The 115,343-nt window shown below is 43.5% G+C and carries 94 protein-coding genes and 3 pseudogenes (2 of these 97 only partly in view); 47 read left to right on the forward strand and 50 right to left on the reverse strand.

Annotation, left to right across the window (positions count from 1 at the left end):
• The 3 genes in view from NL645_RS02755 to cutA are tightly spaced (at most 14 nt apart) and all read left to right on the forward strand, a layout consistent with a single transcriptional unit that may run on beyond the window.
• Positions 1 to 1,685, forward strand: the 3' portion of a protein-coding gene (locus NL645_RS02755; RefSeq protein WP_047010405.1) for an SgrR family transcriptional regulator. The gene continues 25 nt to the left of window position 1, outside the view; only the last 1,685 of its 1,710 coding nucleotides appear in the window; its start codon lies off the left edge, out of view; the stop codon is at positions 1,683 to 1,685.
• Positions 1,669 to 1,920, forward strand: coding sequence for a hypothetical protein (locus NL645_RS02760; protein ID WP_053349877.1), 252 nt, complete (start codon positions 1,669 to 1,671; stop codon positions 1,918 to 1,920). Before NL645_RS02755 ends, NL645_RS02760 begins: the two co-directional genes overlap by 17 nt.
• Before the next feature lie 14 nt (positions 1,921 to 1,934).
• Positions 1,935 to 2,267, forward strand: a complete 333-nt coding sequence (gene cutA, locus NL645_RS02765) for a divalent-cation tolerance protein CutA (protein ID WP_253651145.1) — start codon at positions 1,935 to 1,937, stop codon at positions 2,265 to 2,267.
• On the opposite strand, the gene NL645_RS02770 is transcribed toward cutA, so the two are convergent.
• Positions 2,229 to 2,825 (reverse strand): DUF2238 domain-containing protein, encoded by a 597-nt coding sequence (locus NL645_RS02770; protein WP_253651146.1) that lies wholly within the window; start codon positions 2,823 to 2,825, stop codon positions 2,229 to 2,231. The genes cutA and NL645_RS02770 overlap by 39 nt on opposite strands.
• Positions 2,826 to 3,069: 244 nt before the next feature.
• Between NL645_RS02770 and NL645_RS02775 the strand changes: the two genes are divergently transcribed.
• Together NL645_RS02775 and NL645_RS02780 are read left to right on the forward strand one after the other, a co-directional pair.
• Positions 3,070 to 3,909 carry an isopenicillin N synthase family oxygenase gene (locus tag NL645_RS02775; RefSeq protein WP_005376329.1) on the forward strand — a complete coding sequence of 280 codons (840 nt, stop codon included), beginning with the start codon at positions 3,070 to 3,072 and terminating at the stop codon, positions 3,907 to 3,909.
• A gap of 203 nt (positions 3,910 to 4,112) precedes the next feature.
• The gene (locus NL645_RS02780; RefSeq protein WP_046876092.1) at positions 4,113 to 4,733 is read left to right on the forward strand and encodes a DNA-J related domain-containing protein; all 621 of its coding nucleotides are present in this window, start codon (positions 4,113 to 4,115) and stop codon (positions 4,731 to 4,733) included.
• 82 nt (positions 4,734 to 4,815) lie between these two features.
• On the opposite strand, the gene NL645_RS02785 is transcribed toward NL645_RS02780, so the two are convergent.
• The 4 genes from NL645_RS02785 to tesA all read right to left on the reverse strand — a co-directional run bounded on the left by NL645_RS02785 (position 4,816) and on the right by tesA (position 10,518).
• Positions 4,816 to 6,471 carry an ABC-ATPase domain-containing protein gene (locus tag NL645_RS02785; RefSeq protein ID WP_046876093.1) on the reverse strand — a complete coding sequence of 552 codons (1,656 nt, stop codon included), beginning with the start codon at positions 6,469 to 6,471 and terminating at the stop codon, positions 4,816 to 4,818.
• A 71-nt stretch (positions 6,472 to 6,542) separates the two neighbouring features.
• Entirely contained in the window at positions 6,543 to 8,453 is a 1,911-nt protein-coding gene (locus NL645_RS02790; protein ID WP_253651147.1) for an EAL domain-containing protein, read from the reverse strand.
• A gap of 180 nt (positions 8,454 to 8,633) precedes the next feature.
• Complete coding sequence (gene fabV / locus NL645_RS02795) at positions 8,634 to 9,833, reverse strand: enoyl-ACP reductase FabV (protein WP_253651148.1); 1,200 nt, start codon at positions 9,831 to 9,833, stop codon at positions 8,634 to 8,636.
• Positions 9,834 to 9,915: 82 nt separating this feature from the next.
• A complete protein-coding gene (tesA, locus tag NL645_RS02800; RefSeq protein WP_005395483.1) occupies positions 9,916 to 10,518 on the reverse strand; it encodes a multifunctional acyl-CoA thioesterase I/protease I/lysophospholipase L1 in 603 nt (200 codons plus the stop codon).
• Between tesA and NL645_RS02805 the strand changes: the two genes are divergently transcribed.
• The 3 genes from NL645_RS02805 to NL645_RS02815 all read left to right on the forward strand — a co-directional run bounded on the left by NL645_RS02805 (position 10,517) and on the right by NL645_RS02815 (position 15,458).
• Complete coding sequence (locus NL645_RS02805; RefSeq protein WP_005395482.1) at positions 10,517 to 11,209, forward strand: ABC transporter ATP-binding protein; 693 nt, start codon at positions 10,517 to 10,519, stop codon at positions 11,207 to 11,209. The genes tesA and NL645_RS02805 overlap by 2 nt on opposite strands.
• Positions 11,209 to 13,665 (forward strand): ABC transporter permease, encoded by a 2,457-nt coding sequence (locus NL645_RS02810; RefSeq protein ID WP_253651149.1) that lies wholly within the window; start codon positions 11,209 to 11,211, stop codon positions 13,663 to 13,665. Before NL645_RS02805 ends, NL645_RS02810 begins: the two co-directional genes overlap by 1 nt.
• A gap of 353 nt (positions 13,666 to 14,018) precedes the next feature.
• Complete coding sequence (locus NL645_RS02815) at positions 14,019 to 15,458, forward strand: FAD-dependent oxidoreductase (protein ID WP_253651150.1); 1,440 nt, start codon at positions 14,019 to 14,021, stop codon at positions 15,456 to 15,458.
• A 27-nt stretch (positions 15,459 to 15,485) separates the two neighbouring features.
• Here the strand turns inward: NL645_RS02815 and NL645_RS02820 are convergent, their stop codons facing one another.
• The 3 genes from NL645_RS02820 to NL645_RS02830 are packed head-to-tail and all read right to left on the reverse strand — an operon-like array spanning position 15,486 to position 17,856.
• Entirely contained in the window at positions 15,486 to 16,421 is a 936-nt protein-coding gene (locus NL645_RS02820) for a biotin-dependent carboxyltransferase family protein (protein ID WP_225461091.1), read from the reverse strand.
• Positions 16,418 to 17,101 carry an allophanate hydrolase subunit 1 gene (locus NL645_RS02825; protein ID WP_253651151.1) on the reverse strand — a complete coding sequence of 228 codons (684 nt, stop codon included), beginning with the start codon at positions 17,099 to 17,101 and terminating at the stop codon, positions 16,418 to 16,420. Before NL645_RS02825 ends, NL645_RS02820 begins: the two co-directional genes overlap by 4 nt.
• Positions 17,101 to 17,856, reverse strand: a complete 756-nt coding sequence (locus NL645_RS02830; protein WP_253651152.1) for a 5-oxoprolinase subunit PxpA — start codon at positions 17,854 to 17,856, stop codon at positions 17,101 to 17,103. Before NL645_RS02830 ends, NL645_RS02825 begins: the two co-directional genes overlap by 1 nt.
• Before the next feature lie 319 nt (positions 17,857 to 18,175).
• Here NL645_RS02830 and NL645_RS02835 point away from each other — a divergent pair, with 319 nt between their 5' ends.
• Both NL645_RS02835 and galE read left to right on the forward strand, forming a co-directional pair.
• On the forward strand, positions 18,176 to 20,134 hold the full coding sequence (locus NL645_RS02835) for a diguanylate cyclase (RefSeq protein ID WP_253651153.1): 1,959 nt from the start codon (positions 18,176 to 18,178) through the stop codon (positions 20,132 to 20,134).
• 54 nt (positions 20,135 to 20,188) lie between these two features.
• Complete coding sequence (gene galE, locus NL645_RS02840; RefSeq protein ID WP_074190671.1) at positions 20,189 to 21,205, forward strand: UDP-glucose 4-epimerase GalE; 1,017 nt, start codon at positions 20,189 to 20,191, stop codon at positions 21,203 to 21,205.
• A 336-nt stretch (positions 21,206 to 21,541) separates the two neighbouring features.
• Here galE and NL645_RS02845 read toward each other — a convergent pair whose 3' ends face one another.
• Positions 21,542 to 23,623 carry a TonB-dependent hemoglobin/transferrin/lactoferrin family receptor gene (locus NL645_RS02845; protein WP_253651154.1) on the reverse strand — a complete coding sequence of 694 codons (2,082 nt, stop codon included), beginning with the start codon at positions 23,621 to 23,623 and terminating at the stop codon, positions 21,542 to 21,544.
• A 232-nt stretch (positions 23,624 to 23,855) separates the two neighbouring features.
• On the opposite strand from NL645_RS02845, the gene NL645_RS02850 reads away from it, so the two are divergent.
• On the forward strand, positions 23,856 to 24,743 hold the full coding sequence (locus NL645_RS02850; RefSeq protein ID WP_005395465.1) for a LysR family transcriptional regulator: 888 nt from the start codon (positions 23,856 to 23,858) through the stop codon (positions 24,741 to 24,743).
• A 76-nt stretch (positions 24,744 to 24,819) separates the two neighbouring features.
• Here NL645_RS02850 and NL645_RS02855 read toward each other — a convergent pair whose 3' ends face one another.
• Positions 24,820 to 27,453, reverse strand: a complete 2,634-nt coding sequence (locus tag NL645_RS02855) for a bifunctional acetate--CoA ligase family protein/GNAT family N-acetyltransferase (protein ID WP_046876116.1) — start codon at positions 27,451 to 27,453, stop codon at positions 24,820 to 24,822.
• A 236-nt stretch (positions 27,454 to 27,689) separates the two neighbouring features.
• On the opposite strand from NL645_RS02855, the gene NL645_RS02860 reads away from it, so the two are divergent.
• The 4 genes from NL645_RS02860 (at position 27,690) to yciH (ending at position 30,226) form a co-directional block, all read left to right on the forward strand.
• A complete protein-coding gene (locus NL645_RS02860; protein ID WP_005390018.1) occupies positions 27,690 to 28,259 on the forward strand; it encodes an SPOR domain-containing protein in 570 nt (189 codons plus the stop codon).
• A 149-nt stretch (positions 28,260 to 28,408) separates the two neighbouring features.
• A complete protein-coding gene (locus NL645_RS02865; RefSeq protein WP_253651155.1) occupies positions 28,409 to 29,398 on the forward strand; it encodes a D-alanine--D-alanine ligase in 990 nt (329 codons plus the stop codon).
• A 128-nt stretch (positions 29,399 to 29,526) separates the two neighbouring features.
• Positions 29,527 to 29,913 carry a DUF3319 domain-containing protein gene (locus tag NL645_RS02870; RefSeq protein WP_253651156.1) on the forward strand — a complete coding sequence of 129 codons (387 nt, stop codon included), beginning with the start codon at positions 29,527 to 29,529 and terminating at the stop codon, positions 29,911 to 29,913.
• A gap of 1 nt (position 29,914) precedes the next feature.
• Positions 29,915 to 30,226: a stress response translation initiation inhibitor YciH gene (gene yciH / locus NL645_RS02875; protein WP_012842285.1), complete on the forward strand. Its 312-nt coding sequence runs from the start codon at positions 29,915 to 29,917 to the stop codon at positions 30,224 to 30,226.
• 925 nt (positions 30,227 to 31,151) lie between these two features.
• Here yciH and NL645_RS02880 read toward each other — a convergent pair.
• On the reverse strand, positions 31,152 to 31,508 hold the full coding sequence (locus NL645_RS02880) for a hypothetical protein (protein ID WP_253651157.1): 357 nt from the start codon (positions 31,506 to 31,508) through the stop codon (positions 31,152 to 31,154).
• 81 nt (positions 31,509 to 31,589) lie between these two features.
• Here NL645_RS02880 and NL645_RS02885 point away from each other — a divergent pair, with 81 nt between their 5' ends.
• The gene (locus tag NL645_RS02885) at positions 31,590 to 32,429 is read left to right on the forward strand and encodes a LysR family transcriptional regulator (RefSeq protein WP_048625053.1); all 840 of its coding nucleotides are present in this window, start codon (positions 31,590 to 31,592) and stop codon (positions 32,427 to 32,429) included.
• A 302-nt stretch (positions 32,430 to 32,731) separates the two neighbouring features.
• Entirely contained in the window at positions 32,732 to 32,944 is a 213-nt protein-coding gene (locus tag NL645_RS02890) for a hypothetical protein (RefSeq protein WP_012842272.1), read from the forward strand.
• Between the two features lie 102 nt (positions 32,945 to 33,046).
• Here the strand turns inward: NL645_RS02890 and NL645_RS02895 are convergent, their stop codons facing one another.
• The 10 genes from NL645_RS02895 to NL645_RS02940 form a co-directional block, all read right to left on the reverse strand.
• Complete coding sequence (locus tag NL645_RS02895; RefSeq protein WP_046875460.1) at positions 33,047 to 33,436, reverse strand: universal stress protein; 390 nt, start codon at positions 33,434 to 33,436, stop codon at positions 33,047 to 33,049.
• A gap of 927 nt (positions 33,437 to 34,363) precedes the next feature.
• Positions 34,364 to 34,525, reverse strand: a complete 162-nt coding sequence (locus NL645_RS02900) for a YoaH family protein (protein WP_005394474.1) — start codon at positions 34,523 to 34,525, stop codon at positions 34,364 to 34,366.
• Between the two features lie 42 nt (positions 34,526 to 34,567).
• Complete coding sequence (locus NL645_RS02905) at positions 34,568 to 35,689, reverse strand: conjugal transfer protein TraF (RefSeq protein WP_253651158.1); 1,122 nt, start codon at positions 35,687 to 35,689, stop codon at positions 34,568 to 34,570.
• Positions 35,690 to 35,749: 60 nt separating this feature from the next.
• On the reverse strand, positions 35,750 to 36,631 hold the full coding sequence (locus NL645_RS02910; protein ID WP_005394478.1) for a DUF2861 family protein: 882 nt from the start codon (positions 36,629 to 36,631) through the stop codon (positions 35,750 to 35,752).
• A gap of 6 nt (positions 36,632 to 36,637) precedes the next feature.
• The gene (gene vxrB, locus NL645_RS02915) at positions 36,638 to 37,300 is read right to left on the reverse strand and encodes a response regulator transcription factor VxrB (RefSeq protein ID WP_005394480.1); all 663 of its coding nucleotides are present in this window, start codon (positions 37,298 to 37,300) and stop codon (positions 36,638 to 36,640) included.
• Positions 37,275 to 38,729, reverse strand: a complete 1,455-nt coding sequence (gene vxrA / locus NL645_RS02920; RefSeq protein WP_005394482.1) for a sensor histidine kinase VxrA — start codon at positions 38,727 to 38,729, stop codon at positions 37,275 to 37,277. Before vxrA ends, vxrB begins: the two co-directional genes overlap by 26 nt.
• 155 nt (positions 38,730 to 38,884) lie before the next feature.
• Positions 38,885 to 40,261 carry a Re/Si-specific NAD(P)(+) transhydrogenase subunit beta gene (gene pntB, locus NL645_RS02925; protein ID WP_005394484.1) on the reverse strand — a complete coding sequence of 459 codons (1,377 nt, stop codon included), beginning with the start codon at positions 40,259 to 40,261 and terminating at the stop codon, positions 38,885 to 38,887.
• A gap of 8 nt (positions 40,262 to 40,269) precedes the next feature.
• Positions 40,270 to 41,826 carry a Re/Si-specific NAD(P)(+) transhydrogenase subunit alpha gene (locus NL645_RS02930; protein WP_005394487.1) on the reverse strand — a complete coding sequence of 519 codons (1,557 nt, stop codon included), beginning with the start codon at positions 41,824 to 41,826 and terminating at the stop codon, positions 40,270 to 40,272.
• Between the two features lie 435 nt (positions 41,827 to 42,261).
• Positions 42,262 to 42,543, reverse strand: a complete 282-nt coding sequence (locus tag NL645_RS02935; RefSeq protein ID WP_005394488.1) for an HlyU family transcriptional regulator — start codon at positions 42,541 to 42,543, stop codon at positions 42,262 to 42,264.
• A 41-nt stretch (positions 42,544 to 42,584) separates the two neighbouring features.
• The gene (locus NL645_RS02940; protein WP_253651159.1) at positions 42,585 to 42,953 is read right to left on the reverse strand and encodes a late competence development ComFB family protein; all 369 of its coding nucleotides are present in this window, start codon (positions 42,951 to 42,953) and stop codon (positions 42,585 to 42,587) included.
• Between the two features lie 254 nt (positions 42,954 to 43,207).
• Here NL645_RS02940 and NL645_RS02945 point away from each other — a divergent pair, with 254 nt between their 5' ends.
• Positions 43,208 to 44,446: a GGDEF domain-containing protein gene (locus NL645_RS02945; protein ID WP_253651160.1), complete on the forward strand. Its 1,239-nt coding sequence runs from the start codon at positions 43,208 to 43,210 to the stop codon at positions 44,444 to 44,446.
• A 24-nt stretch (positions 44,447 to 44,470) separates the two neighbouring features.
• Here the strand turns inward: NL645_RS02945 and NL645_RS02950 are convergent, their stop codons facing one another.
• Together NL645_RS02950 and NL645_RS02955 are read right to left on the reverse strand one after the other, a co-directional pair.
• Positions 44,471 to 45,463, reverse strand: a complete 993-nt coding sequence (locus tag NL645_RS02950; protein WP_253651161.1) for a Solitary outer membrane autotransporter beta-barrel domain — start codon at positions 45,461 to 45,463, stop codon at positions 44,471 to 44,473.
• Positions 45,460 to 46,419, reverse strand: a complete 960-nt coding sequence (locus NL645_RS02955) for a diguanylate cyclase (protein ID WP_074190148.1) — start codon at positions 46,417 to 46,419, stop codon at positions 45,460 to 45,462. Before NL645_RS02955 ends, NL645_RS02950 begins: the two co-directional genes overlap by 4 nt.
• 273 nt (positions 46,420 to 46,692) lie before the next feature.
• Here NL645_RS02955 and NL645_RS02960 point away from each other — a divergent pair, with 273 nt between their 5' ends.
• The gene (locus tag NL645_RS02960) at positions 46,693 to 47,130 is read left to right on the forward strand and encodes a DUF3069 domain-containing protein (RefSeq protein WP_005394495.1); all 438 of its coding nucleotides are present in this window, start codon (positions 46,693 to 46,695) and stop codon (positions 47,128 to 47,130) included.
• 71 nt (positions 47,131 to 47,201) lie between these two features.
• On the opposite strand, the gene modC is transcribed toward NL645_RS02960, so the two are convergent.
• The 4 genes from modC to NL645_RS02980 all read right to left on the reverse strand — a co-directional run bounded on the left by modC (position 47,202) and on the right by NL645_RS02980 (position 51,298).
• Positions 47,202 to 48,308 carry a molybdenum ABC transporter ATP-binding protein ModC gene (gene modC / locus NL645_RS02965; protein WP_253651162.1) on the reverse strand — a complete coding sequence of 369 codons (1,107 nt, stop codon included), beginning with the start codon at positions 48,306 to 48,308 and terminating at the stop codon, positions 47,202 to 47,204.
• Positions 48,308 to 48,994, reverse strand: coding sequence for a molybdate ABC transporter permease subunit (gene modB / locus NL645_RS02970; protein ID WP_005394498.1), 687 nt, complete (start codon positions 48,992 to 48,994; stop codon positions 48,308 to 48,310). Before modB ends, modC begins: the two co-directional genes overlap by 1 nt.
• Positions 48,995 to 49,021: 27 nt before the next feature.
• Positions 49,022 to 49,777: a molybdate ABC transporter substrate-binding protein gene (gene modA, locus NL645_RS02975; RefSeq protein ID WP_085343792.1), complete on the reverse strand. Its 756-nt coding sequence runs from the start codon at positions 49,775 to 49,777 to the stop codon at positions 49,022 to 49,024.
• 69 nt (positions 49,778 to 49,846) lie between these two features.
• On the reverse strand, positions 49,847 to 51,298 hold the full coding sequence (locus tag NL645_RS02980; protein WP_253651163.1) for a cobyric acid synthase: 1,452 nt from the start codon (positions 51,296 to 51,298) through the stop codon (positions 49,847 to 49,849).
• Between the two features lie 155 nt (positions 51,299 to 51,453).
• Between NL645_RS02980 and NL645_RS02985 the strand changes: the two genes are divergently transcribed.
• Entirely contained in the window at positions 51,454 to 51,828 is a 375-nt protein-coding gene (locus NL645_RS02985; protein ID WP_253651164.1) for a YgiW/YdeI family stress tolerance OB fold protein, read from the forward strand.
• A gap of 154 nt (positions 51,829 to 51,982) precedes the next feature.
• Entirely contained in the window at positions 51,983 to 52,519 is a 537-nt protein-coding gene (locus NL645_RS02990; protein ID WP_005394515.1) for a hypothetical protein, read from the forward strand.
• A 113-nt stretch (positions 52,520 to 52,632) separates the two neighbouring features.
• On the opposite strand, the gene NL645_RS02995 is transcribed toward NL645_RS02990, so the two are convergent.
• From NL645_RS02995 to NL645_RS03005, 3 genes are all read right to left on the reverse strand, one after another.
• Positions 52,633 to 53,316, reverse strand: a complete 684-nt coding sequence (locus tag NL645_RS02995; protein ID WP_054867620.1) for an ATP-dependent zinc protease — start codon at positions 53,314 to 53,316, stop codon at positions 52,633 to 52,635.
• An 11-nt stretch (positions 53,317 to 53,327) separates the two neighbouring features.
• On the reverse strand, positions 53,328 to 54,515 hold the full coding sequence (locus NL645_RS03000; protein WP_253651165.1) for an amino acid aminotransferase: 1,188 nt from the start codon (positions 54,513 to 54,515) through the stop codon (positions 53,328 to 53,330).
• 155 nt (positions 54,516 to 54,670) lie between these two features.
• Positions 54,671 to 55,528: an AraC family transcriptional regulator gene (locus tag NL645_RS03005; protein ID WP_053808398.1), complete on the reverse strand. Its 858-nt coding sequence runs from the start codon at positions 55,526 to 55,528 to the stop codon at positions 54,671 to 54,673.
• 120 nt (positions 55,529 to 55,648) lie between these two features.
• Here NL645_RS03005 and NL645_RS03010 point away from each other — a divergent pair.
• Positions 55,649 to 57,033: pseudogene (locus NL645_RS03010) on the forward strand (MATE family efflux transporter).
• 84 nt (positions 57,034 to 57,117) lie between these two features.
• On the opposite strand, the gene nrdG (NL645_RS03015) reads toward NL645_RS03010, so the two are convergent.
• Positions 57,118 to 57,588 (reverse strand): anaerobic ribonucleoside-triphosphate reductase-activating protein, encoded by a 471-nt coding sequence (gene nrdG / locus NL645_RS03015; RefSeq protein WP_005394529.1) that lies wholly within the window; start codon positions 57,586 to 57,588, stop codon positions 57,118 to 57,120.
• Positions 57,589 to 57,672: 84 nt separating this feature from the next.
• A pseudogene (gene nrdD / locus NL645_RS03020) lies at positions 57,673 to 58,947 on the reverse strand (anaerobic ribonucleoside-triphosphate reductase); the annotation flags it as partial.
• 109 nt (positions 58,948 to 59,056) lie between these two features.
• On the opposite strand from nrdD (NL645_RS03020), the gene NL645_RS03025 reads away from it, so the two are divergent.
• The 8 genes from NL645_RS03025 (at position 59,057) to NL645_RS03060 (ending at position 71,117) form a co-directional block, all read left to right on the forward strand.
• On the forward strand, positions 59,057 to 60,565 hold the full coding sequence (locus tag NL645_RS03025) for a tyrosine-type recombinase/integrase (RefSeq protein WP_253651166.1): 1,509 nt from the start codon (positions 59,057 to 59,059) through the stop codon (positions 60,563 to 60,565).
• Complete coding sequence (locus NL645_RS03030) at positions 60,562 to 61,881, forward strand: hypothetical protein (protein WP_253651167.1); 1,320 nt, start codon at positions 60,562 to 60,564, stop codon at positions 61,879 to 61,881. The genes NL645_RS03025 and NL645_RS03030 overlap by 4 nt, the downstream gene beginning before the upstream one ends.
• 4 nt (positions 61,882 to 61,885) lie before the next feature.
• A complete protein-coding gene (locus NL645_RS03035; protein WP_253651168.1) occupies positions 61,886 to 64,408 on the forward strand; it encodes a hypothetical protein in 2,523 nt (840 codons plus the stop codon).
• A 100-nt stretch (positions 64,409 to 64,508) separates the two neighbouring features.
• Positions 64,509 to 65,018 (forward strand): hypothetical protein, encoded by a 510-nt coding sequence (locus NL645_RS03040; RefSeq protein WP_154217311.1) that lies wholly within the window; start codon positions 64,509 to 64,511, stop codon positions 65,016 to 65,018.
• 8 nt (positions 65,019 to 65,026) lie between these two features.
• Positions 65,027 to 65,572, forward strand: coding sequence for a hypothetical protein (locus NL645_RS03045; RefSeq protein WP_253651169.1), 546 nt, complete (start codon positions 65,027 to 65,029; stop codon positions 65,570 to 65,572).
• Between the two features lie 136 nt (positions 65,573 to 65,708).
• Positions 65,709 to 67,982: an AAA family ATPase gene (locus NL645_RS03050; RefSeq protein WP_253651170.1), complete on the forward strand. Its 2,274-nt coding sequence runs from the start codon at positions 65,709 to 65,711 to the stop codon at positions 67,980 to 67,982.
• Positions 67,983 to 68,511: 529 nt separating this feature from the next.
• Positions 68,512 to 69,972, forward strand: coding sequence for a hypothetical protein (locus NL645_RS03055; protein ID WP_253645189.1), 1,461 nt, complete (start codon positions 68,512 to 68,514; stop codon positions 69,970 to 69,972).
• Positions 69,973 to 70,148: 176 nt separating this feature from the next.
• Positions 70,149 to 71,117: a hypothetical protein gene (locus NL645_RS03060; RefSeq protein ID WP_049879536.1), complete on the forward strand. Its 969-nt coding sequence runs from the start codon at positions 70,149 to 70,151 to the stop codon at positions 71,115 to 71,117.
• A 286-nt stretch (positions 71,118 to 71,403) separates the two neighbouring features.
• Here the strand turns inward: NL645_RS03060 and NL645_RS03065 are convergent, their stop codons facing one another.
• On the reverse strand, positions 71,404 to 73,101 hold the full coding sequence (locus NL645_RS03065) for a hypothetical protein (RefSeq protein WP_029796712.1): 1,698 nt from the start codon (positions 73,099 to 73,101) through the stop codon (positions 71,404 to 71,406).
• A 139-nt stretch (positions 73,102 to 73,240) separates the two neighbouring features.
• Here NL645_RS03065 and NL645_RS03070 point away from each other — a divergent pair, with 139 nt between their 5' ends.
• A complete protein-coding gene (locus tag NL645_RS03070) occupies positions 73,241 to 75,010 on the forward strand; it encodes a hypothetical protein (protein ID WP_253645241.1) in 1,770 nt (589 codons plus the stop codon).
• Positions 75,011 to 75,152: 142 nt separating this feature from the next.
• Here the strand turns inward: NL645_RS03070 and NL645_RS03075 are convergent, their stop codons facing one another.
• The 4 genes and pseudogenes from NL645_RS03075 to nrdD (NL645_RS03090) all read right to left on the reverse strand — a co-directional run.
• On the reverse strand, positions 75,153 to 75,320 hold the full coding sequence (locus NL645_RS03075) for a hypothetical protein (protein ID WP_175423150.1): 168 nt from the start codon (positions 75,318 to 75,320) through the stop codon (positions 75,153 to 75,155).
• Between the two features lie 1,747 nt (positions 75,321 to 77,067).
• Complete coding sequence (gene nrdG / locus NL645_RS03080; RefSeq protein ID WP_029796034.1) at positions 77,068 to 77,535, reverse strand: anaerobic ribonucleoside-triphosphate reductase-activating protein; 468 nt, start codon at positions 77,533 to 77,535, stop codon at positions 77,068 to 77,070.
• A gap of 6 nt (positions 77,536 to 77,541) precedes the next feature.
• Positions 77,542 to 79,677, reverse strand: a complete 2,136-nt coding sequence (nrdD, locus tag NL645_RS03085) for an anaerobic ribonucleoside-triphosphate reductase (protein ID WP_029796033.1) — start codon at positions 79,675 to 79,677, stop codon at positions 77,542 to 77,544.
• A 255-nt stretch (positions 79,678 to 79,932) separates the two neighbouring features.
• Positions 79,933 to 80,790, reverse strand: a pseudogene (gene nrdD / locus NL645_RS03090) (anaerobic ribonucleoside-triphosphate reductase); the annotation flags it as partial.
• Positions 80,791 to 81,099: 309 nt separating this feature from the next.
• On the opposite strand from nrdD (NL645_RS03090), the gene NL645_RS03095 reads away from it, so the two are divergent.
• Positions 81,100 to 81,966, forward strand: coding sequence for an endonuclease/exonuclease/phosphatase family protein (locus NL645_RS03095; RefSeq protein ID WP_253651171.1), 867 nt, complete (start codon positions 81,100 to 81,102; stop codon positions 81,964 to 81,966).
• An 88-nt stretch (positions 81,967 to 82,054) separates the two neighbouring features.
• Here NL645_RS03095 and NL645_RS03100 read toward each other — a convergent pair whose 3' ends face one another.
• From NL645_RS03100 to NL645_RS03120, 5 genes are read right to left on the reverse strand one after another with little or no spacing between them, the layout of a single operon-like run.
• Positions 82,055 to 83,110, reverse strand: coding sequence for an efflux RND transporter periplasmic adaptor subunit (locus NL645_RS03100; protein ID WP_253651172.1), 1,056 nt, complete (start codon positions 83,108 to 83,110; stop codon positions 82,055 to 82,057).
• Positions 83,107 to 86,415: an efflux RND transporter permease subunit gene (locus tag NL645_RS03105; RefSeq protein WP_253651173.1), complete on the reverse strand. Its 3,309-nt coding sequence runs from the start codon at positions 86,413 to 86,415 to the stop codon at positions 83,107 to 83,109. Before NL645_RS03105 ends, NL645_RS03100 begins: the two co-directional genes overlap by 4 nt.
• A gap of 28 nt (positions 86,416 to 86,443) precedes the next feature.
• On the reverse strand, positions 86,444 to 86,902 hold the full coding sequence (locus tag NL645_RS03110) for a YeeE/YedE family protein (protein ID WP_005394546.1): 459 nt from the start codon (positions 86,900 to 86,902) through the stop codon (positions 86,444 to 86,446).
• A 10-nt stretch (positions 86,903 to 86,912) separates the two neighbouring features.
• Entirely contained in the window at positions 86,913 to 87,332 is a 420-nt protein-coding gene (locus NL645_RS03115) for a YeeE/YedE family protein (protein WP_140285448.1), read from the reverse strand.
• Positions 87,333 to 87,360: 28 nt separating this feature from the next.
• Positions 87,361 to 87,669 (reverse strand): metalloregulator ArsR/SmtB family transcription factor, encoded by a 309-nt coding sequence (locus NL645_RS03120; protein WP_012842251.1) that lies wholly within the window; start codon positions 87,667 to 87,669, stop codon positions 87,361 to 87,363.
• A gap of 178 nt (positions 87,670 to 87,847) precedes the next feature.
• On the opposite strand from NL645_RS03120, the gene NL645_RS03125 reads away from it, so the two are divergent.
• Both NL645_RS03125 and NL645_RS03130 read left to right on the forward strand, forming a co-directional pair.
• Positions 87,848 to 88,033, forward strand: coding sequence for a DUF2892 domain-containing protein (locus tag NL645_RS03125; protein WP_012842250.1), 186 nt, complete (start codon positions 87,848 to 87,850; stop codon positions 88,031 to 88,033).
• Positions 88,034 to 88,104: 71 nt separating this feature from the next.
• Entirely contained in the window at positions 88,105 to 89,808 is a 1,704-nt protein-coding gene (locus tag NL645_RS03130; RefSeq protein WP_047009205.1) for an FAD-dependent oxidoreductase, read from the forward strand.
• Positions 89,809 to 89,884: 76 nt separating this feature from the next.
• Here NL645_RS03130 and NL645_RS03135 read toward each other — a convergent pair whose 3' ends face one another.
• From NL645_RS03135 to NL645_RS03150, 4 genes are all read right to left on the reverse strand, one after another.
• Positions 89,885 to 90,580, reverse strand: coding sequence for an aspartate/glutamate racemase family protein (locus NL645_RS03135; RefSeq protein ID WP_047009206.1), 696 nt, complete (start codon positions 90,578 to 90,580; stop codon positions 89,885 to 89,887).
• Between the two features lie 145 nt (positions 90,581 to 90,725).
• The gene (locus NL645_RS03140) at positions 90,726 to 91,526 is read right to left on the reverse strand and encodes a PhzF family phenazine biosynthesis protein (protein ID WP_253651174.1); all 801 of its coding nucleotides are present in this window, start codon (positions 91,524 to 91,526) and stop codon (positions 90,726 to 90,728) included.
• A 141-nt stretch (positions 91,527 to 91,667) separates the two neighbouring features.
• Entirely contained in the window at positions 91,668 to 92,144 is a 477-nt protein-coding gene (locus tag NL645_RS03145; protein ID WP_253651175.1) for a DM13 domain-containing protein, read from the reverse strand.
• 302 nt (positions 92,145 to 92,446) lie between these two features.
• A complete protein-coding gene (locus tag NL645_RS03150; protein ID WP_253651176.1) occupies positions 92,447 to 94,771 on the reverse strand; it encodes an FdhF/YdeP family oxidoreductase in 2,325 nt (774 codons plus the stop codon).
• Between the two features lie 666 nt (positions 94,772 to 95,437).
• Between NL645_RS03150 and NL645_RS03155 the strand changes: the two genes are divergently transcribed.
• From NL645_RS03155 to NL645_RS03200, 10 genes are all read left to right on the forward strand, one after another.
• Positions 95,438 to 96,322: a LysR family transcriptional regulator gene (locus tag NL645_RS03155; RefSeq protein WP_025509304.1), complete on the forward strand. Its 885-nt coding sequence runs from the start codon at positions 95,438 to 95,440 to the stop codon at positions 96,320 to 96,322.
• 53 nt (positions 96,323 to 96,375) lie between these two features.
• Positions 96,376 to 97,206 carry a formate dehydrogenase accessory sulfurtransferase FdhD gene (gene fdhD / locus NL645_RS03160; protein ID WP_017447522.1) on the forward strand — a complete coding sequence of 277 codons (831 nt, stop codon included), beginning with the start codon at positions 96,376 to 96,378 and terminating at the stop codon, positions 97,204 to 97,206.
• A 406-nt stretch (positions 97,207 to 97,612) separates the two neighbouring features.
• The gene (uhpT, locus tag NL645_RS03165) at positions 97,613 to 99,007 is read left to right on the forward strand and encodes a hexose-6-phosphate:phosphate antiporter (protein WP_021707729.1); all 1,395 of its coding nucleotides are present in this window, start codon (positions 97,613 to 97,615) and stop codon (positions 99,005 to 99,007) included.
• A 138-nt stretch (positions 99,008 to 99,145) separates the two neighbouring features.
• Positions 99,146 to 99,754: a transcriptional regulator UhpA gene (gene uhpA, locus NL645_RS03170; RefSeq protein ID WP_046875403.1), complete on the forward strand. Its 609-nt coding sequence runs from the start codon at positions 99,146 to 99,148 to the stop codon at positions 99,752 to 99,754.
• Entirely contained in the window at positions 99,754 to 101,256 is a 1,503-nt protein-coding gene (gene uhpB / locus NL645_RS03175) for a signal transduction histidine-protein kinase/phosphatase UhpB (RefSeq protein WP_170891738.1), read from the forward strand. Before uhpA ends, uhpB begins: the two co-directional genes overlap by 1 nt.
• 6 nt (positions 101,257 to 101,262) lie before the next feature.
• A complete protein-coding gene (locus NL645_RS03180; protein WP_053307712.1) occupies positions 101,263 to 102,603 on the forward strand; it encodes an MFS transporter in 1,341 nt (446 codons plus the stop codon).
• Between the two features lie 124 nt (positions 102,604 to 102,727).
• A complete protein-coding gene (manA, locus tag NL645_RS03185; protein ID WP_253651177.1) occupies positions 102,728 to 103,945 on the forward strand; it encodes a mannose-6-phosphate isomerase, class I in 1,218 nt (405 codons plus the stop codon).
• 264 nt (positions 103,946 to 104,209) lie between these two features.
• The gene (locus tag NL645_RS03190) at positions 104,210 to 105,472 is read left to right on the forward strand and encodes a hydroxymethylglutaryl-CoA reductase (RefSeq protein WP_253651178.1); all 1,263 of its coding nucleotides are present in this window, start codon (positions 104,210 to 104,212) and stop codon (positions 105,470 to 105,472) included.
• A 411-nt stretch (positions 105,473 to 105,883) separates the two neighbouring features.
• Positions 105,884 to 107,452, forward strand: a complete 1,569-nt coding sequence (locus NL645_RS03195; RefSeq protein ID WP_253651179.1) for a DUF1800 family protein — start codon at positions 105,884 to 105,886, stop codon at positions 107,450 to 107,452.
• Between the two features lie 9 nt (positions 107,453 to 107,461).
• Positions 107,462 to 108,787 (forward strand): DUF1501 domain-containing protein, encoded by a 1,326-nt coding sequence (locus NL645_RS03200; RefSeq protein WP_253651180.1) that lies wholly within the window; start codon positions 107,462 to 107,464, stop codon positions 108,785 to 108,787.
• An 86-nt stretch (positions 108,788 to 108,873) separates the two neighbouring features.
• Here the strand turns inward: NL645_RS03200 and NL645_RS03205 are convergent, their stop codons facing one another.
• Positions 108,874 to 109,968, reverse strand: a complete 1,095-nt coding sequence (locus NL645_RS03205; RefSeq protein WP_005394577.1) for a ketoacyl-ACP synthase III — start codon at positions 109,966 to 109,968, stop codon at positions 108,874 to 108,876.
• A 162-nt stretch (positions 109,969 to 110,130) separates the two neighbouring features.
• Between NL645_RS03205 and trxC the strand changes: the two genes are divergently transcribed.
• Together trxC and NL645_RS03215 are read left to right on the forward strand one after the other, a co-directional pair.
• The gene (gene trxC / locus NL645_RS03210) at positions 110,131 to 110,565 is read left to right on the forward strand and encodes a thioredoxin TrxC (protein ID WP_005394579.1); all 435 of its coding nucleotides are present in this window, start codon (positions 110,131 to 110,133) and stop codon (positions 110,563 to 110,565) included.
• A gap of 176 nt (positions 110,566 to 110,741) precedes the next feature.
• Positions 110,742 to 111,902, forward strand: a complete 1,161-nt coding sequence (locus tag NL645_RS03215) for an MFS transporter (RefSeq protein ID WP_012842235.1) — start codon at positions 110,742 to 110,744, stop codon at positions 111,900 to 111,902.
• Between the two features lie 48 nt (positions 111,903 to 111,950).
• Here the strand turns inward: NL645_RS03215 and NL645_RS03220 are convergent, their stop codons facing one another.
• Entirely contained in the window at positions 111,951 to 112,340 is a 390-nt protein-coding gene (locus NL645_RS03220) for a nitrous oxide-stimulated promoter family protein (protein ID WP_005394584.1), read from the reverse strand.
• 13 nt (positions 112,341 to 112,353) lie between these two features.
• Positions 112,354 to 112,863: a GNAT family N-acetyltransferase gene (locus NL645_RS03225; RefSeq protein WP_253651181.1), complete on the reverse strand. Its 510-nt coding sequence runs from the start codon at positions 112,861 to 112,863 to the stop codon at positions 112,354 to 112,356.
• Positions 112,864 to 112,999: 136 nt separating this feature from the next.
• Here NL645_RS03225 and NL645_RS03230 point away from each other — a divergent pair, with 136 nt between their 5' ends.
• Complete coding sequence (locus NL645_RS03230) at positions 113,000 to 113,191, forward strand: DUF2986 domain-containing protein (RefSeq protein ID WP_005376066.1); 192 nt, start codon at positions 113,000 to 113,002, stop codon at positions 113,189 to 113,191.
• A gap of 49 nt (positions 113,192 to 113,240) precedes the next feature.
• Here NL645_RS03230 and NL645_RS03235 read toward each other — a convergent pair whose 3' ends face one another.
• Positions 113,241 to 115,343: the 3' portion of a TonB-dependent receptor gene (locus NL645_RS03235; RefSeq protein ID WP_253651182.1), read on the reverse strand. 69 nt of this gene lie beyond the right edge of the window; 2,103 of the gene's 2,172 nt are visible here — the last part of the coding sequence; its start codon lies off the right edge, out of view; the stop codon is at positions 113,241 to 113,243.

Below are 115,343 nucleotides of genomic sequence, written 5' to 3' on the forward strand. Positions count from 1 at the left end.
AGTTCGAAACACTGTTTGAAAAATTCGCCGGTCACGATACGGATGTTCAGCTAGAAGACATTACCGAAGCGCTGTTTTGTACACGTCGCAATGCCCGTATTGTTCTCAATAAATTAGAAGAGGAGGGCTGGATTGAATGGCATCCAGCGGCGGGTCGAGGAAAACTCTCAAAACTCGTTTTCAAACGTAACCGTAGCGATGTCAGTGAAAACCTCGCCAGACGTTATCTCGACGAAGGGAAAATTGGCCAGGCTCTAGATGCGCTTGATAACGACGCGGCTCGATTAACGCAGGTTATTCAGGGTTATTTAGGGCTTCAGCATCGGCAGGGCGAACAGGTGGTACGTTTACCATATTACCGACCATTGGCGATGTTAAACCCACAGAAACCGATGCGGCGTTCTGAGCAACACATCGCCAGACAAATTTTTAGCGGGCTAACTCGCCTTGATGAAAATGAACAACTTCAGCCAGATTTAGCCCACACATGGGAAGCCATTTCTGATACGCACTGGCGTTTTTATCTTCGTCGTGGGGTGCGTTTTCATAATGGTGAACCCTTATCAACCAGTTGTGTACTTGAAAGTGTGCTTGCACTAAGTAGCCTGAACCTGTTTTCTCATATAAAAAAGGTATCTTCACCACAGGAATGGACCGTCGATATTGAACTCGTCCGTCCTGATCGCTACCTGCCTTTGGCGCTGAGTGAGTCGCAAGCAAAAATTTTGCTACCAAGCGCTTTGCGTTCAGAAAACTTCGATAGACAACCAATAGGGACTGGGCCGTTCCAAGTTAAAATGAATGATGATAAGCGTCTCATTTTGACTGCTTTTGATGGCTACTTTGGCTTTCGTCCCTTACTGGACCAAGTTGAGGTGTGGGTAATTGATGAAGCGTACTCTTCAATGGTCTATCCAAGCTTGTCTAAGCCAAAGATGGATAAACAAGGTTCATCTGATGAGGTCGAGCTTGATCCTGGCTGTACATTCCTATTACTAAACAAAAACACCGGGATTGCAAAAGACCCTCGCTGGGCAGAATTCCTATCACAAACTCTCAACAGTCACCAAATTTATGCTCATGTTCCTCAGGATAAAGTGATGGAACTGGGAGTATTGCAAGCCTTTGGCCTTAAGCCAGGTTGGATTGACCTTAGGCCAGCAGAGGCGGGAACCGTGCCGCAGGCTGATAAGGTGATTTACGTGGCGTATCAGAAAAAGCATCCGATGTTTCCAGTAGTTGCCAAGGCCATCAAGACACTCTTAAAACCGCACGGTATAGAGGTCGAGTTTATTCGTTATGATTCTCAACCGCCCGCACCGGAGGAAGTGGATATTTGGGTGAAAGCCATGGGCATTGCAACGAATCGAAATGACGCGTTGGCTGGCTGGCTTCTGGATTACAGTGATATTGAGAAATTCAGTTCTGGTTACGATTTTAGCGAATGGGCGAAGCTCGTTGATCAGTGGCGTGCTGGTGTTTATCCAGACTTCCCTGCACGTGAGCTAGGACGTCAGTTGGTAAAAAGTTGTCAGGTGATTCCGATGTTTCACTGCTGGTTGGGTGTCAATAAAGACCACAGCGGTGCCTTACAAAATGCAAAGTGTAATGCCTTAGGTTGGTTTGACTTTAATAACGTATGGGTAAAACCTGATATAGAAAATAATCATGGCGAAACCGAATAAGAAACAGCCGACGAAAACTGTCGATATCTATTGCTCAAAGTGTAAAACTCAACTATTCAAGTACCGTAAAGGCGGAAAAGGCGCACTGGTCAAATGCTTCAAAGAGCGCATTGTTGACGATTTCACACAAACCCCATGCATCTGTCCCAGTTGCGGGCAAGAGTTTGCAAGAGATACCCTAGTGAGAGGAACGCCCGCTTACAAAATGATTGGCGGCAAAGTGACAATGAAATAATGAAGGGCTAGAAAATGAGTATAAAACATGACTACTGCATGGTGTTAAGCACAACCTGCAACGAAAAAAATCGAGATCAGATCATTAAAGGTTTGCTAGATGCCCAATTAGCCGCGTGTATTCAAACGATGCCTATTGAAAGTCACTATGTGTGGAAAGGGGAGGTTTGTACTGACAACGAATGGTTGCTGGTAATCAAAACTCGCCGAGAGCTCTATGAATTGGTGGAAGAGAAAATAGAAAACCTGCACGAATATGAAGTAGCACAGATCGTACAGGTTCCAATTGTTGATGGGTTTAACCCTTATTTAGAGTGGCTGAGAGAATCGACGCTGAGCCGACATTAAAAACAGCGACAACGCTGCACCAACGGTGTCGCACAACATATCTTTCTGGGCGTCCCATATGTCACCTTGCGAGCCCAGAAAGGCGATTCCTTCATCGCCGCCAGCCAATTCTGCATACCACCATTCGATAATCTCATAGCCTGCTGCAAACGACATGATCGCAAACAAAGCAAACCAGCAAGAGAACGTTTTGTTGAACTTATTCTTGTGTATCAAGTATTCAGCTATCGGATACGCATAAAGGCCAATCGAAAAGTGCGCAACGCGATCAAAGTTGTTTCTATCTGAACCAATCATGTCGTTAAACCAGTCAAATGGTACTTCGGAAAACGTATATTTCGCTCCGATAGTGTGCAAACAGAGCCAGATGAACATTAAAAAGTAAGCCGTATTACTGAATTGATAGCGAATCGAGATTGCCCAAATAGCAACAAGAATACCAATTGCTGGGATAATCTCCGCAAACCAAACGGCACGTGAGTTAGGTTCTAACGCAGAAAATAAAAACACGATGGCATAAAAAATCGTCAATCCTAAGAGTGTCGAGGTGCTTTTCATAGAGTTACTTGATCCTTCAATTTATCTTACACAGTGGGACTCCATAGACTTGGGTAATGATTACACTTAATTGAACGGTGTGCAATTGTTATTTTGATGGTGTTTTTGATCACTGAAAATGTTGATTTATTGCCAAACTGCTCAACATTAAAACGTTTGCGCGTGCACTTTTCATTAAAGTTTGATTTACAACATGCCCATCCATAGAATCCGTGATTCAGTCTAATAAAAAAGAAGTAAAGCCATGAAACTGGAAACTGTCGATTATCTTGCTGACGATGCTGCTCAACAGTTCGTTACCTCTCTGCGCGAAACTGGGTTTGGTGTGTTGAAAAACCACCCGATTCCACAAGAGCTTGTAGAGTCAATTTACAAAAACTGGCATGAGTTTTTCTGTTCAGATCAAAAGAATGATTTTCACTTTAACGTAGACACCCAAGATGGCTACTTTCCACCTTCTGTGTCTGAAGTAGCGAAAGGGCACAAAGTGAAAGACATCAAAGAGTATTTTCATGTTTACCCTTGGGGTCAGATCCCAGAGCAACTTAAAGCTGAAATCTTAGAGTACTATGAGCGGGCGAATGCATTTGCTCAGGAGCTATTAGGCTGGGTTGAAGCGTACGCACCTAAGGACGTTCAAGAGAAGTTTTCTATCGCGTTGTCAGAAATGATCAATAACAGCGACAAAACATTACTACGCGTTCTTCACTACCCGCCAATGACAGGGGAAGAGGAGCCAGGCGCTATCCGTGCTGCCGCGCATGAAGACATTAACCTGCTAACGGTTCTGCCAGCCGCTAATGAGCCTGGACTGCAAGTAAAGAGCAAAGAAGGTGATTGGATTGATGTACCCTGTGACTTTGGTAACTTAATTATCAACATTGGTGATATGCTTCAAGAAGCGTCGGGCGGTTACTTTCCTTCAACGACTCACCGTGTAATCAACCCAACGGGTGGCCGTCAAGAAAAGTCGCGTATTTCATTGCCGTTGTTCTTGCATCCAAAGCCAGAAGTGGTTTTGTCTGAGCGCTACACCGCACATAGCTACCTTATGGAACGTTTACGTGAACTAGGGGTTATTTAACCTTTACGTGATCTCCTTACAAAGGCCGATGGTTGATGACTATCGGCCTTTTGTTGTTTATGGTACAAAATGATACCCACGCTTCATTCGGTGCCACAGAAATTAGGCCTGAAATACGCGTCAGCAAGCATTTTTACCAGTACAGATGAGCAGCCTTCTCTGAGATTAGTGTGATGCTTCAATATTAAAAACAGAGAGGATGAATGGAAGGACAACGCACGGTCAGTAGTATTGAGACTCATGCAATAGAAAACCCGTTGCTATGGCCAATGCTAGAAATTCTTAGAAAGCAGCCTTCCGATTGGAAAGTTCACACCTTAGCAAGCAAGTTGAGTGAACAGGGCTACATTTCGAAATTGGATGATTCTCCTGATAAGGATTTATTCAAACGAAATTTCTTAATCATGAACGCGCTATACCAACTGCAAGAAACGCTTTACCCAGATGCCTGGCTGCAAGTTGAAGCGATGAATATCCAGCTGATGTCTTCGTTAGAAGCTTCGAGGCATATCGTTGATATTAACGACCCTTTGCGTGAATATTATCTGGATTGGCGCAACTACGAAGCGGACGAAGATGAAGTGCGTCGATTGTTGAATGAATTTTGGACCACTTATCAAAAATTCATTAGTGGTTCGTCTACAGTCAGTGTGGATAAAACAAAAGCACTCTCACTGTTTGAGCTTAACCCTGATGCAACACCCGCAGAAATTAGAAAGCAGTGGCGAAAATTCGCGCTTCGTTGGCACCCAGATAGAGAGAATGGTGATGCAGAAAGGTTTAGAATTCTTTGTGAAGCGTGGAATGTACTGAGAAACGAATGATTCGGTATGAATAAAGATAAAGGAAGGCAGCTAACTATTAGCTGCCTTTTTTCATTGGATTGTCTCAATCAGCGTATCAAAACTAGCATGAAGGCTTAAACTGAGATTTTCTCATGCGATTAAGCGCAGCCATTACGTCTAGTGTACGTGGTTTGGCTAAGTCCCCTTGCTTAGGAAGCGATGCATGCCACTCACCAGACAGCATTTCTTCAATTTCTTTCGCTGGATGATTACACCAGCCTGGAAGCTGAGCGATTTGGAACCATAACCAGCCAATCGTGTTGACTTCATCAGCGGACTCAATCTGTTCCAAAGCGCTAAGGTCAGTAAACTCTTTGCCAAATCGAAGTGACTCTTTGCCTTTCGCATTCACACGGAATTTACCGTCAGTGAGAATATTCATCAAAGCAACGCGATTCAGGGCGCGAGGCAGGAAGGTTTGTAAACGTTCTTCCGATTCGTTATGACGTTGAGTAGGGTGCTGAGCGATCACTTCTTTCGCTTTTTCTGTCACATCAACCGCTTGGTAGTCGTGCATCTGAATGACTGTGTCGGCAACGTCTAAGTAGTCGCCTGAACCACCCATAACGATAATGGTAGAGATATCGAGATCATCTCGCAATTGACCAATGCGATCGACAAGAGGGGTAATTGGTTCATCACCTTTTGCCACCAATGCCTGCATACGTTCATCTCGAATCATGAAGTTCGTCGCAGAGGTGTCTTCATCAATCAATAACGTGCTCGCACCCGATTCAATAGACTCTTGAAGCCAAGCGGCTTGTGATGTTGAGCCTGATGCATCTTGAGTCGAAAAGTCCGCTGTATCTTTACCCATTGGCAAATGGTTGATGTAATTCGACAGGTTCAAATGATGCACGCATCGACCATCTTCGGCGCGGATCTTCATTGCTTTGTCATCAGCTACGATGTATTCACGACCATCTCCTGGAATATGATCGTAAATCGAACGCTCAATCGCATTCAGTAAGGTAGATTTACCGTGGAAACCGCCACCTACGATAAGTGTAATGCCCTTTGGAATCCCTAATCCCGTGACATGGCCTTTGTTTGGCGCATGTAAAGTCACTTGCAGCGATTCAGGGGCTTTGAATTCAACCGCCTCTTTCATTGGGAGATCACAGTTACCGGCAATTCGAGGGAGAATGCTGCCATTTGCGACAAACGCAACTAGGTTATTGGCTTCCAACTGTGCACGCAGGGCATCTTGGTCTTCAACAACTTGGCAATGCTCAATCAATGCTGCTTTGTCGAGTTCACGTTCTAAGGTCGCTCGACGGATAAACTTAGGCAAATGGAAAGTCAGTATGTTGTTGGCTTTTTTCCCCAACACTGAACGACCTTCAGCAGGCAAGTTAACTCGAAAACGCAGTTCAATACCTTCCTCGGTAAACAATACTGCGGTGCTATCCAACACAGTTTGGCCATTCAATGAAATGGATACGGAGTTTTCTTGTTTAGCAAACAGCTCAAAACTGCGCGCAATAAAATCACGTGCTGCTCGTTGAAAAGCAGGGGACTCGTCTTTTAACCATTCCAGACCAGTCAAGGACCAGGCGCGAGTTGCACGAAAACGTGACGCGGAAGCATACGGATCTCCTTGTACGTGATCGATGAACAAAGTGAAATCAGTGAAGTCGTATTGACCTTTGATTTGCTGATAAGCGCGGTAGTTCTGCTTTTCAATTTTCTTAAGCGTGGCAGTCAACTGATCCATGAAGATATTGGCCTTTTAATAGAAGCGGGCGGCGATTATAGAAACCACCGCCACCTTAGTAAAGAGAATGCTTAGGAAGAGTAGACGTATTGTCCGCCTGAAAGACGCTGATTAAACAAACTTTGCTCAAATTCATTACAAGGCATCGGTTTACCATAGAGAAAGCCTTGCCCAATATCACAACCCTCACCAATAAGAAACTGCTCTTGTTGGGGGGATTCAATGCCCTCAATAACCACTTGGAGGTCCAGTTTTTTAGCTATGTGTATGATAGAGCAAATGATCGCACGATCATCGTCCGACTTTTCCATTTGCTGGACAAAGCTCTTATCAATCTTGATGGCATCAAATGGGTATTTCTTCAAATAGCTGAAAGAGGCGTACCCTGTACCAAAGTCATCTAGTGACAATGTCACACCTAGTTCATGCAATTTGTTTAGCGTTGTGCGTGCTACTATTTCATCGGCAATTAAAGCGCTCTCGGTCACCTCGAGTTCGAGAAAATGTGCTGGTAAATGGAAGGATTCGAGTAGGTGTTGCACTTGCTCCGCAAAGTTCACGTTTTGTAATTGAATTGGAGAGACGTTAACGGCAATTTTGAAATTATCAATTAACTCCGACCACTGTTTAGCTTTGTCTATCGCGGTACGAAGAACAAAAGAGCCAACTTCAAAAATAAGTCCGTTTTGTTCAGCCATATGTATTAATGCTTCGTTGGAGACGTCGCCCAGTATTGGGTGTCTCCAGCGCAACAATGCTTCTGCGCCAATCCATTTGTGAGTATGGGGGTGAACTTTGGGCTGAAAGTACAGCATCAGGTCGTCATTTCTTACCGCTTGCAATAAGTAGCTTTCCAATTGATTGTGGTTGTTTAGCTCATTCGAATGACTTTCACAAAAATAACTATACGCTTCGCCAGACTCTTTACACAGCAACATGGCATAGCATGCATTTTGAAGAAGTTGTTTGGCATTGCTGGTTTGGTGGGCTTGTACAACACCAATATAGGAGTTGAGGTGAACCTCTGTGTCTTTTATATAAAAGCTTCCCAAGCCAATATTGGTGATATCATCCAGTAGCTTACGCAATTTCATATCAATATCGTTGCCCCAAATGAGTAATACAAGGTCATTCGAGCTCGGCCTCCCGGTAACAAAATAACTCGATTCTCGTTTACCAAGGCGATACCGAAATTCTTTTAATATCTCGTCAAAGGCCTCAAAGCCATAACGGGTTTGGATACTGCGAGCATTACTAAAGCCAATGTTTATCACGAGCAGTGATTGCTGACTATGATCCAACGTTTCGAGTGTCTCTCCGACAACACTTTCCAGTGCTGCGCGATTTAAGAATCCGGTTCCCTGATCGTGTGTTTTTTGGTAGCTCACTTGTTTTTCTGCAGCCTTACGACGATCAATCTCTTTTGTTAGGGAGTAACTCAACTGCGCTAGGTCAGTAGTACGGTTCTCAACTCGATTTTTGAGTTCATTATTAAGACGCTGGAGTTTGTGTTGCTGATACACGACGGAGAGCTGCGCTTCGATTGAGTCTTTGAAAGTTCCGAGCAATTGGCGGTAAGTGTCGCTGTATTCATTCTTCTTGGAATCAAGCATGCAGATGGTTCCAAACGTCTCTCCGTTTGGCCAGAATAACGGTAAACCACAATAAGATATCATGCCTAGTTTGATGTCAGGGTTATTGCACCATTCTTCATCCTCGAGCGCATTAGGAACCATGAGTTCGCTCTTATGCTCAATGACATGCTCACAATACAAACCGTTGCCGAGTAGTTCAGCATCGCCAGTACGATAGGGGTTACCTTGAGTTTCACTGGATGTGTTGACTTCAATACGATCTGGATGGATACGCATGATTAATGTGGTGGGTACGTGCGTTATTTGAGCCAGTAAGTTGACGATTTCCTGCCAGCTTTTTTGCATAGACTCAGGGATTTCATAATCTAATGTTTGCAATCTCCCCATATAGGTCATCCTTTACGTGGTTTCACTTCCTGTGAATTTAAAATGTAGACTGCTCTATCTTGTTCTCGGTTTTTAATTAAGTATAGGGTGGCTGGGGCTTGAAACAAAAAAAAGTCCTGAAAAGTGTTCAGGACTAGGAATAGTTATCACATATCTCATACTTGAAACAGATAACAAGCATTAAGGTTTAAGCGATTTTAGCGACTCAATAGAAATGTCTTGCGAATAGTCGACGTCTTCAAAGTTAAAGCCATTTAGCTTCATAAACTCATCTTTAAAGCCTTGGTAATCACCAATCTCTTTAAAGTTATTGGCGTTCATTTGCTCTAAAAGAGCATGGACTTCTTGTTGTACTTGCGGGTCAAGCTCTAAGTCGTCTATTCGGATTAAGCGTTCACCGTCAACAGGCACTTTATCTTGATCGTACAATTTAGTGGTAAACAGTCGCTGCATTTGTTCAATACAACGTTCGTGAGTACCTTTTTCCTTCATCACTCGATAAAGTGCTAAAAGGTAGGGACTTAGCGCAGGAATGAACACACTGGCTTTCGTCACCAACGCCTTACACACTGTTGCGTAAGCACCGCCGTCAAAGTTGGCAAGTTTTAGATTTAACGAGTGACTTGTTTGGTGTAAATCTATTTTCGCTCGACCTAACGTACCATCGAGATAGATAGGGTGCGTAACGTCTGGTCCCATGTAAGAAAACGCGATGGTTTTGCTGCCTTGTGCAATCGAGTCGTTATTAATCAGTGTATCAATCCAGCTTTCCCAGTCTTCACCGCCCATCACTTTGATAGTGGCTTCGGCCTCTTCCTCTGTTGCGGGAGTTAAAGTGGTTTCTACCCACTGATCGTTCTCCAGCATAATTGAAGCGCCAGTGACAGGCTCACCAATAGGCTTAATGACGCTGCGCCAAAACTCATCAGACTCTGGTTTAGGTCGAACACCCGTCGCTAAGCTATAGATGACTAAATCAACTTCACCTTCAAAGTACGTTTCAATGGCTTCAATCACTTGATTGCGGACAGAGTCAGAGAATGCGTCACCAACAATATTGATGGCGGTACGCCCCGCGTGATTTGCTTCTTGTTTAAAAAAAATGTTGTTATACCAACCCGCACTTCCAACGCCTTTGTCTGAAGGCCCGCGCTCGAAGGAGACACCAATGGTATCAGCTTTAGCACCTCCGAAGGTGAGGGCAATACGAGCCGCTAACCCGAAACCAGAGGAAGCACCAATAATCAAAACCCGTTTTGGACCGCTTTTGATCTGCGGGGCGTGTTTTACGTATTCAATTTGCTCTTTAATGGATGCATGACACCCGTATGGGTGAGCAGAGCGAGCAACAACACCTTGAATTAAAGGGTCTATTCGCATGTTGTTATCTATCCTCGATGAGTGGAATTGAAAATAGATTAACGTAAAGTTAAGTAAAACTTATTGAGCTAGACCATTAAAATTAGAGATGTTTAATTAATTCTTGAGCAACAAAGTCAGCAATCCAAGGCTGTGCATCAGGCTTTGGGTGAAGGCCATCATCCATCATCCACTCGGGTTTGATGACCACATGCTCCAAGAAGAATGGCATCAAGGTAACTTGTTGATGTTGTGCAAGCTTAGGGTAGATATCGTAAAACATATCGCTATAGCGCTTACCATAATTAGGTGGCACTCGAATTTGCATCATGACAACGTCCGCACCTGAATCTTTTATCATGGTAATCATTTTTGAGAGATTCGACGTAATAAGTTTAGGAGGGAAACCTCTTAGGCCATCGTTGGCACCTAACTCAATGAGCACCATATCAGGGCTGTGTTGGGTTAGTAGCTGTGGTAATCGAGCTAAGCCGTTGCCTGTGGTATCGCCAGAAATGCTGGCATTAATAACTGTTACATCTTGACCATGTTCTGACAACGCATCAGGGAGTAAGCTAGGCCAACTCTTTTCGATCGGCATCTGATAGCCCGCGCTCAGGCTATCACCTAAGACAAGTAGCTTTTCGCTCGCATGTGCAGTAGCGGAAAAACAAAAAAATAGAACTAAGGAAAGTATACGAATCATGCAAACACCTGTACTTAATGCACCTATTGTTCAAGCCAATTTGGTTTCTAAACAAGTCTCTACTAATCAAGAGCAATTAACAATCCTCAAAGATGTAAATGTTGACATCAGGAAAGGAGAAAAAATCGCCATCGTCGGTACTTCCGGTGCGGGTAAGTCAACGTTGATGACGTTGTTAGCTGGCCTTGATACACCGACATCAGGTGAAATTACCTTGTTAGGTCATGAGTTATCAAAACTTGACGATGAAGCTCGCGCAAAAATTCGAGCTGACTCTCTGGGTTTTGTTTTCCAAAGTTTCTTATTAATCCCGAGCTTGAGTGCATTACGCAATGTCACGCTTCCTTGTCTTTTACGTGGTGAAGCCGAAGATGAAGCAAGAGCAGCCGAATTATTAACCGCTGTTGGATTGGAAAAACGTGTCGATCATCTTCCAAGTCAATTATCTGGTGGTGAACAACAACGTGTCGCGCTAGCACGTGCCTTTATGACACAGCCTGAACTGTTATTCGCAGACGAGCCTACCGGCAATCTTGACCATCAAACCGCAGACAAAGTGATTGAGCTGCTATTCGATCTTAATGAGCAGCATGGAACAACGCTGATATTAGTTACACACGATGGTCATCTAGCAAGTCGATGTGACCGTATTTATCGTATGGAGGCGGGTGAGCTTAAGGAGGAGGTGTAATGTCTGTAGTATCATCAAGCGAAGCAACATCGACAGAAAGAAGCAGTGCAATAAAACACTCGTCAAACAAAAGCCTAATACGTTGGAGTTTCGGCGAAATAAGACAGGGGAACCTTTGGCCTATTAGCGTTGCTCTTATTCTTGTGATTGCGAGCATCTTTGCGCTTTCTGCATTAGCGGAGCGAATGGAGCAGGTGATCGTCAAACAGGGGAAGGATGCATTGACAGCGGATGCGGTGTTTGTGTCTGCTAATCCTATACCTGACACGTTGTTATCCTCGACCGAAAACCTAGAACGTTCGACGATGACACGATTTGCCACGATGGCATTTAGCGACAATGGTATGCAGTTGATTTCCGTAAGGGCAGTGGACGACAATTACCCTTTAATGGGAGAACTGGTACTAGACAACAACCCATCCGGTCGCGTTAAAGAGAACCAACTCTGGCTTGATGAGCGGATTATGGCTCAACTAGACGTCAAGCCGGGTGACAGCGTCACTATAGGCGATGCCGATTTTACGGTTTCAGGTGCAGTGCTGATGGAACCTGGATTAAGCTTTAACCCATTTCAACAAATGCCTTCTGCATACATTCATCAAAAAGACGTTGAGAAAACAGGAGCGATTCAAGTCGGGAGTCGAGTTCAATACCGTCTGTTTCTACAAGCCGATGATAAAACGCTAAAAGGCCTGCAAGAAGATACGGTTCTTTCTCCTAGTGATCGCTGGCGCACGCAAGATACTGCCAGTCGTAGCAATGAGGTTTTTGAACGAACGACGCAGTATTTGTCTCTAACCGTTGCGATTGTCATCATTATGGCAGCGACAACATTGGTTCTTACTTGCCAAAACTATGTGAATAGTCGAACACAAACCATTGCGATGCTAAAAAGCCTTGGCGCAAGTCGACGATGGATTGAAAAATGGCTGTTTATTCAAGTCACAATCCTGCTCATTAGCGCCAGTGTCGTTGGGTTATTGTTGGGAAGTGGGCTGGAGTACTTGTTGCGCATTCCACTCAAAGACTTATTACCCGAGCCTCTACCTAGTTACGGTGTCACCCCATATCTAGTGTCGTTTATCTCAGCGGTCCTGATCACCGTTCCTGCCCTTGGCATACCATTGTTAGGCTTGATTAAAACTCCAGCCTTAGAAGTGCTACAGCAGGGCAAAGCACAACGTTCTTGGAAGCGAATGTTGCTCGTTCTAGTCCCCGTTGTTCCATTACTTTTGCTTTATGCTGATAATACCTTAGTTTGGATTGTTCTTATTGGTATTGCAGTACTTTTTGTTGTGCTTGCTGCAGTGAGCGTCGCACTCACAAAATTGTTTGCGCGTATTTCAACACAACCTGCCATGAAGCTTGCGTTGAGTCGTATCAACCGCACGCCAGTAACCAGTGGCCTGCAGTTTGGTGCTTTGGCGTTGTCTTTGATGCTGCTATCTATTATCTGGCTTGTGCGCAGCGATATTCTCGCGGATTGGGAGAGAACCTTACCTGCAGACGCGCCAAATGTCTTCGCATTAAATATTGGTGATTACGAACTCGATAGCTACCTAGAAACCTTAGATAAAAATGGGGTTACACGGTCACAAGCTTATCCAATTATTCGTGGTCGATTGACAGAGATTAATGGTCAAAACGTCAAAGAGATTGAATACGAAGGAGAAGGCTCTGACGCAATACGTCGTGAATTGAACCTTACGTGGGGAGACGGCCTGCCAGAGTATAATGATGTGCTTGCGGGTGAATGGACAAATAAAGGGAGTGTCTCTGTAGAAGCCGATGTAGCAAATGACTTGGGCATCGAACTTGGTGACAAACTGCGCTTTGTTATTAATAGCCAGAACTACGATGCGGTAGTAGATACCATTCGTTATGTTGAATGGCGTGATATGAAGCCTAACTTTTACTTTATTTTCTCATCCGACGTTATGGCTAATCTACCGGGTTCTTACCTCATCAGTTATAGAATTGATGAGGGGAACGAAGCACTATTAACGTCTATGTCTCGATCTCACCCAACGGTATCTGTTTTAGATATTCGTACCATGGGCGAAAAAATCCAGGATTTGATTCAACAAATCGTATCGGCAATCACTATTCTTGCTCTTTTAGGCGTGGTTGCGGGATTGCTACTTATCTTCACGCTATTGAGATTAAGCTTATCCCAACGTCAGCAGGAGATTCGTTTGTATCGCACATTAGGCTCAAGTAAAAAACGGATCAATACGACTCTGTGGGCCGAATACGGCATTATGGCGTTGATAGCTAGCGGTGTTGCGGTATTCGCTGCGGAAGTTTGTGTGGCCGCGGTAATGACATATGGCTTCGATCTGAACGCACAAATTCACCCCGAATTGTGGATAGCTTTACCACTGGCAACATTTGTTACGTTGGCACTTGTCGTAATGAGTTTGTTGAAAAGATTGTTAACGCCAGTAAACACTTAATCACTGCAAATGTTATTAAATGTGGAACACTCCATGACACTTTTATTTTAGTTATCCACAAAAACAGTGGATAACTTTTGGGATAACTAAATGGGGTAAAAAGTGGGGTGTTTCTGCAGGCTTTGCGCCATGGGTCTTACAGTGAAATTGTTATTCACATAGGCATAAAAAAGTGTCTTCCTAACCATGTCGTCAAGTACTTTTTTTGCAATTTTTTTCTACTTTAACGCACCATAAAGGCGCAGTTGGATATTTCGCAAACCCATGAACTTTTTGTGATTTTAATCAAGCCCAAACACGAGTAGAATCCACCGTTAGTAAAGAATTTTCCTTATAAAATTTTTAGTGAAGCAATGAAGTCTGAGTTTCCAAATTACAAAGATAAGCACATCGCTGTTGTTGGTGGCGGTGTCGCAGGTGCAACAGCAGCAATTCATTTTGCGGAGCTGGGTTTTAAAGTTTCCGTAATAGAGAAGGGCGTATCACTGGTAAATGGTCCGCCCATTTGCCATTTACATGCAGGTGGCAACTTATATCGAGAGATTTCTGAGCAACAATGTTTAGATTTATTAGCACAATCCATTGATACCGTTCGCCTATATCCGCTTTCACTGAATATTCGCCCGACGATCATTGCAGTCCCTTATTCTGATGGTGGAGATCCATCCGCACTGATTCCTCGACTAGAGGTGGTGAAAAATGCTTATCAAAAGCTCGTTGATAAAAATGAAAGCAATAAAGTGCTTGGGGAGCCAAGTGAATACTACAAATTGTATTCAAAAGAGGATCTAGAAGCACTAGCACAACGCACTCAACCAAGTCACCCTGCAACCTTTGATGAGTGGTGTATTCCTTTTGCTCAACATGCTGATCTAGAAGCGCTAAAGTACCCAGTTGTGGCGGTTCAGGAATATGGCTGGAGTGTTTTCCGCCTTGCCGCAATTGCCAACTTAACGTTGAACGCTCTGCCAAACGCCTCAGTATGCACACAAGCAACGCTCAAACAAGCGGACTGGATGGGTAATCACTGGCAACTTGGTTACGAACGAGATGGCATCGATTATCTTATGACATGTGACTACTTGGTCAATGCATGTGGTTTTGAAACAGGATCCATTGACAATACCATCGGTGCCAAGCGTGATAGGTTAGTTGAGTTTAAAGCCGCTTACGTAACCAAGTGGGCAGACTGCCAACAACTGTGGCCAGAAGTTATTTTCCATGGACCGCGTGGAACTGATAAAGGAATGGCTCAACTGACCCCCTATAGTGATGGTTATTTTCAGCTTCACGGCATGACGAAAGGCATTACGCTATTTGAAGATGGTTTAGTTGAGAGTACGCCGTCCTCAGCTCAGCCCGAACTGCCAGTTCCTTTACTCTCAAAGATACGTAACGGTTGGCGAGAAGAAGTCTTAGAAGAACGAACCAATAATGCTATCAAACACATGGCGCAGTTCATTCCCGACTATCACTCTGCTATCAAAGGGGGAAAAGCCCTGTTTGGTGCCCAGCAAATTCCTGGAACGGATCCGGTACTCAGGGCAGCCGACGTGACCTTTGAAGACAACCATTACGCACGAATAGAAGTGGTAAAAGCGTCATCAACACTACTCGCAGCGCAAAAAATGCTTCAGTTCTGGTTTGATATCGAACCTAAACAAAACGTGGAATCCCAACATCCTGTCGCTGTGCATTGGTCTGAACAAGAAATTGAGCAGTACGCGATTAAACTCACTCAAGAGCGAGACTATCCGCAAGCATTAGCAGAGCGTTATGGGATGCCTGCATAACAGTTACGTATGGGCTCAGAGGTTGTATTAATATCCAAAAAACTGAGCCCATTGGCACCATACTTCTTGCAAGCCTTGTCTATCTCCTTTCACAAAATTGACTTTTTGCCCGGGTTTCGCCTGTGCCAGCCTTGGCAGGTCAATACGTGCTACACAGCCAAACTTAGGATAGCCACCGATGGTTTGGTGATCGTTGAGCAACACAATGGGATTACCATCGTTAGGAACTTGAATCGATCCTAGCGCAATTCCTTCCGACAGTACGCCTTCGTAAGGCGGTTTGATTTTGTTTCCTTCAAGACGATAGCCCATACGATTTGAATCAGGGGATATGGTGAATGCGTTGCTATAAAAGGCTTGGCGAGTGTCTTCATCAAAGTCCTCATTTTGATAGCCTTCAATCACTCTCAGCTTGATAGGTAAGTTGTAATCCGGCTTAAAGCGAAACGTCATCAGCCTTGGTTTGTGTTTCGGTAAGTTATGAGGAAAAAAGGGAAGAATATCGCCTGCTTTTAAAGCGCCACCATTTGAGTCATAACCACCAAGAGATTCTCTCGTGACTGTAGAGGCACTTCCTAAGTGCTGAGCAATATCGAACCCACCTTTAACCGCAAGATAGGATCGAAGTCCATTTTTTGCGACTCCGAACTGCAGCTTCTGCCCCTTCTTCAACGTAAAGTCAGACCAATTTGAGATAGGCTCACCATCTACTTTTGCATTCAAATCACCACCACATATTGCAAGATGGCAGTTATGTAGTGCGACAAAGCAAGCGTTACCCAAAGTAATTTCAATCGCAGCACAATTGACTACGTTACCAAGTAAATGGTTTGCCCAACTGTAGGCGTAATCATCTACGGGGCCACCTTGAGTCACGCCAATATGCGCTAAGCCAAAACGACCAAAGTCTTGAATCAAAGAAAGTGGCCCTGACTTTTCCACCAGCAATCCAGCGTAACTCATAGAACACCTCCTAACTCGATAAACTTTTGTTTGGAAATGGCATTAAACGTGACCTTGTCACCTACTTCAAACGGTATAAAAGGTGGCGTATCAAAGAAAAGGGGAAGCGGGCTTCTACCGATAATGTTCCATCCGCCAGGACTATCTGATGGATAGACGGCCGTTTTAGAGTCTGCGATTCCCACGCTTCCGGCTGGTACTCGCGTTCTTGGTGTAGCTAACCTTGGCATATGTAATTGAGTATCGACATCGGAGAGGAATGCAAAACCTGGAGCAAAACCAATCGCTGAAACCGCATACTCGGCCAGAGTATGTAAAGAAATGAGCGCGTCTAATGATAGTCCACGATCTTGAAAGCGGGACAAATCTAGCGCGGTTTCTTCGGAGTAGTATACGGGAATAGTGATGTGGTTAGGTTGAACAAGGCTGAGCGATTGAGTATCAAACTGACGGATCATTTGATGCAGTTTATGCACTAAATCTTTTTCATTGATTCGAAAAGGCAAGTAATCAATGAGGATGGTTTGATAGGATGGGACTACGTTCATAATGATTGACGCTAGAGTGTCTTTGATGTTTCGAGCAAGTTCTCCGACCGCATTTTCAGAGATATTCTCGTCAAACTTAATGAAAATACTGCACTCAGAGATCAAAGAGATACTAAATTTCTCTTTATGCATTAATTTCCTCCCGCGTATAGGCTTTGACGGATCTTTTGGATCAGCGCGATCGACTCTTCATTGTCACCATGAACACAAATCGTATCGGCTTCCAGTAAAATGTAGCCGCCAGAAACAGTTTTGACACGCCCAGAATCTGCTAACGTACGGACTTGCTCAAGTATCGCATGCTCATTCTTTAACACGGCATCAGGCTGTGTCCTAGGTGTAAGTAATCCGTCATCTTGATACAAACGGTCTGCAAATGCTTCAAACAGCAAGGGAACGTCATAATCATCTGCGATTTCTAAGTATTTTTCGTTTTCCTGTGACGCTAGAATCATTAACGGCACTTTGAATAAAGCTGCCGCCTTTACAACTGATCTAAATATCGCATCACTTTTCATCATGTCGTTGTATAACGCGCCATGAGGCTTTATATAGCTGATATCTGTGTATTGAGCCTGACAAAGTGCCTGTAAAGCGCCTACTTGGTATATAACCATGTTAGTAATTTCATCACCCGTCATGTTTATACTGCGCCTGCCAAAGCCTTGGAGGTCGGCGTAGCCCGGGTGTGCTCCAATATCAACATCGTTGTCGTTGGCGAGAGTGATAGTGTCGTGCATGACATTAGGATCGGAAGCATGAAAGCCGCACGCGATGTTTGCCATATCAACATGAGGCATAACATCTTCGTCTGCCCCCATAATCCAAGAGCCAAAGCTCTCACCCATGTCACAGTTCAATGTAAGTTGCTGTTTATTCAATGTCATACGTTTTATTTCTACACAAGCAATGGGTTCACGATGCAGGAAAATGCATCTAGGTTCAGTGACTCACTTCATTCTTCTATCATGAAAGCGAGGTTTATGATCTGATGGCTGACGAAAAAGATCACTTTAGTCCATAAAGATGTTGCCGTTATTTGAGTTGATCCGAATTTTAAGGTATTTCGTTCCTTTTCCATCCAATTTTTGAGAATTTAAGGTTATTTTGCATTGGCATCGTGTTAATCTTATCGCCCTTAATGGGTAATAGATTGCATAACAACGCTTCTGTCATTTTTAGTGGTTGTCTGCGACAGGAATACATATGTCATTACGAGCAAAGCTTATTTGGCCAATTTTGGTCTTTATAACGGCTATCTTTGTTATCTCAAAAGGTTATACCTCGTATACTGCATACCAATCGTCTAAGCATGAGTTGGTCGAACAAACGAGAAAGTTGATTAACAATGTTTCTTTCTCAATTAAAGATGCGCTAACGACAAAGAACAAGCAAAAAGCTCAAACTACTCTCATCAACTTTTTAAACCAGCCAAATGTTACGCGGGTCAGACTTTACGACCAAGATGATCAACCTTTCGTTGTTCTTGAAGGAAGTGGGGTATCAGCTCCCGTCCCTAATCAAACTGAAAGAAGCAAGTTACACGCGCTAGGTTATGCCTTATCAGCCAAATTTCTTTATGTTCTAGAACCGATTATTTACGATGGTCGTGTCATTGGCAGTATGAGGGTTACGCTTTCCCATCGTCCAATCATAGAAGCCCAACAATCTTTACTTCAAGATGGTGCTGTACTTCTTCTGTTGCTGTTCGCTGGTGGCACTATCTTTTACATAAGTATCGATAGGCTTGTTCTCAAACCTGTCATAGAACTGAGTCATACAATAGAGAGTGTGACACACGGACAAAATACGGATACTCAAGTTCGCTATTACTCCAAGGATGAAATTGGAGAACTCGCACATTCCTTCAATCAAATGATGAACAAGTTAACAACACGCGAGAAACAGCGGCAACACTCATTAGAAATGTTAGAACAAAAGCGGGCGTTTTCAGAAGAAGTCATTGAATCTGTTCAACACGCATTAGTTATTACCGACAACTTCGGGCGTGTTATTTACTGTAATACTGCGACTCGGCAGATATTTCAAAAAAAGTCAGAGGAACTTGAGCATGCCAATATCCGTGATCTAATTAAAACGAAAACACCGAATGAGCTGAGCCAAATCCTAAGTAGGGGGTTAGAATGCGATGACATTCACCTCAAAAATGCAGACAACGAACAGCAGTTGAGTTTAACCAGTCGTCGTTTGTCCACACATGGACACTTATTGTTTTCGATTCAAGATATCACCGAAATTGAAGAGGCCATGAGCAGGCAGCGTGTTGCGGGGCGTGTTTTTGAGAGCAGTCAAGATGGCCTCATCGTTCTTAATCATCGAGGTGTTATCACAATGGCTAACCCTGCGGTCACTAAGTTAGTTGGACTAGAGATGGATCAGCTTATTGGGAAGTCATTTATCCAAACACTTAAGTGGCGCAAGTTGCAGGAAATGATGCCTAGCATCATTGAATCGATAGAAAACTACGGGGTATGGCAAGGGGAAGTTATTGAGCAGAACCATCTTGGCCAGTTTGTGCCGATGTTTGCAAGGGTTAATCGTATCGTTAAATGTGAAGACCATGGGTTCTACGACCTAGTCATTGTTCTTACCGATCTTTCTGGTGCAAAAGAGATGGAACGACTTGAGTACTTAGCTCATCACGATGCACTAACGGGGTTAGCGAATCGCTCCAAGTTCCATTTAGAGTTGGAAGAATTAGTACAACGGTCGGGATACTTACGTGACGAATTTGCGGTGCTTTACCTCGATCTCGATGGTTTTAAAGAGGTTAATGATACCTATGGCCATGACGCAGGTGATGAAGTTCTGAAAAAAGTAGCCGAGCGTCTAACATCTGCGACTCGACATAGTGATTTAATCGCAAGACTTTCGGGTGATGAATTTGTCATGTTGGTTAATCCTGCCAACCAAAAAGTCGTCACCCGAATTGCAGAACAACTGCTCGAAAGCGTATGCACACCAATCGAGTACAAAGGTAACTCGCTCAAGGTTGGCGTTAGTATCGGCGTAAAATTAGTCGGTGTTAATGAGCGAGATGCCACTCGAGTGTTAAAAAGTGCAGATACTGCAATGTATCAAGCTAAAAAAGCCGGAAAAGGCCAAGCAATATTAATGGGATGCGAATTGCAGGAGACAGTTTAAATCGTAACGTCAAAGCTTTAAACTAAACCCATTCGCGTCAGAAGGAATGATAAAATGAAAGTACTTGTTACGGGTGGTATGGGCTATATCGGTAGCCATACATGTATTCAAATGATCGAAGCTGGTATGACGCCAGTGATTCTAGATAACCTGTACAACAGTAAGTCTACGGTCTTAGATCGCATTGAAAAGGTATGTGGCGTAAAGCCAACCTTCATTCAAGCCGATATCAGAGATAAATCGACAATGGTAGAGGTTCTAAAATCGCACGATATAGAAGCGGTTATCCATTTTGCAGGTTTAAAGGCCGTCGGTGAGTCCGTAGCAAAACCTCTAGAGTATTATGACAACAATGTGAATGGCACTTTGGTATTGGTTGATGCAATGCGCGAAGCTGGAGTTAAATCGTTGGTATTTAGCTCCTCAGCAACTGTCTATGGCGATCCTGCATCTGTTCCAATCACAGAAGACTTTCCAACTAGCGCAACTAACCCTTATGGACGCAGTAAATTAATGGTGGAAGAATGTTTAACGGACTTCCAAAAAGCGAATCCAGATTGGAGCATCACACTTCTTCGTTACTTTAACCCTGTAGGTTCACATCCAACTGGTGAGTTAGGTGAAGATCCTCAAGGTATTCCAAATAACCTAATGCCGTTTGTTTCTCAAGTTGCGGTGGGCCGCCGAGAGTTCCTTTCTGTATTCGGTAGCGACTACCCAACGAAAGATGGCACCGGCGTGCGTGACTACATTCATGTGATGGACTTATCCGATGGTCACGTCGCTGCTTTGGAAAAAGTAGGTAACAAAGCGGGCCTTCATGTCTACAACCTTGGCACTGGCAATGGCTACAGTGTGCTTGAAATGGTGAAAGCGTTTGAAACCGCAAGTGGTAAAGATGTTCCATACCAACTTGTTGAACGTCGTCCAGGCGATATTGCGGAGTGCTGGGCTGATCCATCAAAAGCAATGAATGAGTTAGGTTGGAAAGCGTCTCGCACTCTAGAAGAAATGACGGGGGATACATGGCGTTGGCAATCTAACAACCCTCAAGGTTACCCAGACGCCTAATCTTGATTTACATAATAATAACAAAAAGACGCATAATTGCGTCTTTTTTGATCCAAATCGGAAAAAATCGTAAATTACTGGTTAAAAGGTAGCAAGTCTATATAGAGCTGTTAAACTATGTCCGACTCTTAATTTGGGTTATAAATTTTCTCATAGCTATTGGGGTAGTTCATGGAACTCGGTCTGATCATCACTTTTATCATTGCAGCAGCAGTAATGGTGAAAAAAGAGATGGCAAAACAGTAAACTTTCATTTTTCATACTTTTCTTTACATTTTTGAAATGAAAGCCATAAAAAAAGCCAGCATTAAGCTGGCTTTTGTGTTTTCGGAGGCTTTAGAACTCGTATTTAGCTGTAATTGACCAGTTCCGCCCAGCTTGAGTCAGATCTTTGTTTTCTGTCTGAAGGTCACGCACATCATTCCAATTGTAGTACTCTTCATCTGTCACGTTGAACAGACCTGCTCGCAACGTAAGGTCTTTAATAGGTTTGTAGTACGCGGTGATATCTACAACCGTAGCTGCGGAGATAGGCAACACTTTATCGTCATTTATGTCGCTTTTATCTTTAGAAGCGGTGTAGTTAATGGTTAACTTGGTTCCCCAGTTTTGTTCTGAATCGTAATTTAAACCAGCGACAAGATTCCAAGGGTTAACACTGTTTAGTGGATTATTGTTTCCATCTTCACCTTCCGTATATGCCGCTGCTACACGAGAGCTAAAGCCTTCGATTGGCATGAACTTGTTCCACGAAAGTTGGTTTGAAAACTCAATACCTTTAATTGTCGCTTTGCCAATATTTACGTACTGCAGAATCGCAGGGTCAGTCACTGGTGTCCAAGTGCCAGAGACGGTTTTACTCTCGATGAAGTTGTCGTAATCGCTGTAGAAAACTGACACTTCACTGCTAGAAATGTCATTATTATGTCGCCAACCAAATTCGTACGAAATGCTGTCTTCTGCTTTTAAATCAGGATTTGGCTTAAAAATGTAGCCATGCATTGGGTTGCCGAAGGAGTAGTACAACTCTTGGAAATCTGGAGCACGGAAACCTTGGCTGATTTGCGCGAATAAACGATGTTGTTCATTAAGCTTATAAACAGAACCTAAGCGGCCTGTAAATGCAGAATCAGAAAACTTTTTGTAGTCGCTAGCCGCGTTACCACTTGGGTTGCTGCTTGTGTCACCTGGATCGGTTTCAAATGCATCCCACCGTACGCCCGGAGTAATCGTAAAGTTACCTACCGTAATTTCGTCTTGTAAAAAGAGCCCGTAACGACGCTCGCTCGCAGAAGGGATATAGAAAATTTCTTTGTTTGCGCTTGCACTGTTGTACTCTTTGTTAACGTTCTTAATGTCTTTATCACTGAAGGATGCACCGTACACAAAGTAATGCTCTGTACTACCAAGCATGAGATATTTGTCGAACTGAGAATCAAACTGGTAACCTTCATCCTCGTATATGTAGTCTTTACGTTGGTTATTCTGACCTTTAACACGATCAGTAATGCCGTTTTCTTCTTTGCTAAGCCAATCTAGTTGCCAGGTAAGCGAGTCCGCTACGGCCGTTTGCATCTCCCAAATATGTTTTATACCAACTTGATATTGTTCTGTTACATCTTCACTTGTTGCATTTGTATAACCGTTGTAAGACTGCTTTCCGTTGCCTTTGTTGCGAATATAATTCCCATTAAACTCAACACGATGTGCATCATTGAGTTGGTACTGAAGTTTAACCAGTAAGTTGTTCGCTTCTGTATCTGCAGCTGCTAGATCTCCAAAGTTATCCAGTTCATTGCCGTCACGACGCGTATAAGCAAGTAAAGATTCCAAATCACCAATTTTGTGCGCTAATGCCACAGATTCACTGAATGTATTGTCTTCGGAAGAGTAGTTGAACTTCGCATGGCCACCAAAGTTACGACCCTTAAGGACATCAGCCGGATCTTTGGTTTCAAATGCAACAATGCCACCAATTGCATCAGAGCCATGTAGAGACGATGCTGCACCTTTTACAATTTCAACCGCTTTTATTAGGTCGGTATCAACGTTAACGCGAGCAGAGTTAATGAACGTATTCCCTGATTCGAACTGGTTACCTTGAGATACGCCGTCCACAAGAACTTTAATTCGATTGCCTTCGATGCCACGGATATTGATACTCTGGACACCTTGACGAGAGTTTGTCTTAACCGTGACTCCTGGCGTGTACTCAAAGAGATCACCTAAGCCAGTGACCATGCTTTCTTCGATGTTCTTATCAGTAACGATCGCAACAGAAGCAGCAGTGTCTTCGATTTGGCTATTAGTACGAGTCGCAGTCACGACCACTTCATTGAAGGTTGAATGATCTTCAGCGTAGGCACCTTGGGATAGTGCAATCAGAATAGAGGCTGACAAAATTGTTTTTTTATACATTGGCTTCAATACCTTAGATCCATAATAGGTAACAACAAACGGGATATTAATAGATCTAAATAATAATTACTATCATTACCATTGTCATTTGTGGTTTTATCTTGAGTAGAACTCTTAGGTTATGAGCATTTCTAGTCTTTAGTTATCAGTGTGTTATATTGTTTAACGTTAGTTCTTGATAAGATCATCCAAATACAATCAATGTGACAAAAATCACATTAAGAGAGGCCATGTGCAGAGTCCAATTACGTTAGAAGCGCTCCATATTCTGGATGCCATTGACCGAAGAGGGAGTTTTGCAGCTGCTGCGAATGAGTTAGATAGAGCCCCGTCATCACTGAGCTATCAGATCCAGAAACTCGAGCAAGACTTAGACATCATTATCTTCGATCGCTCTGGTCACAAAGCCCATTTTACTGAAGCAGGAAAGCTCATCCTTGAAAGAGGACGAGCCATTTTACAAGCCAGTGAAAAGTTAGTGAATGATGCAACGTTATTGGCGAATGGCTGGGAACTGGATATTACCATTGCCTTTGATGGCATTATTCCTATATCCAATTTCTTCCCTATGGTTGATGCATTGGCTGAAGTAAGCTCAACACGAGTCAGACTGCAAGAAGAGATCTTGGCTGGTAGCTGGGAATCGCTGAATACAGGTAGAGCGGATTTACTGATTTGCCCATCACTGGATACACTTCCTCAAGAAGTCAAATCAGAAAAAATTGGTAAAATGAGCATGTTTTGGGTAGCGGCAGCTGATCACTATGTTCACAAGCGTAGTGGTAAGTTTGATGAGGCGGCGCGAGAAAAGTACCGAATCATTGCCATTGCAGACACTGCACGCGAACAACCCGCGCTCTCAATTAATATCATTCAAAAACAGCCTCGCTTGACCGTCACCAACTTTACGGCAAAAGTAGATGCGCTCACTGCAGGTTTAGGCATTGGTACGTTACCAAGCCAAATTGCACAACCTTTGATTGATAGTGGCGTATTGAAGCGAATCGAAGGTACAGAAGAGCAACCGATGGATATTATCTTAGCATGGCGCCGAAATACCATGGGTGAGGCGAAATCCTGGTGTATTCAATACTTGAAAAAGAATTGGAAACTAAAGTAACAACGTAACTTTTACTTCTTAGGTTCCCATTGCTTATCGAATCTAAGAAGTAAAGTTATCGCTAATGCTTTATTTTTCAATTTAAAGGAAGCACCATATCTGCCGTACCATCGGCAAACTGAACATCGACTTCAAATCCCAGGTTTTGAGCTAACATCAACATCCCTCTGTTTGTAGGCATGGTCATTCCAGACATTTGCTTTGTGCCTTTAATCTTGCAATAGCTGATAATTTTCTGCATCAGCACTTTACCTAAGCCTTTTCCTTTCAAATCTGAACGAACCAAAATAGCAAACTCAGCATCACTATTATCTGGGGTAATCAATGCGCGGGCTACGCCTATGATAGACGGTCCGTCGGTATTAAACGCTACCGCAACAAACGCCATTTCGCGGTCATAGTCGATTTGAGTGAAGTTTGCCAAAGCCTCATGGTTGAACTCACCAACCTCAGAAAAGAAACGCTTATACAGATCTTCTTTCGATACGCTATTAATGAATTGAGCATGCAGCGGCTCATCTTCAGGCAGGATAGGGCGAAGCAGGATAGGTTGGCCATCTCGAAGCGTTACAGTTTCGACAAACTCTGCCGGGAAAGGACGAATCGCCAGACGTTTTTGCGCATCTCCCTCGTATTTACACAGTGTGATGTCCGCATCGAGGATAGTTAAATCGCTTCCCGATACCAACACTGGATGGATATCCAGTCTTTGTATTTCTGGCAACTCAACCGCCATTTGGGAGATACGAACTAAGAATTTCGACAACTCACTAATATCGAGCGCATCTTTGTGTTTCTGCAGGCGAATCTTTCCAGACTTTAAAGCCACAACGACAAGGTAGCGTGCAAGCGTCATGTTCAAAGGAGGAAGTGCAGCGACGGCATCTTGGGCGATATTCCACTCAGAGCCGCCTTGACCCAGCAAGATGACAGGTCCAAAGACCTTATCTACTGCAATACTAATCCGTAGCTCTTCAGCGCTGCCGAGCTTGGCCATACCTTGCACCAGCAGACCGTGTACATTGGCAGAAGGGTAACTGAGCTTTACGGTATCTAGAATGGATAGCGCTGCGTTGGAAACTTCTCGACTGTTTCTTAAATTCAGGGCGACACCGTGTACATCCGATTTATGAGGAATGTCTGGAGATCGCAACTTAACCGCAACAGGGTATCCGATATTTTCTGCCATATGCACGGCTTCAATTTCGTCAGATGCAATCCATGTTGGCAGAACATTAAACCCGAACAGCTTAAATAAAGGGCTGGTTTGATGCGTATCCAGAGTGACTGTGTTTTTATCCAGTAGTCGCTCATTTACCCATTCTTTTGCAGAACTCACACTTCCAGAGTGCAATGGCTCAGCCGTCGTTGGCGTTTCCATTAATTGCTTCTGGTTTCGTCGATACTCAACCAAGTGCATGTATGCAACGACCGCACTTTCCGGCGTTCGATAGGTTGGAATGCCAGCTTGAGTAAATGCCAGTCGTGCCTCTCTCGACGTTTGTTCTCCTGACCAGTTGGTCAAGATATTAAAATGCTTATGCCGAGGGTGAGCCTTGATCGCCTCAATAACAGCTTGAGCAGTTTCAAGAGGGTCGGAAACCGCAGAAGGACTATGCATAATCAAGATTGCATCTGCACAGTCGTTATTCATCAGTGCGTTAATGGTATCAATGTAGCGTTTTTTTGTTGCGTCACCAGACAGATCAATCGGATTTCGAGCGCGCCAGTTGGACGGGAGTGCAGTTTGTAATTGCTCAATGGCAGCGTCATCAAGTGTTGCGAGCTGGCCACCACGTTCAATCAAAGTATCAACGGACATAACAGCAGGGCCGCCGCCATTGGTGACGATCGCTAAACGCTCTCCACGAAGTGGCACAGAATGCGTGAGTGTTTCTACCGCAGCGAAGAGCTCATGCGTATTGCTGACTCGTAACATACCAGTTCGACGGATGGCAGAATCGTAAATTACATCAAGCGTATCACCATCTTGCTCTTCGAAAGTATTCATCTCTTTAGAGCGGCCCGCTTTTAATACCAATATACGGCGGTTCCGTGAAGCAGCTCGCGCAGCAGACATAAATCGTCGAGCATCCTGGATATTATCCACATAAAGCAGAATAGCTTCCGTATTCCCATCCATACTTAAGTAATCAAGCAAATCTGCAAAATCGATATCCTGTCCGCGTCCAATCGAAATGAACGAAGAAAAGCCAATATTCTTATCATTTGCCCAGTCTAACACTGTGGTACAAACCGCCGCAGATTGTGAGATGAACGCAATTTTTCCGGGCTTAGCCGCAACAGGAGAAAACGTGCAGTTAAATTTGTGCCAAGGCAAGATAATACCTAAGCTGTTCGGTCCTAAAACTCGAATATTCAATGATGAAATATTTAAAGGCTGAGCGTCATCAGAGATAACAATCGCAAACGGCGTGCCTCTCTCATCTAACTCTTTAAGCAGTTGCTCATTGCGTGAAACGTTCGTACATAAAATCGCAATATCTGGCGTATAGGGTAGGGAAGCCACATCCGGGTAGGCTATAACTCCGGATACCGCTTTGTATCGCGGCGTTACTGGCATAATCGCGCCACCAAATCCACTTTGTAGAAGGTTACGCATAACGACATGCCCTGCTCGCAATGCTTTTTGAGATGCACCAATAACGGCCACAGAGTTGGGTTTAAAGAGTTTATGTAGTTTATTCATGCTGACTCCTAGCCGTTTGCAAGTAACGTTTGCCTATCGGTTTCATATCAATCATAAACGAATAATTTATTGATAAAACGCCTTCAGACCAGACATTGCATAAAATGTGGACGATGCTTATGGAGTTTGTGTTATTCATCACATCAAAATCACAGATTATTGTATTTGATGCTTGATAAACGGCCCTGCTATCGGCATGATTTATCGTAATATTTATCCAGAGCATTTGTTACTTCATGAAAAAAATCGCAATCATCGGCTTGTCAGTCCTGCTTTCTGCTTGTGCATCTGAAACTTACATCACAGACGTAACTTCTGAAAGTTATCGAGAGGACTACAAATCAGATCGTATTTCTAAGCCAATTATGGCGTCTGAAAACGCTGTAGTAGAAAAAGACGTACAACCAACTGTTGTGAAAATGACGGCAAAGCCTGAAGAGAAGAAAGTAGTCAAGCTAACGCCAAAAGAGCAGGCGAAGCCAGTTAAGATCGTACCACCGAGTAAAAAGCAAGCAGGTATTCAACGATTCGGCTATACCATTCAAGTCGCGGCTGTGGGTAGCCAAGCGAAAGTCGATCAGTTTGCAAATAAGCTGCCACAGAACGGTCAGCCAATTTGGGAAAACTACAAAGTCGTCAACGGTACTAAGTGGTTCTCAGTTTTATACGGAGACTACGCAACAAGCGCGGAAGCCAAGCAAGCGATTTCGACTTTGCCTGCTCAATTTCAGCAGTTAAGACCATTTGTTAAAAGCATTGACGCCATTAAAAACTCAGCTTACCCAACGCTTAACAAATTAAACTAACACATCAAATAAGGGAGCGAATAGCTCCCTTATTTATTTGTTCAAATCCTACTCGAACAAAATTCCTCACACTAAAATTACTGTACGTCACACTTTAAAGGTTTATCATAATAAATAGTATCTTTTGTAGGTCACGGAAAGATTGATTCATGATTAAAAATATTCTTCTACTATGCGGCGGCGGCTCTTCTGAGCACGAGATTTCATTATTGTCTGCAAACTTTGTCGAACAACAATTAAATCTTATTGAAGACGTTCACGTTACACGCGTAGAAATTAAAAACGAAGGTTGGATGACCAACCAAGGTGAGTTTGTTTACTTGGATCTCAATACCAAGCAGTTGTGCTCAAGTGAATCTAATCAAACCATCGATTTCATTGTGCCTTGTATACATGGTTTTCCAGGCGAGACAGGTGATATTCAATCTCTGTTTGAAATCGCAGGCATTCCTTACCTGGGCTGCGGGCCAGAAGCAAGTAGCAATAGCTTCAATAAAATCACATCTAAGCTTTGGTACGACGCTATCGGCATTCCCAATACGCCTTACTTATTCTTAACGCGCAACGATGAAGAAGCTCATGCTCAAGCTCATAAAGCGTTTGAAAAATGGGGAAAAGTCTTTGTCAAAGCCGCTTGTCAAGGGTCATCTGTTGGATGTTACAGCGTCATAGAAAAAGATAAACTTTCCAATGCAGTAAATGATGCGTTTGGGTTTTCTGACCAAGTGTTGATTGAAAAATCAGTAAAACCACGAGAGCTTGAAGTTGCTGCATATGAGATGAATGGCCAGCTGCACATAACGAAGCCAGGCGAGGTTATTGCACCTGACGGTGCTTTTTACTCGTACGATGAAAAGTACAGCAGTTCAAGTCACTCGCTCACCGAAGTTGAAGCGAAGAATCTAACCCAAGCACAATTAGATGCAATTCAGCACGCATCTGAAAGGGTATTTAAGCAAATGAATCTTCGCCATTTGTCTCGTATCGACTTTTTCTTAACGGAAGATGATGAGATTTACTTAAACGAAGTAAACACATTCCCAGGTATGACTCCTATCTCGATGTTCCCTAAAATGCTTCAAAATAACGGGCACAAATTCCATGAGTTCTTGGAAGATTGTATAAACAGTGCAAAGTGATTAACGTTATCGAGGCGCGTTTTATGATAGAAATTGTTTTCTAGAGCAAGGTTTATTCAAGCCGTATTTGAATATTGCTCAGTAGCAATTATGATTATATCAACGCATTAAACAGATGACTCAGTGGTATGGCGATTTCAAACTATAGAGGTTTTAACCTGCAGTCAGGCGGACCAGATGGCAGTATTTGGAAGGTTAAAATCAAGAACCACGTCTTACAAGGTAGTTTGACGGCGGTAAAGAAAAGCATTGATTGGTGGTGCGATACCGCATCAATTATTGATCCCAAAGAGTTTGCTGCGCTTGGACAAAGAGCGCAGCAAGTTGGTGGTGCAAAATCAGAACTCTTTAACGGTTATACTATTCAAAATGATACAGGTCAGCCCAACTCTTGGTACTGTATGTTTAATGGTAAACTGATTAAGGGCAGTAAAACTGCTATTCAACGTCATATCGAAGCTTATTTAGTTGCAAAGCAAAAAGCGATGCAAGCTCAACAACAAAAGAAACAATAGAATGACTCTGGTATATTCAACAGAAACCGGTCGAATTAAGCCGGAAGAAGAGAAAACATCTCGTCCCAAAGGCGACGGTATTGTACGAATTCAGCGCCAAACGAAAGGACGTAAAGGTAAAGGTGTATGCATCGTTACAGGTTTAGACTTGGATGATGCACCTTTAAAATTATTAGCTGCAGAACTCAAAAAAGTCTGCGGCTGTGGTGGCTCGGTAAAAGATGGCAATATCGAAATTCAAGGTGATGCTAGAGACAAGATCAAAGCGCATCTTGAAAAGAAAGGCATGACAGTCAAATTAGCCGGTGGCTAATTTACATTAAGGAAAACTCAGAATGGCGTCTAAAAATAGACGCCATTTTTTATTTTAGTAAGTAATACGCTAATTGCAGAACAAGCAATCGCAGATTGATAGATCGATATTAGCTATTTTATGGTAAATAACCATTATGTTTAATACTCACATTAAAGGCTTTAAATTTCAAATTCACAGGGGAATAGGAGCGCTCATTGGCAACATTTGGCGTACGAGTGCAATATTTAACATAATATACATAATACGCACTTTAGAGTTAGAAGATTAGCATTGAAGATGATAGCTTGGTGACGCCGTATTTGGCTTTTCGCTTTATAGACTGCAGTAGCCGATTAAGGTCCTGCACTGTATCTTTGATTACGTTCTACACTATACGCGTTTGTTCTGCATCTTGCTCATTCAAGTAGACGAACAGTTGGATTGGATATTCCATTATTTCTCTGCAACTTTCTGAGTTAACAAGATCTTTGAACCGTGACTTACTTGATCTATCAGTTCAAGCTGGCGTTCTTGAAGTTCTGATACTAACTCTGCTGGGCATGAGCTAGTGTTTAAGTTATATCAGATAAGCAACCTAACGATTGCTTAAAGCCTTTGTCTGCAAATTTACTGCTCATTATATCCTTTCGATAACTTATGTTTTAAGTTATCGAAAGGATGGGAAAATTCAATGTTCTCACTTATGGGCACGTATTTTTCATCCCCAAAAGTGTAATTATTACATTAGCTTTATAGGAACAAGGCATCCATTAGATGTAAACTCTCTACTGTTCAATCTATACCTAGATCTTTCTTCATATGTTCACTCAACTCGCTAGTGGTTCTTACATTAATTTTATGTTTGCAATGATGGATTCTCAACTCTTCACCAAATAATTTCACTAATGATTTTGTATACAAAGCACTAATATTATTTATTATTCTATACAATGTACCTTTCTGATAAACAGATCTTTTCGAATTTTGTATTGCAGTCTTCATATTTAAATATTCTCACATTTTTAACTTTATAATCTAAGGAATTATTTTCAAGTTCGATATTTATTATTGCTTTTGTCGATATTGAATGAGTCATTATAAATGATGCGCAATCGACAATTAAATTACCTGAATCCAACTTAGTAATTTCACGAGAGAGAACTTTTATTTTTAAATTTTCCTTTTCGTTACTTAAGTCGATTGAGTTAATTTCTTCAGGATATTTGTTTAACTTAATATCCAATATGGTTTTATTAAGATAGTAGTCTGCCATTATTTCATGACGGCTTTTAAATATCATTGTCCCCCTCCGTTGATGCAAGTTATACTTTCCCTCCCCTTAAAAGACAACGTGACTCAGAGTTGCAAAAAGGTAACAATCATGGAATTGATGAACAATGAGCTGGTCTGCTTTGCAGCCATTTGTAAACACCTCTCTCTTACAGAGGCATCAAAAGAACTTGGAAAGTCGAAAGCTCAAGTCAGCAGGCAGCTAGCGGCATTAGAAAAACAACTTGGTGTAACACTCGTCCACAGGACAACAAGAAAACTCGTTTTAACTGATCATGGCGAAAGCATTAGAGAGCTAGCCATCAAAACGTTAGAGAGCTTGCAGGAGTTGAATTACAGAGCTAGCTCGTTGAGTGAATGCATTAATGGAAAGTTTAAAATTACAATGCCCAACTCTATAGCCTCTTCTATTTTTGGCTCTGTTCTTAAAGGCTTACAAGAACGATATCCAGCAGTGAACTTTGAAATATCATCAAGTAACAATGTTGAGAATTTATTAGAAAGCAATGTAGATTTAGCGATTAGGCTTAATAACATTATTGATGACACTCTGATTGCACATAAAATTGGTAATTATAACGATGTTTTAATATCTACAGTTAACAATGCCAATAACAACACGCTATTAATCTACAAGAATCACTCGAATAAGGAATCAATTAAAAAGCAGTACACTGACGTTATCGAAGTTGATAATACCTCTATTTTAATAAACTTTGTCTCTGAGGGGGTTGGGGTTGGCGTCATCCCAAATTATCTTGTAAAAGGTAACCATATAGACAACAATATCCAAATTTCACAAAATTTTGATATAGAACGCTCCATGTATATCGCCTACCCTTATCAAAACCCTTTACCAAGAAAGCTAGCTGAAATATCTACTTTTATTAGGTCTGAGTTATCAAAAATATTGAAAAATGAATCACTTTAGGATGGCTTTTCAGGTTTATAATTTTCCTTTGATAACTCATGAGGTCTAGCGAGAAGCTTTGTAACGTATTGTTTCAAAGAGCCTCGTTAGGCATTTATGAAAATCCCCATCTTTATGCTTGTTATCACAACATGAGATGCTATACCGTTTCATTATCAAGGCTTTGCGTGGAATAAATCACGTGGGTTGATAGATTGACTTACATTAAAAATTTAATCGAAAGCAGCTTTATATTAAATTGATTTCATACCGTTCTGCGTGTATCTTCTACCCATATCCCCACAATAACCAAGGAGAATGCCATGGATAAGCTACTCGCGTCTGCACTAGAAATTAAGCAGCGAACTATGGTGACTGGCTTTTTTGCTAGAAATGGATTCAAAATCGCTATGACCGATTTTGATGATGTCACTTTTGAGCGAGAAGGTGTGCAAGTTAACGTGCATTTTGATTTGCAGTCAAACGCAGAGTCTGCATCTATTTTATCCCAAGAGGCTTCTGCCATTCCTGGTTAATTATTTTGTCGTCAATCATACGTAAAGCCGAACACAAACGTTCGGCTTTTTAATATGCGAAAAACGGGATTACAAAAGATGTGGCACAAACCTGCGTTACTGTCACTCATCCAAGTAAACAATCAATAAATCCGCTTCAACCTCATTCGCTACCTTTGGTACCGATGAAAAGAAACGGCTCAATAAATTATGATGATGACCGCAGACAACTAGGTCTATTCCCTCTTTTTTTACGATTCCCGACAATTTGATATGAAGGTCACCGATAACTGCCATCGTCTCGTGTACTGGATATAGGCATTTATCAGCGAGTTCTTGTAGCTCCTTTTGCAACTTTTGTTCTTCTTTCGGCTCCATGATCACACGATCAACATCCACATAAACGAATGAAAGTTTGGCGTTCGAGTTCTTTGCTTGAGTTATTGCTTTTTCGATAACGACTTGGCTAGATTGAGATAAATCAACAGCGACTAAAACGTGCTTGTAACTCATTCTTTCTCTCCTAGTTAGTTTTCATGTGCTTATAGTAAGTCTAGTTCACTAAGAGCGAATGCAATGTCTAAACTCATATTTCATGAAAATATTGGTGTTTGATATAAGAATGTGGAAACAGCCGAGCGATCAGCTATCTAATAGCCTTGAAGGCTCGTGAAGTCAACTAGTGACTTAGGAACCGGTTATTGATATGTGGCCCATTTTGTTCTCCCTCCTTAAGATGTACATAACTATGTAACTAACGCAAACAAACCCACGTTACGCCGTCACTACGCTTCTAAACCCTGTCAATTTCTATTGCAGCTTGTTTTATATTCCTAATTACAACGTCGCCTAGTTTAGTAAAACCACTTGGCAATAAGTAATTTTTTCGTGTAATCCATCGATCAAGATTAAGAGTTATTTCATAGACAACACTGAATTAAAGACAAGATTTAGAGTTAAAACAGAGTCCAACACTCCTATATTCAACCTAAAACCGACATACGTCTGCGAGCACTTACTGTCTATATAACGTCAACTATATAACTATATTCAGATTTTATTTTTCTGTTACAACGTGTCTTTTTTATCTTCACAGCATAATCCTCTACTTGAAAACATACCCAATCATCATCTTGTAATTTAATTACACAAAAAGATATTCGAAACATAACCGCAAGACAAAAAAACCAACACAAGTCACTGATTCTATTAGTTTTAATTTAAAAATAGCATTTCACCCCATATTCGTTCAAGCCAGAACGAATCAAGGTTAACTTAAACAAGTAAAATTTTACTAACTGCTTAGTACAGAATAGAGGAAGTTGAATAAATTGAAAGGTATATAAATAACGTTACGACGTAACTACGTTAAGGTATGAAAATATTTGAGGATAAATATGAGGACCAAAAAAACAGGGCCAAAGCCCTGATATGAATTAATTAGTTTTGTTGCTGTTGTTTTTCTGCGTACTCAGATCGAATCTGTTCGGCAACAATTTTGATGGCTTCTGCTGTACTTGTGCCCTTCGCCATCAATTCTTGAATTTTCTCTACAGCTTGTTGTTGCTCTTGGTGAGATAGAGGGGGTAAATCGTCAAACATAAAAAAGCTCCTCATTTTGAGGAGCAGACTATAACGATTCAATTAATAGGTCGCAAGGAAATTAATGGATGCCCCCATTGCGTTCTCGTTCGTGTACTGAGCAGCAATATCTAATTCGATCAACTTAAGTGGAGACAGTCCAATACCTGCAGTAATGGTACCTTCGTCGCTACTTCGAGCTAAGTTTTTCATATAACCCGCTCGCAATGCCATTTGACGCAAGATATCAAATTCAATACCAGCTCGAATCATTTGTGTATTATCATCAAAGGATGAAAAACGTTTTTCTTCATTAAGATCGTAGTCGACACTCATAGTAAAGTAATCGGCAACAACCCCTGCCCTGACCGTATATACGGGACGCATGCTGTATTCGTATGATTTTATCGTATCACTGCCATACATGAACGATTTTGTTTTAACGTCTCTTCCGATCAAGTTTTTTGCTGAAATAGCGACACGATATGGGCCAAAGAACCAAAGCGCGCCCGCATCCAAGTTAAACATCGTTTCCGCTGTCTCATGTTCACGTAAGTCTTTGGTATCGAAATTCTGAAAACTCGTGGCGTAAGAGTACGTATAAATACGCTGAAGTTTAGGCGTAACACCAAATGAAAGGTGTTGATTCATAAAGTTGGTGTATTTAGCAAGTGATACGCCTGCTTCAGCAACACCAATAGAAACACCTTGTACGTAGCTATCGTCTAACGGATTAGTACCTGACGTATCTACTTTTGGTTGTACGAATGATTCAGTGTATAACTTACCGTAAGCAGTTGCAGATAAAAATTTATTAGGAATACCTATAGCGACAACGCCACCAAGATCAAAGTCAGTTTTTTTTCCATCTATGGCATTCATCGATTTTTTGATTTCATCGACATCGGTCAATTTGCTGATGCGTTCGATTTCATCGACAAGATCATATTGATCATCGTAGTTACCACCAAAACTTGGCACGATCATTCCTGCATCATCGTTTCGGCGATAAATTGCAGTAAGTGCGGGGTTGAAAAAAGGAGCAGTCAGATAAGTTGCTGATACCGTACCAACGCCACCCATCGCATCGCTACGAGCTTCTATCGCATAAGTAGCTGCCGAAGCAACGTTTGCGAAAAGTGTGGTGGCAACAGAGGTGGCTAGAATTTTATATTTGGTTTTCATACTACACTTGTGATTTTGGTTCTTCCTGAACCTTTATCGGCACAAATGGTATTTCTTTAACTATTCTTCTTGGGAAAGATCATAGGTTCGGCTAATAGTTTGAGCTTGCTCAACAATTATATCGCCCTGCCAACGACGACTGTTGATACTCACTGCCAACACGTATCTATCATTTGGGACGCCCGCAAGCTCTAGTGAATTGGGATAGTTAGACTCGTACGTCTTTTTCCACATTTGCTCGTATTGACCATCAATGTAGTCATATAAACCAACTTCAAGTTGCGGTAATGGACAATGGGGATTACGAAGCGCGCTCTTTTCTACTTTCCAATTCTCTTTAGATGTCCAACGAACATATTGCGAAGAATTGGAATCTCCTAATATTACCCAAGTTCGATACTCTTGTTTATCTTTAGAAACAATAGTTAAGTGATACAAGCCAGCTTCAAGCTTACCCGTGAGGTTATAGCGTTTCGAATAACTACGCTCATTGGCTAATTCCGTACCGCTCGGCTGTTCTTCATAACTGAATGAACTGTCTGCGGATATAGAATCATCCACCCATCGATTAAATGAAATATTTTCGATGTCAGTTGTAGCTCTTAGCTTGATCACTAATCTAAATGTATCTCGCCCAGGGCTTTGGATGGTCTGACGAATAACGTTCACGCCACTTATCCATTCAGGCAGCGTTACACCAGTGAGAGACTTGCCACAGTTTTTAGATAGAGACTGACCAAGAAGGTCATTGAGATGAGGAGTCAAATCTTTACTTGGTTCCGTTTGCCACAGTTCAACAAGAGAGTTGAACATACCGGCAAGATCATCTTCAAGTAAGTGTTGATGTGCCTGCGTTAAAGGCGTGTTGGTTTGAAACCAGTCCATTGCATGGACTGGTTTCACTAACGCTAATGAGAGAACTACGGGGAGTAGTGTTTTCATTATGATTTATGCTTTCATCTTGTAGCCAACACCGCGAAGTGTTTCAATTTCCAGTCCTGGCAGTTTTTGACGAAGCTGCAATACGTGCGTATCCACAGTACGTGTCGTTGGGAAGTGATTGTAACCCCAAACGTGGTCAAGTAGCTCATCACGAGTAAACACGCGACCTAAGTTCGACGCTAAAAATAGCAGTAGATCAAACTCTGTACGAGTTAACGTAATTAGCTCATCTTTATAGGTAACTTCACGAGTTGAACGATCAATTTCTAAGTCTTTTGTGATCACTTTATCAGCGCTGCTTTGCTCTGCTGAATCCGGTGCTCGTAGCTGTGCACGGATTCTCGCAAAGAGTTCCGCTTCAGCAAAAGGCTTCGTTAAGTAGTCGTTCGCGCCGGAATCAAGGCCTGCAACTTTATCTTTTACGGTAACAAGTGCCGTTAGCAAGATAACTGGTACGTCTTTAATCTGTTTCCATTCTGGGAGACATTGTACAGAGTCACCATCTGGGAGTTGGCGATCGAGAATAACCAAGTCAGCTTTTTTCCATTGTGGTTCTACGTCTGCAATACGTTCCACATGTAAACACTCATATCCTGCTTGTTCCAGGCTTACTAACAGGCCATCAGCCAAGTTTTTATCGTCCTCAACGAGAAGCAGTGTCTGTTTCACAAGGTATCTCCAATATAAAGGTTGTAGGTGGTCCCATCAGGGACATTTTTCCGCCCATGCGGCCTACCATAGATTCAACGATTGTTAACCCAAGTCCTAACCCGCTCTTACTGACGAACGGTTTCTTCAAATTTGCCCAATCTTTAGCCGTTAGGCCACCAGCATCTCGGACTTGGAATACTATTTTTTCTTCACTAGTTGAAACATCCAATTCAACTGGTGCAATACCGTACTTAAGCGCATTACGAAGCAAGTTATCGATACAAGTTCCTAACCAGTACACATTAACTTTAGCAGCCACATCTTCATTGATGTTGAAAAGCACGGCACTATCAAATTCTTCTTCGATCTTAAATTCTAACCAGTCTGCGACAGACGGAACCCAGTCTGTTGCAAGCATTTGGTTATCAGATTGCAAATAATCTTTACTCGCTTCTGCCAATTGACGCAAACGACGTGTATCTTCACACAATCTGCGAAACTCATCATATACGCTTTCAGGTAGATGCTCGAACTCTCGGCGAAAGCCCTCAACCGTCAGTGATAGAGATGCAATCGGTGTTCTGAGCTCATGCGTTAAAATTTGCAACACAAGCATTCTACTACGGAGCTCTTCTCGCTTACTATTCCAGCGGTATACAGCCCAACCAATCACTAGAAGAATATTTGCGATTACCAGTATGATCATACTGATCCGCAAAACTTGTGAGTGATCTTCTACATCCCAACAAATATTGCCTCGTTTAACAAAGCAACTTTTGCTTTGAGACGCTAGAGCGTACGACAGACCCGCATTAGCGACGTTTTCTTCCCAGATATCTTTCTCGAAAACAAAGTAACGGTCACCACGTCGTAACCAAAGTTCGTTACCTTCGATAAACATGCTCGCGCCTGCAATCAAAGCATTAATGGCGTCGTCGTCCATGTTTTTCAAGCTTTCTAACAACTCATCCCCTTCCTCATTGTCACGCTCTTTAATATGCATGTATTGAGCAAGCTTGGGTTTGAGTTCTGGATACTTATCCACATAGCGTGCAGCATAAGTCCCACCACCTGGGTGAATGAGCCCACTACGCGAAAACCAACGTGGTGTCAGTTGCGTCCCTTTACAGATAGCTCTTGTAAATACTAACGGCTCAGTAATTAAAGGACTTAGTGGCAATTTACCACGACAAGTATTCGCTAAGCTGTAAAGCTGTTGTATATCTTTTAACGGATAGTCAGACGTTTGCGGCAGAAGCGAATCTGGCGCAAGTAACTTGGTAGGATAATTTGATTGCAGAATACGAATATCATACGATTTAAGAGCTACTTCATAATTAAATAGCTCTGTAAACGTATCTATTCTTTCTGGTAGTGAATCGGAAAATGCAGGTGCCGAAAAAAGCGGCAATACAGTTGCAAAACCGAGCAAAAACTTTTTAATCAAACTGTTACCGTCACTTGTTACATTAGCCAAAACTATACATCAATCTACAAGCAATTGACATCTGCTAACAGAAGGATTTGCATTACTATAACATTGAAACGGAACAAAAAAGGGCCAGCGATTGCTGACCCTGTATAGTTTTAAATCAAGAATGGTTAGAGTGCTTTAAAAATAGACTCAACACTTTCCTTCGCATCACCAAATAGCATTGATGTATTTTCTTTGAAGAACAGTGGGTTCTGTACACCTGCGTAACCAGTATTCATTGAACGCTTGAATACCACTACATTTTTCGCGTTCCAAACCTCCAGTACAGGCATACCAGCAATCGGACTGTTCGGATCTTCCAGAGCTGCTGGGTTTACCGTATCGTTAGCGCCGATAACCAGTACTGTATCTGTTTCAGCGAAGTCATCATTGATTTCATCCATTTCAAGAACGATATCATACGGTACTTTCGCTTCAGCAAGTAACACGTTCATATGTCCCGGAAGACGACCTGCTACTGGGTGAATACCAAAGCGAACCTCAATACCTTTTGAACGAAGTACGTCAGTAATTTCATGCACTGGATACTGCGCTTGCGCTACAGCCATACCATATCCTGGGGTAATGATTACTGATTTTGAGTTCTTCAGCATTTCAGCGACTTCTTCTGCCGTTGTTTCGCGGTGTTCGCCCTGCTCTTCGTCACCTGAAATTACAATCTCTTGACCAAAGCCACCAGCAATAACACTGATAAACGAACGGTTCATGGCTTTACACATGATGTAAGAAAGAATCGCACCTGAAGAACCAACCAACGCACCTGTTACGATTAATAGGTCATTTGCGAGCATGAAACCTGCTGCTGCTGCTGCCCAACCTGAATATGAGTTCAGCATTGAAACGACAACTGGCATATCAGCACCACCAATTGAAGCAACTAAGTGGTAACCGAACGCGAACGCAATCAGTGTCATCACAATCAGAGCGAACATGCTGCCATCTGCTTTTACGAAGTAGATCATAAGAAGCGTAGAAATCACAACCGCTGCAAGGTTCATTTTGTGCTTGTGAGGTAGGTTAAGCGGCGAAGAAGAAATCACACCACGTAACTTACCAAATGCAACAATTGAACCCGTGAATGTTACGGCACCAATGAAGACACCCAAGAATACTTCTACAAGGTGGATAACATGTTCAGCATGAGTCGCCGCTTCTGGCGCATCTAGGTAACTGTTGTAGCCAACTAAAACCGCAGCTAAACCTACAAAGCTGTGCAGTATCGCAACCAGTTCTGGCATTTCGGTCATTTCTACTTTCTTCGCATAGAAAATACCGATCGCCCCACCTATCGCCATCGCAATAATGATCCACCCAAAGCCTTGAGCATCAGGGCTGAAGATCGTCGCGATCAGCGCGATCGTCATACCTGCGATACCATAGTAGTTACCATTACGAGCGGACTCTTGCTTTGAAAGCCCCGCCAAACTCATGATGAAAAATAATGCAGCAACAATGTAAGCTGCTTGTACTAATCCTGCAGACATTGTAACTCCTATTTATCTTTGCGGAACATTTCAAGCATACGCTTGGTGACGGTGAAACCACCGAAGATATTGATGCTGGCGATCAATACAGCAATAAAGGATAGGAATGAAACGACCCCATTACCTTGCCCAATTTGCAGTAATGCACCAACCACAATAATGCCGGAGATAGCATTCGTTACCGACATAAGCGGAGTATGAAGTGCATGGGTAACATTCCAAACCACGTAGTAGCCGACAACACAAGCTAAAACAAATACAGTAAAGTGAGAAAGGAACGCTGCCGGCGCAACCGATGCAATCCAAGCAAAAGCACCTACTGCCGCGGCTACACCAATAATTTTCTTCGTTGGAGAGGTAGGTTCTTCTACTTTAGGCTCTGGTTTCGCAGGTTGCTCTTGTTTCACTTGCGGCTGCGCTGAAACCTGGATTGGTGGCGCAGGCCATGTAATTTCACCTTCTTTAACCACGGTGACACCACGGATAACAACATCTTCGAAATCAATATTGATGTTACCGTCTTTTTCTTTACACAGCAGTTTTAGAAGGTTAACAAGGTTTGTCGCGTAAAGTTGAGAAGATTGCGTTGGCAAACGGCCGACCATGTCAGTGTAACCAACAATTTTTACGCCATTATCTGTCATGATAACTTGGTCTTTCACTGTGTATTCACAGTTACCGCCATTAGCAGCTGCCAAGTCAACAATGACACTGCCCGCTTTCATGCTGTCGACCATTTCCTTGGTGATCAGCTTCGGAGCAGGTTTGCCAGGGATTAGTGCCGTTGTAATGATGATATCAACATCTTTAGCTTGCTCTGCGTATAACTCTGCCGCTTTTTTGTTGAAGTCATCGGACATTTCTTTTGCGTAGCCGTCACCAGAACCAGAGTCTTCTTGGAAATCCACGGTCAGGAACTCTGCTCCCATGGACTCAACTTGTTCTTTTACTTCTGGGCGAACGTCAAATGCACGAACAATAGCCCCTAGGCTACCCGCAGCACCGATTGCAGCCAAACCAGCCACACCCGCACCAGCGACCAATACTTTCGCTGGTGGTACTTTACCGGCAGCCGTGATTTGACCTGTAAAGAAACGACCAAACTCATGAGCTGCTTCAACAACCGCACGATACCCAGCGATGTTAGCCATCGAAGAGAGCGCGTCTAAGGCTTGTGCACGAGAGATACGAGGAACAGAATCCATGGCAAGAACGTTAATGTTCTTACTTGAAAGTTGTTCCATCAACTCTGCGTTTTGAGCAGGCCAAATAAAGCTAACAAGTGTTGCACCATCTTGTAGTAGTGCGATTTCGTCAATGCCTTGTTCTTCATCTACGATTGGCGCATTAACTTTTAGAATAAGACCAGATGCCCAAACTTCTTCACTAGAAACGATTTTCGCACCAGCAGCTTCATAAGCAGCATCATCGAAACTCGCAAGCACCCCCGCTTGGGATTCAATCGCGATATCGAATCCCAACTTTATTAACTGCTCAACCGACTTCGGCGATGCAGCTACTCGCGATTCACCCGCAAGTATCTCTTTAGGTACACCGATTTGCAAAACGCATACTCCTTGTATACATATCAATAAATTAGTCCCAAAACAGAGCGTCGCTCTACTCTAACTCTTTTTTATTTCTATCTGTTTACCACGCAAGACAATTGCAAACGAAAGATGGTGTTTGGGGCCACCCATTTGCACAATAACACCTTGACTAACAGCCCTGTTATTATTCTGTTTGTATCGAACGCGTCTCATTACTTCAAGTGTTTTGTAATTTAAATACTAAATTTCATTACATATAACGCTAAGTAATGAATGATTGTCGCTCTGAGCACGAAAAATAACAACGCCATGCCTTACTAGACTGAGGTCTAACCAGATCATAATTAAATGCTGACTTAACAAACATTTAAGCTCTAAAAAAGAAAGAGCCATCAGCATATACACTAATGGCTCTTTTTAAGATGATTGGAATCAAGTTGCGGTGAATTGTTAGTCGAAGATTTTATCGCCCATTTGATCGATAAACATTTGAGATTTCTTCAACATAAGTTCATTGGCATCTTGTTCCGAGCCGAGCAAATCTGAACGAATAAATCGATGAGTTTTCACTTCATCGTCGTATTGCTTTTCTATTCGACCGGCAATGCGGTATTGCCCACCCTCTGAAAGGCTCTCTTGGTAAATAAGGAAACCTTTGTACTCAACTGGTTCCACAGTTTTTACTTCAGCAGTTTTTTCACTACCACCAAACAAACGCGAAAAAAATCCCACGGTTCCTCCTTGGGTAAGCTCATCGATAGATTAAGCTTGTATCACTTAATATTGACATTGAGGATTGGTTTTTCATACCAGTCCAATTCTTTGTCTTCATCATAACTGGTATGGGTAAAAATTACAGGTACATCATGATCTCGGTTTTTACGCCGGTCTTCTTTCACCATTTCTGCCGCGTTCTTCACCGCGATATCCGCACTTTGCTTAAATTGGGTGAGCTTTTGTTCCGGAAGCGAAGATAAAAAATCAATATCATGACGAATATAGACGGGTTTGAGCTGAATAAGTGCAAGGCACGCGATATCTGCGAGCTGCTCGTTGTCATACTGCTCTACAAACTGAGGCAAACTGAGCACTTGTCCAACAAATGTTTCCATGTAGTTATGCACATCTGAACTTATCTGCATTGGCAAATCTCCCTTGTTCTATGAAAACAAGTATAGCAACGACTTGTTTATAACAACTTATTGATTGCTCTTAATTTAATCAATCTCTCTCTTTTTGTCGTAATGTCTCCCAAAATACTTGGGAAAATGAGCAAATAGACGTATTCTTGCTAGTTCTCGAAGCATGAAAATCGATAGCAGATTAATATCTATATTGATGAAACGCTTAACCTAACCAATTATATAATCAACTATTTTCAGGCAATTTGTAATAGATGTCCTCATCATCAATGACTTCATCAGGCTTTCGATTCCTTTTCCCATTTATGTTGTTGGGATTAGTGAGTTCGAGCATGAACAACATCATTCAGATGACTCAGTCAAACTGGGGTATTGCCGCAAATTTGCCGTACATACTGTTAGGCTGTGCACTGCTCCTTTGCTATTCATTTAAGCAAGGTCGGGAGTCAATGGTGTGTTTAGCGACGTTACTGGCCTATTTCGTGATACAGCACAGGCTACAAGTTCCACTTCAAAGTGGTACAGCCTTACTTGAGCTGACCATTTTAGCCACGCTACTTCCTGTTTCTTTTCTTGCGGTATTTTTGTTTAGTAAAGACGGTTTCGACTCAAGAGCCATGTTTACTTACCTCTTGATGTTAACGATGTTCGTTCTTTGGTCTTACCTTACGTTAGCGTATTACGTTGAAGGTGGGTTTGAACAATGGACAAGCGGCATTTTATTTATCGTACCTACGGTTTCTAAACTGCCTTTTATTCTAGTTTTATATTGTGTGGGTATTGTCTGCTTCCTCGGAATTCTTGTTTTAAAGAAGAATGAAATCATCCATGCTATGACCTACTCTGCAATGGTGCTGGCGTCCGCGACGTTCATTTTCTTTGATGTGCAATACATATCTAGCACCATGTTTACCCTAACGGGATTGCTTATCATTATTTATGCTGCCTCTGCCAGCCATCAATTGGCTTTCACAGATAGCTTAACGCGGATCCCGAGTAGGCGCGCACTCGACCTTGACTTAAAACACATGGGCAAAAAGTTCACGATCGCAATGCTTGATGTTGACCACTTTAAAAAGTTTAACGATAGCTACGGTCACGATACGGGTGATGACGTATTAAAAATGGTCGCTTCGCGTCTAACTAAAACTCCCGGTGGCGCAAAAGTATATCGATTTGGCGGAGAAGAATTTACCATCGTCTTTAAAGGCAAGTACGCAGATGAGTGTAAAGAGTTTTTAGAAGAAGCACGTAAATCCATTGCAGAGTATGAGATGATTTTACGTGATGAAGAATCCCGCCCAGATAACCATAAACAAGGCCAAAAAAAGCGTGGTAACGACAGTTCGAGGAGAAAGTCGGTCTTTGTTACCGCAAGTTTCGGAGCGGCCGACAGCAGAAATGGGCAAGCACCTCAGGACGTGATTAAGTTAGCGGACGAAGCGCTTTACAAAGCGAAAAAAGCTGGACGCAATTGCGTGAGGCTTCATTAATACCCCAGAGCGAAAGTTAGCTGACTAATCTTGATTAAAGAACAAGACTAAGCTTCCTCCTTTTAACGCACTGCCATAATTGATCGTTAATCCGATCCCGATATTATCTATCCAATCGGAGTCAAATGGTGGTGTCATTAACCATCCAACACTGGCTTCGTAGTAGTGCACAGTATTCATGGGTTTTCTTGTATCACCACCAATATCAACTCGATTGAAGCTCGAATACACTGACTGCACAGTATCTCCAATGTGGGTAAAATCATAAAACACCTTTATTCCATTGACCCAATACCAGCCTTCCGGATTGCCAATATCACCATTATTTGCTTTACCCCAGCCAGTGCCATAAAAATAGTGAGGAGCCGACCAGAGGTACCATTTCCCCCACGATTCATGCTCTAGGTATTTAAGCTTTGTGTTGACTTCTCCGACAACGGCCCAAGCACTGGTGTTTAGGTATACACCTTCTAGAAATGGTTTTAGGTCATTCAGTGCATTACTACGATAACTATAATCGTTTTGATAGTACATTAAGTGTGAGCCGATTGCGCCACTAAGCGTTAGCTTATCAGTGAGGTATTTTTCTCCAGCAAACTCAATATATCCGCCCATGACTAACTCTTTACTTTTATCTGGAATCTGTCCTTTTTGGTCTACATACACATCTTGCTCTGTACTTAAGGCATAAACTCGGCCATTCAATAGATAATGAGTTTGTATTCCCTCTTGTTCAAACAAATCAAAACTAAATGGTAGTGTTGATACAGCGATCTTCTTTCTGAGATCAACCGAATCTTGAGTACCAATGTCTTCGTTATCTATGTTGAAGTATTCGTTCGGATCGAAATCATGAAATCCTACCGTAAAGACATCGCTATCTGACAGAACGATCCCAATAGCAAAGTTCCTTTCATACTCTTTTTGTATCTGATCTTGAATCGAATTAGCCTTAGAACATAATGAAAAAAGTGACAGTGTAGCTAAGGCATAACTATTGATAACAGCTTGTTTCAACTTGCATTTACCACCGTATGTGTATTTCTTCCTAAAGATTTTGAGGTATACAGCGCTCTATCCACCGTCGCATACAAATCAGACTGCTGCTCTTTTCCCGTCGGTTGAAAAACAAAAACACCTTGTGACACTGTCACCCTACTAGACACACTAGAATACTCATGTGGGTAATCCAGAAAATACATGGCCTCTTGTATACGTTCTGCTTCTCTCTCTGCGGTTTGGGCGTCTGTGCAACCCAGTAACACCACAAACTCTTCTCCGCCATAGCGCCCTACGTATTCGCCAGAGCGACAAAATGTTGCTTTAAGTTGGTTCGCAATGGCTTGCAAGCAACGATCTCCTTCTATATGACCGTAATTATCATTAAACGGTTTGAAAAAATCGACGTCCAATAAAATCAAAGCCATTGGCATGTTGTGACGGCCATGCCATGCAACCATCGATTCTAACTTATGATCGATATAACGGCGGTTATAGAGTTTGGTTAAGCCATCTTCATTCGCTTGCTGGGTCAAAAGTTGGTTCACTTTCTCCAACTGAGCTGTCGCTTGTTTAAGCTCTCGTCTCATATGGGCAATACGCTGCATTGCGATAAGCTTAGAGTTCAGTACGAGTTTATCTACGGGTTTAATTAAATAATCATCACCGCCGGCCTCTATGGCTTTTGCAATCATTTCTGGTTCCTCGTGACTGCTCAGGAAAATTATTGGGATCCAGTCGGGAAAGGTTTCTCTGATATGAAGAGAGACTTCAAAACCGTTCATATCTGGCATCGATATATCGAGTAATACCAGTTCAGGATCAAAACTCTCGTAGGTGTTTAGTGCTTCTAGCCCACTACCCACCGCTTTTACAATATGTCCAAGTTGCTTAAGACGAATAGCCAACTGCATCCTGTCTAGCTGAACATCGTCAACCAGGAGGATTCGCATTGATGTCCCTGTCGGTTGCATAACGCGTTCCATTTCTTATTTTGTCTTTATTAAACATATACCATACTCATAGAGTTGTTGCATTCGACTCATAATTAAGTGCTATATTTTTGTTTAAATATCACGGAATCAATTGTCTATAACGATTACACTGAGAATTGCCCTACCAAAACATGACCAACGAACGTTAGTTCAACAAACTCACGTGTTCTGGTCATCTTACGGACACATGGGTATAGCTATTTGATGCATTTGGTATTAATATTCCCGCCTTTTTGTAATGAGAGACACACCATGTCAGAAGCAACTAACAGCGAAAGCAAAAAAATCGATCTAGCAACCATTTCTCCTGAACTACGTAAAGTTATTGAGTTTGACGAAGTTCCAGAGCAAATGTTCGAAATGGTTACCTCTATCCATGAAGTGTCTGAAGAAGCAGTGCGTGAGTCTTGGGACGAAATGCCTGCAAGTGCTCAGAACATTCTAGATAACTTCGAGCAATTTCATGCTCTAGTTTCTGTTGGCCAAGCATTTGCTGGTATCAACGTGATGGAAGAATTCCCTACTCTTAATCTGCCAGAAAACATGACAGATGAAGATAAAGAAGAATACCGCGCTCAATTACTTGATAATGTGCTTCACAACTGCGTGAAAGACATGGTTAAGCAACTTAAAAAAGCACGTCGCGACCCACTTCTTAAACGCGAATTCAAAGAAGTGTTCGCAAAATAACGTTTTTCCGACAAAATAAAGGCCGCGTTTGCGGCCTTTTTTGATCATTAAGCGTGCGTAGCTTTAAACAATTAATGCGGCGCTAATGCCACGTCTTTTTGCGTGACACTGACACCTTTAATTTGTGCGAATACACTATCACCTGCCTTTAAGTCGAGATCATCAAGCGCCCAAGGTGTTATCGTAGCCCACAAATAACATCCCTCATCTAGCTTTAGCGATACATTAATACTCTGTTTATCATCAGCCGCGTTAAACACCTCGATTGAATCGACCGTCGCAGGCAGGATATTTCGAATAGAAGTCGCCTTAGGTTGCTCTAGCGTAATAGAAACGTCGTTGGCACGCACTTGTAAGCGAATTGGCGTCTCTGGCTCACCATCAATCTTTTGCACCCATAGTGATGCATTAGGTGCAAGGCTGACACAAGTCAGCGCATAACGCTCATGATGTTCAGCAATTCGGCCTTCAAATAAGCTGCTTTGATCCGAGAAAGACTGCCATGGACGCATCGCATGAGAAGCCCACACGTCTTCAAGCTTACCTGAACTCGTAATTTTACCTTGGTCAATAATTGCAAGGTGCTGAGCAAGCCTTAAAATTTCTTGGAGACTGTGTGTGACATAGATAATAGGGATATTTACCTTCTCCGATAATTCCTCCAGAAATGGCATCACCTCACGTTTTCTCGGCATATCAAGCGACGCAAGTGGTTCATCCATCAAAAGTAAGTTGGGTTTTGATAGTAATGCGCGCGCAATCGCAACACGTTGCTTTTCACCGCCAGACAGTGAGTTCGGGAAGCGCGTTAGTAACGGTTTGATAGACAAGAGTTCGGCGACTGCATCAAAGTACTCGTCATCTTTTTCTTTAACGCCATACAATAAGTTGCCTTGAACCGAATAGTGAGGAAATAAACGCGAATCCTGAAACACGTAACCAATACCGCGCTTGTGTGTTGGTAAGTTGACCCCCTGTTCACTATCAAACAAAACGTGATCACCAATCGCAACATGTCCCTGCTTTGGTGCAACTAATCCGCTGATGATATTAATTAACGTGGTTTTTCCCGCACCAGATCGCCCAAACAAAGCGCTAATTCCGTTACACGGTAACTCAAGTTTGATATCGAAATCAGTATCACCAAGCATTTGTTTAAATTGAACTTTAATCGTCATTACTTCGCACCCAATCGACTTGCCGCTTTGCGATTTAGCCATTCAGAGATCATTAATGTAGACAAAGCTAGCGCGATAGAAATGATGCATAGGCGAGCCGCCTGCATTTCCGCGCCTGGCGTTTCAATAAAGTTGTACATTGCCAGTGGAATCGTTTGGGTCTCTCCCGGAATGTTAGAGACGAAACTGATCGTCGCCCCGAACTCACCAAGACTACGAGCAAAAGACAGCATCGTCCCAGTAATAATTCCGGGAATGGTCAGTGGTAACGTAATGGTGAGAAAAACTTTTAAAGGAGAAGCGCCTAACGTTGAAGCGGCATGTTCCAGTTTTGGGTCGACGTTCTCTAAACTTAACCGCACAGACCGAACCATCAAAGGCAAGGCCACGACAATACAAGCGACTACTGCTCCTTTCCAATTAAAGCTAAAGACTAGCCCTACATGTTCATAGAGCCACTTGCCAAGAAACCCTTGCCGCCCAAGAGAAATCAACAACAAATAGCCGATAACCACTGGCGGCAATACCAGTGGTAAATGAATTAAGCTATCGAGGATCGATTTACCGAAGAACGTTTTTCGAGAAAGTAGCCAAGCAAGAAAAACGCCGAGAGGAATGAGCCAAAGTACTGCGTACGCGCCCACTTTGAGGCTTAACATTAAGGCTTGGTATTCCAGTTCTGTCACGCTTCGTTCCTATAATTGAAAGCCGGTTTATTGCTGAAAGCCATATTGAGCAAAAACGCGTGCGGCTTCGTCCGATTTTAGGTACTGGAAGAACTGCTCGGACTCAGTAGAATCATTCACAACCGCAGCCGGATAAACAATAGCCGCATGCGTATCACTCGCGAATTCACCAACAATTTTGACTTTGTCGGTTAACTGCGCATCGGTTTTGTAGACCACGCCTAAAGGTGCTTCCCCACGTTCAACCAACGCCAACGCTAGGCGCACATTCTTTGCTGGTGCGATTTGAGTTTGAATCTCTTTCCATACACCCAGTGTAGTCAGTGATTCTTTCGCGTACATACCAGCAGGCACTGACGTCGGATTGCCTAACGCAAGGCGATTTCCATGCAATGCCTTTTCCCATGCTGTTGCATCAGAGAAGTTAAATGAGGTTAATTCTGAAGACTGAGGCGCAATCAATACTAAGCTATTGCGCACCAAGCTTGTGACATTGTCACGAGAAATAACGTCTTTATCGACCAAATAATCCATCCATTTAGTATTCGCAGAAATGAATATATCCGCTGGTGCGCCGTTGATAATTTGTCGAGCGATAGAAGAAGAACCACCATAAACGGGAGTGATAGAAACGTCATACTTTTCTTCAAAGTTTTGGGCGATTTCGTCGATCGCATTCGTCATCGAAGACGCCGCATACACTTTGAGGTTCGTAGCTGCGTTAGCTGAAAATGAAATGCTTAATATTGCCGCGAGGCAAGCATGCGTTTTCCATGCTTTCATAGAGAAACTCCAATACAAGGCAAGCGAAAGAACTGGTTATTTGGGTTGAAAGTTCAATCAGTTAATGTGCTATTTAAACAAAAAATCAAGGTTCATATGTTGTTCTATCGCATCTGCAATACGATTAATTCCTTGTTCCTTTAACTCTTCAAAGTCTTGTTGTTTGATTTGAGTGCCGTTTACCCACTCTGACACCAGGCTTAAGACATCTGCCTCATCAAAGAATCCGTGAAGGTAGGTTCCCATGATTTGGCCACACTTGCTGATAGCCCCCTCTGCTTCACCGGAACTTAATGTAAGAGGTTGAACGCCCTGCACTTCACTTTGTCCTACGTGGATTTCATAACCCTTTACATTGGCTGTTTTGCCATTAAGAGAAAGCTGTGCTTGCGTATTTGTAAGCTGTTTGCTGTTAGTTAGCGTCGTGGTGATGTCTAGTAAGCCAAGCCCTTCGCTTTGACCCGGCTGGCCTTCGACGCCATTTGGATCATCAATCAAGCTTCCAAGCATCTGGTAGCCACCGCAGATACCAATCACTTTTCCACCAAGACGAATATGACGTAAGATATCTTTATCCCACCCTTGGCTTCTTAGATACTCTAAGTCGTCTCTAACTGATTTGGTCCCAGGCAAAATAACAAGGTCGGCTTTATCTATTTTTTCGCCTTTGCCTACATAACGTAGATTGATGTCGGGATTCAATCGCAACACATCAAAATCAGTATGATTACTAATCCGGGTTAAAACAGGCACAGCGACATTCAGTTTTACCTCAGAGTGCAACTCTTGCTGCGCGGTGATCGCGTCTTCTGCTTCTAAATTCAAACCATGAAGAAAAGGAAGCACGCCGAGTACAGGTTTGCCTGTTTTTTCTTCTAGCCAGTCGAGGCCCGATTGCAATAAACGAATATCACCTCGAAAACGGTTGATAACAAATCCTTTTACTCGCGCTTGTTCAGATTCAGAAAGTAACGCGAGTGTTCCGTACAAATGCGCAAATACACCACCACGATCAATATCAGCAACAATGATCACCGGAACATCAGCGGCCTCCGCAAAACCCATGTTCGCGATATCGCCTTCACGTAAATTGATTTCAGCAGGACTCCCTGCACCCTCGATCATGATCGAATCAAATTCTTGAGTCAGACGAGAGAAGGAATCTAACACCGTGTCCATCGCAACTTTCTTGTAATCATGAAAACCAGCCGCATCCATATTGGAAAGCGCCTTGCCCTGCAAAATGATCTGAGCACCTGTATCACTATTGGGTTTAATCAAAACCGGATTCATGTGCACGGTTGGCTCAACATTACACGCCTGTGCCTGAACTGCCTGAGCTCGACCTATTTCCCCGCCATCTCTGGTTACTGCACTATTTAGTGCCATGTTTTGTGGCTTAAATGGGGCAACGTTTATCCCTCTTCTCGCTAATACACGGCATAAACCTGCCACAAGGACACTTTTTCCGGCATCCGAAGTGGTGCCTTGAACCATTAAAGATGGGATCGCTGATTTCATGAACATTTGTAAGGAATAGAGGAAGATGAACAATCATAACGTCATCGTCCCCACTTACTCAAGCAAATGAATAGAATATGAATGTTGAAATCATCATTGGTTCAAACAAGCTCTGTTTTAATGAACCCATCAAAACAAACCGATGAGGATGTAACATGAAAAAGAATACAATTATCGCAACAATCGCCGCCTTAGTTATTGCTCCTTCTATCGCGTTCGCGAAAGATCACGCTCAAAACCAATCAAACTTGCAGTTTAATGGTCCTGTCACTGTGGAAAAATTGGACGCCTTGCTAAACGACTCCAATATGTTTACTGAAAAAGATGTAGTCGTTGAAGGTAACTTATTACGTCAAGTTCGCGCGGATAAGTTTGTCTTTAGCGATGGTTCCGGTGAAGTCATGGTCGAACTGGATGACGATATCCGACTAAACTCTCCGATTGATCACACGACTAAAGTCCGTCTGTTTGGCGAATTTGAAGGCGGAAACAAACCAGAGATTGAAGTCGAACAACTCGTGGTCATGTAAAACAAACCCCGATTGCTGTGCACATCGACATGATGTTGTGACGATTACAGCTAAATGGTGACGGCAAGCACTTAAAATGATAGCTTTATCAATCTTGGTCTGCTTTTTGCAGACCATTTTTTTGTTCATTTTAATCATCTTGCCCGGAGACACCATGCTAGGTAAAGCTCTAAAGGTTGCAGCCTTTGGTTTGTGCGCTGTTTTGCCACTTTCCGCACATGCAAATAATTTCAACTACAACACGATGGAATTTCGCATGGGCACTAGCCCTGGTACATTTGGTGGCGAGTTCAATACCTACTTTACAGAAAACACCCACTTCATTGCTCGCGCAGACAGTGAGTTTAGCGGAGACTGGGATATTGCTGGTGGTATTGGCTTTAACGGCCCAGCAGGCCAATTTGCAGATATTTATGGCCAAATGTTGGTACACAACATTAAAGAAAACGGCAGTGATAAAGTGGGTGACGAGTGGCGCACTGAGGTGAATATTGGTACTCGTATTTGGTTCATGCAAAATGTTGAGCTACATGCCCGTATCGGTCAAATCATGGATAACGACGATTCCAATACCGTTTATAATTTTGGCGCAAGATTCCACTCTACTCAGCAACTATCACTTGGCGCGGATTTCAAAAATAATGGTGTCTATGGCCAACAAATTGTGATGTCTGCTCGTTTTGCATTTTAATTAAGTAACTAAGCAGTTGCATTAATAAGTGTGTGATTCAATAAAAATGGCCTCCGGTTTCGGAGGCCATTTTTGTTAAGTACCGATTGTTAGCAGGAACTAGTAACAAGGCTTTAATTTTTGCCGGATTTTTTAGGTTTATCTTGGACATACTTTTTCGATACATCCACAACGGCGATATCTCTAAAAAAGCTTCGACCAAGTAAAATTGGAAACTTCATATGCCCACGTTCAGCTAACGTAAACTCTGTCTTTTCTTTGTGGTCACCGACGGTAATATACGCTTTTACTACCGCTCGTTTATCCACCTCTTCTGACGATGACTGCTTGATTTTAGCCCAGCGCTCTACAGGTACTTTAAACTCTTTAGTTTCTTTATCGCCCAAGTCGATCTTAAACTGAACCCAATCTTTACCATCACGCTCAAACGGAACAATGTCTGTCGCGCTAATTGATGATGTTGTCGCCCCTGTATCAACCCTAGCTTTGAAGGTTTGATCAATTTCAGGAACGTAAACCCACTCTTCAGAACCAAGGATCAACATGCCGTCTGGTGTCTTTGTCACTTTGGCTGGTTTTGTCGGTTTTGGCTCGGGCTTTTTCTCAGGTTTTACTTCAGGCTTAGGCTCAACCTCAGGCGTTGGATCAACCTCTGGTTTCACTTCTGGCTCTACTTTGACAGGTTCTTCGACCTTCGGCGACTCAGGCTCAACAGGTTCCTGCGTCGTTTGAGTTGACGTACAAGCAATTAAACTGCCGCTCATCATAAGCGGCAGAATCAGTTTCCAGTTTTTCATCCACACTCCAATTAAGCTTGAGATACTTTCTTAATTGCGTCCGCTACGTATGGAATATGAGTTTCGGTAAGTCCAGCGATGTTAATTCGACCATCGCCAACACCATAAATGCCATAATCTTCACGCAGTTGCGCCATTTGGTTTTCACTAAAGCCTAGCACAGTAAACATGCCTTTGTGACCCTCAATGAAGTCAAATTGATCGGTATTATGGTTGTTTCTCAATTCGTTACACAAACTTTGACGAAGACTAACCAAACGATGTTGCATTTCACTCAACTCTTGCTTCCAAATGGAAGTCAGGTTGTCATCTTGAAGAATCGTCTTAACCAAAGCCGCTCCATGATCGGGTGGCATCGTGTAAGTAGAACGCGCTAACGTAAGTAGCTTGCCTTTTGCGTTGGTCACGTCTTGCATGTTCTTACCAACGACAATCGCCGCACCTGTGCGCTCGCGATATAGGCCAAAGTTCTTCGAACATGACGTCGTTATTAACATCTCTTCAACGTTATCTGCCATGAAGCGAAGCCCTTTTGCGTCTTCCTCTAAGCCATCACCAAAGCCTTGGTAGGCAATATCAACAAATGGGGTGAAACCGTTCTTCTGTGACAATTCCGTAATGGCTTGCCAAGCAGAAAAATCGATATCTGCGCCTGTTGGGTTGTGACAGCAACCATGCAGCAATACAACATCGGAAGGCCCTGCTTTCGCAAGATCATTCATCATTTTTGCTGTGTCTACTTGTTTCGTTTCTGGAGAAAAGTAATGGTAGAACTTAACTTTAAGACCTGCCGCTTCCATCACTGGTTTATGGTTTACGTAGCTAGGGTTTGAAATCCAAACCGTCGTATCTGGCTGTGCGACCTTCATCAGGTCACCTAACATACGCAGCGCACCACTTGCACCTGGTGTTTGAATGGCAGCAACACGATCCATTGCTGACGTTCCCGTCAGTAGCAAATCGATCATGCTTTTATTAAATTCTTCGCAACCCGCAAGACCAACATAAGATTTGGTTTTTTGAGTTTCAACAACGACATCCTGCGCCATTTGAATGGCTTTCATGATCGGCGTTTCGCCTGCGCTGTTCTTATAGACGCCAATACCAAGGTCAACCTTGTTTGGACGGTCATCGTTACGGTATGCAACGGATAGAGATAAAATAGGATCTAATACGGGAGTTGGGAGATTAGAAAACATGAAAGTCATAACCCTTTGAAATTCAAGTACCGAACCTCACGTTAACACCATCGCAAAAAATGGCGAAATGATTTTTCACTTATTTCATCAATTAGAGAACAAAATTCTGGGTTACGATAAGTTTTGTGCGCTCTATCGGTTATAAAAAGAACGATTCACTCCTCAATATACCAATCCACTCTTCCGTTTTTCCTAAATTCTCTTGGCGTCATGCTCGACCACGCTTTAAAACGTGTACTAAAGTTGGCACTAGTTGGATATCCGACTATCTCTCCAATATGTTGAATCGGCCATTCTGTTGAACGAAGTAACCTAGCAGCGTATTCCATGCGCATACGTGTTAAATGTGCCATCGGGCTTCGACCAAACTGCTTTTGAGTCAGACGGTGCAAATGTGGCTCCGAACATGGATATAAAGCTGCCACTTGCTCGACACTCCAATCCTTATGGAGCTGACGCTGGACAAGATCGAATACGCGCCGAAGCCTCAATTGGCTGCGTGATATCGACTCTGAGGGCGGCATGTTTAACATCAGCTCTAACTGAGCCACGCTATGTGCACCAACCGCACCACCATAATCAATGGGAAGATTAATACTGCGTAACAACGTTTGGATACACGCATACATCACCTCAGGTGCAGATGTGAGCTGGTAACTAATATTACTCTCTATCATTGGCCATGCTCTATCAGGAGTAAGAAAAAGCCATGCGATCTGCCAGGGTTCCTCTTCCATACCAAAACCGTTTTCAACACCTGCAGGCACCGTGATCAACGAGCCAGGCTCCAAATCATATCGACACGCCCCACTTTCTAACCAACCTTTACCGCGCACGGTGTAAAGCAGCATGTGTTTTTTTTGGTTTTTACGATAAACAGAGAAGAAGTCACGACAGGTTGCAATTCCGCACTGCACAATGCCTCTCTCCTCCAATGCCAGTACTCGACTGTGATCAATAAACTCTTGATAGGTTTTTTCTGAAATCGCGTAGCGTTCTTGTTTATCTTCCATGATTTATTGGCTCACATATACACTAGTGGAGAGTTTTACAAAGGTTTTGGATGCCTTTGAAAAATACACCGCCAAATCATAGGGATAAACTACTCGCATTAATCTTTAAGGAGAAATGCGATGCTCTTAACACGCGAATACATCGATAAAGCATTTTGGCAAAAGCTGATTGCGATTGGCCTTCCTGTTTCACTTCAATCCATGCTTTTGCGTTACTCGGCGTCGTGGATATTTTCATGGTGAGCCAACTCGGCGAATCCGCAACGGCTGCAGTCGGTGTCGGAAATCGCATTTTTTTCTTTAACCTTGCAGTCATTTTCGGTCTTTGCGGTGCAGTAACGGTGCTGGCTTCTCAATATTACGGCTCAGGGAACCTGGCAGGAATCCGCAGAACATTGGCGCAATCTTGGTTTATTTCCATTTTAGTGACGCTGCCGTTTATTGTTCTTTATGCGATTTTTGATAAAGAGATCGTCTCTTTCATGTCAGACGATCCCGAATACGTCACTTATGCACGTGATTATCTTGTGGTTACGGGCTTTAGTCTCATTGCAACGGCGATAGTGGTACCTATTGAAGCGGTATTGCGCTCCGTAGGCCAAACCAAACTGGCAACCAACGTTAGTATCTCCGCGATTGTCGTGAACGTCGTGCTTAATTATGTTTTGATTTTCGGTTTATTCGGCTTCCCTCAATGGGGCGTATTTGGTGCAGCCGTTGGCAGCTTTGTTTCTCGATTTTTCCAAACGGCAGTGTTGATTTACTTTTTCTGTAAACGCTATGCATACCTTATTCCGACCAAGTTCGATTGGGCGCAAGGCCGTTTAAAGCAGTATCGTCAAAAATACTTTAAGGTTTCTCTACCCATGCTGGTCCACGATGCGCTCTGGACTGGTGGACTGATCGTTTACAGCATCATCTATGGTCAATTGGGCGTTTCAGAACTTGCGATCATCTCATTCTTATCACCAATTGAAGGTGTACTGATTTCAACCTTTATGGGGTTTGCGGTCGCAGCATCCGTTCTTCTTGGTAATGATATTGGCGCAAAACATTATGACCGGGTCGAGAAAACGGCATGGTGGTATGTGTTAACCAGCGCAATCTTAGCCACCTTACTGTTTTTCCTAGTGTGGTTGAGCTCGCCTTTAATTCATCATCTATTGGTACTAAGCCCATTAACCGATGCAGAAATGGCACTTAACGTATGCTTAGTCATGGCGCTGGGTATGATTTTGAGAGTGTTTAACATGGTAGGGATTGGCGGCGTACTAAAGAGTGGCGCAGATATTCGCTACAGCATTTTTATTGATACGTTCGGTCAGTGGGCTATTGGTATTCCCCTTACCTATTACACTGGTATGGTACTCGGGTTGCCTTTGCATTTTGTCTTGATGTCTTTGCTAGCTGAAGAATTTGTGAAAGGCGTACTGACGACTTATCGTATCCAATCTAAACGTTGGATAAACAATATGGTCGAAGATGACCAAACAGTGACAGCGTAACTGAAAATACACTGACGAACTCACACCAAAAGGGCTCACACGTTATGCACGTGTGAGCCCTTTTTATGTTTGGAGAATGCTTGATTAAATATCCGTAAAGCGATGAATGATTTGGTTTGAACTGCCACGCCATTCGAGATTGAGATCTTTCTTGTCTTGTTCAAACTTACCATCAATCAAAACGTCGATGTATTGCACCACTTCTCTTTGCGCGTCATCCAGTTCAGCCAGCGTATAGCCTGTCCAAACCCAGATGTCTTTACCGGGACACTCTTCTCTCACCCTTTTCACGATCTTTAAAATATGAGGCACATTAGCAGGATGAAGCGGATCTCCGCCCGACAAGGACAAACCGCGACGTTTAATGCGCGTGTCATTCAAGTCATTGATGATTTTGTCTTCCGCTTCTTGCGTGAACAACACTCCCGAATCCAATCGTTGCGTCGACTGGTTATAACAGCCACGACACTGATGTACGCACCCCGACACAAACAATGTGCAGCGCGTACCCGGTCCGTTAACAACGTCAATTGGATAATATTGGTGGTAGTTCATAATGCGTCTCTTTGTTATCGCGAAAAAGAAAATCAACCTAAAGCAGGTTGATTTTCAAAGTGTTGAATCGAGTGGTAATTAACCTTATAGGTGTTTCACTCGACGTTTAACTTCTTCTTGTTTGCCGAAGTTAAACGGACGTGCGTCTGGGCTGCCCAAGTAGCCACATACGCGACGTGTCACCGATACTTTGGTTGAATCGTGGTTGCCACAACTCGGGCAAGTAAAGCCTTTGCTTGTACATTCAAACTCGCCGGTGTAACCACATTCGTAACACTCATCAATCGGAGTGTTGGTTCCGTAGTAAGGAACGCGGGTGTAACTGTAGTCCCACACGTTTTCTAGCGCTTCTACGTTACGTTGCATGTTCGGGAATTCACCGTAACAGATGAAGCCACCGCTTGAGATTTCTGGGTAAGGCATCTCGAAGTCGATCTTGTCGTAAGGGTTAACCTTCTTCTCAACATCCAAGTGGAAGCTGTTGGTGTAGTAACCTTTGTCTGTTACGCCTTCAATCAAACCAAACTCTTTGGTGTCGATGCGGCAGAAACGACTACATAGGTTTTCACTTGGTGTTGCGTACAAGCTAAAGCCATAGCCAGTTTCGTCAGCCCATTGATTCACCGCATCTTTTAGATGTTTGATGATCGCGACCGCTTTTTCACGCAATACGGCATCATCGTAAACGTGCGCTTCAGTACCAAACAACGCGTTGATAGTTTCATGCACGCCAATGTAACCTAGAGAAATTGATGCACGGCCGTTTTTGAAGATTTCTGCAATCGAATCGTCCGCTTTCAAGCGCACACCACATGCACCTTCCATATATAGAATTGGTGCAACGCGCGCTTTTACGTTCTCTAAACGAGAAATACGCGTTTCCAGTGCTTTACGAGCAAGACGTAGACGATCATCAAGCAGTTCATAGAACTTCGCTTCGCTGCCTTTCGCGCGAAGCGCGATACGTGGCAAGTTCAAGCTAACTACACCAAGGTTGTTACGACCTTCATGGATAAGTTCGCCATCCTCTTCGTAAGTGCCTAGGAAGCTACGACAGCCCATAGGTGTTTTGAATGAGCCCGTTACTTCCACGACTTTGTCGTAGTTAAGAATGTCTGGGTACATACGTTTTGAAGCACACTCAAGTGCAAGCTTCTTAATGTCGTAGTTAGGATCTTCTGCCTTGTGGTTTAGACCGTCTTTAATACCGAACACCAATTTAGGGAATACGGCGGTTTTACGGTTTTTGCCAAGACCAGCGATACGGTTTTTCAAAATCGATTGCTGAATAAGACGAGACGCCCAGCTGGTACCAAGACCAAAACCAAACGTAACGAATGGCGTTTGACCGTTATGTAATATATACATCTATTCTCCCTAATATTTTAAACACACTACAAACTTGACTCCTTATATGTCAGTAACTTAAGGTATTAACAATACAAGAAATGAGGTTTGATACGCTCTCATGAAATTAAAGAACATCAGGTATGAAACACGTAAGCAGGTTACCGTCGTTAATTCACGCGTAATCGAAACAACTTCTCATCATCTCTTCAGAGTTGACGATGACACTGAAATTGAGGAGTTCAGAGTCTACGAAGAGGAGATAGTCCGTCTAGCAGACACCACTAATAGAAAAAAGAACTTAAGTGCTAACTCAATCAATACGTACCGAATGCATGTGATTAAATTCATAGATTATCTCCATGAGGCTGGAGTTATGGGTTCTGATACTGCCCTCATACTGCATCGTGCACATAAGTTCGTTATGAGCTACCCAGCGTACATCCAAAAAGAATTGCCTCACAACGCTACTCATGAGATTGAGACGATAAGAGAGCTTATGGAGGGCTACCGCCCAAAACTTGGAAATAATTCAATTAACGTGCATTTAAATGCAATTGAGCACTATATCAAGATCTCCGAGCGTCATGGTAGATCAGCGCATACCAGACTCTGCCGTGCTATGGGAGTTTCACCATCAGAGTCCGAATATCAACCACTGTTTGAGCAGGTTTGGAATTCCACCGAGATAACTCAGGCACAAAAATTATATTGGCAGAATCATACCGCTATTGGGGCAATTCTGGGTGCGCACAATATACGTGGAGAAACGAATCAAGTATTTTCACGCCGTCCTTCCGATGATTCACCAGTTCGAGATAAGGTCGCCATAACACAGGAACAGATTGAACAGTTCCTCAATCAGGAATCCCTGTCAGATCGTGACCGTACCCTATTCGCTCTACTATTCGCGAGTGGGTTAAGAATCAGCGAGGCACTGCTGTTGCAGTTGGGACATATTGATTTCACACAGCGTAGGATTTTCCTGCCCCCAAATATATCAAAACGAGGTCTAACTTCTGAGGAGAATAAATTGTGCTCAGCTTGGAAAGGTCGCAAAACCCGACACCATGAGGTGAACCTGTTTGGTGTGGCAGAGGAAATATTTTGGAAGTCACTCGATAAACTTCTGTTGACCATGACCACGGACTATAGTCACGATTTTTTGTTCACGTTTGACAATGGCAAGAACAAGGGGCGACCATTTCTCCTAACTCAGCGTGCCGATGAAAAGCGTGGCCACACAAATATCGTTACACGTTTCAAAAAAGCGCTAAGGGAGGTAGGTATCTCTGAGGATTTACTTCATGGGCCACATTTTGCTCGGCATGCACTAGTTTTCTACCTGCATTACGAGTGCCCTCGCTTAACTGAGGGTGGAGAGTTGCTATTTGGTTATAAAGCGGAGGACGTCAGTCGTCTGATAGGACATGTCAGTTTCACAAGTACCGTAAATTACAAACGAGATAACTCAGAGAAGCTGAGTCAGGAGCATAAGTTATCTCGTGATATCACACGCCTAAACCTAACTGATCAACAAGCCATTCTATTGAAAGAAAAAAATAAACACCTAGCTGAAGCTAGAAGGATCGAAGGTATGTTAATGAGACTCGAGGCGCACAAACAATGATCTTTAACACTACTAACACCCTTTATTACCCTTCTGGTAAAGGCGATGCTGATACGCGTTGCACTGAAATTGCAATACAGCTAAAGGCGCAGGTCTCAGCATTCTTTTCTAGCGTAGGTGTTGACAAAAAGTTCTCTGTTCCAGAGATGGACGTGTTGAATCGTGGTTCAAACATTAGCTTAGGCAAGGCTGACGTACGATGTGTCATATGTGAAATAGCAGAAAATATCTCGGATACAAAAACACTGCTTACTATCGCATCTCAAGCAGCTAGTGCTTCCAACTTTGCCACCAGAAAGAGCAATGCAAGAAGACCTAACCATAAAGGTTATCATGGAGCGGTGAAGTTCATTAGGCAAACAGAGGAATTATTTGCTTCAGTAGGTATTAAGCCCGAGCAGATCAGTAAAAATGTTTACCAAACGGTAATCCTTTATTCCAGATTAATCCTGATCAAGTTGTGGAGAGAGGGATTGGTGGTATTACCAGTCACTGCCGACCTTGAACTAGGTTCAAACAAGTTTGAAGAGTTTGCTCAATTCAAATCAACTGGGCACCCCTCCAGACCTCCCATGTTTGGAGCGTCTGACTCGTACTGTAAGTCTCTGCAAAGTGAGTTTACACAACTAATTTGCGACATTCAGAATGCGCCACCATTAGAAGTACTCATCATAGAGCGTGACGGTGGGCAATGTTACGATAAAATGTCCAGTATCATCTATTGCAGCACTCTACATTCACCTGAAGACGTTAGCGTAAGCTCTTACGATGACGTAACTAAACTACTCTGTCTGTATGATATGTATGACATAAAGCGACCTGCTGATGCCATGCTGCTCAAAGAGCTGTCAAATGAAGTTGTTCCATTTAAGGCTCTGAAAAGCAGGCTAAAAGAGTTCAAGTTATATGCGACCAAACAAGGCTATCATAAAAAAGATACATTATCTGGTCACACACGCGCTTTAACCGTTGCCTACAAATCTGAGCTTCTTCAACTTCAAGCAGGCGGTAATTTCAATTATCAAGAGGTTGTGTATGAGCAAGACGAGGAATCTCTTTTCATGTTCTTCGCTGATAATGAATTCGCAGCCACACAAGAATTTTACAAGCGCGGTTTGATTGAAAGGCCCGACTTTTCTAGCTGGGATGACTATAAAGATAGCCACCTTAGCTCTCTTTCAAAAGCCGCTTTCTCCAACGCTCAGTGGGGCTGGAATGTAATTTACCAGTACTTGGGTTATGTATCTTGCTGGTGCGAATTATTCCCTGAGCAAGCAGAAACCGAGAATATTTATATATACTCCGACGAAGTTTAAAGAGTTGGATAGAGAAACATTTGTCATTCGCTCACATTCTAATCAAGATATAGATACAGATCAGTGGCCTCGTACTCTCGGTGAGTTTTTGCTGCGCAAGTCCGTTTCAGTTGCTACATGGGTAAAAGCAGCTCTGAACTCTGTTGAAAATAATTATGCCTTTAACACAGAACATGTTAGCTCAACAGGCAAAACTCTATTGCCACACGAGTTCACCAACGCATGGCATAAATCTGAACGAGGGATAAAGCTCGGCACACTGAGCGAGTCTGTAAAAAAGGTATTTACACGAGATGAATACGCAGTCGTTTTGCAGGTCGCCTACGCTCTAGAAAAGTACGGTGCATACCTGCAAGAGCGGGTACTAGAAGGTTATGATTATGAACTGCTCGGTTTTAGGCCTGCTACTTCATACCATACTGATAACCAATACAGACTGATTGAAATAGGCGCAAAAATCGCAACTCCTGTTGGAATATTGAAATATCAACTACATAACTCTCCACTAAACGGTGATGTAGTTGAGAACAAGCCAATTGCTAATGTATTCCACTGGGCAGTACCGTTGGAACATTACCATGACGTGATACGTGTGAGAGAAAACAATAGCAAAGCATTTAAACGAGCAATTTACTCTCATGATTGTGCAGGGTTTTCTCCAATAGTTTGGTACGTCGATGATGAACTCAAGCACTCCTATGTTCGAATGGATAAACCTTCGAAGATCATTGAGAACCCATTCTCGATGACTAATTTTGGAACCATAGAGACGAAGGTTACACAGTTAGTTGCCCCATTGCTTGGGCCAATCAGGGGCATTATCGTCGCACTTGAACAGGGAATACGGCACAAACATATCCGCTACCTAGACAAACGTTATTTTGATCAGTTTGTAGAGGCGGGAAATGTGGACGGTATCGTTCAACTATTAGTCAGCACTGATAAAAGTCTACGTAAGCCATGGAAAGCGAGTTCTCACATCGACGTCATAACGATGCTCCGAGCAGAAAGGGACTTCCAAAATTTGAGATCAGATGTTGACCACCTCATTCCTTATAATGATACGGGTCTAGAAATCGATGTCCTATTTCGCAACGCATCAGGACAGCCGTTTTCAGAAACAGTGTGGGCTGATATTTGGAAGATATTCCTAGGCATTTCACAGAGTGTTATCAATTATTCTTTCAATGATGTGATAGAAGAATGTGAGTTTGTAAAAATGGTGCCTTTATCAGCTAAGGACTCTATGACATCACAGACAGCAGAGAGAATAATCACAGCTGATAGTGAGTTCGTTCTACGAGCTAGGGTTTCAGGCAAGAATCAAAAACTTGGGTTTGATGCTGAGGGGCATCGCGTAAAGTTATTGGCGCTACTATCTCCCCACTCGACTCGAACCACCTACGTCAGTCACAGAGTTGGCTACATACCCGTAGAGACTGTGAGTAAGAATATCGGTCACATGAAAGTGACTACAACCATCTATTACAACAAAGAGACAGAGGAAGATCGAGCGCGCAAGGTCGGAGAATACCGCAGAGCTAACCTGATGTTAGTACGTGGTAACAAAAGAACTGATGAAATCACACCTATGCACACCAATGATGTTTCACAGGCTCAAGTTAAGGAATCGTTCAAACAACGTCCCAACGAAACAATGTGTATTTACGGTTTCACATCGATTCCAATTATCACTGTTGACGATGAGGGTAATGAAATCATTAATCCCACTGGTATGGATCTTGTTGCCTCCACCCCTATATCCATGATCGCATTTTCATCAACCCATATCTGTGTGCACAACATGGAATGCCCTTCAGAAATTATTGCTGAAAATGGTGGTTATCAGCGATGCGGTGTTTGTCGAATTAAAATCTGTCATATAGATAACTTGATTTCTATTTCACGCATGGTTCAGCGACTAGAGTTGGATTTGAAGAGTAACGTAACGTCCCTAATTAACCTAAACCGAAATAAGATTGGTGATGAGACTGTGCAGAAAGTTGAAGTCGCCCAACTCAAACGCGAACAATCTGTTTTGCAGAGTGAACTATTGGGTTGGCAAGCAGCTCTGCGTATTGTTGAACAAACGAGGATAAGGTTGTTGAACAAGAAGAATGCTAATAAATTTGTTGTTCCTGCACCACGCCTGCTATCAGAAACAATATCATGTGAGACGTTCAAAATGTCTTTGCCTGAGTTGTTACTCAACCACATGACTAGTGTGAGTGACGTACCTTCACTGAATAGCCCTGAAATTCAAAAAACTGTAGCCAGAATTGAGAGGAAAATCTTAAACGATTCTAAGAACGCTAGTGATGACATCATGAGGGAGGTTGAAGCCTGTTTCGTAAATGATTCTTTAGACCCTCGACATATCATGTCCCCGATCATGAGCATGTTAGACGCGAATATTATTACTAAACAGCAAATTCTGGAGGTGATTGAGAGTGACTTATCGGGTACTCCACCTCTAACGAGAAGCCCTTTACAAAACAATGTAATAAAGGCGTTATCTAATGGTTAAGAATAAAAGGGCAGAATCCCTTAACGGGCGAATCGAGTTGGTTACTAAAACTCTAGATACATACATCGCAACTCCTAGCCTCAAGGCAGGTATTTCGAATATGGATCAGTTGGCAAAAAAATTGGAACGGGATACAGGGATTGGTTATTCCACTCTACTTAAAAGCGAGAACAAGGGGGGATACTACCGAGGATACCTTGAGACTGCCTTGTTAAAAATTGCGCCCAGTACAAGCAAACTGGACTCCTTAGCTCAACCTCAACCTAAAAACTGGGTACATCTAAAGGCTAGGTATGAGTCAAGAATTGGGCTTCTCAACGACGAGATAAAGAAGCTGCAAATTAACCTAAAACAGGCTGAACTTGCAATTTCTGATGCATCTAACTCACAACTGACACTGCACGATGCAACTGAGTTTAGACAAGCTGACATTAATGTCGAGAAACTATGCCGAGCGCTTGCTCGAATTCTTGATCACGAGGATGTGGGGTTAGACCTGATGCCAGATGGGCGTATTGAGTATTTTGGTGAAACCCTAGTGAGTTCTGAACAGGCTCAGCCATACCTAGCATGGCTGGAGCGCACTACACCCGCTCCACTGAAGGAATAGAGATAAACATGGGAATAGAACCTGTTAAATTGACACCTGAGCAGGAAAGCCTGCGGGGTAATGCCAAATCTGCTTTATATGTCGAATGCTATAAGCAGGTTATTAGTCAGATGCGCCAAAAGGGGATCAAGTTTCCGCGAGACGAACGTGGCACGAATGAACTAGGAATCAATGCTAGTGAATTGGCTAGATGGTGCGCGTTCAAGGATCGTGCAACACTGTACAAAAACTCGCTGATTAAGGAAGCACTTCCGAAAGATATACGCAACATTGGGGTTGAGAACTCTCAACCAAGATCAATAACGTACAAAAAGCGTGACGAATTAGTTGCGAGTCAGGCTAGCGATATAAACGAACAGGGTGCTCTAATCGTGACTCTCAATGCTCGAATACAAACACTGGAGCAACAGTTGAAAGAGAAAGAGGCAAAGATCCATAGGTTGGAGCTGACCTTGGCCGCCTCAGAGCGATCTGTTGACGAACATATGAGGAATCACGCAGATCAGGTCAAGAATTCTATCCTAAGCGGAGGAAGAACATTTGATCGAGTTTAGATTGCTAGTTACAAGTGTGCGTAACTTACTAAATGCCTACATTGTTTATGGCAATTGCACTAAAAGAAACAAACGATTGTCTGTTTTCATTAGGAAAGAGCACACTTACAAGGAGCCATGTGTAGCTGAGGTGTGGGTGTTTTCATGTGCAAGCCAAAAAGCGCTGATTAATTATCGCCCACAATATTCCGCAACGTCAGGTCGGTTAGTTTTAGACGCGTTTAATGATATCGAGAGTGATCTTAGGCTTTACGAGCGTGCATTACGTCAGTATGAGTTGCCGACCCTTACTAAAAAGCTATTCTTCACGCATCCAGAATTCCGAGGTATCGGGTGTGGAGAGTCTCGTATTAGTAAAGCTATCGAAAGAGCTGGCTCGGCAAGGCAATTCCTGAATGTACTAAGGAACGGCAATCTACCTGCCCTAGTCGATGCATTTGACAGCACTGAACGTGGGCTGGCGTTTCTAACAGCCTATCAGACGGTGCAGGCTGAATTTGAGTCTATTAAATTCATTGAAAAAGCTGGTTATGACAGACGCACTGCCCATAGACTGATGAGGTTATTGGGTCGCTCCGCAAAAAGTTTGTTAACCAGCAATCCTTATGCACCTATCCGCATGGGAAGTCGCTTTAACAATGCATGGGGCGTTGCTGAACGACTAAGAAAGACGAACGAGATGAGTATTCCTGACGACTCTCCTGTCAGGTTGATTGGCGCAATTGACTACGTGGTGTATCGCGCACTCAAGCAAAATCACACGGCTATCAGTGAAGAAAAGTTTAGGGTGGCACTGTCATCGTTGATTGGTGAAAATTTGGTTGATGTTGCCATTGATACGGGTCTTTCGCTAATTGCCCTGTGCAGAACGAGTAGAGGTGACTATCAGGGTGTCGGCCTAGCGAACCTTGAGAGTATCGTCGAGAAATCAATGGCAACAAAAATAGTGTCTTCTAAGGACGCTAAGTCATCCAATGGACGAATCATCACCTTGATAAATGAGTTTGATGAATACTCATTTAAAATGAACGGGTTCAATCTTACCGAAGAACAGAAAAAGCTCGCCTTCAACGCGTTGACCAATGACCTTTCAATCGCTCAAGGGGAAGGAGGTACTGGTAAAAGTACCGCTATGGCATGTGTTAAGTACGTCTGTAACCGCCTAGACCGACCAGCATATTTTGTAGCGGTTGCGGGTATAGCAAAAAAACGCGTCAATGACGAGCTTGAACGAATGTGTGTCATGCGAAAGTCATACACTAGCCTATTCGGTGATGGAGAAGACGAGATCTGTTGTTACACTGTCCGAGGACTAATTCGTCAAGTCGAACTCACCGTTGAAAGTCCCAATATCAAGAATGCGATACAACTAAACGACAACCCGCTGATTGTGTTTGACGAATCCTCAATGCTTGATCTATCACTAGTAGTGGAGTTTCTATCACTATTTGACAAACATTCCACAAAATACAGCATTTCAATGGTAGGAGACATTGCTCAAATCGCTCCTGTTGGCTTTGGTGTGGTTTGGCAGCACCTCGTAAGCCTAGGAAAACTAAAACCTGATACAGTGCCGTACAGCGAACTTAGAAGTGTCCACAGACAGGGAGCAGGCAATCCGATTAGAGATGTGGCGACGCTAGTACGAAACGTCGGCCACAGTATGAAAGCTGAGTGGGATGACAGAACATGTGGATTTTCAAACGACCCACTGAGTGCCCTAACCGACCTGAGTTCATTTTCTGGTCAAGCTGGCGTCTACTACCTACAAGTTAATGATTCTCAGATAATTTCAAATGCGTATTCACTATCCAAAAAGTTGGGATTAGATAGATCACAGGTAATTACACCTTATTCCAATGCAGATAACCCCCTATCTACCATCAGCATTAACGACCACTTCATAACAAATGAACGAAACTGTAGTGGTTCTGAACCTTTATGGGGTTTTGCCAAGGGGGAGCGTGTTATTGTCACAAAGAACTTTGCACCACTTGACCTGTACAACGGTGATATGGCAATTGTCACTGGTATTATCTACGAGCAAGAAGAGGCAGGTGAAGACATACAAAAGAAATTAGTCTGCAAGTTTGCTGAAAAGACAGTCTATATCGATGAAAGTACATGTTTTGATACCGGGTTAGTACATTCTTACGGTATCACAATTCATAAAACTCAAGGCTCAGAGTTTGCCTACACTATCGTTCTCTTGCCTAGGTCTACCTCCACATCATTTGTGGAGAACAGCATGATTTATACTGCACTAACACGCTCAAAAACTGCCTCCATTTTTATTGGAGATATGAGAACATTAACAAAGGCAATCAACAGCAAACCCGCATACATGAGAATTTGTTCGGGGTTCAACCTTGACGCTGAGCTATCACAGTATGTTTCGTCAGCCGCATAGTTAGACACATGTGATGACAGCCCCGCGGGGATAAGGGCGGAAAGAAAATCACGGGGTTCGCTCCTCTGAAATCCGCCCGAGACCCAGCGAAGCTGGTTACAGAGTATAACTGGCAGTGATACGCGCTTGCGCCTCCTGCTAAGCCCTAACATATCTAGAAACGCGCACTACTGTTAATACGTTAGTTATGTGACGACGTTTTAGTACGGCCCACTGAACTAGTAATCGGCTATTACGCCCTAAAACGTGTATACACAAAAAGAGCCAACTGGTTCGCACCTCTGTGGCTTACAATTTTACCATCATCTGGATTTATCAGGGTGTAGTCTGGCACTTTGTAAATCACGGTTTAATCAGATCTAAAAGAATGTTCTAACTGAGTTATGCCCCAAAACGTGTTAGCAACAGGTAAGAAATCCTTACCTGTTGCCCCATCTTTGCCCGTTTCTTTGTTAGGGCTATTTAGTGTATTGACACTGACTCACACCTAATTCAATATGTATCGAGTTGTGTATATTGGCTATATGTTATGGAATTTATTGAAAATAGGCTCACAATTAACGAGGAGCTTACTAATGAGATGTGGGAAAGCGTACTGGAATTACTGAAAGATCATGAGGGCATAAATGTCGTTGTTGATAATGCAAGAATTCTTAGTTCCAAACTGACTTTATGTGAATCAATGAGTTCTATATCACTCAATAACTGTTTATTTCTCCAACGTACTGAAATTATTGGGACAGACAAGATTATCGATTTTACGATGAACAACTGTAAAAGAGATTTCTTATTTGGAGGCATAACATTAAATAATTTATATTGCAGCTACTTCACATTCATTGAGGATAAAGAAGATAAAGAAGATAAAGAAGATTATGATTTAATAAATCACATATCACCTGTTATTGAAAAGTGTTATTTCTATGTGTGTAAAATTAAATCTTTCGAAATGCCAATATTTGAGTTTGTTGCATTTTCAGAAAAATTGATGTTGATATCATTATCACCAGATAAAGATGAAACGGTAACTTTTAATAAATGTGTTTTTTTTGACTATTTAAAAATCACCTTATCAGATTTTTTTGGTTTAACATTTAATATTTATAACTGCAAAACAAAATCCCAAAATGAAAGTGTTACTAAATCTACTAATGTTTCAGTTGTTAGAGAAACAACCATAAATTATCTAAATTTTAAAAATTCAGAATTAGATGGAATGAATTTTTACTTTTATAACATTCCAGTTAATAATGTAGATATAATCAAGTCAAATGTAGGGATACTTGAGTTGTATTCAGGAAATGAAGATGAATGTAGCCCAATATATAATTTAAACATTAAACAATCAAGTGTTAAAAAACTACAGTTGAATAATAGGCATATAGTTCATCCTTTTAGTTTTATTGGAAGTAGCTTTGAGTTTCCACCTGAATTTTTCGGTTCAAATATACCTCATGGCAGTTCTTTCCCACAAAAAGATGGCTTCATAAATCGCAATGGGGATAAAGATGCTTCTTATTACAGGACAATTAGATTTTTCCTCGAATCACAACGTAACAGAGATCTTGAAGGTATGTTTTTCTCTCTAGAACAAGAGAGTATTCTAAATAAAAATAAGGGGTACAAAAAGTATTTAACTATTTCTTATCTATATTCGATTTTGAGTGATTATGGGACTAGTTATACCCGACCTCTATATATTCTATCTTTCACTACAATACTTTTTACACTTATATATTCGCTAATAGCCTCACCAAAACTCTCATTCTACTTACCAATTGATTGGGAGTTAATTTTAAATTCACTTATTTTTTCTGTAAAACAGGCACTTCAACCATTCTCGTCATTAAAAGATATGTCTCCTATTTTAAATAAAGATGCACCATTAAATGGTATATTTGTGTTTTTAGGTATTATTAATAGCATTATTTCAATTGGATGTATAACATTAGCTGGTTTAGCCATTAGATGGAAGTTTAAAAGAGGATAATACTAGAATATCTTAAGTTATGAGGAGGGAAACTTGTTATAAGTTTGGCGGGCTCCACAACATGTCTAGTTTGCTTCACCTAACATTAAAGAACTGATTTTAGAAAATAAAGGCGCATCATAACGAAAAAGAAGTATTTTTAATTGCCTAACAGACGTTATATGTAAAGGAAGTTTATGAACCAGTCTATTACAAATCCATACTTGTCAGGGGATGAGAAGCTATCAAGAGAATACCGTGAAATACTATATTCTTGTTTGGAGATATTAGATCGTTATGCAACCCCTACGCAAATTCGAAAGTTAAAGAAAGATTTGCAATTAGAAGAATCAACATTTAATGAAGCTAAGTTCTTACAAGCAGCTTGTGAAACATCTGTCGCAGCATCGATCGCTTCTTCTTTTCCTCAAACTTTTGTCTATGAACCTAAGCTAAATCCACCATCAGATGTAGATTGTTCGTTTAGCTATAATGGCTTTAAATTTAATATAGAGGTTAAATGTCCAGATTTTTCTAAGGCGCATGCTCAAAAAGAGCGAAATGTTTTTAACATTGGAGCATTTGGAAGAATGCCCGAATTTAAAGACACTGCCGAAATGTTATCTAATATTTTTGAAAGTATGGGCAATGCTTTTGAGATACAACCTCATATGGATAATAAACTGAAAGACTATCTATTATCTGCCCAAAAAAAATTTTCCAATGAGATAAACCCAAAAGAGTTGAACGTACTATTGGTTTGTTGCGATACGGCAATGGACATGCAGAAGTGGTTTCATTATATGTATGGTATGCAAGGCTTGTTTACTCCTGACTCTTTTCACAATCCTCTAGAGTATGAACGAGTTGACGCGGTAATGCTTACCAATCTATATCATAGGCATTATTCATATAAAGATAAGTTAAAAATCAAGGATCATTGGTCTCTTGGGAAAGCGTTTAACCTTATTTTCAAAAATCGTAGCCTTCAAAAAGGTAAGGATGATGCAATTTGGGCACTTGTTGATATAATCCCCAACTTTTCACGTGAGATAGTAGATTACTTACCAAGCCTTCAAGATATAGATAAAAATTTTGCAATTCCAATGTTTGTAGGAAGTAAATTAACTGAAACTAAGCAGTATTATTTTGAGCCCAAAATATAACAGAGTTTAAGTATTCAACTTACCTTTACTAATCTTAGTTCGGCGGGCTAGAACTGAAACTCTAGCTCGTTTCTGTCCAGAGACGTGCCTGTGTGCTCATCGCTAGCACGTCTATGCCCCTAAATGAGTTTCAGCCACTCAAATTCGGGATTAGCAAAACCTAAGGCTCATTTCTGTCCAGAGACGTGCCTGTGTGCTCATCGCTAGCACGTCTATGCCCCTAAATGAGTTTCAGCCACTCAAATTCGGGATTAGATTTGCTAGGATCATGTGAATAACTCTACCTTCAATTATTTTGAGTGCCTGTTTTGTCTTGCTGATGTTCTTCTAAAGCATTGAAGATGACACAGAGTGATTCATGGCATCTTTCGCAGAGGTCATTGAAGTGGTTTCTAAGTGAACCAAAGTCCTTGATAGCATCTAGTCTGATTTTCTCAGCGGTTTGTCCTGAAATATGTCCCTTGAGGACGCTTCTCAGATTATGAGCATCATGCCAAGGAGTAAGGACGCTACGAGCATGTTCTGCATCAAAACCACACCCCAAGAGGCACCATTCAACTAGTTTCAATTCTCTATCTTTATCCGGTGGATTTTGACCAAGCGTCTTCGCTTTAGCTTTCAATTGTTTCTTGACTAAACCTTCGACTAATACCTGATCCAACCTTAAAATCTCCTCTTTCCACTCATCGACAGACTTTGAATAAACAGAGTGGAGGGATTGCTTCACAACACGGTTTTTCATTCTCCACCAAGTTGTTCCTTTGGAATCAAGCTCGTCCAATTTTCGCTTGAGATCTTCAACTGGGTTACAAACTTTAAACCAATTTCCCTTAAAGTCTGTTTCTAAAGATCTCTCTGAAATAGGTGCTTTAGGCTTCTCATTATATTGCTTCCAGTGCAATTGTTCTGAGTATGGCAGTTTCTGTAGATCGCCTAGATAAGTATGTATTTGTCCAGCTTCGTTAATGTCGTAGCTCTTTAAATACCAACCAGCTCTAGATGTTATTGATCTTTCCTCTAAGGTGTATTTATCAGTGTCGGACTTGTATTTGAGAATGACTTCAGCATTGAAGAATGCTGGGCTTAATTCAAAGGCTTTATCTGAGTCTGTAAAGTAATTATCAATAGCGGATGGAGCACATGATATCTCTTCAACACGCTTGTTCTTCCAATCTTGAGCAATGAAAGAGGCATACTGCTGTTCTTCTGAGGTATCGTCTTCCTTATCTTCATGTATCGGCGCAAATGCTTGAACACCTCTAAAGTAGCTAGCATTAGAGATGACTTTGCGCTTGCCAAACACACCTTGTTCAGCCACGACTTCTTCTGGTGATGAGCCCCAACTAGTGAAGTTTGCATAGTCAATTCTATCAACATCAAATAACCTTACGACTGCTGTTTCGGTTAGATAGCAGTACTCTGCTAATACGCTGAATCTAATCGAAACTACAGTGCCATACTCTTCACCTTCTCTCTCCAACTCATGAATTTTGATGATTTCGTCGATATCACCATTTTTATCAAGTTTGCACCAAGAATTCAGTTCATGCATGTAGTGCAAATCCATAACTTGCAAGAACTTTTCAGAGACCTCTATGTAGCTCTCTCGCCCTCTTACACCGTGAAAAGAACGCTTAAATATGAGAGGCTCACCTTTGCTCAGAACATTAGGTTTACAACTTTCTAGTGGTGGCTCGACCCACGATTTGTCACGCCCACCACCGCTACAAACAGACCATCCACTATTGTTGTAATCCCAAGAAGCCATTTGATGAGGGTCAGATTTAGACAGTTCATTTTTAAGCACAAGGACAGTATTAAGAAGAGTAGTTTTTGCTGATGCATGAAGAATTATGTCATCGTCATTTGCATCACTAACGAAAAAATCAACGACATCCTTCTGCGATACCCACTTTGTAAAATCCTCCTTTTTAGAGGGCATTGAAAAAAAATTGATAAGACTTCCAAGACGACAAACATCCATTGCAACAATCCTCATGCAGGGCTTATGATACCAATAACATACTAATCTACTATGCACATATTGAGCGGCTGTTGCAATTAGTGGCCTGATTACAGGTTCAGCAGTTCACATATGAGGATTAAAAATCGGGTTGTTAACCATGAATTTCAATTATCTTGAATCGTTCCCTCTGTCAGAATCCATTTTGCCACATAGACTAAAAGAGTTACTGAAGCCTGTAGGCCTATCTCCTGATTTACGTGTTGAGGTCGCTTGCATGCAGGAGACTGATCTTTTTGGAGAAAATGCAGAACACTTACACCTTCAGATGGCTGTTGTTCCTGAGGATAACGATAGCCCAATTGAAGTCTTGAGGGAGGCAGGTGAAGGTGTTGTGGCTTACTCTGTTCCTTTTGGTGAAGAAAAGGCAGAGTCTGCTCAATTCAGTCCTTCAATCTCTGGGTATGATTACATAGTTGCGGCTTGGGGGGACGCTTCCTTTTACACTTTTAGCCTCGCTGAAAAAGTTTGGATGACTCTTGGCCTCACCCCTCGCTGCATAGGTAATGAAGAACAACGACTCATATATGACGCCCTAAAGCTACCAGAATTTGACGTCGCTGAAGGGGAAGTATCAAGCGAATATCAAGGTCACTTGAAGCGCGATGTATGCTGGAAAATGTCCAATGAATACCTCCGCCGTTATTTATGGCTGCGTGGTGCTAAAGGCGTGCGGGTTTTTTTCTACGAAGCTCAATTAGAAGACACTCCAGAGTTGCGAGAATCATTGAATGGTAAATCTCATATTGTATTAAAACCAACTGAAGGCCCCCAATGGTATGAGTTAGACCTCCGAGAACACAAAGGAGGGATTCTCCTTCAGCTCTGGGCTTCAGTTGAAGCCGTTTTACCAGAATTGTGCTTGGAGCAAGACGCAGAAACCTTGCTCTGGGCAGATGACAAAGAGCCTATGACACATGCTAGGGCAAATGCGCTTATGGCTAACTACAACGTCTACTTGGATGATCGCTTCCTCGAAAAATATGAGCAAAGTAACTTCTATGACACCACACCCATAAACATCTATGGACAGTGGTGGTGTGCACCTTCATATAAAGGGCAGTGGAGCTTTACAGAATGCCAACGAGTTGGGAGAAACTTAATCCGAGTACCGGTTCGTGAACTGTATAAGGCTAAGCCTGATAGAGAAATTGTTCATGCGAATAATTACGAGGTCAAACCAGAGGTTGTTGAACAATTAGATCTAGACGAAGAGCATATAGCAATAAAGGTGCAAAGACTTCTAGAAGGCCTACTACGTTTGGGAGAAGGGTTATCAGCACTAGGAGAGACTACTGGGCAACTGTATTCCCCTGAAGACCTCACAGGTTTTAGTCGAGAAGAAGTAGACGCTAATGGATGGTTGCATTACCCATCTCTTGTGCGACTAGCTCAGGTCGCACCGCTAGATATGACACAACAGGTGTTTTTGGCTCGGTGTAAGAGTCTCCATGAGATTCTTCAAAAAACCCCAAATGGCTTTCTCAAGTCACTTCTTCGCCATGCTGGGTGTCCAAGCGCTGACGTGAAAAACCTAGGAAGTTTAAAGTTGATGCAAAGTCTTTTGAACGTCCTCGAATCTTTGAACGAACAGCATGAAACTATTGATTGCTTTACATCAGAAAATGAACCCGAGGGTTGGAAAAAGCGCAATGCCACACTAGCGTCGCTGTTCTTGAATAATGACCTTAGGATCGCTGATGCCCATGATGCAGTTAAGAAATGTATTGATACTCTGCAAGACCTTGGATTTGATACCGCCAGTTTAAGCGTCGGCTATGGAAGAGCTTTTGACTTTGTTATAGATGCTGTCAGTGAATCGATTAGCTGTATTGCCACTCACATTGAGCAACTGCTAGAGCGACATTAATTGCTTCTCGGATTAAAAACTGAACTGAACTGAACCACTATACTTTTTCTAATCCAATCGATTGGAGCTAGAGCAAACGTTCTAGCTCACTTTTGTCCAGAGATGTGCCAAAGCCGTTCACTGCAAGAACATCCTTGCCCTGTTATGAGTTAGATGGCTCATCTACGGAGTTTTTATCTAACTGCTGCTCTAAGATGTTTTTTATTTTTGAAAGCTCTACGTACCCTACGTCGCCACAAAAACCGTTCATCTCGGTTTTTACTAGATGCAATAATATTTGCACCTGCTCATCTGTTAGTTTCAGTTCCATGTTGACTCCTCGCTGTACCAATGGTGTTGCGCATCAATTTAACAATTCTCGATTTCGTATAATAGTGAAATGTTTTAACCTAGCTCAGAGTTGTCCATTTCTGAGTTGGCGGTAGTCTTATTGGTTACATAAAAGCATTTAATACAGCAACTTAGCACCTACGTTCACAAAAAGCACTCTAAAGATCAGTCTCTACAACGATATGTCTATATCAATGAAGTAATCCATGTACGATCTTACCTGCATTTACGAAAACACTACAGCGTTCAGCGAACCATAGATGGACTGAAATTAGCATGCACTATCACTTGATGATCAGAATTTGCATTACTTGTTGGATATAGGGAATGGAATTAGATTTATATACCAAACTCGCAAATGTACATTCCGATTTGGTGGTTACAAAAAAATAGTTAATACAAACACTTAGAATTTTCGTTCACGAAAAACACTATAGTTTGCCCTCTAGGGCATATTCCCAGCGAACATCGGACGAACTGAAATTAGCATTAAAGCGGCATCCTGATCGGGATTTGCATTAAACCAGATCAGGATTTGCATTTTACTGAGCTTAGGGAACTGAATTAGATATATCAAATGCATAAATGTCCAATAGTGTACTAAATCGAACAGGAGCTGCACATTGTGTCCAATTACATGTTATGGCATATTGTACGTTCTGTAAGTCGTCTTCTCGGAAGTGTCAGAGCGTGTATGAGCCACTACATCTTAAATCAAATCCTTTGGACCAATAATCTTATTGCCTTAACTTAAGGAGATGCCATTGAGAATTCTATACCTCGATCTACATGCACTCCTGTATTCAATTGACTACTTGAACAAACACGAAGATGTGTTTGATTCGTTTAAGTCGCAAAAGCCATTTTGCTCCACAGACACCTTTCTACTAAATGTTGAACCCGATAGGTTAGGTGCCCAAAAACTAGCCGCCGCCGCATTCGAAGCTGGCCTTCTCCTATATCCAACTGGCAATAATTACACTAGAGATTTGCTTGTTAAGCACAATGTATTCCCTGATCTCCAATTAGCACCATATGTGGATGTAACGTCGAAGGTGAGACCGGATGATCATGATCCAATCAGGCGCATGTTTGCCCACGCTAATGCACTGGAAGCTGAGTGGTTTGTATGCGGAGATATTGCATCTGATGAACGATTTAAGTCATTTCCGCATCGTTATCTAGTGAGTCGGTTTGATGAAGGTGTCAGTGATGAGCTGATATCAAAGATAATTGCTACTAAGGCTTGATGACATACGTTTAGAGTACTTGTGTTAACAGATGAACAAGAAATGAAATGCCGAATGCTGGGAGCCGCCAAACTCCCGGCTCAGCCCCCAGCGATACTGCAACATCTTTGGGGTTAGTGACACGGTTATTGTAGCCCTTTAATTATTAGGTATATTTCTATTACCTATCAAGTACTTCTTGAGCTTTGTCTTGCTGCGCTTTTGTATTTTCGAGATTATCAGACAATGTTTTAACGTTTTGATTAGTTGCTATCCGTTCTGCAATGATGTAATCCATGTACGATCTTACCTACGTTCACAAAAACACTACCCCCTTCAGCGAACCATGGACGAACTGAAATTAGCATTGCCTGTAGAACTTAGGGAACGGAATTAGATATATATCAAACACGCAAATGTCCAGAGACGTGCCTACACGATAAGTCCAAGCATATTTTTGCCCTATTACGTACTGACACCATTTCAGGATTCGGAACTCTATAGAGTGAACCTATGTATGATCTGATTCGAACTTCCACGCCATAGTAATTCAGGATCGTACTTATCTTGCTCAAACTTACCATCAATTAGAACATCTATATGCTCTACTATGGATCTTTGATCTGAAGACAGTTCATCTATGGTATAACCAGTCCACATCCAAATATCTTTATCAGGACATTCCTCTTTCACTCTAACCACCAGTTTATATATGCTCGCAGTGTTTGCAGGGTGTAGAGGGTCACCACCTGATAGTGATAGTCCGCGCCTCTTAATGCGCGTATCTTTAAGGTCTTTGATTATCTGGTCTTCCATCTCTTGGGTAAATGGGTGGCCAGAGTTAGGATTTAACGTTGATTTGTTGTAACAGCCTCGGCAGTTATGTTCGCACCCTGCTACAAACAGGGTGCAACGTGTACCTTCACCATTAACAACATCAACTTGCTGATATTTATGGTAATTCATTAGTTTTTACATGTGTTTAACACGTCTAATAACTTCTTCTTGCTTACCAGAGTTAAATGGTCGAGCGTCAGGAGAACCCAAGTATCCACAAACACGACGTGTAACTGATACCTTTTTAGGATCATGGTTTCCACATTTCGGACAAGTGAAGCCTTTGCTCGTACACTCGAACTCACCTGCAAAACCACACTCGTAACACTCATCAATCGGAGTGTTAGTGCCGTAGTAAGGAACTCGGTCGTAGCTGTAGTCCCATACATTCTCCAGAGCTTCGATATTGCGCTGCATGTTAGGGAACTCGCCGTAACAAATGAAACCACCACTCGCTAGTTCTGGGTATGGCATCTCGAAATCGATCTTGTCGTATGGATTAACTTTCTTCTGCACATCAAGGTGGAAGCTGTTCGTGTAGTAACCTTTGTCCGTAACGCTATCTAGCACACCAAACTCCTTGGTATCTAGTGAGCAGAATCGTGTACACAAGTTTTCAGAAGGTGTGCTGTACAAGCTGTAGCCCCAACCGCTTTGTTCTTTCCAGCCATCAACTTTGTTCTTCAGGAACTTAACGATATCGATACCTTTCTGGCGCAGAACTTCATTATCGAAAATGTGCTCACCATCTTTGGCATATAGTGCGTTGATAGTCTCGTGAATACCGATATAGCCCATCGAAATAGAGGCACGGCCATTCTTGAAGATGTCTAGTACTTCATCATCTGGGTTTAGGCGAACACCTAAAGCACCTTCGGTGTATAGAATCGGTGCTACGCGAGCTTTCACACCACGAAGTCGATCAATACGTGTCTCTAGTGCACGGCGAACAAGTTCAGTACGCTCCTCCAAGATTTCGTAAAACTTAGCTTCGTCACCATTTGCCTCAATAGCAATACGTGGCAGGTTAAGGCTCACTACGCCAAGGTTATTACGTCCTTCATGAACTTCATTGCCATTCTCATCTACGTAACGACCTAGGAAACTACGACAGCCCATTGGGGCCTTAAATGAGCCAGTAACTTCTACAACTTTGTCGTAGTTCAGAATGTCTGGATACATGCGTTTTGAAGCACATTCTAGAGCAAGTTCCTTAATATCGTAGTTTGGATCTTCTTTCTTAAGGTTGATGCCATCTTTGATTGTGAACAACAGTTTAGGGAAAACCGCAGTCTTCTTGTTTTTACCTAATCCCTTTATTCTATTCTGGAAAATAGACTTTTGAATGAGTTTAGATTCCCAGCTTGTCCCTAGACCAAGGTTCACACTCAAGAACGGGGTCTGCCCATTACTTGAGAAAAGCGTATTGATCTCGTACTCAAGAGATTGGAATGCATCATAGACCTCTTTCTCTGTAAGTTTACGCGCATAAGCCTCAGGGTTCGGCACATCCCACTCTTTTGCCGTAGCAAGGTGCTTCTCATGACTTGCTGTAACGTAAGGTGCTAGTACCTCATCTAGTCGGTTCAATGTAGTGCCACCATAAGTATGGCTAGCTACTTGCGCTACTATTTGGGCAGTAACAGCTGTAGCTGTTTGGATTGACTTAGGTGTGTCGATTTCTGCGTTACCCATGCGGAAACCGTTCTTCAGCATGTTCTCTAGATCTACAATCATGCAGTTGAACATCGGGAAGAATGGAGAGTAATCCAGATCATGATAATGGATTTCACCATTCTCATGTGCTTGAACGATGTCACGCGGTAGCATGTGGTGCTTTGCGTAGTGCTTAGAGATGATACCTGCAAGAAGATCGCGCTGTGTCGGAATTACTTTGCTGTCCTTATTTGCATTTTCATTCAGTAGGTCAGCGTTGCTTTGCTCTACCAAACCAGAAATTTCAGCACTTAATGCACTTGCTTTTTCACGTTGTATATCACGGTCATGGCGATACTCAATGTAAGCACGAGCCACATCTTCATCGACATGCATTAGTTCTTTTTCTACTAGAGACTGGATCTCACAAATCTCAATCTCGGTTCTGCCATTCATCTTCTCGCATACGTTAGCGGCAACAATATCGCCAAGTTCGCGCTTAGGGCAGTTGATGCTTTCTGCTGCTGATTGAACAGCATTCTTAATTAGTTGAGCGTTAAAGGTTGCTTTTGCACCGTCACGTTTAACCACAACTGCTGATTCGTGTTGCTTCATAATCATGTTCATTTCTCCTTATAGTTTTAGTTTTTAAGCTGCAATTTGAAAGGCTTGTTTTTGAAGGTTTTGCTTTTTCGCAAACTTACGAGAGCACTCTCGTGAAAAAACAGCCAATTCAGCTAGGTGAAATGAATTCTGTAGTGCCATTGAACCAGCTAGTTTAGAGGCTTGTAGTGCAAGTGAGAAGTGTCCTTGAGAGAAACAGTACGCACACACACATAGAAGTTTCATAAAGTTCTTTACTACATAATGCCCGTTTGCCGTGTGCAGTGTGTTTACTTCATACTCTAGCGATTGGAATGCGTCGTAACACTCTTTCTCGGTGCGCGCTTTAGCGAACTCTTCTGGCTCGGCAATGTTCCACTCTTTCGCGATCTCTAGGTGCTTCTCATAGCTTGTCATAACGTACGGAGCAAGCACTTCGTCGATACGGTTGATTGTCGTACCGCCATAAATATGGCTAGCTACTTGCGCAATAATTTGCGCTGTTACTGCGGTCGCAGTTGAAATCGATTTAGGCGTATCGATTTCTGCATTACCCATCTTGAAGCCGTGCGTTAGCATGCCTTTCAAATCGATAAGCATACAGTTAAACATTGGGAAGAATGGCGCGTAATCCAGATCGTGGTAGTGAATGTCACCCACTTCGTGTGCTTGAACCACATCTCGAGGCAGGATGTGCGTTTTCGCGTAGTGCTTCGCCACGATACCCGCTAAAAGGTCACGCTGAGTTGGGATAACTTTGCCGTCTTTGTTCGCGTTTTCGTTGATCAAATCAAGGTTACTTTCTTCAATCAAGCCTTCGATTTCACGAGTTAGTGCACTTTGCTTTTCACGCGCGATGTCGCGGTCATGGCGATATTCAATGTAAGAACGTGCTAGGGCTTTGTAAGGACCTTGCATGAGCTCATTCTCGACTAAGTCTTGAATCTCATGGATGTGAACTTCATCGTGATCTTTTAGCTGTAACTCGACAGCAAGAGCGACATTAAGAGCATAAATGGCGACATCTTTATCTTTGTTTTCCGCTGCCGCTTCAACTGCTGCTTGGATACGATCCCTGTTGAACGGAGCTCTTGAGCCGTCACGCTTGATTACGATTGGTTTCACTTTCTTCTCCTTACCCCAGCATACTCACAGAGTTATCCACAAACACACTATATGGGGTTATTTTTTATTCTGCTAACACAATATATTGTGGCGTATTTAACGAAAAGCACCACTTGAAAACATTGATTTTGATCAATAAAGATCGGCTAGCGGACAAGAACAAATCGATCTTATTGGTACTGATCTCAGTTGCGAAGAAAACCATGAAAATTGCAAAATTGGTACGAAATCTACTTGCTTTTTTTAGAGCGCTTATAGGATAAAGGTTGGAAAGGAATACGCTAAAATCCAGGAGTGAAACAAGCCAATATGCGATCACTATTTGTTACTGCCTTATTAATTTTTAGTTCAACGTCACTTGCTCAAAATTCCATCAACTTAACCAGTTGGAATATAGAATGGCTGTCTATAAATGGAGGTAAGGTTTCGAGAACCAGTGACGATTTCGTCAAACTCAACCAATATGTGGATAAAACTCAAGCCGACATCATCGCCTTTCAGGAGGTCGACTCCAAAGCCGCGGTTCAAAAAGCCGTAGGCGATGGCTACGCGATTTATCTCTCTGATCGAGCTCAATCAAACAATAAGCACCTTCAGTTTTCTGATACCAACCAGTACACCGGTTTTGCTGCGCGCAAAGACATTGAAGTGTCTGACCCAGCAGACTTCGCGATCACGCGTGGTAATAGCAAGTTGCGCTTTGCCAGCTACATCGTCGTTAACCCAAACCAAAAGGACGAGCTTCACCTGCTCTCTGTGCATTTAAAAGCTGGATGCAGCGGAGCATACAAAAACAACCGCAATTGCCAAACACTGAGCCAACAAGGAGAAGCACTTGCTAAGTGGATGAGCGAGAGAGAAAATAAAAAAGAGCAGTACGCCGTAATGGGCGATTTTAATCACAACTTGTCGTATCAACGTGATTGGCTGTGGGCGATCATGACGCTTGGTAACGATGCACAATTGGTAACGCGAGATACCAAAGCGGATTGCAAGGTTCGCTCAAATAAGAACCCAAGAAAAACACACCAATTCCGCTCTTTGATTGATCACATTATTGTTAGCCCGCAAATAAAAGCGAAAAACGCACATCAAACGCTGTTCAGCTCACAAGATGTTTTGGATTACAAACTGAGCGACCATTGTCCTGTAAACGCAACGGTAACGCTTAACTGAACGAACAAAATAGCCCAGCATCATGCTGGGCTGTTTTATGTTCTTTGTTAGATAGACGTTTAACTAGTTAACAAAAGAAACCGTTCTATCAAAGCGCTCTTGGATTCAGCAGTACGACGTCACCCTGCTTCAACCCCGTTCGCACTCTCCCCAACTCTCCAAGCTGAATAAGCCGAGTTTCTACCTCACCGCTGTCTTGCACCACTTTTACGTAGTCCAATTGGCCAACTTGGTAAACCGCCTCTTTTGGCACGCGAAGTACAACATCGTCGGTCAAGGTCAACGCGACTCTGGCGTATGTACCTGGATAGATAGCCGTTGGCGGCTCGAATTGAAGCTTTACGGTATAACTGCGCGAGTTGGCATCTGCCGACGGCGTCACTTCTTTTACAGCCGCTTGCGCATTGAGGTTGTAAGACGGGAAAACAACGTCCACTTCTTTATCGTAAGTCACATAAGGCATGACAGACTCAGCAAAGTTCACCTCTATTTCCAACGAGTTTGGATTGTACATTGATAAAAGCAAAGCCCCCGGCGTCGCGGTATCACCTTTGTTGATGGGCTTTTGCGTGATCAAGCCATCAAACGGTGCAGTAATGATGCTGTAGCCAAAGGTCGTTTCCGCCTCGGAGACCGCCGCTTGCGCTTTATTGAAGTTGGCTTGTGCGGTTTGCAAGGCACTTTCCGCTTGGTCAAATTGCGATTGAGGGATCAGCTTTTTGTTTAAAAGCGCTCTGACACGAGAAAACTCCTTTCTCGCCGCGTTTAGCTGCGCTTGTGCAGAGGATAAAGCCTGCTCACTTTGACGAACTCGCGCGTCGAGATCATCGCTTTCTAGCCGCGCCAACACGTCTCCTTGCTTCACTCTATCGCCAACCTTCACCAATACCTCCATCACCGATGCCGTTAACCGTGCCGCGATATCGGCGTGCTGCTCTGCAACGACGACGCCCGGAAATTCTCGAACAACCGGTTCGCTGGTTAACATCAGTTGATGTGTCTCTGCGTTATTTACATCAATCTGGTTGGTTTTCGCGTCATGTTCTGTCGGCAACTTTTCTGTAAAAAATCCAGCCATATAGAGAAAAAGAAGCGCGAGTATGGCAAACAGAATCACGCCTAACCATTTGGTATCTAATTTCATTGCTCTTCCTCCATCTGAGGTAATCCATGTCCTTTGGTGTTTTGGTATGCAAGGTTGTAAACCACCGGAACCACAAGCAGCGTAAAGATGGTCGAGGCGGTAATACCGAATATGATTGCCCAAGCCAAACCGTTAAAAATTGGGTCTAACGTAATCACGACGTTACCCAGTAACGTTGTACCCGCAGTCAGCAAGATTGGCCGCATACGAACAACGCCAGATTCAATCAACGCATCATGTAAGCTACGACCTTCAGCCAGCGATTGCTGAACAAATTCAATCAAAACGAGTGAGTTACGCACCACAATCCCAGCTAGCGCAATCATGCCGATCATCGCGGTCGCCGTGAACAGAGCTGGGTTGGGGTAATTACCGATGTCACTGCTTAACACATTCAAAATCCAGAACCCCGGCATAATCCCAATCACGGTCAGTGGTATCGCCAGCATGATGATGCCCGATACCGCAGGTAAACCTGTTTGAATCAACATCACCACAAATACGCCAAGCAGCGCAGCGCCATAAGCAATGCCTAAATCGCGGAATACGTCTACTGTGATTTTCCATTCCCCCTCACCACTCCAAACTACTTCGATGTTGTCTGGCACGCTCCAAGTGACACCAGCTCCATTGCTCAAGTACGTGCGATCTTGCCAGTGACGATGCACATCTTCCGCGTGAGTTGTATCTTGGTCAGCCATCACATCGGCAATCACTTCACCCGGAACACGCCCAACTACCTCGGCGTAGACATACACAACAGGCTTGAGGTTTTTATGGAAAATCGGTTTGTCCGCTGCGCGTTTCACAAAATGACCGACTTCAGACAACTGCACGATAGGCTGAGGAGCATCCACAACAGCCCCATTGGATTCTACTTTTGCAATCCCCGGACGGCCTCGCACATAAAGCTGCTCTAGTTGATTCAGGTTATCTCTGTCTTCGCGTCGGAGCTGCACTTCGATAGGTAGTGGATCCACTTCTCTTGGATCGGCTATATAACCGAGCACTTTGGCGTTCGCGGCGGTAATCAGCGTGTTATTGATATCAGCAACAGAAACACCGGACAGCGCCGCTTTTTCTTGATCAACGATGAATTGCCACGTTTCTAAATCACCTTGGATGCTGGTATCCACCTCAGAAACCAACTGTTCTTTGCGAAGCCTATCCGCAACTTTCTCTGCTTGGATCATCAGATCTTCATAAGATGACGCTTCATCACCGTAAACTTCTGCCGTAATGGTGGCGATAACAGGCGGGCCTGGTGGCACTTCGACTAGCTGCACGTCAGCGTCAAACTTATCTGCAATCTGCTCTAAATCCGCCCTGAGTCGTGTCACCAGTTCGTGTGATTGCATTGCGCGGCGATTCTTCTCTGCAAGAACGACTCGAAGCTCGCCTTGGTATGGTTCGCTACGCATAAAGTAGTGGCGCACCATGCCGTTGAAATCCATTGGGGAAGCGGTACCTGCAAAGCCCGACACACTTGTCACTTCCGGCACCGTCATTAAATAGTCCGTAAAGTTCGACAGCGCGTTGGAGGTATCCACAAAGCTTGAAGACTCTGGCATGTTTAATACCAATTGGAACTCATTTTTATTGTCATAAGGCAGCAACTTGAGTGGAACTAAGCGAAGTGCTGGCAACAATGCTGCCAAGACGAACAACAAGGCAACCAAACCAAGGAAAAGCCATGCTTTCTTGCGGCTTTCAAGTAGCGGAATCAACACACCACGATACAAACGATACATCGGCGAAGATTGGATGTCATAGTGGCCGTTTTCCTCAGCACCTTTGAGTAGCTTCTTGGCAAGCCAAGGCGTGATCATAAACGCGACAACGGTACTAAAGATAACGCTGATCGGAACGTTGAACGCCAGTGGCGCCATGTAAGGCCCCATCATCCCAGTGATAAAAAACATCGGCGTAAACACGATAACAATCGCGACCGTCGACATTAACAAGGCGCTACGAATTTCTGCCATGGCGAGAACAATCGCATTGGTTCGTGTTAGATTTTTTCGTTTGAGGTAGCGTTCAATGTTGTCGATACTCGCGATCGGATCGTCCACGATCAAACCTAGCGCCAAAATCAATGCAAAGAGTGTGACTCGATTGATGGAATAGCCAAATGCCAAGTCCATCCCGAGCGCGGCACCATAGCTAATCGGAATCGCGATACCAACCACCAATGCGCTTCGCCAGTTCAAGAACAAACCGACAAACACCACGACCGTTAGAATAGAGATGCCAAGGCTTGATACCAAGTTGTTCACTTTCGCATTCGCCGTTTCGCCATAGTCACGAATGACTGCAACTTGAACTTGTGGAGGAAACTGCTCGGATTGAAGCGCCGCCAGTTTATCCCGAACAGACTGAGCGACGTTAACCGCGTTCGAGCCTTTTTGTTTAGCGACAGAAATGAACACCGATGGGTATGCTTCATCGTGGTTTTTATCGCGATACCAAGTATCGGATGTTGCCTCACCTTCACCGTCGTAAATACGTGCGACATCTTTCAAATAAACGGGTTTGCCATTGAGCACCGCGATAACAAGATCGCCAACCTCTTCGGCGTTAGTCAGAAACCGTCCCGACTCCAATGTGTAATTTTGCCCGTTTACGCGAATGTTCTTGCCTTGGGTTTTGCTATTACTGAGCTGAATGGCCTGTTCGAGGTCATCGATGGTTACTTTGAAGTTTGCCATCGCAACGGAATCAAGCTCTATCTGGATTTTTCTCGGCTCACCGCCAATCACTTCCACCTTGTTGGTGGCATCCAATGATTTAATGCCTAACGTGGCTTGGTCTGCAATACGTCTCAACTGATGGCGATCGAGAATGTCTGGATCGGTGGAATAAATTGCGGCAACAACAATGGGTACATCATCGATTTCAACAGGCTTTACAAGCCAGTTAGTGACAGAAGGAGGAACTTTGTCTTGGTTGGAGTAGAGTTTGTTGTAAAGCTTAACCAGAGCATCTTCGCGGTTTTCGCCGACATAGAAACGAACGATGACTTGCGCAGCACCTTCCATTGACGAAGAATAAACGTATTCCACACCGTCAATTTGGCTAACAAGCTTTTCTAATGGTTCAGTGATTTGATTTTCGACTTGAGAAGCGCTTAGTCCGGGAGCCGAAACCAATACATCCGCCATCGGCACAACGATTTGCGGGTCTTCCTCTTTCGGGGTCAGCCACAAATCCGCGGCACCGACCATAAGCGCGAGTAAAATCATGATCGGAGGGAAAAAGCTGTTCATCACGGACTGAACAAAACTTCGCTTTAGTTTGTCGGGCATCCTTTCCCCTCCATATCAGATTGATTGTTTACGCGCTCGCAGTTTTCATCTTCTTCGCGTTACGGTGAGTAATGATCGCCTTCGCGAACAGAGATCCAACTAACATCGCAAGGAAGAACACCACAATGCTCACGTTGCCTAATGCCAGACTCGCAACCGCAGGGCCAGGGCAAATACCTGCCACCCCCCAACCTAAACCAAAGATCGCCGCACCAGATAACAAACGTCCGTCGATGTTCTTATTGGTTGGTGTGCAAAACGCTTCACCGCTAACTGATTGTTTTCTCGGCTTGATGATTAAAAAATAGCTTGGCATGAATACCGCGAGTGCGCCGCCCATCACAAAAGCCAAACTTGGATCCCAACTGCCAGAAATATCTAAAAATCCAATGACTTTAGCTGGGTCGATCATACCAGACACCGCCATGCCCATACCGAATAACACACCGCTCAAAAGAGCAGAAAAACGAAAAATAGTTTTGTTCATAGAATCTCTCTTAAACTAGGTGAAGTCGAACGAATACCGTTAGGCCAGCGACAGCCATAAATACACAGGTCGCCACAATAGAGCGCTTAGACAAACGGCCCATGCCACAAATGCCGTGCCCACTAGTACATCCGTTACCCAGTCTGGTTCCGATTCCTACCAATAAACCAGCGGCAATCACCATCCCTAAAGAAAGGTTCGCGGTACTAGGAACCGCAACGCCCAACATCAGAACGCTAATCAAGCCACCAGCTATCATTCCAACCGCAAAAAGCAATCGCCACGAATAATCGCCTTTTTTCGGTGACATAATGCCATTCATAATTCCACTGATTCCGGCAATTTTCCCGTTAACCAACAACAATATAGTGGCGGAGACCCCTAACAAAATGCCACCAAACAACGATTCCCATGGAATAACGTTTAACATTATTTACCTCTAAAATCTTAGCTACGAATTAGTTACAGAAAACGCTATGAAGCGCCTTGATTAATGACTCAACTCTCGGTTCTGACAACGAATAAAACACTTGCTGTGATGCCTTACGAGCCTTGATCAATTTGTGTTTGCGAAGCACCGTCAAGTGCTGTGAAAAGGCGGATTGGCTAAGGAACGAGTTCTTTTGCAGCTCCCCAACACCAACCTCACCTTGGGTCAGTTGGCACAACACCATTAGCCTTTCCGGATGTGCCATTACTTTTAGGAGATCAGCAGCTTCATTGGCATTGCCTTTCATTGCTGCTACATCCATATCTGTATAGCTCATGACTAACCTCTACATTAAAAACTAAATTAGATATTACTAAAACAAAACATTTAGTCAACGCTAAATTAGCAATTGTGAATTTAGACAAATTAACATTAGACATTTCTAATTTAGATAATTATAGTGATGAATATCAAAGGATGGCGTTCTCAGTTTGAGAGTACGAAGGAGAAGAGTTATGACGTTAGAAAATGCAGTACGAATTTTTGCAGGCACGATGGTATTGATCTCGGTCATACTAACCGTGTTCGTTCACAGTAACTTCATTTGGTTCACCGTGTTTATCGGCGTTAATCTTATTCAAAGTGCTTACACGGGAATCTGCCCTGCTGCTTATTTTTTAAAGAAATTTGGTTTTAGATAATCTAGAGCGTAGTGACCTTTCACACTGGCTATTCGTGAAAGGTCAGTTCGCCCTAAAACTTGGAGTTAAAAATGACTAAGATCTTAATCGTCGGTGGTGTTGCAGGTGGTGCATCTGCGGCGGCGCGTGCTCGTCGTCTAAGCGAAGATGCCGAAATCATCATGTTTGAACGTGGCCCATTCGTTTCATTTGCCAACTGTGGCTTGCCTTATCACATCGGCGGCGATATCCAAGAACGCAGTAAGTTACTACTACAAACGCCAGAAAGCTTTTTAGCACGCTTTAACGTTGATGTTCGCGTGATGAATGAAGTGGTTTCTATTAACCGACAGGACAAGACCGTTACGATCAAAAACCTGTTAGATGAGTCTGAATACGTAGAATCGTACGATTTTCTGCTGCTTAGCCCAGGTGCCGGCCCTATTGTTCCGCCAATTCCAGGTCTCGATAACCCGCTCACCCACTCGCTACGTAACATTCCAGATATGGATCGCATCATCGAAACGATCCAAATGAACAAGCCAGAGCATGCGACGGTTGTTGGCGGCGGTTTCATCGGTTTAGAAATGATGGAAGCCTTCCACCAACTTGGCATTAAAACCTCTCTGATCGAAATGGCAGACCAAGTCATGACGCCAGTAGACCGTGAAATGGCAGGCTTTGCTCATGCAGAAATTCGTGACAAAGGTATCGACCTAAAACTTGGCGTCGCGCTTGAATCTGTGAAATTCGTACCTAACGAGCACGTTGCAAGTTTCGACTCTGGTGAGAGTGAGAAACACCAACACCTAGAAGGTGAATTGGAGTTAACACTGAACAACGGTGAAAAACTCACTACCGATATTCTGATCATGGCAATCGGTGTACGTCCTGAGACAAAACTGGCGCAAGAAGCTGGCCTTCAAATTGGTGCGCTAGGCGGTATTTACACGAACGAATACATGCAAACCAGCGATCCTTCGATCTACGCTGTCGGCGACGCGATAGAAGAGAAAGACTTCGTGACTGGCGAGCAAACTCTAGTGCCACTTGCAGGCCCGGCAAACCGTCAAGGCCGTATGGCAGCGGACAATATGCTTGGTCGCAAAGAAACTTACCAAGGTACACAAGGTACTGCGATTTGTAAGATCTTCGACCTTGCTGTGGCTTCAACAGGTAAAAATGAGAAACAATTGAAACGCGCTGGCGTTGAATACGATAAAGTGTACGTGCATACCGCAAGCCACGCGAGCTACTACCCTGGTGCAGAAGTGGTGTCGTTCAAAATGTTGTTCGATCCAAAATCAGGCAAGATTTTAGGTGCTCAAGCAGTTGGTAAAGACGGTATCGACAAACGTATTGACGTTATGGCTGTTGCACAACGTGCTGGCATGACGGTTGAACAACTACAGCATCTTGAACTGACTTACGCGCCACCTTACGGCAGTGCAAAAGATGTGATCAACCAAGCGGCGTTTGTGGCAAATAACATCATCAAAGGTGACGCAGCGGCGATTCATTACGATGAAATCGACAACCTGACTGAAGATCAAATTCTCCTCGACGTCCGTAACCCGGGTGAATTGGAGTCTGTTGGTTATCTTGAAGGGGCAATCAACATTCCGGTTGACCAGTTACGCCATCGTATGGGTGAACTACCAAAAGACAAAGAGATTGTGATTTACTGTCAAGTAGGCTTGCGCGGTAACGTGGCATACCGTCAACTGGTCAACAATGGTTACAAAGCTCGTAACTTGATTGGTGGATACAGAACACTCAAATTCTCGCGCTTATAACGGGATAATAAAAACAGAGAAAACCGAGGAATTGGTTTTCTCTTTTGTTTATTTACATGGACTCAAATCTAACTCATTAACCTTCTATCGCCAAACGGACTGCTGCTTGAGCATGGATAGAAGTGGTATCAAGTAGCGTAACATCTGTGTGACTTTGGTTTACAAGTAAGGCAATTTCAGTGCACCCGAGAATCACGGCTTCAGCTCCCTGCTCTTTTAGTTTTTCAATAATTTGCAGGTATATCGTTCTCGATTCTTCTTTGATTTCACCTTGGCATAACTCTTTATAAATAATGTTATGCACTATAGAGCGATCATCTTGAGCGGGAATTATGACATCCAGCCCATAGAGGTCGGAAAGCCGTCCTTTATAAAAGTCCTGCTCCATTGTGAATTGAGTACCAAGGAGTCCGACCTTTTGAACCCCTTTCTCACGAAGTAACTCAGCAGTCGCGTCTGCGATATGTAGTATGGGGATATTAATGCTGGCTTCAATTTGAGGAGCAACTTTGTGCATTGTGTTCGTACAAATAAGAATAAAATCAGCGCCCCCTTTTTCTATTGAAGATGCAGCATCAGATAGAATACTTGCCGTTTCTTCCCATTTACCTTGGTGTTGAAGTTTCTCTATCTCTGAAAAATTCACGCTATACATACAAATTTTTGCGGAATTTAGGCCGCCTAACGCCTCTTTGACTCCTTCGTTGATCAATTTGTAATAACTAAGCGTCGACTCCCAGCTCATGCCGCCTAGAAGACCGATAGTTTTCATATAACTCTCCAATCGTTATACACCACCGTGGCAGGGGTGTTTTTACAAACAAAATCAACTACGTGAATAGACAGCCTTCTAGCTTTTTCACTAGTGAAAACTGGATAAACCTGCAATCAGAAAAAACGAGAACCAAAAAGGACGACTACGCGATTCTCATATCTCCTCGCAACATTGTTACCGCACTTCCAGAAAGCTTAACGTATTCCGGACTCAATAGTTCTGTATAAACAACTCCACTTCTCTTGGATGCTTGGAAGCCTTTTAATTGCGCTTTACCGAGCTCTTTGGCCCAGTAAACACATAAAGCGCAATGAGCAGAACCTGTTACTGGGTCCTCATCAACACCCACCCAAGGGGCAAAATAGCGAGAGACAAAATCAGCGTCAGTGCTTGATTGAGCAGTGATAACAACTCCACGACCTTTTTGTTTAAGTAACGCACTAAAATCAGGTTCGAGTTGCTCTATCAAAGACTCATCATTGATGACGATCAACTGCTTATTATCAAACTGACCATAAGCGTTTACATCAGCCACATCGAGCCCTAAGCCGTAAAGCAAGTCTGTGTTAATACTTGCTCGCATATCTAAAATAGGAGCAGGAAACACCAAATGAATGTCGTCATGATCAAGTTGTGCAGTTAAAACGCCGGATAGCGTGCCAAACTCAATGGTATCCCCTGTACTATATAACCCTTGCTCTCTCAGCACGTGCGCCGTGGCCAATGTGCCATGTCCACACAAAGCGACTTCCGTTTCAGGTGTAAACCAACGAAGTTGCATTGTGTTTAATGACAGAAACGCGGTTTCAGATAGTGACATCTCTGCCGCTATGGCCAACATCATTTCCTCATCAAGGCTTGATTCTGTGATACACACACCTGCAGGATTGCCTTTGAACACATCTGATGTAAACGAGTCGACCTGAAAAATTTTAACTTCCACAAAATATCCTTAAGTTCTATCAACCACTGTAGAACCATTAGCAGCACTTAGTGCATTTGTACCACGTAATGTATTGCACCAGTTCTTTGAGCAGTAAACCTTTATTAACTAAGAAGAAACCACTTTTTCTTCTGATGGGATTTATTGGTATTTTGCCGAAGTAATGAACTCACCGAATGTTTCACACCAAACAACAACAGTATTGTATTCAGAAATGGAAATCCCTTGAGGAACCTCAACAACGAAGTTATTGAATGTTTTGACATCACCAACCAAGCTCATCTCAGATTTAAGGTCATTAAACGCTTGTTCAGTCTCGACAAATTTAGGAGATAAATAGAGTTTATAGTCAGGCCCGGGAGCGAGTTTTCCTACCAGCGTAATAGCTTGGGAACTCAAATGAATTTCACCTTCTCCCCAATGAAAAGCGTCGCTACCTTTGAGGTCCCTCGTGACAACTGCACTGTATTCTGCACCTTGCATGCGCTCAGAAACTTGCTCATCGGTCGGCGCAGGCGGTGCAATAAGAATCGGTAAAGTATAGATACCTATCGCAATACCAATCGCAACAGCCACTAAGTGGCTTAACGTTAATTTAATTATACTTTTCAAGATCATCTATCTTCTTGTTAGTTTCATCAGCTTAGATTTAGGCTCAAATACAGACATCCGTCAGGTTATACGTCCAATAGCCTAATTTCATTAATATTATACACAAGCAGGGCCAATGCGCCTTAACTGCTGCCTTTCTTTAAGAACGCTATCCAATAAGCCCGTTACTAACCAAAATAACTATTTTTTAATTCAGCCCCTATACGCCTTCGACGAAATGATCTAAAGGCAAAGTGAGCAATTAAAAACGGCTGATAATTGATATCAGCCGTTTGCTTATCTGGAATGTCGTTGTGCTGGTTTGGGAACTATTCTGCTTCCACCAAAGCGATCTTATCGGATGTCGATTTTTCCAATTTGATCGCAATAAACTTAGAGGTTGGCGTAAACGTTCTATCCCCATAACTATCTAAAGGAACCAATGGGTTCGTTTCTGGATAGTAAGCCGCCGCCTGACCTGCTGGTACGTCATAGGCAACAAGCGTAAATCCGCTCACACGGCGCTCAACGCCATCTTCCCATAATGACACCATGTCCACTTTGTCGCCCGTTTCAAATCCGAGTTTACGAATATCCGCTTCATTGATGAACAGCACTTCGCGCATGCCAAATACTCCACGATAACGGTCATTCAAGCCGTAAAGTGTCGTATTGTATTGGTCGTGTGAGCGCATGGTTTGCAAAATCAAATCTGGCTTTTGGCCTTTTTCGAGTATCGCTTCGCTGATCAACTGCTTCGGCAACTCGCTAGAGCTGAACTGTGCTTTGCCGCTTGGTGTATTCCATCGACGCTCGGCTGCTGGGTTTACCAAGTGGAATCCACCCGGGTGTTTAAGCTTATGGTTAAAGTCGGTAAAGCCCGGAATGGTATCGGCAATCAAATCGCGAATACGGTCGTAATCTTCAATCGCCCACAACCAATCAATTGGTTTTGCCCCGAGTGTAGCATTGGCAATACCGGCAATAATCGCTGGTTCTGAACGCAAATGCTCCGAACGCGGTTTTAGCTGACCAAATGAGATGTGCACCATGCTGAAGGTATCTTCAACCGTCACGCCTTGTGAGCCAGTCGCTTGCTGATCAATCTCGGTACGACCTAAGCATGGAAGAATAAGCGCATCTTTACCTGTGACAAGGTGAGAACGATTTAACTTCGTCGAAATGTGTACGGTTAAATTACAGTTTCGCATCGCGTTGTGCGTACGTTCTGTGTCTGGCGTTGCTTGTGCAAAGTTACCGCCCAAACCGATAAATACTTTCGCTTGCCCTTCTTCCATCGCTTTAATGGCTTGCACAGTGTTGTGGCCTTCACCACGCGGGACGGTAAAGTTAAATCGACTTTCAATGCGATCCAACAACAGATCTGAAGGTTTTTCATCAATGCCCATCGTACGGTCGCCCTGAACGTTACTGTGACCACGCACTGGTGAAAGACCCGCGCCCGGCTTACCAACGTTACCTCGTAACATTTGCACGTTTGCGACTTCTTTAATGGTTGGCACAGAGTGACGATGCTGAGTCAACCCCATTGCCCAACACATGATCACACGTTCTGCACGTCGATACATGCTCGCCACCATCTCGATTTCACTTAAATCAAGACCCGATTGTTCCGCGATGTGTTCCCAAGAGGTTGCGTCCACTTCAGCCAAATACTCATCAATACCTATCGTGTGTTGTTTGATGAATTCACGGTCAAATACCGCTTTGCCACCGTTTTGCAATGCCTCGCGTTCCCATTGCAACAAGAATTTCGCGATGCCACGAAACACTGCCATGTCTCCGCCCAAAGCAGGACGCAGGTACGCCGTGTTTGTAGGTTCTGAGCCGTTACTCAACATCTCTATCGGCATTTGTGGGTTTTGGAAACGCTCTAATCCGCGCTCTTTCAGCGGGTTTAGACAGATAACCTGAGCACCACGTTTTACCGCTTCGCGCAGAGGTTCAAGCATTCGTGGGTGATTCGTGCCCGGGTTTTGACCAATCACGAAAATCGCATCAGCTTCTTCAAAATCATCAAAGATCACCGTGCCCTTACCAACACCAATGGTGTCTTTCATCCCGATTGCACTGGCTTCGTGACACATGTTGGAACAATCTGGGAAGTTGTTGGTACCGAATGCGCGGACAAATAGCTGATACAAAAACGCCGCTTCGTTGCTTGCACGACCAGAGGTATAAAACTCCGCTTGGTGCGGTGAATCCAATTGATTGAGATGTTTCGCGACAAGGGCAAAAGCCTCATCCCAAGAGACTGGCACATAGTGGTCGGACTCGGCATCGTATCGCATTGGGTGCGTGATACGGCCTTGGTATTCCAACCAGTAATCGGTTTGAGTTGAGAGAGAAGAAACGCTGTGATTGGCAAAAAACTCAGGATCAACCAGACGATTGGTCGCCTCCCAGTTTACCGCTTTCGCGCCATTCTCACAGAAATTGACTTTACCACTATCTGGCGACTCACCCCATGCACATCCCGGGCAGTCGAAACCGCCATTTTGGTTGGTTTTGAGCATAGTGCGAATGTTTTTAACTGCATTTTCACTGCCCCACCAACTTCTGGTTACGGCTTTCAGTGCACCCCAACCACCAGCTGGACCTTTGTATGTTTTTATTTGTTCTTTTTGGCTCACGACTTTACTCCTCGCAGATATACCAGCAAGCAGGGTGCCCGTGAAAACAAGCGCGTTATTTATTGAGATAATGCGGAAGTATTGAAGGGCTTAGTTTCTAATCCATGTATTTTTTAATCCAAATAAGTAACCACTCAACATGCTCTCGCTTGTCCGAGCGTTTACTTATCTAGATTCTTGATATCGGATACCCGCCTACTGTTTCTAAGACTGGTAGATTCAATTCGCATTGTTGCGTCTTGATCTAAATCAAAGATTAAGTCGATATTCAATATGCGTCCAATTGATAATCCTGACCGAGTGATAAACAAAATCTATGACGAATTTTTCCACTGACGGCCATCACATTTTTAATCAATACAATTTATGAGGTTAATCATTTTCCCATTCGATTCCACCTAGTTCGCTTAACGAACTCAATAAAATCGGCCCTCTTGATAATAGATAGTATCTATCACACTATAGATACTTTAAATTTGACCCTAATTAATATCAGGAATAGCCTTGATTCAGATCAATTTTGAGTGTGGTTTTATTCTTGACTTGGTTTTGGTTTTTCATTCCCCAGTTAAAACGCTCCAGCGCTTAAAAAGTACGGTAGTGCTGTGCCCTTTTTAGGGAGTTCCCCCGTACATGTGACTCACAACGCAAGGTTAACAAGCCATTATGGATATCAAACAACTTAAATATCTCATCGCACTTGAACAGACCAAACACTTTGGTCAAGCCGCCGCATTGTGCCACATTACGCAGCCTACCTTGTCCATGAGAATCCGGAGCTTAGAGGAAGAACTCGATCTCGAATTAATCCAAAGAAGTCAACGATTTGAAGGATTTACTGAAGCCGGAGAACGCATTTTAGCTTGGGCAAAAACCGTCTTAGCAGCTCATGATGGATTGCAAGCCGAAGCCGCCAACTGCCGTGGTCAGTTGGTCGGCTCTCTTCGGCTTGGAATGGTGCCACTCGCCAGCCAAAACCCTATGCAATTGCTCAAACCATTAGCTCAACAGTTCCCTGAGTTACGCTTTCAAATACTCTCCATGACGACCGAACAGATCATAGACCAACTCAATCGCAATCAACTGGATTTGGGGATGTGTTATGTCGATCAAGTCAACACCGTTTACTTCGATGTTATCGAGCTAGATTCAACCAAACTTGGCGTTTTATTCGATGAGCGTCATTTTGATTTTGCCGAATCTGAAGTGTTATGGGAGTCACTCAATAACATTCCGCTAGGGCTGCTTTCGAAGGGCATGCACTATCGCCACTCAATTGATCTTAGCTTTGTGAGTAAAGGGCTGGTTCCGCAAACCGTCATTGAAAGTAACTCCACCTTTCACTTGATCCAAGCAGTAACCAGTGGCCTTTGTTGCGCCATTATGCCGCTGAATTGTGGATTGGAAGAGTTGAACGATACGCTTCGCATTATTCCTATCGAAGAAGCCGCCGTTCACGCCCCACTAGGTTTGTTAAAGCGAAAACAAGAACCCTTCTCCGCGCTAACCGATCAGTGCTTCGCAGAAGCAAAAAACATATTCAATCGATAACAACAATCCACACGTCAATTTTTGGCATACATAACGGCTTATGAGGTGATTTCATGAGATGTACTACTCAATCTTATTTTGAACTGTCCGATTTCAATCAAGCACCACCTCAACCAAGTGCGTTCAATTACCGAGAATTGATTGATGGCCGCCCAGTGCAACAAATGTCGCTGGCGAGTGAATCCGCCTTAGCTATCAGCTATAACGGCATTAGCCAAGCGGTCATGATGGTGACGCCAGGCCATCTGGAAGACTTCGTGAAAGGATTTAGCCTAAGCACAGGCATCGTCCACGACTTCAAAGAGATCAAAGACATTGAAATTGGTGGCGATCACGAATCTCACTATGCGGAAGTGGAAATCAGCAACCGAGCTTTCTGGGCGTTAAAAACACAGCGCCGAAATCTTGCCGGCACAACCGGATGCGGCATTTGTGGTGTCGAGGCTCTGGAACAAGCTTTGCCTGATTTAGCACCGCTAACACCGTCTCTTCCTCCGCGCTCCGATGTATTCGAAGGGCTGCGAGACAAAGTCGCACTGCATCAAGAAGCCGCACGTGAATCTGGCGCGTTACACGCCGCCTTATTTGCGGATTTACAAGGCAACATCAAGTTGTGCCGAGAGGACATCGGCCGCCACAACGCGCTAGATAAGTTGATTGGCGCATTGGCCAACAATCACATCGAGCCTCAAAGTGGCTTCGCAATCATGACAAGCCGTTGCAGCTTGGAGTTGATCCACAAAGCCGTTCGCGCGCGCATCCCCACTCTGGTTTGCTTATCTGCACCTACAGCGTTAACCGTCGAATGGGCAAGAAGAAACCATTTGAACCTAATTCACTTACCAAAACACGGCTCGCCGCGTCTATACAGCCCTGCGCCTTAACACGTCAACTTAGCCGAATTCCTAATATTTCTAACAGAGACCTCTGGGTCTCTGTTGTTTGCTTCTCGTTCCCAATTGATACTTAGCGACAAGACACTACTCTCTCCAACCAAACGTGCTCACCCCTTGTCTGCACTAAGCTTACGCATATTAACCCGCTTGCATTTGAACGCTTTCCAATCCGATAAGAACCCTGTCAAAAACCCATATATTAGTAAGGATTTTGTGTGACTCTTTTCACGCTTTTCCGCCTTCCTAGGCATTTCTAGGAATTTTTCCTAGCCGATCTAGGCAACCATCTCATGTGCCTCACAAAACCACTCTCTAGAATTCCGCTCAGTCAAAGGTAACAAGAGCGCATAACGGTCTCCGTTGTGTTTCTAAAACAATTACAAGAGAGTTCATCATGTTAAAATTCCTCGAACAGGTGCGGAAGCCGACCCTCGATCTTCCTGTCGAAGTTAGAAGAAAGATGTGGTTTAAACCGTTCATCCAATCTTACTTGGTCGTATTCATCGGCTACCTAACCATGTACTTGATTCGTAAGAACTTCAATGTCGCGCAAAACGACATGATCTCAACTTACGGTTTGAGCATGACAGACCTAGGTCTTATTGGCCTTGGCTTCTCCATCACATACGGCATCGGTAAAACCGTTGTGTCTTACTACGCTGACGGTAAGAACACCAAGCAATTCCTCCCTTTTATGCTGATCCTTTCTGGTCTTGCAATGCTTGGTTTCAGCTTCAGCATGGGCGGCGGTAGTGCAAGCCTGTTCTTGATGGTGGCTTTCTACGCTCTAAGTGGTTTCTTCCAAAGTACTGGTGGCCCTTCTAGTTACTCAACCATTACAAAATGGACACCTCGTAACAAACGCGGCTCTTACCTAGGTTTGTGGAACATGTCACACAACGTTGGTGGTGCGGGCGCAGCGGGTGTTGCTCTTTTCGGTGCTAACTACCTATTCGACGGCCACGTAATCGGCATGTTCGTTTTCCCTTCTATCATCGCGATCATCGTTGGCTTTATCGGTATGCGCTTTGGTAGCGACTCTCCAGAAGCTTACGGTCTAGGTAAAGTAGAAGAACTTTTCGATGAAGCAGTGAGTGAAGAAGACACCGCCGCTGAAGAAAACCAGATGACCAAAAAAGAAATCTTTGTTGAATACGTTCTTAAAAACAAAGTTATCTGGCTACTTTGCTTTGCTAACATCTTCCTTTACATCGTTCGTATCGGTATCGACCAATGGTCAACGGTATACGCGTACCAAGAGCTTGGTCTGTCAAAAGAAACGGCAATCTCTGGCTTTACTCTGTTCGAAGTCGGTGCACTTGTGGGTACGTTGATGTGGGGTTACCTCTCTGACCTAGCAAACGGTCGCCGCGCATTGGTTGCTTGTGTATCTCTTGGCTTGATCATCGTATCGCTTGAGTTCTACCAGCACGCCACTAGCGAGTTCATGTACTTGGCCTCTCTATTTGTATTGGGCTTCTTGGTGTTTGGTCCGCAACTTCTTATCGGTGTTGCCGCGGTTGGTTTTGTCCCTAAAAAAGCAATCAGTGTGGCTGACGGCGTAAAAGGTACATTCGCTTACCTAATCGGCGATAGCTTTGCAAAACTAGGCTTGGGTATGATTGCCGACGGTACACCTATCTTCGGCTTAACAGGTTGGAAAGGTACCTTCGCAGCCCTAGATACCTCCGCCATGATTTGTATTGTTTTGCTTGCTTTCGTCGCTATCGCGGAAGAGAAGAAGATTCGACACGCGAAGAAGCTTCAACTTGCACAAAACCAAGCCTAACTTCTCTGCGCGCTTTACTTCGGTAAAGCGCGCAAGATCATTAAAAAGCATGGTTCAATTCAGTATCATTAAAGATTTTTCTATTGGCTCCTGTTGGAGCTTATTGTTGTTAGTCGTCTGCTCTATTTGGTTGTAATAATGATTCATGTTGCTCTAGTTGATGATCACGTCATCGTGCGTTCGGGTTTCGCACAATTATTAAATTTAGAAAGTGATATTACCGTTGTTGGTGAATTCGGCTCTGTCGCAGAAGCACGCACAGGGTTGCCTGCGGTACACCCACACGTCGTCATCCTAGATATTTCCATGCCAGATGAAAGCGGCTTAAACTTTCTTAGCGAAATACCAACTGGCATTGCCTGCGTGATGCTTAGCGTGCATGACTCCCCTGCGATGGTGGAAAAATCACTAAAGCTAGGTGCAAAAGGCTATCTTAGTAAACGCTGTAGCCCAGACGAACTTATTCAAGCCGTGAGAACCAGTGCTTCTGGTGGCTGTTACCTCACATCAGATATTGCACTTAAACTTGCAACGCCTAGCGACAACACCACCTCTCTATGCCAACTGACAAAACGTGAAAACGAGGTATGTCAGCTACTTGCGACCGGGTTGGATGTAAAGTCTGTCGCGGCAGAGCTTGGCTTGAGCCACAAGACCGTGCATGTGCATCGTGCGAATGCCATCGACAAACTCGGCGTGAAAAACAACGTTGAGCTCGCCAAACTATTTTCTCAAGAGTCCTTTTAATGCGAGCTTACGCTGTTACTACCATTTGCGGACTATTTGTTATGGCTTGCGCTTGGTTTTGCTTGTGGGTGATTGCCTATTACTTTGTCAATGATCCCGAGCTGGCGATCTTATTGTTTCCTTTCGCTTTACGATTAGGTGTCGCCCTACACACTCGCACCGCTTATTGGCCAACGATTTATCTTTCAGAGTGGGGGCTTTCCATCGCACTTGCGATGTTACTGGGTCAACCGCAGTGGCTTACCGTGCTGATTGCGAGCATTGCCAGTATCCCGGTCACTCTGATTGCGAAAAAATACTACTACGGAGACCAAAACCGCCATTTAGCCGTGATGAGCGCAGTCATTATCATTAGCGCGTTTATTAATGTGATGGCCGTTGGTTTTCACGTTCCTTCGGTTTACATGGTATGGCTGGCTAGCATTTCTGGAGGCTTGCTCGTGGTGCCTATGTGCTACTTGTTATGGAGTTATTTGTTCCAAAGTCGTTGGTCTCCGCTTAGCTCTCTCCTACTTAGTAATACCGTTGTATTTCAGGTGCGTCATATCGTGCTTTATGCGCTGCTTTTGATCGGCAGTATTTTGGTGCAAACCAGTTTGCCTGAAGAGCTAAAACGATTTGCGCCATTTTGTATGGCGATTCCAATCATCGTGCTTGCTCTGCGTTACGGCTGGCAAGGTGCCCTGCTCGCCACCATGCTCAACAGCATTGCGCTGATTGCGGCTCGTAGCGGCGTATCGAATCTAGAAATAACCGATTTGTTATTATCTCTCTCAGCGCAAACCATCACTGGCATTATGCTCGGCTTAGGGGTTCAGAAACAAAAAGACCTCAATCACAAACTGCGCGGCGAACTTGCACGCAATCAGAATTTGTCTCGCCAGCTTATCAAAGCTGAAGAGTCTGTAAGACGCGATATTGCGCGCGAGCTACATGACGAAATTGGACAGAACATCACGGCAATCCGCACACAAGCCAACATCATTAAGCGGGTAAATAACGCAGAAACAAGCGTGGGTTGCGCCGACATGATCGAAGGGCTTTCCCTCAACGTGTACGACACCACTAAGCGACTGTTAAGCAAGCTAAGACCAAAAATGCTGGATGATTTGGACTTAAAAGAATCCGTCGAGCAACTAACGCGAGAGATGGAGTTCGCCAATCACGGAACCAACGTTCAACTGAACTGGCAGGGCGATTACACCAGCCTGAGTGACACACTCAAAGTCACCCTATTCCGTTTATGCCAAGAGTCATTGAATAACGCAGCCAAGTACGCAGAAGCGCAGTTGATCAATATTGAACTGACAATTGGAGAAGCTGCGGTGTCACTGATGATTCACGATGATGGTGTCGGCTTCAAAGTTCAGGACAGCATGAAAGGCATGGGCGTTCGCGGCATGCAAGAGCGTGTGCACGCGTTAGGTGGAAAAATGGTTATCTACTCCACCAGCGATCAAGTGATCGGCACACAAATCAGCATTACTTTACCTAAGGTGTAACTCAAGATGTTTGGATTTTTACGTTCACCTAAATTTACTCAACCGAGTCTGAGCAACGAGCAAATCGACCAGCGTTACCACCATTGGCGTTTGCACATTATGTTGGGGATGTACATCGGCTACGCAGGTTTTTACTTTACCCGTAAGACCTTTAACTACGCCGCACCAGCGATGATTACCGATCTTGGCTTAGATAAAGGCGATTTGGGTCTTATAGGCACGCTTTTCTACATTACCTACGGCTGCTCGAAGTTTATTTCTGGCACGATTTCGGATCGCTCTAACCCTCGTTATTTCATGGGGCTAGGCTTAATTGCGACAGGTCTGGTCAATATCGCGTTCGGTTTTTCTAGCTCACTCGCGGCTTTCATTACTCTGTGGATCTTAAACGCCTGGTTCCAAGGCTGGGGCTGGCCTTCATGCTCCAAGCTGTTAACCACTTGGTATTCACGCTCCGAGCGTGGCTTCTTATGGGCGATTTGGAACACCGCACACAACGTTGGTGGCGCGCTGATCCCTATTTGGGTGGGCTATTTAACGTTGCACTACAGCTGGCGTGAAGGCTTTATTCTACCCGGCATCATCGGTGTATTACTCGGTCTATTCGTTTGTTGGCGATTGCGCGACAAACCCACAACAATGGGCTTACCAAGTGTCGGACAATGGCGCAACGACGCGCTAGAACTTGCGCAAGAAAATTACGGACGTGGCCTCACCTACCGCGAAATTCTGAAATCGTACGTATTTAACAACAAATACATCTGGCTGCTCGCGTTCAGTTATGTGTTGGTTTATATCGTCCGAACCGCAATCAATGACTGGGGAAACCTGTACTTAACCGAGCAGCATCACTATAGCCTGATTAACGCCAACGCTGCCCTTTCTATGTTTGAAATCGGCGGTTTTGTTGGTTCATTGGTTGCGGGTTGGGGCTCAGACAAACTCTTCGGCGGTAACCGTGGGCCAATGAACTTGCTGTTCGCGATTGGGATTTTCTTATCTGTCTCCGCGCTTTGGCTGATGCCTCTGACCAACTTTGCATTCCAAGCGGCGGGATTGTTCTCCATCGGCTTCTTTGTCTTTGGGCCACAAATGCTGATCGGTATGGCAGCGGCTGAGTGCTCTCACAAAGATTCTGCCGGCGCGGCAACAGGATTTGTGGGCTTGTTCGCCTACATGGGCGCAGCATTGTCTGGTTATCCATTGGCGTTAATTCTTGAAGAATATCATTGGACGGGTTTCTTCATCACCATTTCAGTTTGTGCAGCCGTTATTGGCCTTTTGTTACTGCCATTTTTGCAAGCGCAACCATCACGAAAACCACTCGAACCAAAACCTCGGTTGTAAATCGGCTTATCGCCCTTCGGGCAAATTGGCGAGTGACCTAACCGCGCTCGCCCTCCTTATTTAACGTATCTCTGCTCAATTTTTCCTCCGATTCAGTTCGGAGGGTTAACTATGGGAAAAATTCATGAATTTGAACACTATTTCATCACTTAGCTTCTTTCAAATGAACAACAAAATCCAAAACTACGCTTGGGGAAGCACCTCTTCTATTCACGATTTGTTTGGCTTTTCTAACGAAACAAATGAACCTCAAGCAGAAGTATGGATGGGTACTCACCCAAACGGCTGCTCTGAAGTTCAGGTTGAGCAAAACACGCTGCCTTTGTCTGAACTGATCAAACAAAACCAACCCGCTTACTTATCAGCAGAAACCGCAGCGAAATTTGGCGACCTGCCCTTTCTGTTTAAGATCTTAGCGGCCGAACACGCACTGTCGATTCAAGTTCACCCAAGCAAACAAGATGCCGAAATAGGTTTCGAAAAAGAGCAAAGTGCTGGGATCCCACTAAACGCGAGCCATCGTAACTACAAGGATCCAAACCACAAACCTGAGTTGGTGTACGCGCTGACAAGTTACCAAGCCATGAACGGTTTTCGTTCGTATGACGAGATTATTGAGGCATTTAGCCTTTGCGATATCGATGAGCTACGCGCGCCTCTTGACACATTCAAACGCGAAATCAACTCACAAGGTTTACGAGATTTCTTTGTGCACATTCTGACCATGGAAGGAGAAACAAAAGAGCGAGCACTGAAACAGCTTCTTGCCCACGCTTCACGTCAATCGGAACAAGGCACTGACAGCAATGTTTTCCAGCTCATCTTGGACCTATCCACTCAATATCCCGGCGATGTCGGCTTGTTTGCGCCATTACTGTTGAATGTCATCACGCTGCAGCCTGGCGAAGCGATGTTCCTGAGCGCAAAAACGCCACACGCTTACATTAAAGGGACGGGATTAGAGATCATGGCGAACTCAGATAACGTTTTGCGTGCAGGACTCACGCCGAAACATATGGATGTTGAAGAACTGGTTAAATGCACAGATTTTGTGCCTAAGCCTTTTGACAGCCTTGTTTTAGAACCCAATGCCAATGGTTGCCAGAGCCTTTACCCCGTTCCAGTCGCAGACTTTAGTTTCAGCATTCTTAACCAACCGAATCACGACGTGCTTGAGGCAAACAGCGCAGAGATTTTGATGGCGATTGATGCCGAACTGACACTCATCAGTGATAACGGTGAGACGTTAACCGCCGCGAAAGGACAATCTGTATTTGTTCCTGCTTACGTTGGCCATTATCGCATTCAAAGTGCGGGACGTGTGGCTCGCGCCTTCAACTAGTTTTTGAACAACTGATTCAAACTAACGTCTGATCCAAGGGACTGGGTTAGACAATTTATTCCTTTCATAGATTGAGCCTGTCCGGTTTTAAGGTACTCATTGTCAAAACTCATTTATTTCCGGTAAATTCGCCGCTCCAATATCAAATCACTTGGATAACAAAGGCGCTTGCAAAGTGGTATTTGTTGCAAAACGTATAATCAACGTTGTAATCAAAGCCTCAATCACTACAATCTCTGGTTCGATTTTTCAGTTAACGTTTGTATGCCGAAGTTAAACCAAGATAACCCTGTTCAAAGCTCCGCCCTTTCCGATATCGAAACCAGCAGTAAGATTCAATCGGCATTAGAACCGAAGTTTCACAAGCCAGAGAAACGTCTCTGCTTAAGCCCTGGTCTATCGGATAAGCATTTGGCGCGCCGGTGGCAAGTATTGGAACACGTGACCAATAAAGATCATCTTCTTGATCCTTTCACGCAGTCACATTGCGACGCTTACTCCAACAACATCGAGCACTTCATTGGTACTGTCAATGTGCCGGTCGGCATCGCAGGCCCTTTGCGCGTCAATGGTTTGTATGCGAACGATGACTTTTTGGTTCCGCTCGCAACGACAGAAGCCGCGTTAGTCGCTTCCTACAACCGTGGCGCAAATCTTATTACCGCCGCTGGTGGCGCGAGCGCATTGTTGCTGAGTGAAGGGGTGAGCCGAACGCCAGTGTTCGCCTTTAATAATCTTGCCGACGCTGGCCAGTTCGTCAGTTGGGTTGTGACCCAGTTTGACGCATTTCGTCAAATAGCGGAATCCACCACCTCACATGGCAAACTCAAAGACATCAATGTAAACATCGAAGGAAACCACGTTTATTTGGTCTTTGAATACGTGACAGGTGACGCTTCCGGACAAAACATGGTGACCATCGCAACAAACGAAGTGTTCCATCATATTTTGGCGACCAGCCCAATCAAACCAACTCAAGCATTCTTGGATGGCAACTTATCAGGCGACAAAAAACCAAACGCGCACACGCTGCGCTCGGTACGCGGTAAGAAAGTATCCGCCGAAGTGACCATTCCTGCTGAGTTGGTGGAGAAATATCTGCATACCACGCCAGAGTCTATGGTTCAATTTGGCAAAATGACCACGGTGGGTGGTTTACTCAGTGGGACGATTGGCGTCAACGCGCATTACGCGAATGCTCTTGCCGCGCTGTACATTGCTTGTGGTCAAGATGCCGCTTGCGTTGCAGAGTCTGCTATTGGTATCACTCGTATGGATGTCGACGCTCAAGGCAGCTTGTACGCGTGCGTGACCTTGCCAAACATCATGGTGGGAACGGTTGGCGGGGGCACAGGCCTTCCAACGCAAAAAGCATGTTTGGATATTTTGGGTTTGCACGGCAACGGCAGTGCGAAAGCCTTAGCCGAAGTCGCAGCTGCGCTTTGTCTGGCCGGTGAACTCTCAATTGTCGGCGCATTTTGTGCCGATCACTTCTCCCGAGCTCACCATAAACTTGCTAGAAAATAATCCTTTTACTTTGTACAAGAGAACACCCATGCGGTTTTCTCTTGTGCCAATAAAGCAACTTTATTTATTAGCTCATAAATTAGTTTAAGTTGTATTGTAGACTTAATGATTACACCACTCTCACGTTGACCGCATTATTGCAGTATCACCACACATTCCTCGCTATATCACTGTTTGACCCTACCCTATTCTCACGCAATATTAAATATCAGTACGTTACCTAAATAAATATCAAAAACATCTAGCACTAAAGTACCAAATTCATAGATTGAGTTTTTTGTTAGTCACTTATAGAGACTATACTCGTTCCTGCAGCTGCTTGATTTTTCTAAATTTATTATTTAGCTCAAATGAGCTTAATCACTCCCGTTAAATGGATTTAAGTCGTTCCCTCGGGTAAGCGAGTTAACTATGAGACGTCAGAAACAGAATGAAATCTCTTGTTGGGTTCTAGGGTTGATTATCTTATTACTAAGTTACGTCCCTTCAGTACCAGCAGAAATGGAACTAACGCCCTCCGATCAAACCGTTGCGCGTTTCCTCTATCAGAGCACTTTTGGGCCAACACCAACATTAATTGATGAGGTAGAAGAAGTCGGGATGGAAAGTTGGATATCTCAACAAATCTACCTTCCTGCCACCTATCATCAACCGCTCTATCGGACACCTTTTTCCAAAGGCGCACAATCCAATCGCGAAAACGCTTGGTATCAAATTGTTATTACCGCTGATGATCAACTCAGACAGCGCATGGCGTATGCATTAAGCCAGATCTTAGTGGTCTCTCGCTATGGCGGTGTTCTTTCCAGTAAGCCCACTGGTCTAGTCGACTACTATGATGTATTGATTGCTAACGCTTTTGGCAACTACCGAGATTTATTATATGACGTTTCCATTCATCCTGTTATGGGCAGCTATTTGTCCATGCTCGGTAGCGCAAAAGAGAACAACACGACGGGTGCATTACCTGATGAGAACTTCGCTCGAGAGTTGATGCAGTTGTTCACCCTAGGCTTGTATGAACTGAATATCGATGGCAGTAAAAAGCTTGATCGTAAAACGGGTAAGCCTATCCCCACATATACGCAAACGGATATTCAAGAGCTCGCTCGAGCATTAACTGGGTGGAAAAATGCCGATTTAGCGTTTGTTGAACCGATGCGAGTCATCAGCCACCGACACGATGGTGGCGAGAAACGATTGCTTGGTAACACAATTCCTGCGGGTTTAACTGCGCAAGAAGAGCTTTCAAAAGTGATCGATATTTTGATGTCTCATCCAAACATGGCGCCGTTTGTTTCTAAGCTACTTATCCAACGTTTTGTAACTTCGAATCCAAGTCCGGAGTACATCGCACGTGTTGCTTCGGTATTCAATAACAATGGCGAAGGAGAAAAAGGAGATTTAAACGCGGTCATTCATGCCATCTTGCTCGATTCTGAGGCTCTAGGCATGACAGATACCCCGCCAATAAAAGTGAAAGAGCCAATACTGGTCCTAACTAATTTTCATCGAGCAGCGGGTTTTACAATCAAATCTACACGTTACGAAGACGCTACTACGATGATGAATATCGCCAATCAAGGACCTCTTCGTTCTCCTTCCGTATTTAATTTTTACTCTCCTGACTACCAACCATCTAACGAGTTTACGGAGTCTGGTATTAGCTCTCCTGAGTATGAGCTACTGAACTGGTCTGTTTATACCGATTTGGTCAACTATATGTTGACCAGCACTCGCAGAGGCGGCGGTGATTCCTACACTCTCGATCTCGGCGAGTTTTATCTTCTTTTGGATGATCACGATGCCTTAGTCGAGCTGGTTAACGCACGCTTCTTTGCTGGAACGGCCTCGGCGGAATTAAAAAAACTCATGCTCACCGTATTAGATGAATATCGTGAGGACTATGTGCCAACAACAAAGCTCGCCTTGGTGATTTTTACCGCCATTTCCGGCGATGAATTCTATATTCAGGATTAGGAGTGGATTATGGATATTTCACGACGACATTTTATAAAAAGCACTGCATCGATGGGCGCTTTAGCTTCGCTTGGTCTACCGGGTTATTCTCTCGCGGCGCCATCCAATGACTTTCGAGCATTGATATGTGTTTATTTAGCAGGTGGAAACGATGCGTTCAACACTGTACTGCCGTTGTCTGACGCGCACTATAACCAATATGCCAAAGTCAGAGGGGCTCTTTCTGTCGCTAAAGACGACATACTCCCTATCAATTTGCGTACCGCCGATAGCTCGGATAATCTGGTAGAACTTGGCTTACACCCCAAACTAAAGGCGCTGTCTTCAATTTTCGAACAAGGCGATGCCAATATCGTGCTCAATAGCGGCATTCTCAACCATCCCGTTACAAAACAAGCGATTGAGCTAGGTGAAGCGTCACTTCCCGAGCAACTATTTTCCCACAATTCACAAACTGAAGCTTGGTTACTTGGTGGTATGCAAGAATCTAGCAACTTGGGTTGGGCAGGAAGAATGTTGGACGTATTAACTTCTGAATCAGAAATAACCCCACTATACAGTGTGCACGGGAACTCGCTTTGGTTACGCGCGATGGAACACCGCCAAACCGTGCTGAAAAAAGACCGTGCGGTTCAGCTTACCGCGATTGATAACCCCCTATACAAGGGGATCTATGATCAACTGCTTTCTCATCAAACAGAGAATCCGTTTAGTGGTCACTTTAATTTGATGGTTGATGAATCGATGATGATGAGCCGCGTGCTAAGCGAGCAACTCAATAATATTGATGACGCGCCGCTGTTCACCTCATCAACACTCGGCAAGCAGATGCAAACCGTCTACAAATTGATCGCAAGCCAAGATGTGTTAAAGCAGCAACGACAAGTCTTCTTCGTTAAACACCCTGGCTACGACCTACACGATTCTCAATTAGTTCGACACCCCGTACTGCTCGAAGATCTAGCGACTAACCTCTTAGCAATGTATCGTGCGATTGAAGGGTTGGGGCTAAACAAGCAAGTCACCTCTTTTACAATGTCTGACTTTGGTCGACGGATGACAAGCAACGGTAACGGCACCGATCACGGTTGGGGTGGTCATCAACTATTGATTGGAGGCGCAGTGAATGGTCAGCGAGCTATCGGCACATGGCCTGAACTAGTATTGGGCGGAAACGATGACTATTCTCAAGGTCGACTCATACCCCAAATTGCAGCTGATCAAGTGGGCTCAACCCTCGCGCAATGGATGGGCGTGAGTGATAACGCGGCATTGGAATACGTGTTCCCGAATATCCGCAACTTCGCTAATTCAAACCTTGGCTTTATGGCTTAAGCTGCTTTAATAAGCTCTTAATTAACGTGTCATGAAAAAGGGAGCATTTGCGCTCCCTTTTCAATATCATTTCTGCTGAGTGTCCGTTACGCTTCGTCGCGACGGCGCTCGTTACACAGCTTAATGGCACGCTCAAGCAATTCTAGCGCGGATTGCTCACATTCAGGCAGAGCCGCATCACTTTCACCAATTGGCGTTACGCGGTCACCCCATTTCAATACTGCCGCACCCCATGTCAAACCTGCACCAAACGCAGCAAGAAGCATGTTATCACCTGGGTTAACTCGGCCTTGCTCTACCGCTTCACATAATGCAATTGGCACCGTCGCTGCAGAAGTATTGCCGTAGTTTTGGATGTTCACAAACGCTTTGTCGTGTGGGATCCCAGATAGGTCACATAGGGTTTGAATAATACGAATATTCGCTTGATGAGGAATAACAACGTCGATTTGGTCGGTAGTTAACTGTGATGCTTTAAGCACGGTTTTCGCAGCTAGCCCCATACCTTTTACCGCACGTTTGAAGATCTCTTGTCCTACAAAGTTGAAATCCCAGTAACCGTTGTCCTCAGCAAAACGGTCCATACAAGTACCAAACTTTGGTACGGAAAGAATATCGCGACCTTTAGCGTCACAACCAATTTGAGATTGCAGTAGACCCGTTTCTTTTTCTGTTCTTGATAACACAACGGCGCCCGCGCCATCACCAAATAGAACAGCGGTATCTCGCATGGCCCAATCGATGTAGAAAGACAATCTTTCCGCGCCAATAATGATCGCGTTGCGATAGTTACCTGATTGAATCAAACGTGTGCCCGTTTCAAGGCCGTAGACAAATCCCGTACATGCGGCATTTAAATCAAAGGCCGCCGCAGAGCGAATGCCCAAGTTCTGCTGTATTTTAGATGCGATGTTTGGAATAAGTGAATCCGGAGAACAAGTCGCCACAATGATTAAATCAACGTCGCTGGCGTCAACGCCCGCGCGCGCCAATGCGTGTTTGGCAGCAACGGTTGCCATGTCTGAAGTATTTACATGGCTAATACGGCGGTTTTCGATACCGGTGCGGGTACGAATCCACTCATCTGAAGTATCAAGGAAAGTGCTAAGATCATCGTTAGAGAGCACGGCAGGAGGAACACATTTCCCCCAACCTGTAATTTCAGCGTAGTAATTTGTCATCGCAGACCTATTTATTGTTGTATTTTAATAAAATTTCTTAGAACCTTAGGCTCAAATACAAACCTGCTCTGCGTTATTTCGGCAGGTTAAAAAATAAGTATACAAATAATGAGGCTGACTGGTAAGTCATGTTTTCATCAATACGTAATAAAGGAAGAAGTCATGTCATCGTTTAAAACTCGCTGCCCTTCATGCGGCGGTCTAAATCGTGTCCCGAATGAGCGTGTTGCAGAGTCTGCAACTTGCGGTAAATGTAAAAGTGCACTTTTTGATGGCGCGCCTATCGAAGGAACGCAAGATAACTTTTCTGCCCTATTACAAAGTGATACGCCTGTTGTCGTCGACTTTTGGGCCCCTTGGTGTAATCCGTGCGTCGGTTTTGCCCCTGTTTTCTCGGATGTCGCTCATGAACAAGCAGGAACGGCTCGTTTTGTAAAGATTGATACAGAAGCACAACAAGCGCTCGCTGCACAATTTGGCATTCGAAGCATTCCTACCATCATGGTTTTCAAGAACGGTCAACGCGTTGATATGATCAATGGTGCGCTACCGAAAAGTCAGTTTGATCAATGGTTAAATCAAGCACTTAATAAGTAATTCTCCACGCCAACCTCACTGGTAGGTTGGCGTTTTTATGCAACTTATCGACCTATCTATTTAACAAATATTATTTGTCGAAACGACTTAAATTAATCATTTTACTTGCCTAACTATTAGCCTCATATTCGCGCCGAATAACCCATAGATTTCATTTAACTTATAGGCGCAAAACAGTGGAAAACACAGTCGTTCCTGCAGCATCACCACGAGTTACAGTTCCAGTCGTCGCACTGTCTCTTTATGCGGTGGCTTCGGGCTATTTAATGAGCTTGATCCCTCTCATGCTCGGTGAATACAACATCTCAGCAGATTATGCGAGTTGGTTGGCGAGTGTTTTTTATGGCGGCTTATTGGTCGGCGCGATGTTTATTGAGCGTGTCGTGCGTCAAGTTGGTCACCGTAAAGCGTTTATTGGCTGCTTAGCGGCATTCTCGCTAACGATTGTCACGCTACCCGTTTTTGCTAATGGGTTAGTGTGGCTTGCTGCTCGTTTTATCGCAGGTATTGCCGTTGCGGGCGTTTTTGTCATTGTTGAATCTTGGCTAATGTCTGGCGACGAAGCATCACGTGCAAAACGTTTGAGCTTGTACATGCTATCGCTTTATGGCGGTTCTGCATTAGGCCAATTTGGCATTGGTGTACTTGGCGTAAGTGGCGGTGTTCCGTTCATTGCAATCACAACGCTGATCCTAATGGCGATGTTGGTGCTGATGTTTATTGAGTGTGAACAACCAAACAGCCATGAATCAACCGCTTTGTCATTTAAGCAAATTGCCAAGCTAAACCATGCTGCAATTATTGGTTGTGTTGTATCAGGTTTGACCTTAGGCGCGATCTACGGATTAATGCCTGTTGAGCTAACTAACCGTAAAATCAACCATCAAGACATTGGTACATTGATGGCACTAGTGATCCTAGGTGGCATGTTGGTTCAACCAATGGTGACCACATTGAACAAATACATGAGCCGCACAGTGCTAATGGCGTTCTTCTGTATTTTGGGTATTTTTTCGATCGGTTTGACCTTTATTTCATCGTCAGCCGTGGTATTAGCTGCTGCTTTATTCTTTTTAGGTGCAGCTACTTTTGCCTTGTACCCAATTGCGATCAACTTAGGTTGTGAAGGACTTGATGAGCGCTTTATTGTCTCTGCCACACAAGTCATGCTGTTCAGCTACAGCATTGGCTCTGTTGCTGGCCCGGTTGTGGCTGATAAATTTATGGGCCAAGAACATGGCTTACTAGGCTACTTGTTTGCCGCTTTGGTTGCGACTGGCGTATACATGCTACTTGCAGCGAGCAAAACTAAGCAGCGTATGGCCGCTGGCCTCTAACCAAGCAACTTCTACTCAACGAAAACGAGGGCATGTCGCCCTCGTTTTTTATTCTTCGCTTTTTTGTTTAGATAAACGTTTGTGACGGTTTGACGCGTTCGCTGCAGGTTTTTCCGGTACCGCGCGCTTTTCATGAAGTAAATGACGAACCGCCAAGATGGGATGTTTCAGTAGCATTCTGGGGCCAGAGTAACGCATCACCAAACGCATTTGCTCTTTCGGATCCGGTTTATAACAGTGAATCGGACACTTGTTACACGTCGGTTTATTCTCTCCATAAGGACAGCGGTCAAGACGAACTTCTGCGTATTCAAGCAGCTCACGACATTCTGAGCACAAGTCACTTTTTGTTCCATGGTGATCGTGACAGTAAACCTCTACCATGGCTTTTACCGTCTTAAATTCAGTGGCGAGCTTGCCAAGTAAAATATCGCTCATGAGCTTCCAAAAATCACAACGTCATTGTGTAAAGTTCTAACGTTCGACCATTATCGTATTGCTGCTCAACTCGTTCAAACTCAAAGCCCAGTTTTTTGAGCAAACTTATACTACGAATATTGTCATTGTTGGTGATGGCAGCCAACTTATCGAGTTTCATTCTCTCTCGAGCATATTCCAGCACCGCGGTTGCCGACTCGACTCCGTAGCCGCAACCATAAGCAGAAGGTAAAAAACCATACCCAAGATCGTAGTGTTGCAATGTGTCACGTTTAACTAGCCCACAAATACCGATCGGTTGTCCATCGTCTTTTTTCTCTACTACGAGTAAACTCACACCTTTAACTTTTTGCATGCGTAGCATGTTTTCTTTTATATAACGCGCCGCTTCATATTCAGTACGAATTTGTTTATCTCCGACAAAAAGGTAAAAGTCTGGGTGGTTATAAAGTTCTAATATGAATGGTGCATCATCTACACTCACAAGACGTAATATCAAACGTTCAGTGATCAGTGTTTTCATTTTGACTCCATTAAAACGCGAGAGATGATTGGACATAGAAACGTACTTGAATCTTGCGACCGACGTAAGGGCTTATTTAGTTGTAACTTGATAAAAAAATAACTATCCTGCCCCGCTAAATTAAAGGACCACCACCATGAACCGCAAGAAGAAAATCAATCAGATCTTAAAAGCGAAGCAGAAGAAGCACAACGCTAAGCTACATAAGAGCAATAAGCCGCGTTATATCTCCAAAGCTGAACGTGCAAAAATGGAAGCTGAAGAGCAAAACCAAGCTTCAGAGCACACGGAAAACGTTGTAGACACAGCGCAGACAGATCAAGCCTAAAAGAAAAGCCGCTTTAAGCGGCTTTTTTGATACTCGAAGAGAGTTAGCTTTAGTATTCAATACTGTAGTTCAGTGTGAATGTGCGACCTCTTCCTTTGTAGTCGTACGCTGCTGCATCGTAGTGTGCTGCATAGAGAATCTGCGCACGTTGACCCCAGGCGGTTGTGTAGTCTTCGTCAAATAGGTTTTGAATACCAAAGCCTAACTGCCCAACAGGTAGTGTTACATTACCCAGAAGATCAAACGTGGTGTAGCCCTCCAACTTATTGTTGGCGTCATCTTCGTAATCAAACATCGTCTGACTTTGTAGACGAATCGAGTACGAATCTTGGTAGTATGCAGCCCATGCATTAGCCTTAGACGTACTGGCTTTACCTGCGCTCAAATCTTCCCATTTACCATCGGTTTTCAGCTCAGAAACTACGTAGTGTCCTGATGCCCCTAACAGGATATCGCGGGTCACCCAGTAATTGATGTTTGCTTCTGCACCGTAAACACGCTGCTCGTCGTCAACATTCGTAATCAACAACGTTTTTCTATCATACTTGATGGAGTTGTCTGAAAGCGAGTAATAGCCTGCCGCCTGAAGCGCAAGAGAGTTGGTATCAAGACGGTAACCGATCTCATAGCTGTCCGTTTTAATGCCTGACATTTTTGAGTCAGACACATTAATGCTGTTGTTCAACGCATAGTGCCCGTTTGCATCCACAGCGTCATAGCTGCCTTGACCATAGTACTTCGCAGGGTCAGCAAGTTCGAAACCTTGGGAGAAATTTGCCCAAAGTTGAGATTCATCATTAAGCTGATAAATGGTGCCCAAATTAAACAGACTTACAGAGTAGTCGGTGCTGCCACCTGGTACCGCATCCGCTGATACGCCATTACCCAAGGCAATCTTCTTTTGTACGCTATAGGCAACAAAGTCATCAATCTTGTTGTCCATGTATTGATAGCGGTAGCCTGCTTGAACGGACCAATCTTGATTAATTTGATAGTCACCTTGAACAAACATTGCGTAAGACGTTACATCTACACCTGGGTAACGACCAACTTCGGCGTACGTTTTATTAATCAAGTTTCCAGAGTTGTTTGCAATGCTTGGATCGAATAGAGCTTGATTGCTCTCAAAACGGTCTAAATACGCATCAACACCATAAACAAGGTTGAATGATTCCCAGTTTTTTGCCAGTGCCAAACGTCCAGCAAAAACCTCTGTCTTTTGCTGAGAAGCACCTTGGTAATAAGGAGTAAACGTTTGGTCTTCACTTCGGTAAGACAACTCGCCAATCAGTTGATGGCCGAATACGCTGTCGTGAGCGTAGTTCGCACTTAAGAGAACTCGCTCTGTACCGTGTTCACGATCGGAATCGAATCCCTCTCGTACATCAACAAATTTATTGTTAACAATGTACAAGCCGTATGGCGAATCTTGCTGGCTGTCATAGTATTGTGCGACAAGGTTTAACTTGCTGGCATCGGAGATTTGAATCTCTGTCGATCCCATCACATCAAGCGTCGAGTTGTATTGCAGAGAACCTTGGGAAATATCTGGGGTGACAATGTCGCCATTTGCGTCAAATGCACCTTGTGTCTCGGTGTACACAACCGAACCCCTAGCGGCAATTCGCTCATTACCACCTGAGATAGACTGAGCTAGTTTGTAATCAAAGTCATCGCTGCTGTTAAAACCTGTAGTGCCACTGACATACGATTCAAACGATAAGTCATCCGAGTAAGCTTTCTTGGTGATAATGTTAATAACACCACCTGTAGCGCCAGCACCATAAATGGAGGTTGCACCAGATAGTACTTCAATTCGCTCGATGTTGAATGGGTCAATCGCATCAAGCTGACGACTAATTGGGCGAGAAGACTGCAGTGAGACACCATCAATCATCACCAACATCGCTCTGCCACGCAGGTTCTGGCCGTAGTTAGTTCGACCACCCGTACCAACGTCTAACGAAGGAATGGTCGCAGAAAGAATGTCACCAAGTGTCTTGCCCGCGCGATATTGCTGGGCAATTTCCTCTTGCCCTACAAACCAAACCGTTCCTGGAATATCAGAGATCGATTTCGGCATCACACTGCCCACGACCACCATTTGTTCATCACTTGGTGTTGATGTTTGTTGAAGTTCTTCCGCAGCTAT

The organism is Vibrio sp. Y51_MX_L26 (assembly GCF_024181935.1).
Taxonomy (GTDB): Bacteria; Pseudomonadota; Gammaproteobacteria; order Enterobacterales; family Vibrionaceae; genus Vibrio; species Vibrio diabolicus.

What these genes read in the sequence shown, in the direction of transcription:
- NL645_RS02760 (WP_053349877.1), top strand. Translation starts at nt 1,669, where the DNA reads ATGGCGAAACCGAATAAGAAACAGCCGACGAAAACTGTCGATATCTAT.
- cutA (WP_253651145.1), top strand. Translation starts at nt 1,935, where the DNA reads ATGAGTATAAAACATGACTACTGCATGGTGTTAAGCACAACCTGCAAC.
- NL645_RS02770 (WP_253651146.1), bottom strand. Translation starts at nt 2,825, where the DNA reads ATGAAAAGCACCTCGACACTCTTAGGATTGACGATTTTTTATGCCATC.
- NL645_RS02775 (WP_005376329.1), top strand. Translation starts at nt 3,070, where the DNA reads ATGAAACTGGAAACTGTCGATTATCTTGCTGACGATGCTGCTCAACAG.
- NL645_RS02780 (WP_046876092.1), top strand. Translation starts at nt 4,113, where the DNA reads ATGGAAGGACAACGCACGGTCAGTAGTATTGAGACTCATGCAATAGAA.
- NL645_RS02785 (WP_046876093.1), bottom strand. Translation starts at nt 6,471, where the DNA reads ATGGATCAGTTGACTGCCACGCTTAAGAAAATTGAAAAGCAGAACTAC.
- NL645_RS02790 (WP_253651147.1), bottom strand. Translation starts at nt 8,453, where the DNA reads ATGGGGAGATTGCAAACATTAGATTATGAAATCCCTGAGTCTATGCAA.
- fabV (WP_253651148.1), bottom strand. Translation starts at nt 9,833, where the DNA reads ATGCGAATAGACCCTTTAATTCAAGGTGTTGTTGCTCGCTCTGCTCAC.
- NL645_RS02805 (WP_005395482.1), top strand. Translation starts at nt 10,517, where the DNA reads ATGCAAACACCTGTACTTAATGCACCTATTGTTCAAGCCAATTTGGTT.
- tesA (WP_005395483.1), bottom strand. Translation starts at nt 10,518, where the DNA reads ATGATTCGTATACTTTCCTTAGTTCTATTTTTTTGTTTTTCCGCTACT.
- NL645_RS02810 (WP_253651149.1), top strand. Translation starts at nt 11,209, where the DNA reads ATGTCTGTAGTATCATCAAGCGAAGCAACATCGACAGAAAGAAGCAGT.
- NL645_RS02815 (WP_253651150.1), top strand. Translation starts at nt 14,019, where the DNA reads ATGAAGTCTGAGTTTCCAAATTACAAAGATAAGCACATCGCTGTTGTT.
- NL645_RS02820 (WP_225461091.1), bottom strand. Translation starts at nt 16,421, where the DNA reads ATGAGTTACGCTGGATTGCTGGTGGAAAAGTCAGGGCCACTTTCTTTG.
- NL645_RS02825 (WP_253651151.1), bottom strand. Translation starts at nt 17,101, where the DNA reads ATGCATAAAGAGAAATTTAGTATCTCTTTGATCTCTGAGTGCAGTATT.
- NL645_RS02830 (WP_253651152.1), bottom strand. Translation starts at nt 17,856, where the DNA reads ATGACATTGAATAAACAGCAACTTACATTGAACTGTGACATGGGTGAG.
- NL645_RS02835 (WP_253651153.1), top strand. Translation starts at nt 18,176, where the DNA reads ATGTCATTACGAGCAAAGCTTATTTGGCCAATTTTGGTCTTTATAACG.
- galE (WP_074190671.1), top strand. Translation starts at nt 20,189, where the DNA reads ATGAAAGTACTTGTTACGGGTGGTATGGGCTATATCGGTAGCCATACA.
- NL645_RS02845 (WP_253651154.1), bottom strand. Translation starts at nt 23,623, where the DNA reads ATGTATAAAAAAACAATTTTGTCAGCCTCTATTCTGATTGCACTATCC.
- NL645_RS02855 (WP_046876116.1), bottom strand. Translation starts at nt 27,453, where the DNA reads ATGAATAAACTACATAAACTCTTTAAACCCAACTCTGTGGCCGTTATT.
- NL645_RS02860 (WP_005390018.1), top strand. Translation starts at nt 27,690, where the DNA reads ATGAAAAAAATCGCAATCATCGGCTTGTCAGTCCTGCTTTCTGCTTGT.
- NL645_RS02865 (WP_253651155.1), top strand. Translation starts at nt 28,409, where the DNA reads ATGATTAAAAATATTCTTCTACTATGCGGCGGCGGCTCTTCTGAGCAC.
- NL645_RS02870 (WP_253651156.1), top strand. Translation starts at nt 29,527, where the DNA reads ATGGCGATTTCAAACTATAGAGGTTTTAACCTGCAGTCAGGCGGACCA.
- yciH (WP_012842285.1), top strand. Translation starts at nt 29,915, where the DNA reads ATGACTCTGGTATATTCAACAGAAACCGGTCGAATTAAGCCGGAAGAA.
- NL645_RS02880 (WP_253651157.1), bottom strand. Translation starts at nt 31,508, where the DNA reads ATGATATTTAAAAGCCGTCATGAAATAATGGCAGACTACTATCTTAAT.
- NL645_RS02885 (WP_048625053.1), top strand. Translation starts at nt 31,590, where the DNA reads ATGGAATTGATGAACAATGAGCTGGTCTGCTTTGCAGCCATTTGTAAA.
- NL645_RS02890 (WP_012842272.1), top strand. Translation starts at nt 32,732, where the DNA reads ATGGATAAGCTACTCGCGTCTGCACTAGAAATTAAGCAGCGAACTATG.
- NL645_RS02895 (WP_046875460.1), bottom strand. Translation starts at nt 33,436, where the DNA reads ATGAGTTACAAGCACGTTTTAGTCGCTGTTGATTTATCTCAATCTAGC.
- NL645_RS02900 (WP_005394474.1), bottom strand. Translation starts at nt 34,525, where the DNA reads ATGTTTGACGATTTACCCCCTCTATCTCACCAAGAGCAACAACAAGCT.
- NL645_RS02905 (WP_253651158.1), bottom strand. Translation starts at nt 35,689, where the DNA reads ATGAAAACCAAATATAAAATTCTAGCCACCTCTGTTGCCACCACACTT.
- NL645_RS02910 (WP_005394478.1), bottom strand. Translation starts at nt 36,631, where the DNA reads ATGAAAACACTACTCCCCGTAGTTCTCTCATTAGCGTTAGTGAAACCA.
- pntB (WP_005394484.1), bottom strand. Translation starts at nt 40,261, where the DNA reads ATGTCTGCAGGATTAGTACAAGCAGCTTACATTGTTGCTGCATTATTT.
- NL645_RS02940 (WP_253651159.1), bottom strand. Translation starts at nt 42,953, where the DNA reads ATGCAGATAAGTTCAGATGTGCATAACTACATGGAAACATTTGTTGGA.
- NL645_RS02945 (WP_253651160.1), top strand. Translation starts at nt 43,208, where the DNA reads ATGTCCTCATCATCAATGACTTCATCAGGCTTTCGATTCCTTTTCCCA.
- NL645_RS02955 (WP_074190148.1), bottom strand. Translation starts at nt 46,419, where the DNA reads ATGCAACCGACAGGGACATCAATGCGAATCCTCCTGGTTGACGATGTT.
- NL645_RS02960 (WP_005394495.1), top strand. Translation starts at nt 46,693, where the DNA reads ATGTCAGAAGCAACTAACAGCGAAAGCAAAAAAATCGATCTAGCAACC.
- modC (WP_253651162.1), bottom strand. Translation starts at nt 48,308, where the DNA reads ATGACGATTAAAGTTCAATTTAAACAAATGCTTGGTGATACTGATTTC.
- modA (WP_085343792.1), bottom strand. Translation starts at nt 49,777, where the DNA reads ATGAAAGCATGGAAAACGCATGCTTGCCTCGCGGCAATATTAAGCATT.
- NL645_RS02980 (WP_253651163.1), bottom strand. Translation starts at nt 51,298, where the DNA reads ATGAAATCAGCGATCCCATCTTTAATGGTTCAAGGCACCACTTCGGAT.
- NL645_RS02985 (WP_253651164.1), top strand. Translation starts at nt 51,454, where the DNA reads ATGAAAAAGAATACAATTATCGCAACAATCGCCGCCTTAGTTATTGCT.
- NL645_RS02990 (WP_005394515.1), top strand. Translation starts at nt 51,983, where the DNA reads ATGCTAGGTAAAGCTCTAAAGGTTGCAGCCTTTGGTTTGTGCGCTGTT.
- NL645_RS02995 (WP_054867620.1), bottom strand. Translation starts at nt 53,316, where the DNA reads ATGAAAAACTGGAAACTGATTCTGCCGCTTATGATGAGCGGCAGTTTA.
- NL645_RS03000 (WP_253651165.1), bottom strand. Translation starts at nt 54,515, where the DNA reads ATGTTTTCTAATCTCCCAACTCCCGTATTAGATCCTATTTTATCTCTA.
- NL645_RS03005 (WP_053808398.1), bottom strand. Translation starts at nt 55,528, where the DNA reads ATGGAAGATAAACAAGAACGCTACGCGATTTCAGAAAAAACCTATCAA.
- nrdG (WP_005394529.1), bottom strand. Translation starts at nt 57,588, where the DNA reads ATGAACTACCACCAATATTATCCAATTGACGTTGTTAACGGACCGGGT.
- NL645_RS03025 (WP_253651166.1), top strand. Translation starts at nt 59,057, where the DNA reads ATGAAATTAAAGAACATCAGGTATGAAACACGTAAGCAGGTTACCGTC.
- NL645_RS03030 (WP_253651167.1), top strand. Translation starts at nt 60,562, where the DNA reads ATGATCTTTAACACTACTAACACCCTTTATTACCCTTCTGGTAAAGGC.
- NL645_RS03040 (WP_154217311.1), top strand. Translation starts at nt 64,509, where the DNA reads ATGGATCAGTTGGCAAAAAAATTGGAACGGGATACAGGGATTGGTTAT.
- NL645_RS03045 (WP_253651169.1), top strand. Translation starts at nt 65,027, where the DNA reads ATGGGAATAGAACCTGTTAAATTGACACCTGAGCAGGAAAGCCTGCGG.
- NL645_RS03055 (WP_253645189.1), top strand. Translation starts at nt 68,512, where the DNA reads ATGGAATTTATTGAAAATAGGCTCACAATTAACGAGGAGCTTACTAAT.
- NL645_RS03060 (WP_049879536.1), top strand. Translation starts at nt 70,149, where the DNA reads ATGAACCAGTCTATTACAAATCCATACTTGTCAGGGGATGAGAAGCTA.
- NL645_RS03065 (WP_029796712.1), bottom strand. Translation starts at nt 73,101, where the DNA reads ATGGATGTTTGTCGTCTTGGAAGTCTTATCAATTTTTTTTCAATGCCC.
- NL645_RS03070 (WP_253645241.1), top strand. Translation starts at nt 73,241, where the DNA reads ATGAATTTCAATTATCTTGAATCGTTCCCTCTGTCAGAATCCATTTTG.
- NL645_RS03075 (WP_175423150.1), bottom strand. Translation starts at nt 75,320, where the DNA reads ATGGAACTGAAACTAACAGATGAGCAGGTGCAAATATTATTGCATCTA.
- nrdG (WP_029796034.1), bottom strand. Translation starts at nt 77,535, where the DNA reads ATGAATTACCATAAATATCAGCAAGTTGATGTTGTTAATGGTGAAGGT.
- nrdD (WP_029796033.1), bottom strand. Translation starts at nt 79,677, where the DNA reads ATGAAGCAACACGAATCAGCAGTTGTGGTTAAACGTGACGGTGCAAAA.
- NL645_RS03095 (WP_253651171.1), top strand. Translation starts at nt 81,100, where the DNA reads ATGCGATCACTATTTGTTACTGCCTTATTAATTTTTAGTTCAACGTCA.
- NL645_RS03100 (WP_253651172.1), bottom strand. Translation starts at nt 83,110, where the DNA reads ATGAAATTAGATACCAAATGGTTAGGCGTGATTCTGTTTGCCATACTC.
- NL645_RS03105 (WP_253651173.1), bottom strand. Translation starts at nt 86,415, where the DNA reads ATGCCCGACAAACTAAAGCGAAGTTTTGTTCAGTCCGTGATGAACAGC.
- NL645_RS03110 (WP_005394546.1), bottom strand. Translation starts at nt 86,902, where the DNA reads ATGAACAAAACTATTTTTCGTTTTTCTGCTCTTTTGAGCGGTGTGTTA.
- NL645_RS03115 (WP_140285448.1), bottom strand. Translation starts at nt 87,332, where the DNA reads ATGTTAAACGTTATTCCATGGGAATCGTTGTTTGGTGGCATTTTGTTA.
- NL645_RS03120 (WP_012842251.1), bottom strand. Translation starts at nt 87,669, where the DNA reads ATGAGCTATACAGATATGGATGTAGCAGCAATGAAAGGCAATGCCAAT.
- NL645_RS03125 (WP_012842250.1), top strand. Translation starts at nt 87,848, where the DNA reads ATGACGTTAGAAAATGCAGTACGAATTTTTGCAGGCACGATGGTATTG.
- NL645_RS03130 (WP_047009205.1), top strand. Translation starts at nt 88,105, where the DNA reads ATGACTAAGATCTTAATCGTCGGTGGTGTTGCAGGTGGTGCATCTGCG.
- NL645_RS03135 (WP_047009206.1), bottom strand. Translation starts at nt 90,580, where the DNA reads ATGAAAACTATCGGTCTTCTAGGCGGCATGAGCTGGGAGTCGACGCTT.
- NL645_RS03145 (WP_253651175.1), bottom strand. Translation starts at nt 92,144, where the DNA reads ATGATCTTGAAAAGTATAATTAAATTAACGTTAAGCCACTTAGTGGCT.
- NL645_RS03155 (WP_025509304.1), top strand. Translation starts at nt 95,438, where the DNA reads ATGGATATCAAACAACTTAAATATCTCATCGCACTTGAACAGACCAAA.
- fdhD (WP_017447522.1), top strand. Translation starts at nt 96,376, where the DNA reads ATGAGATGTACTACTCAATCTTATTTTGAACTGTCCGATTTCAATCAA.
- uhpT (WP_021707729.1), top strand. Translation starts at nt 97,613, where the DNA reads ATGTTAAAATTCCTCGAACAGGTGCGGAAGCCGACCCTCGATCTTCCT.
- uhpA (WP_046875403.1), top strand. Translation starts at nt 99,146, where the DNA reads ATGATTCATGTTGCTCTAGTTGATGATCACGTCATCGTGCGTTCGGGT.
- uhpB (WP_170891738.1), top strand. Translation starts at nt 99,754, where the DNA reads ATGCGAGCTTACGCTGTTACTACCATTTGCGGACTATTTGTTATGGCT.
- NL645_RS03180 (WP_053307712.1), top strand. Translation starts at nt 101,263, where the DNA reads ATGTTTGGATTTTTACGTTCACCTAAATTTACTCAACCGAGTCTGAGC.
- manA (WP_253651177.1), top strand. Translation starts at nt 102,728, where the DNA reads ATGAATTTGAACACTATTTCATCACTTAGCTTCTTTCAAATGAACAAC.
- NL645_RS03190 (WP_253651178.1), top strand. Translation starts at nt 104,210, where the DNA reads ATGCCGAAGTTAAACCAAGATAACCCTGTTCAAAGCTCCGCCCTTTCC.
- NL645_RS03195 (WP_253651179.1), top strand. Translation starts at nt 105,884, where the DNA reads ATGAGACGTCAGAAACAGAATGAAATCTCTTGTTGGGTTCTAGGGTTG.
- NL645_RS03200 (WP_253651180.1), top strand. Translation starts at nt 107,462, where the DNA reads ATGGATATTTCACGACGACATTTTATAAAAAGCACTGCATCGATGGGC.
- NL645_RS03205 (WP_005394577.1), bottom strand. Translation starts at nt 109,968, where the DNA reads ATGACAAATTACTACGCTGAAATTACAGGTTGGGGGAAATGTGTTCCT.
- trxC (WP_005394579.1), top strand. Translation starts at nt 110,131, where the DNA reads ATGTCATCGTTTAAAACTCGCTGCCCTTCATGCGGCGGTCTAAATCGT.
- NL645_RS03220 (WP_005394584.1), bottom strand. Translation starts at nt 112,340, where the DNA reads ATGAGCGATATTTTACTTGGCAAGCTCGCCACTGAATTTAAGACGGTA.
- NL645_RS03225 (WP_253651181.1), bottom strand. Translation starts at nt 112,863, where the DNA reads ATGAAAACACTGATCACTGAACGTTTGATATTACGTCTTGTGAGTGTA.
- NL645_RS03230 (WP_005376066.1), top strand. Translation starts at nt 113,000, where the DNA reads ATGAACCGCAAGAAGAAAATCAATCAGATCTTAAAAGCGAAGCAGAAG.